This is a genomic window from Nocardiopsis rhodophaea (assembly GCF_039530945.1).
Lineage (GTDB): Bacteria > Actinomycetota > Actinomycetes > Streptosporangiales > Streptosporangiaceae > Nocardiopsis_C > Nocardiopsis_C rhodophaea.
This window is the reverse complement of the sequence record NZ_BAAAPC010000009.1, coordinates 55,251-168,319: the sequence shown is the minus strand read 5'-3', so window position 1 is coordinate 168,319 and position 113,069 is coordinate 55,251. Positions and strand designations below refer to the sequence as shown.

105 protein-coding genes and 1 pseudogene (1 of these 106 only partly in view) are annotated in these 113,069 nt (G+C 71.6%); 55 read left to right on the top strand and 51 right to left on the bottom strand.

The features are described 5' to 3' along the window. From ABD259_RS12315 to ABD259_RS12305, 3 genes are all read left to right on the top strand, one after another. Positions 1–438, top strand: partial view of a MarR family winged helix-turn-helix transcriptional regulator gene (locus ABD259_RS12315; RefSeq protein WP_344105877.1) — the 3' portion only. 12 nt of this gene lie to the left of the window's left edge; only the last 438 of its 450 coding nucleotides appear in the window; its start codon lies off the left edge, out of view; its stop codon occupies positions 436–438. A 144-nt stretch (positions 439–582) separates the two neighbouring features. Further along, positions 583–1,062 (top strand): MarR family winged helix-turn-helix transcriptional regulator, encoded by a 480-nt coding sequence (locus ABD259_RS12310; RefSeq protein WP_344105875.1) that lies wholly within the window; start codon positions 583–585, stop codon positions 1,060–1,062. Positions 1,063–1,087: 25 nt separating this feature from the next. Further along, the gene (locus ABD259_RS12305; RefSeq protein WP_344162381.1) at positions 1,088–1,510 is read left to right on the top strand and encodes an organic hydroperoxide resistance protein; all 423 of its coding nucleotides are present in this window, start codon (positions 1,088–1,090) and stop codon (positions 1,508–1,510) included. 419 nt (positions 1,511–1,929) lie between these two features. On the opposite strand, the gene ABD259_RS12300 is transcribed toward ABD259_RS12305, so the two are convergent. The 4 genes from ABD259_RS12300 to ABD259_RS12285 form a co-directional block, all read right to left on the bottom strand. Further along, positions 1,930–2,943: a hemolysin family protein gene (locus ABD259_RS12300; RefSeq protein WP_344105871.1), complete on the bottom strand. Its 1,014-nt coding sequence runs from the start codon at positions 2,941–2,943 to the stop codon at positions 1,930–1,932. After that, the gene (locus tag ABD259_RS12295; protein ID WP_344162378.1) at positions 2,940–4,343 is read right to left on the bottom strand and encodes a hemolysin family protein; all 1,404 of its coding nucleotides are present in this window, start codon (positions 4,341–4,343) and stop codon (positions 2,940–2,942) included. The genes ABD259_RS12300 and ABD259_RS12295 overlap by 4 nt, the downstream gene beginning before the upstream one ends. Before the next feature lie 314 nt (positions 4,344–4,657). After that, positions 4,658–5,221 (bottom strand): TrmH family RNA methyltransferase, encoded by a 564-nt coding sequence (locus ABD259_RS12290; RefSeq protein ID WP_344105866.1) that lies wholly within the window; start codon positions 5,219–5,221, stop codon positions 4,658–4,660. A gap of 110 nt (positions 5,222–5,331) precedes the next feature. After that, complete coding sequence (locus ABD259_RS12285) at positions 5,332–5,994, bottom strand: class I SAM-dependent methyltransferase (RefSeq protein ID WP_344105863.1); 663 nt, start codon at positions 5,992–5,994, stop codon at positions 5,332–5,334. A 160-nt stretch (positions 5,995–6,154) separates the two neighbouring features. Between ABD259_RS12285 and ABD259_RS12280 the strand changes: the two genes are divergently transcribed. From ABD259_RS12280 to ABD259_RS12270, 4 genes are all read left to right on the top strand, one after another. Continuing rightward, positions 6,155–6,910, top strand: coding sequence for an SDR family oxidoreductase (locus ABD259_RS12280; protein WP_344162375.1), 756 nt, complete (start codon positions 6,155–6,157; stop codon positions 6,908–6,910). A 133-nt stretch (positions 6,911–7,043) separates the two neighbouring features. After that, positions 7,044–7,268 carry a DUF1918 domain-containing protein gene (locus tag ABD259_RS25870; protein ID WP_425573513.1) on the top strand — a complete coding sequence of 75 codons (225 nt, stop codon included), beginning with the start codon at positions 7,044–7,046 and terminating at the stop codon, positions 7,266–7,268. Between the two features lie 18 nt (positions 7,269–7,286). Further along, entirely contained in the window at positions 7,287–7,562 is a 276-nt protein-coding gene (locus ABD259_RS25865) for a DUF1876 domain-containing protein (RefSeq protein ID WP_425573512.1), read from the top strand. A gap of 398 nt (positions 7,563–7,960) precedes the next feature. Next, positions 7,961–9,229, top strand: a complete 1,269-nt coding sequence (locus ABD259_RS12270) for an APC family permease (RefSeq protein ID WP_344105859.1) — start codon at positions 7,961–7,963, stop codon at positions 9,227–9,229. Here the strand turns inward: ABD259_RS12270 and ABD259_RS12265 are convergent. The 5 genes from ABD259_RS12265 to ABD259_RS12245 all read right to left on the bottom strand — a co-directional run bounded on the left by ABD259_RS12265 (position 9,198) and on the right by ABD259_RS12245 (position 13,938). After that, a complete protein-coding gene (locus tag ABD259_RS12265; RefSeq protein ID WP_412759431.1) occupies positions 9,198–10,025 on the bottom strand; it encodes an NUDIX hydrolase in 828 nt (275 codons plus the stop codon). The two genes, ABD259_RS12270 and ABD259_RS12265, sit on opposite strands and share 32 nt — an antisense overlap. A 17-nt stretch (positions 10,026–10,042) precedes the next feature. Then, entirely contained in the window at positions 10,043–10,798 is a 756-nt protein-coding gene (locus ABD259_RS12260; RefSeq protein WP_344105854.1) for an HAD family hydrolase, read from the bottom strand. A gap of 97 nt (positions 10,799–10,895) precedes the next feature. Further along, entirely contained in the window at positions 10,896–11,843 is a 948-nt protein-coding gene (locus ABD259_RS12255) for a VWA domain-containing protein (protein ID WP_344105852.1), read from the bottom strand. Positions 11,844–11,883: 40 nt separating this feature from the next. Further along, the gene (locus ABD259_RS12250) at positions 11,884–12,858 is read right to left on the bottom strand and encodes a DUF58 domain-containing protein (protein WP_344105850.1); all 975 of its coding nucleotides are present in this window, start codon (positions 12,856–12,858) and stop codon (positions 11,884–11,886) included. A gap of 6 nt (positions 12,859–12,864) precedes the next feature. Next, entirely contained in the window at positions 12,865–13,938 is a 1,074-nt protein-coding gene (locus ABD259_RS12245) for an AAA family ATPase (protein ID WP_344105848.1), read from the bottom strand. 131 nt (positions 13,939–14,069) lie between these two features. On the opposite strand from ABD259_RS12245, the gene ABD259_RS12240 reads away from it, so the two are divergent. The 3 genes from ABD259_RS12240 to ABD259_RS12230 all read left to right on the top strand — a co-directional run bounded on the left by ABD259_RS12240 (position 14,070) and on the right by ABD259_RS12230 (position 16,675). Continuing rightward, positions 14,070–14,843, top strand: coding sequence for a hypothetical protein (locus ABD259_RS12240; RefSeq protein ID WP_344105846.1), 774 nt, complete (start codon positions 14,070–14,072; stop codon positions 14,841–14,843). Positions 14,844–15,018: 175 nt separating this feature from the next. Continuing rightward, the gene (locus ABD259_RS12235; RefSeq protein WP_344105844.1) at positions 15,019–16,041 is read left to right on the top strand and encodes an iron chelate uptake ABC transporter family permease subunit; all 1,023 of its coding nucleotides are present in this window, start codon (positions 15,019–15,021) and stop codon (positions 16,039–16,041) included. Between the two features lie 328 nt (positions 16,042–16,369). Next, entirely contained in the window at positions 16,370–16,675 is a 306-nt protein-coding gene (locus ABD259_RS12230) for a 4a-hydroxytetrahydrobiopterin dehydratase (RefSeq protein WP_344105841.1), read from the top strand. Positions 16,676–16,732: 57 nt separating this feature from the next. Here ABD259_RS12230 and ABD259_RS12225 read toward each other — a convergent pair whose 3' ends face one another. Then, complete coding sequence (locus ABD259_RS12225; protein ID WP_344105838.1) at positions 16,733–18,361, bottom strand: AMP-binding protein; 1,629 nt, start codon at positions 18,359–18,361, stop codon at positions 16,733–16,735. A gap of 175 nt (positions 18,362–18,536) precedes the next feature. On the opposite strand from ABD259_RS12225, the gene ABD259_RS12220 reads away from it, so the two are divergent. Further along, positions 18,537–19,553, top strand: a complete 1,017-nt coding sequence (locus ABD259_RS12220; RefSeq protein ID WP_344105836.1) for an acyltransferase domain-containing protein — start codon at positions 18,537–18,539, stop codon at positions 19,551–19,553. 33 nt (positions 19,554–19,586) lie between these two features. On the opposite strand, the gene ABD259_RS12215 is transcribed toward ABD259_RS12220, so the two are convergent. Together ABD259_RS12215 and ABD259_RS12210 are read right to left on the bottom strand one after the other, a co-directional pair. Beyond that, a complete protein-coding gene (locus tag ABD259_RS12215) occupies positions 19,587–19,778 on the bottom strand; it encodes a hypothetical protein (RefSeq protein ID WP_344105833.1) in 192 nt (63 codons plus the stop codon). A gap of 46 nt (positions 19,779–19,824) precedes the next feature. Continuing rightward, a complete protein-coding gene (locus tag ABD259_RS12210) occupies positions 19,825–20,649 on the bottom strand; it encodes an arginase family protein (RefSeq protein WP_344105831.1) in 825 nt (274 codons plus the stop codon). 1,469 nt (positions 20,650–22,118) lie between these two features. Between ABD259_RS12210 and ABD259_RS12205 the strand changes: the two genes are divergently transcribed. From ABD259_RS12205 to ABD259_RS12175, 7 genes are all read left to right on the top strand, one after another. Next, positions 22,119–23,513, top strand: a complete 1,395-nt coding sequence (locus tag ABD259_RS12205) for a heparan-alpha-glucosaminide N-acetyltransferase domain-containing protein (RefSeq protein WP_344162372.1) — start codon at positions 22,119–22,121, stop codon at positions 23,511–23,513. A gap of 117 nt (positions 23,514–23,630) precedes the next feature. Next, positions 23,631–24,671, top strand: coding sequence for a tyrosine-type recombinase/integrase (locus tag ABD259_RS12200; RefSeq protein WP_344162369.1), 1,041 nt, complete (start codon positions 23,631–23,633; stop codon positions 24,669–24,671). 43 nt (positions 24,672–24,714) lie between these two features. After that, positions 24,715–25,509 (top strand): exodeoxyribonuclease III, encoded by a 795-nt coding sequence (locus ABD259_RS12195; protein ID WP_344162460.1) that lies wholly within the window; start codon positions 24,715–24,717, stop codon positions 25,507–25,509. A 77-nt stretch (positions 25,510–25,586) separates the two neighbouring features. Beyond that, a complete protein-coding gene (locus ABD259_RS12190; protein ID WP_344162457.1) occupies positions 25,587–26,348 on the top strand; it encodes an alpha/beta fold hydrolase in 762 nt (253 codons plus the stop codon). Positions 26,349–26,435: 87 nt separating this feature from the next. Continuing rightward, complete coding sequence (locus tag ABD259_RS12185; protein WP_344162366.1) at positions 26,436–26,717, top strand: HAD family hydrolase; 282 nt, start codon at positions 26,436–26,438, stop codon at positions 26,715–26,717. Further along, positions 26,704–27,069 carry an HAD-IA family hydrolase gene (locus tag ABD259_RS12180; RefSeq protein WP_344162363.1) on the top strand — a complete coding sequence of 122 codons (366 nt, stop codon included), beginning with the start codon at positions 26,704–26,706 and terminating at the stop codon, positions 27,067–27,069. Before ABD259_RS12185 ends, ABD259_RS12180 begins: the two co-directional genes overlap by 14 nt. 259 nt (positions 27,070–27,328) lie before the next feature. Continuing rightward, positions 27,329–29,320, top strand: a complete 1,992-nt coding sequence (locus ABD259_RS12175; protein ID WP_344162360.1) for a cation:proton antiporter domain-containing protein — start codon at positions 27,329–27,331, stop codon at positions 29,318–29,320. Between the two features lie 467 nt (positions 29,321–29,787). Here the strand turns inward: ABD259_RS12175 and ABD259_RS12170 are convergent, their stop codons facing one another. Beyond that, entirely contained in the window at positions 29,788–30,486 is a 699-nt protein-coding gene (locus ABD259_RS12170; protein WP_344162357.1) for a response regulator, read from the bottom strand. Further along, entirely contained in the window at positions 30,483–31,775 is a 1,293-nt protein-coding gene (locus ABD259_RS12165; protein WP_344162355.1) for a sensor histidine kinase, read from the bottom strand. Before ABD259_RS12165 ends, ABD259_RS12170 begins: the two co-directional genes overlap by 4 nt. A gap of 292 nt (positions 31,776–32,067) precedes the next feature. Between ABD259_RS12165 and ABD259_RS12160 the strand changes: the two genes are divergently transcribed. The 3 genes from ABD259_RS12160 to ABD259_RS12150 all read left to right on the top strand — a co-directional run bounded on the left by ABD259_RS12160 (position 32,068) and on the right by ABD259_RS12150 (position 35,118). Next, on the top strand, positions 32,068–32,385 hold the full coding sequence (locus tag ABD259_RS12160; protein WP_344105813.1) for a hypothetical protein: 318 nt from the start codon (positions 32,068–32,070) through the stop codon (positions 32,383–32,385). 800 nt (positions 32,386–33,185) lie between these two features. After that, positions 33,186–34,544, top strand: a complete 1,359-nt coding sequence (locus ABD259_RS12155; protein WP_344105811.1) for an amino acid permease — start codon at positions 33,186–33,188, stop codon at positions 34,542–34,544. A 79-nt stretch (positions 34,545–34,623) separates the two neighbouring features. Beyond that, a complete protein-coding gene (locus ABD259_RS12150; RefSeq protein ID WP_344105809.1) occupies positions 34,624–35,118 on the top strand; it encodes an NUDIX domain-containing protein in 495 nt (164 codons plus the stop codon). Between the two features lie 17 nt (positions 35,119–35,135). Here the strand turns inward: ABD259_RS12150 and ABD259_RS12145 are convergent, their stop codons facing one another. Together ABD259_RS12145 and ABD259_RS12140 are read right to left on the bottom strand one after the other, a co-directional pair. Then, entirely contained in the window at positions 35,136–36,086 is a 951-nt protein-coding gene (locus ABD259_RS12145) for a hypothetical protein (protein ID WP_344105807.1), read from the bottom strand. 7 nt (positions 36,087–36,093) lie between these two features. Then, positions 36,094–36,513 (bottom strand): ankyrin repeat domain-containing protein, encoded by a 420-nt coding sequence (locus ABD259_RS12140; protein WP_344105805.1) that lies wholly within the window; start codon positions 36,511–36,513, stop codon positions 36,094–36,096. Positions 36,514–36,687: 174 nt separating this feature from the next. Between ABD259_RS12140 and ABD259_RS12135 the strand changes: the two genes are divergently transcribed. Further along, positions 36,688–37,215, top strand: a complete 528-nt coding sequence (locus ABD259_RS12135) for a hypothetical protein (RefSeq protein ID WP_344105802.1) — start codon at positions 36,688–36,690, stop codon at positions 37,213–37,215. A 157-nt stretch (positions 37,216–37,372) separates the two neighbouring features. Here ABD259_RS12135 and ABD259_RS12130 read toward each other — a convergent pair whose 3' ends face one another. The 6 genes from ABD259_RS12130 to ABD259_RS12105 all read right to left on the bottom strand — a co-directional run bounded on the left by ABD259_RS12130 (position 37,373) and on the right by ABD259_RS12105 (position 46,570). After that, positions 37,373–39,460 carry a hypothetical protein gene (locus ABD259_RS12130; RefSeq protein WP_344105800.1) on the bottom strand — a complete coding sequence of 696 codons (2,088 nt, stop codon included), beginning with the start codon at positions 39,458–39,460 and terminating at the stop codon, positions 37,373–37,375. 92 nt (positions 39,461–39,552) lie between these two features. Continuing rightward, positions 39,553–40,812, bottom strand: coding sequence for a site-specific integrase (locus tag ABD259_RS12125; protein WP_344162352.1), 1,260 nt, complete (start codon positions 40,810–40,812; stop codon positions 39,553–39,555). A gap of 103 nt (positions 40,813–40,915) precedes the next feature. Continuing rightward, positions 40,916–41,374: a hypothetical protein gene (locus ABD259_RS12120; protein ID WP_344105795.1), complete on the bottom strand. Its 459-nt coding sequence runs from the start codon at positions 41,372–41,374 to the stop codon at positions 40,916–40,918. Between the two features lie 83 nt (positions 41,375–41,457). Beyond that, positions 41,458–41,772 (bottom strand): hypothetical protein, encoded by a 315-nt coding sequence (locus tag ABD259_RS12115; RefSeq protein WP_344105793.1) that lies wholly within the window; start codon positions 41,770–41,772, stop codon positions 41,458–41,460. Positions 41,773–42,076: 304 nt separating this feature from the next. Continuing rightward, positions 42,077–45,673: a TM0106 family RecB-like putative nuclease gene (locus ABD259_RS12110; RefSeq protein ID WP_344162349.1), complete on the bottom strand. Its 3,597-nt coding sequence runs from the start codon at positions 45,671–45,673 to the stop codon at positions 42,077–42,079. Between the two features lie 198 nt (positions 45,674–45,871). Then, the gene (locus ABD259_RS12105) at positions 45,872–46,570 is read right to left on the bottom strand and encodes a septal ring lytic transglycosylase RlpA family protein (RefSeq protein ID WP_344162346.1); all 699 of its coding nucleotides are present in this window, start codon (positions 46,568–46,570) and stop codon (positions 45,872–45,874) included. A 1,093-nt stretch (positions 46,571–47,663) separates the two neighbouring features. Between ABD259_RS12105 and ABD259_RS12100 the strand changes: the two genes are divergently transcribed. Continuing rightward, positions 47,664–47,882 carry a hypothetical protein gene (locus ABD259_RS12100; RefSeq protein ID WP_344105787.1) on the top strand — a complete coding sequence of 73 codons (219 nt, stop codon included), beginning with the start codon at positions 47,664–47,666 and terminating at the stop codon, positions 47,880–47,882. 134 nt (positions 47,883–48,016) lie between these two features. Here ABD259_RS12100 and ABD259_RS12095 read toward each other — a convergent pair whose 3' ends face one another. From ABD259_RS12095 to nirB, 5 genes are all read right to left on the bottom strand, one after another. Continuing rightward, positions 48,017–49,186, bottom strand: a complete 1,170-nt coding sequence (locus ABD259_RS12095) for a hypothetical protein (RefSeq protein WP_344162343.1) — start codon at positions 49,184–49,186, stop codon at positions 48,017–48,019. A 583-nt stretch (positions 49,187–49,769) separates the two neighbouring features. Then, entirely contained in the window at positions 49,770–50,507 is a 738-nt protein-coding gene (locus ABD259_RS12090) for a sirohydrochlorin chelatase (protein ID WP_344162340.1), read from the bottom strand. Continuing rightward, on the bottom strand, positions 50,507–51,679 hold the full coding sequence (locus ABD259_RS12085; protein ID WP_344105780.1) for a uroporphyrinogen-III synthase: 1,173 nt from the start codon (positions 51,677–51,679) through the stop codon (positions 50,507–50,509). The genes ABD259_RS12090 and ABD259_RS12085 overlap by 1 nt, the downstream gene beginning before the upstream one ends. Continuing rightward, entirely contained in the window at positions 51,676–52,062 is a 387-nt protein-coding gene (gene nirD, locus ABD259_RS12080; protein WP_344105779.1) for a nitrite reductase small subunit NirD, read from the bottom strand. Before nirD ends, ABD259_RS12085 begins: the two co-directional genes overlap by 4 nt. A 4-nt stretch (positions 52,063–52,066) precedes the next feature. Then, on the bottom strand, positions 52,067–54,625 hold the full coding sequence (gene nirB, locus ABD259_RS12075; RefSeq protein ID WP_344162337.1) for a nitrite reductase large subunit NirB: 2,559 nt from the start codon (positions 54,623–54,625) through the stop codon (positions 52,067–52,069). Positions 54,626–54,859: 234 nt separating this feature from the next. Between nirB and ABD259_RS12070 the strand changes: the two genes are divergently transcribed. Further along, positions 54,860–55,780 carry an ADP-ribosylglycohydrolase family protein gene (locus tag ABD259_RS12070; RefSeq protein WP_344105776.1) on the top strand — a complete coding sequence of 307 codons (921 nt, stop codon included), beginning with the start codon at positions 54,860–54,862 and terminating at the stop codon, positions 55,778–55,780. A 274-nt stretch (positions 55,781–56,054) separates the two neighbouring features. Here ABD259_RS12070 and ABD259_RS12065 read toward each other — a convergent pair whose 3' ends face one another. Together ABD259_RS12065 and ABD259_RS12060 are read right to left on the bottom strand one after the other, a co-directional pair. Next, entirely contained in the window at positions 56,055–57,812 is a 1,758-nt protein-coding gene (locus ABD259_RS12065; protein ID WP_344105773.1) for a PKD domain-containing protein, read from the bottom strand. A gap of 327 nt (positions 57,813–58,139) precedes the next feature. Then, complete coding sequence (locus ABD259_RS12060) at positions 58,140–60,971, bottom strand: ATP-binding protein (RefSeq protein WP_344105771.1); 2,832 nt, start codon at positions 60,969–60,971, stop codon at positions 58,140–58,142. Positions 60,972–61,160: 189 nt separating this feature from the next. Here ABD259_RS12060 and ABD259_RS12055 point away from each other — a divergent pair, with 189 nt between their 5' ends. Beyond that, entirely contained in the window at positions 61,161–61,433 is a 273-nt protein-coding gene (locus ABD259_RS12055) for a hypothetical protein (protein ID WP_344105769.1), read from the top strand. 22 nt (positions 61,434–61,455) lie between these two features. Here the strand turns inward: ABD259_RS12055 and ABD259_RS12050 are convergent, their stop codons facing one another. The 5 genes from ABD259_RS12050 to ABD259_RS12030 all read right to left on the bottom strand — a co-directional run bounded on the left by ABD259_RS12050 (position 61,456) and on the right by ABD259_RS12030 (position 68,573). After that, a complete protein-coding gene (locus ABD259_RS12050; RefSeq protein ID WP_344162334.1) occupies positions 61,456–62,214 on the bottom strand; it encodes an ABC transporter permease in 759 nt (252 codons plus the stop codon). A 371-nt stretch (positions 62,215–62,585) separates the two neighbouring features. Then, on the bottom strand, positions 62,586–64,025 hold the full coding sequence (locus ABD259_RS12045; RefSeq protein ID WP_344162331.1) for an FAD-dependent oxidoreductase: 1,440 nt from the start codon (positions 64,023–64,025) through the stop codon (positions 62,586–62,588). After that, positions 64,022–66,109, bottom strand: a complete 2,088-nt coding sequence (locus ABD259_RS12040; RefSeq protein WP_344162328.1) for a molybdopterin oxidoreductase family protein — start codon at positions 66,107–66,109, stop codon at positions 64,022–64,024. Before ABD259_RS12040 ends, ABD259_RS12045 begins: the two co-directional genes overlap by 4 nt. Further along, a complete protein-coding gene (locus ABD259_RS12035; RefSeq protein WP_344162325.1) occupies positions 66,106–67,545 on the bottom strand; it encodes an MFS transporter in 1,440 nt (479 codons plus the stop codon). Before ABD259_RS12035 ends, ABD259_RS12040 begins: the two co-directional genes overlap by 4 nt. Before the next feature lie 230 nt (positions 67,546–67,775). Next, a complete protein-coding gene (locus ABD259_RS12030) occupies positions 67,776–68,573 on the bottom strand; it encodes an SDR family oxidoreductase (protein WP_344162322.1) in 798 nt (265 codons plus the stop codon). Positions 68,574–68,707: 134 nt separating this feature from the next. Here ABD259_RS12030 and ABD259_RS12025 point away from each other — a divergent pair, with 134 nt between their 5' ends. Continuing rightward, complete coding sequence (locus ABD259_RS12025) at positions 68,708–70,093, top strand: hypothetical protein (RefSeq protein ID WP_344162319.1); 1,386 nt, start codon at positions 68,708–68,710, stop codon at positions 70,091–70,093. Positions 70,094–70,142: 49 nt separating this feature from the next. On the opposite strand, the gene ABD259_RS12020 is transcribed toward ABD259_RS12025, so the two are convergent. From ABD259_RS12020 to ABD259_RS12000, 5 genes are all read right to left on the bottom strand, one after another. After that, positions 70,143–70,469 carry a hypothetical protein gene (locus ABD259_RS12020; RefSeq protein WP_344162316.1) on the bottom strand — a complete coding sequence of 109 codons (327 nt, stop codon included), beginning with the start codon at positions 70,467–70,469 and terminating at the stop codon, positions 70,143–70,145. Then, positions 70,429–70,953: a class I SAM-dependent methyltransferase gene (locus ABD259_RS12015; protein ID WP_344105750.1), complete on the bottom strand. Its 525-nt coding sequence runs from the start codon at positions 70,951–70,953 to the stop codon at positions 70,429–70,431. Before ABD259_RS12015 ends, ABD259_RS12020 begins: the two co-directional genes overlap by 41 nt. Positions 70,954–71,083: 130 nt before the next feature. Next, complete coding sequence (locus ABD259_RS12010; RefSeq protein WP_344105748.1) at positions 71,084–71,977, bottom strand: metal ABC transporter permease; 894 nt, start codon at positions 71,975–71,977, stop codon at positions 71,084–71,086. A 22-nt stretch (positions 71,978–71,999) separates the two neighbouring features. Continuing rightward, positions 72,000–72,776, bottom strand: coding sequence for a metal ABC transporter ATP-binding protein (locus ABD259_RS12005; protein WP_344162313.1), 777 nt, complete (start codon positions 72,774–72,776; stop codon positions 72,000–72,002). Then, complete coding sequence (locus ABD259_RS12000) at positions 72,773–73,720, bottom strand: metal ABC transporter substrate-binding protein (RefSeq protein ID WP_425573511.1); 948 nt, start codon at positions 73,718–73,720, stop codon at positions 72,773–72,775. The genes ABD259_RS12005 and ABD259_RS12000 overlap by 4 nt, the downstream gene beginning before the upstream one ends. Positions 73,721–74,217: 497 nt before the next feature. Between ABD259_RS12000 and ABD259_RS11995 the strand changes: the two genes are divergently transcribed. Beyond that, positions 74,218–74,859 (top strand): DUF4360 domain-containing protein, encoded by a 642-nt coding sequence (locus ABD259_RS11995; RefSeq protein WP_344105741.1) that lies wholly within the window; start codon positions 74,218–74,220, stop codon positions 74,857–74,859. Positions 74,860–75,069: 210 nt separating this feature from the next. After that, positions 75,070–75,840 carry a (2Fe-2S)-binding protein gene (locus tag ABD259_RS11990; RefSeq protein WP_344162307.1) on the top strand — a complete coding sequence of 257 codons (771 nt, stop codon included), beginning with the start codon at positions 75,070–75,072 and terminating at the stop codon, positions 75,838–75,840. A gap of 190 nt (positions 75,841–76,030) precedes the next feature. Here the strand turns inward: ABD259_RS11990 and ABD259_RS11985 are convergent, their stop codons facing one another. Beyond that, positions 76,031–76,762 (bottom strand): alpha/beta fold hydrolase, encoded by a 732-nt coding sequence (locus ABD259_RS11985; RefSeq protein ID WP_344162304.1) that lies wholly within the window; start codon positions 76,760–76,762, stop codon positions 76,031–76,033. 52 nt (positions 76,763–76,814) lie between these two features. Here ABD259_RS11985 and ABD259_RS11980 point away from each other — a divergent pair, with 52 nt between their 5' ends. Together ABD259_RS11980 and ABD259_RS11975 are read left to right on the top strand one after the other, a co-directional pair. Then, positions 76,815–77,174, top strand: coding sequence for a MerR family transcriptional regulator (locus ABD259_RS11980; RefSeq protein ID WP_344162301.1), 360 nt, complete (start codon positions 76,815–76,817; stop codon positions 77,172–77,174). A gap of 316 nt (positions 77,175–77,490) precedes the next feature. Continuing rightward, the gene (locus ABD259_RS11975; protein WP_344105733.1) at positions 77,491–78,249 is read left to right on the top strand and encodes a lysophospholipid acyltransferase family protein; all 759 of its coding nucleotides are present in this window, start codon (positions 77,491–77,493) and stop codon (positions 78,247–78,249) included. A 152-nt stretch (positions 78,250–78,401) separates the two neighbouring features. Here the strand turns inward: ABD259_RS11975 and ABD259_RS11970 are convergent, their stop codons facing one another. After that, positions 78,402–79,109, bottom strand: coding sequence for a metal-dependent transcriptional regulator (locus ABD259_RS11970; protein ID WP_344105731.1), 708 nt, complete (start codon positions 79,107–79,109; stop codon positions 78,402–78,404). Positions 79,110–79,151: 42 nt separating this feature from the next. Between ABD259_RS11970 and ABD259_RS11965 the strand changes: the two genes are divergently transcribed. Then, the gene (locus ABD259_RS11965) at positions 79,152–79,289 is read left to right on the top strand and encodes a hypothetical protein (protein ID WP_344105729.1); all 138 of its coding nucleotides are present in this window, start codon (positions 79,152–79,154) and stop codon (positions 79,287–79,289) included. 39 nt (positions 79,290–79,328) lie between these two features. Here the strand turns inward: ABD259_RS11965 and ABD259_RS25860 are convergent. Then, positions 79,329–79,469 (bottom strand): annotated as a pseudogene (locus tag ABD259_RS25860) (hypothetical protein); the annotation flags it as partial. Between the two features lie 293 nt (positions 79,470–79,762). Between ABD259_RS25860 and ABD259_RS11960 the strand changes: the two are divergent. The 4 genes from ABD259_RS11960 to ABD259_RS11945 all read left to right on the top strand — a co-directional run bounded on the left by ABD259_RS11960 (position 79,763) and on the right by ABD259_RS11945 (position 85,522). Continuing rightward, positions 79,763–83,347 carry a DNA polymerase III subunit alpha gene (locus ABD259_RS11960; protein ID WP_344162298.1) on the top strand — a complete coding sequence of 1,195 codons (3,585 nt, stop codon included), beginning with the start codon at positions 79,763–79,765 and terminating at the stop codon, positions 83,345–83,347. Between the two features lie 186 nt (positions 83,348–83,533). Then, complete coding sequence (locus ABD259_RS11955; RefSeq protein ID WP_344162295.1) at positions 83,534–84,436, top strand: RpnC/YadD family protein; 903 nt, start codon at positions 83,534–83,536, stop codon at positions 84,434–84,436. 93 nt (positions 84,437–84,529) lie between these two features. After that, complete coding sequence (locus tag ABD259_RS11950; RefSeq protein WP_344162292.1) at positions 84,530–84,817, top strand: Rdx family protein; 288 nt, start codon at positions 84,530–84,532, stop codon at positions 84,815–84,817. Between the two features lie 84 nt (positions 84,818–84,901). After that, positions 84,902–85,522 (top strand): HAD family hydrolase, encoded by a 621-nt coding sequence (locus ABD259_RS11945; RefSeq protein WP_344162289.1) that lies wholly within the window; start codon positions 84,902–84,904, stop codon positions 85,520–85,522. A gap of 302 nt (positions 85,523–85,824) precedes the next feature. Here ABD259_RS11945 and ABD259_RS11940 read toward each other — a convergent pair whose 3' ends face one another. Beyond that, positions 85,825–87,015, bottom strand: coding sequence for an ROK family transcriptional regulator (locus tag ABD259_RS11940; RefSeq protein WP_344162286.1), 1,191 nt, complete (start codon positions 87,013–87,015; stop codon positions 85,825–85,827). A 173-nt stretch (positions 87,016–87,188) separates the two neighbouring features. Here ABD259_RS11940 and zwf point away from each other — a divergent pair, with 173 nt between their 5' ends. The 5 genes from zwf to erm all read left to right on the top strand — a co-directional run bounded on the left by zwf (position 87,189) and on the right by erm (position 93,179). Then, entirely contained in the window at positions 87,189–88,667 is a 1,479-nt protein-coding gene (gene zwf / locus ABD259_RS11935; protein ID WP_344105716.1) for a glucose-6-phosphate dehydrogenase, read from the top strand. Beyond that, positions 88,667–90,496, top strand: a complete 1,830-nt coding sequence (gene edd, locus ABD259_RS11930; protein ID WP_344162283.1) for a phosphogluconate dehydratase — start codon at positions 88,667–88,669, stop codon at positions 90,494–90,496. Before zwf ends, edd begins: the two co-directional genes overlap by 1 nt. Then, the gene (glk, locus tag ABD259_RS11925) at positions 90,493–91,476 is read left to right on the top strand and encodes a glucokinase (protein ID WP_344105712.1); all 984 of its coding nucleotides are present in this window, start codon (positions 90,493–90,495) and stop codon (positions 91,474–91,476) included. Before edd ends, glk begins: the two co-directional genes overlap by 4 nt. Further along, a complete protein-coding gene (gene eda / locus ABD259_RS11920; RefSeq protein ID WP_344162280.1) occupies positions 91,473–92,111 on the top strand; it encodes a bifunctional 4-hydroxy-2-oxoglutarate aldolase/2-dehydro-3-deoxy-phosphogluconate aldolase in 639 nt (212 codons plus the stop codon). Before glk ends, eda begins: the two co-directional genes overlap by 4 nt. A gap of 246 nt (positions 92,112–92,357) precedes the next feature. Then, on the top strand, positions 92,358–93,179 hold the full coding sequence (gene erm / locus ABD259_RS11915) for a 23S ribosomal RNA methyltransferase Erm (RefSeq protein ID WP_344162277.1): 822 nt from the start codon (positions 92,358–92,360) through the stop codon (positions 93,177–93,179). Here erm and ABD259_RS11910 read toward each other — a convergent pair. After that, complete coding sequence (locus tag ABD259_RS11910; protein ID WP_344162275.1) at positions 93,082–95,415, bottom strand: ATP-binding cassette domain-containing protein; 2,334 nt, start codon at positions 95,413–95,415, stop codon at positions 93,082–93,084. The two genes, erm and ABD259_RS11910, sit on opposite strands and share 98 nt — an antisense overlap. A 150-nt stretch (positions 95,416–95,565) precedes the next feature. Between ABD259_RS11910 and ABD259_RS11905 the strand changes: the two genes are divergently transcribed. Next, a complete protein-coding gene (locus ABD259_RS11905) occupies positions 95,566–96,378 on the top strand; it encodes a TetR/AcrR family transcriptional regulator (RefSeq protein WP_344105706.1) in 813 nt (270 codons plus the stop codon). 35 nt (positions 96,379–96,413) lie between these two features. Here the strand turns inward: ABD259_RS11905 and pabB are convergent, their stop codons facing one another. Further along, positions 96,414–98,660: an aminodeoxychorismate synthase component I gene (gene pabB / locus ABD259_RS11900; protein WP_344162272.1), complete on the bottom strand. Its 2,247-nt coding sequence runs from the start codon at positions 98,658–98,660 to the stop codon at positions 96,414–96,416. Positions 98,661–98,876: 216 nt separating this feature from the next. Here pabB and ABD259_RS11895 point away from each other — a divergent pair, with 216 nt between their 5' ends. The 5 genes from ABD259_RS11895 to ABD259_RS11875 all read left to right on the top strand — a co-directional run bounded on the left by ABD259_RS11895 (position 98,877) and on the right by ABD259_RS11875 (position 101,046). Then, entirely contained in the window at positions 98,877–99,197 is a 321-nt protein-coding gene (locus ABD259_RS11895; protein WP_344162269.1) for a metal-dependent hydrolase, read from the top strand. A gap of 145 nt (positions 99,198–99,342) precedes the next feature. Continuing rightward, a complete protein-coding gene (locus ABD259_RS11890; protein WP_344162266.1) occupies positions 99,343–99,885 on the top strand; it encodes a hypothetical protein in 543 nt (180 codons plus the stop codon). A 28-nt stretch (positions 99,886–99,913) separates the two neighbouring features. Beyond that, positions 99,914–100,081, top strand: coding sequence for a hypothetical protein (locus ABD259_RS11885; RefSeq protein WP_344105698.1), 168 nt, complete (start codon positions 99,914–99,916; stop codon positions 100,079–100,081). A 148-nt stretch (positions 100,082–100,229) separates the two neighbouring features. Further along, positions 100,230–100,385, top strand: coding sequence for a hypothetical protein (locus ABD259_RS11880; protein ID WP_344105696.1), 156 nt, complete (start codon positions 100,230–100,232; stop codon positions 100,383–100,385). Positions 100,386–100,650: 265 nt separating this feature from the next. Beyond that, positions 100,651–101,046 carry a DUF4352 domain-containing protein gene (locus ABD259_RS11875; RefSeq protein WP_344105694.1) on the top strand — a complete coding sequence of 132 codons (396 nt, stop codon included), beginning with the start codon at positions 100,651–100,653 and terminating at the stop codon, positions 101,044–101,046. Positions 101,047–101,180: 134 nt separating this feature from the next. Here ABD259_RS11875 and ABD259_RS11870 read toward each other — a convergent pair whose 3' ends face one another. Both ABD259_RS11870 and ABD259_RS11865 read right to left on the bottom strand, forming a co-directional pair. After that, positions 101,181–101,714 (bottom strand): NUDIX hydrolase, encoded by a 534-nt coding sequence (locus ABD259_RS11870; RefSeq protein WP_344105692.1) that lies wholly within the window; start codon positions 101,712–101,714, stop codon positions 101,181–101,183. 46 nt (positions 101,715–101,760) lie between these two features. After that, positions 101,761–103,095: an NsdA family TPR-like regulatory protein gene (locus ABD259_RS11865; RefSeq protein ID WP_486348483.1), complete on the bottom strand. Its 1,335-nt coding sequence runs from the start codon at positions 103,093–103,095 to the stop codon at positions 101,761–101,763. Between the two features lie 146 nt (positions 103,096–103,241). On the opposite strand from ABD259_RS11865, the gene ABD259_RS11860 reads away from it, so the two are divergent. Together ABD259_RS11860 and ABD259_RS11855 are read left to right on the top strand one after the other, a co-directional pair. Then, positions 103,242–103,508, top strand: a complete 267-nt coding sequence (locus tag ABD259_RS11860; RefSeq protein WP_344109323.1) for a hypothetical protein — start codon at positions 103,242–103,244, stop codon at positions 103,506–103,508. Beyond that, a complete protein-coding gene (locus ABD259_RS11855; protein ID WP_344109325.1) occupies positions 103,505–103,741 on the top strand; it encodes a hypothetical protein in 237 nt (78 codons plus the stop codon). The genes ABD259_RS11860 and ABD259_RS11855 overlap by 4 nt, the downstream gene beginning before the upstream one ends. 132 nt (positions 103,742–103,873) lie before the next feature. Here ABD259_RS11855 and ABD259_RS11850 read toward each other — a convergent pair whose 3' ends face one another. Continuing rightward, positions 103,874–104,206, bottom strand: coding sequence for a hypothetical protein (locus ABD259_RS11850; RefSeq protein WP_344162260.1), 333 nt, complete (start codon positions 104,204–104,206; stop codon positions 103,874–103,876). 10 nt (positions 104,207–104,216) lie between these two features. Then, positions 104,217–104,990, bottom strand: a complete 774-nt coding sequence (locus tag ABD259_RS11845) for a hypothetical protein (protein ID WP_344109329.1) — start codon at positions 104,988–104,990, stop codon at positions 104,217–104,219. Between the two features lie 71 nt (positions 104,991–105,061). Between ABD259_RS11845 and ABD259_RS11840 the strand changes: the two genes are divergently transcribed. Continuing rightward, positions 105,062–105,268, top strand: a complete 207-nt coding sequence (locus ABD259_RS11840) for a hypothetical protein (protein WP_344109332.1) — start codon at positions 105,062–105,064, stop codon at positions 105,266–105,268. Between the two features lie 121 nt (positions 105,269–105,389). Here the strand turns inward: ABD259_RS11840 and ABD259_RS11835 are convergent, their stop codons facing one another. Continuing rightward, on the bottom strand, positions 105,390–106,829 hold the full coding sequence (locus ABD259_RS11835; RefSeq protein WP_344162257.1) for a sugar porter family MFS transporter: 1,440 nt from the start codon (positions 106,827–106,829) through the stop codon (positions 105,390–105,392). Positions 106,830–107,157: 328 nt separating this feature from the next. On the opposite strand from ABD259_RS11835, the gene ABD259_RS11830 reads away from it, so the two are divergent. Further along, complete coding sequence (locus ABD259_RS11830; RefSeq protein WP_344109336.1) at positions 107,158–107,721, top strand: TIGR03086 family metal-binding protein; 564 nt, start codon at positions 107,158–107,160, stop codon at positions 107,719–107,721. A 70-nt stretch (positions 107,722–107,791) separates the two neighbouring features. On the opposite strand, the gene ABD259_RS11825 is transcribed toward ABD259_RS11830, so the two are convergent. Further along, the gene (locus tag ABD259_RS11825; RefSeq protein WP_344162254.1) at positions 107,792–109,006 is read right to left on the bottom strand and encodes a cation:proton antiporter; all 1,215 of its coding nucleotides are present in this window, start codon (positions 109,004–109,006) and stop codon (positions 107,792–107,794) included. A gap of 275 nt (positions 109,007–109,281) precedes the next feature. On the opposite strand from ABD259_RS11825, the gene bioB reads away from it, so the two are divergent. The 5 genes from bioB to ABD259_RS11800 all read left to right on the top strand — a co-directional run bounded on the left by bioB (position 109,282) and on the right by ABD259_RS11800 (position 112,975). Continuing rightward, entirely contained in the window at positions 109,282–110,343 is a 1,062-nt protein-coding gene (bioB, locus tag ABD259_RS11820) for a biotin synthase BioB (RefSeq protein ID WP_344109341.1), read from the top strand. 150 nt (positions 110,344–110,493) lie between these two features. Beyond that, a complete protein-coding gene (locus ABD259_RS11815; protein ID WP_344109343.1) occupies positions 110,494–111,141 on the top strand; it encodes a histone deacetylase in 648 nt (215 codons plus the stop codon). An 88-nt stretch (positions 111,142–111,229) separates the two neighbouring features. Continuing rightward, entirely contained in the window at positions 111,230–111,664 is a 435-nt protein-coding gene (locus ABD259_RS11810; protein ID WP_412759492.1) for an ArsR/SmtB family transcription factor, read from the top strand. After that, positions 111,661–112,350 (top strand): cation efflux transmembrane domain-containing protein, encoded by a 690-nt coding sequence (locus ABD259_RS11805; protein WP_344109345.1) that lies wholly within the window; start codon positions 111,661–111,663, stop codon positions 112,348–112,350. Before ABD259_RS11810 ends, ABD259_RS11805 begins: the two co-directional genes overlap by 4 nt. 211 nt (positions 112,351–112,561) lie before the next feature. Continuing rightward, the gene (locus ABD259_RS11800; protein ID WP_344109347.1) at positions 112,562–112,975 is read left to right on the top strand and encodes a MarR family winged helix-turn-helix transcriptional regulator; all 414 of its coding nucleotides are present in this window, start codon (positions 112,562–112,564) and stop codon (positions 112,973–112,975) included. Positions 112,976–113,069: the final 94 nt, after the last annotated feature.

Genomic DNA, 113,069 nt, shown 5'->3' with positions numbered 1-113,069 from the left:
AGACTCGCCGAGGAGGCGTGGGAGGCGCTGGCGCGCGCTCACCTGGCGCTGATGCGGCGCCTCCAGGAGGATTTCCGAGGGTGGGAGATCTCCATGCGCGAGTACGACGTGCTCTTCACCCTGGCGCGCTGCCCCTCGGGTGGGACGCGGCTGCGCGACCTCAGTGAACACGTGCTGCTCACCCAGCCCAGCATCAGCCGCCTGGTGGAGCGCATGGAGGGGAGCGGACTGGTCGCGCGCGGCGGGGACCCCGAAGACCGGCGCGGCACGGTGGTCCGCCTGACCGACCGGGGCCGTGCGGTCGTGCGGCGCGTGGGCAGGGAGCACGCGGCGGCGATCGCCCGCTATCTCGGCTCCGCCTTGACGCCGGAGGAGCTGCGGACCCTCACGGAGCTCTCCGGGAAGCTGCGAGCCGCCCAAGCCCGTCAGGGGGGATGAGAGGGGCTGATTCATTCCCCGTGCTACGCCCGCGGTATGAATCTACACCGTAAAGGTGGAGATTTTTCTGGCAAGAAACTGGTTGTGCACAACTTAATTGTGCTAACGTCGATGACGATCGAGGAGAGGAGGTGCACGCACGGCATGTCGGAAACTCGCGAACACCCGGGGGCCGATCCCTTGTCCCTGGACAACCAGCTCTGCTTCGCCATCTACGCGGCGTCGCGTGCGCTGACTGGGCTCTACCGCGAACTCCTCGCGGAGATGGACCTGACCTACCCCCAGTACCTGGTGATGCTGGTGCTGTGGGAGCACGACACCATCTCGGTGAAGGACCTGGGCACCGCCCTGCGGCTCGACTCGGGCACGCTGTCGCCGCTCCTGCGCCGACTGCAGGCCCGCGGACTGCTGCGGCGGGTCCGGGGCAGCGACGATGAACGCCTGGTGCACGTCAGCCTCACCGACGAGGGCGCCCAGCTGCGCGAGCGGGCCCGGGACATCCCCGAGCGCGTCGTGTGCTCAACGGACCTCCCCGAGGACCGCATCGTGGAGCTGCGCACCCTGCTCGATCGCATCACCCAGTCGGTCGGCGACGCCGCGGGCGCGCTGCGCGCCGCCCGATAACCCGCCCAATCGCAAGGAGACACCAATGAACGTGCTCTACACCGCCCACGCCACCGTCGAGGGCGAGGGCCGCAAGGGCCAGGGCTCCACCGACGACGGCCGCCTCGACGTCGAGCTGTCGGTTCCCAAGGGGATGGGTGGCGACGACGGCCCGGGAACCAACCCCGAGCAGCTCTTCGCCGTCGGCTACGCCGCCTGCTTCCACGGCGCACTGAAGAAGGTCGCCCGCGAGGCCAAGGTCAGCGTCGACGGCTCCACCATCGAGTCCGCCGTGTCCCTCGGCAGCGGCGACGACGGCTTCGGGCTGGGCGTGGACCTCACCGTCACCATCCCGGGCCTGGCCCAGGCCGAGGTCCAGAAGCTGGTCGACGCCGCCCACCAGGTCTGCCCCTACTCCAAGGCGACCCGCGGCAACATCGAGGTCAACCTCACGGCCAAGACGGCCTGAGCCGACACCGACCGAGTCGTCACGCCCCGAACCGTCCGCCGCCAGCGGCGGGTCAGGGGTGTTGTCCGGCCCCGGGCCGCCGCACGGCGGCCCGGGGCCTTTGGCGTGTGCGGGGCCGGGCCAGCAGTGATCTGGACACCCCACAAAGAAAACGGTGGTCGTTTACCTACGTTGGCGGCGGACGCGGTCGCCGTATCAGGGGAGGCCCGCCATGGCCGGTACCGGTGTAGGGGAGCTCGTCAACGCCGGAGTTCAGGAGTTCGGTGGCGGGTCGGGGCGCCTCGGGCCGCATCGGCGAGTACACCGTGGCCGCCGCGCGACACCGCGTGCCGGAGCGTCCGGGCTCCCCGCACAGAGGTGGCCGGGCCCCCGGGGGCCCGGCCACCTCACGGTGCCGCGGGTGTGCCGCCTCCTGGGCGTCAGGCTGTCGATTCCAGGAGCAGCAGCTCGTCCAAGATGTCCTGCAACGTCACCAGTCCCACCAGTCGGCCGCCGTCCTCCACCAGGGTCAGGTGGCCGCGGCTCTCGCGCATGATGCTCAGCGCCGCGTAGATCGGCGTGGTCGCCGCCAGCGTGGGTACCGGCCGCATCAGGTCGGCGGCCGTCGTCCCCGGCGGGCTGTTCAGGGCGTCGCGCACGTGCAGCACCCCCATGGGGCACCCGTTGTCCATCACCACCAGGCGCAGGTGGCCCGACTCCCGGGAGACCCGCTTGACCTCCTCCAGAGAGGCTCCGAGGGCGACCCCGGCCAGCTCGTCGCGGGGGGTGACGATCTCGCGCAGCGGTCGGGAGTTGACCTCCAGCGCGCTGGCGAGCTGGTCGCGGCGGTCCTCGTCCAGAGCGCCGGCCTTGGCCGAGTGGTCCACCAGCTCCCGCAGGTCGTCGGGGTTGTGCCCGCCGGCCACCTCGTCCACGGCCGACACACCCACCCGGTGCAGGCACCAGTTGGCCATCCCGTTGAGCAGCACCAGAGCCGGCCGCGTCACCCACATGAAGATCCGCATCGGGACCGCCAGCAGGGTCGCCGACCGCTCCGGGTGCGAGATAGCCCAGGACTTCGGCGCCATCTCGCCCACGACCAGGTGCACGAACGTCACCACGACCAGCGACAGGGTGAACGACACCACCGTGGAGACCGCGTGGGGCATCCACCAGTCGAACAGCGGCTCGACCAGGTGGTGCACGGCCGGCTTGGTGATAGCACCCAGCGCCAGCGTGCACAGCGTGATGCCCAGCTGCGACCCGGCCAGCAGCAGCGACAGATCGCGGGCGCTGCGCAGCGCCGCCCGCGCCGACACGCTGGTCTCGGCGGCCTCTTCCAGCCGGTAGCGGCGCGCGGCCACCAGCGCGAACTCGATGGCGACGAAGAACGCGCTGAGTGCCACGATGCCCGCGGAGATGAGCAGAGCGAGGAACGGGTTAATATCGCTCACGCGTTCACCTCCCGGCCGTTGGCCAGATCGTGGTCGGAGTCCCGTGACGCCGGCGCCTCGTGCAGCTCCAGCCGGACCGTCGACGGGACGTGCCGGTCGACGCTGCGCACGCTGAGCGTGATGGACCGGGTCGGCTCGTCGTCGTGAGCGCCCGCGTTGCGGGGCAGCTCCACCTCCATCGTGTCCCCGGGTTCGGGCAGGCGGCGCAGCTCGCTGATGATCAGGCCGCCGATGGTCTCGTAGTCCCCCTGCGGCAGGTCGTGGCCGAGCAGCCGCTCGACCTCGTCCACGTGCACCGCGCCGGGCAGCACCCAGGTGCCGTCCTCACCCGCGCGGACCTCGCCCGCCTCTTCGGGGTCGTGCTCGTCGGCGATCTCACCGACGAGCTCCTCCGCGATGTCCTCGGTGGTCAGCACCCCCGCCAGGCCGCCGTACTCGTCGACGACGCAGGCGAACTCGTCCTCGGCCTCGCGCAGCCGGTCCAGTGCGCTGGGCAGCGGCAGCGAGGCGGGGACCATCACGGCGGGACGCGACACCTTGGCCACCGGGATGCGGTCCAGGTCGCGGTCGCCCAGTGCGAGGACGTCGCGCAGGCAGATCACCCCGAGGATGTCGTCCACGTCCTCGCCGAGGACGGGGAAGCGGGAGTGGCCCAGCGCCATGAGCTCCACGACCCGGCTGACCGGGTCGCCCCCCTCGACCGAGGTCACCTGGGGGCGGGGAATCATGGCATGGCCCGCGGTGCGGTCGTGGAAGTCCAGCGTGCGGTCCAGCAGCGTCGACAGCTCGGCGGGCAGGTCACCGCTGACCCGCGACTCCCTGACGATGTGTTCCAGGTCGCGGGGGGTGGCGGCGTGCTGGACGTCCTCGACGGGCTCGATGCGCACCGCCCTGAGCAGCAGGACCGCGGCCTGGTCGAACAGCCGGATGATCCACCCGAACAGCCGCAGGTAGACCCCGGTCGACAGCGCGAGCCTGCGGGCGATGGGCTCGGGCCGGGCGATGGCGAGGTTCTTCGGGAACAGCTCACCGAACACCATCTGCACGACCGTGGAGAACAGCAGGGCCAGCACCGCGCCGGTGGCGATGCCGACGCCGGTCGGTACGCCCACGCCGCCCAGCAGCTGGCCGATTCCCGAGCCGATGAGGGGCACGGCGACGTAGCCGACGAGCAGGCCGGTGACGGTGATGCCGAGCTGGGCTCCGGAGAGCATGAACGAGGTGCGGCCGGTGATCCCCAGGGCACGCTGGGCACCGGAGTCACCCTGGGCGGCCCGGGCTCTCAGCCGGGAGCGGTCCACGGCCATGTAGCCGAACTCCTGGGCGACGAAGTAGCCCGTGGCCGCGGTGATCACCAGGACCACCAGGGCTCCGAGAAGGATGCTCAAGACGACACTCATTTCGCGCGCACCGCCTCGGAGCGGTCAATTCCGGTGCGCACGCCGCCTGGTGAAGACGGGTCGTCGGGGTCGGGGGCACAGCGTCCTGCGAGGACGCTGCCGGTACTTCGGGACGGGTCCACTGGTCCTCTCTCTTCTCGCGTATACCGAGGATACGAGCAAGGGGCCGAATAAATTCCCCCGGGCCGCTCCTGGCGGGTCTCCTCGGGTGACGCCGGTTCTACCCGATCATGGCCCGCTTAACGCGCCCGCGGCGAGGATCTTGCCGAATCCGCCCACGGACGGTGCGGGCGCCGCGCGGCGGACAGCGGCGCTCAGTCGACGCCGGGGGCGTCAGCGCCCGCGTCGGCGTGCTGGCGCCACTCGCGGGCGCGGGTCTCGGCGATGGCCACCGCGGTGGCCACGGCGACGTTGAGCGAGCCGACGCGGCCGATCTGCGGGATGTAGGTGAGGGCGTCGGCGCCGTTGAGCAGCGCGGGGGAGCAGCCGTGGTCCTCGGCGCCCACGGCCAGGCAGATGTCGCCCTCCAGCGGGGCCTCGTGCAGTGGCGCGGCGTCGGTGGCCAATTCCACGGCCACCACCCGGTATCCGTCGTCGTGGGCGGCTTTGATGGCGTCGGCGGTGGTGCGTTCGCGCCTCAGGCGCAGCTTCTGCTCGGTTCCCAGGGCTGTCTTGCCGACCTGGGGGTGGCCGGGGTCGATGGTGTTGCCCGTGAGCCACAGGGTCTCGACCCCGAAGGTGGCGCTGGTGCGCAGGATCGAGCCGAGGTTGAACGGCTGGGTGACGGATTCGACGATGAGGGCGATGCGGCCCTCGGTGCGCCTGCGCCAGTGGCGGTTGAGCCGTTTGACGTCGGTTGGGCGCAGCTGCGTGCTCACCTGGGGTCTGTTCCTTGTGGTTGCGGTGGTCGAGACGTGATGGGGGAGGTCGGGTTCAGGATACCGGCGCGGCCGCTCGCGGTGGTCCGGGCGCGGAGACGCGGGCGGACTCAGGGCCGGTGGACGCGCAGGATGCGGAACCCCGCGCGAGACGCGGCGCGCTCGGTGGGGTGGCCTTCGGACTCCAGCCAGCGGTGCAGGGAGTCGGCGCCGAGGTTCTTCTGTACGACGAGGTGGGCCGTGCCACCGGGGGCCAGGCGGCGCAGCCAGGTGCGCAGGAGCCCGTGGAGGGCGGGCTTGCCGATGCGGATGGGCGGGTTGGACCAGATGGCGTCGAACGGTCCGGCCAGGGCTGGGGGCGCCGCGGCGGCGTCGGTGCCCGGCGCGGCCTGGTCGGACGGGCTCTCGGCCGGGTTTCCGTCGGCGTCGACGACGTAGAAATCTACATTGTCCAGGTGATTCTTGGCTGCATTCCCCTGTGCGAGCCGCACCGCGCGCCGATTGACATCCACCCCCACCACCGACGCCTCGGGAGCCCGAGCAGCCATCGTCAGCGCGATCGGCCCGTAGCCGCAGCCCACATCCAGCAGCCGCCCGTGCGCGGGCGGGGCCGGGACACTCTCCAGGAGAACGCGCGTGCCCAGGTCGACCTTGTCGGGGGAGAACATCCCGCGGTCGGTCTCCAGCCGGAGGTGGAGGTCGGCCAGAACGAGGTCGACGGTCGCGCGCCGATGCGCCGCGTCCGGATCGGAGTCGAAGTAGTGCTGCGCCACGCGCCGACGCTACCAGCACCGATGCCTAGGCCGAGCCGCCGGCGAGCCCGGCGCCACCCCGTCGGCACAACAGACCGGCCGGTCGGTACGCTGTGCACTGTGTTCGCGGTCACCCGCGACGATCGGCGCCGAGACAGGACGAAAAGGGAGAGAGGCCGACATGGGACGCTTCGACGGGAAAGTCGCCGTCATCACCGGCGCGAGCCGCGGCATCGGACGGGCCGCGGCCCAGCGCATCGTCGACGAGGGCGGAAAGGTCGTCATCACCGCGCGCAAGCCCGACCCCCTCGCCGAGGCCGCCACCGACCTCGGCGGCCCCGACACCGCCCTGGGCATCGCCGGAAAGGCCCACGACGCCGACCACCGCGCCGAGGTCATCGAGCGGACCCTCGCCACCTTCGGCCGCGTCGACATCCTGGTCAACAACACCGGAATCAACCCCGTCGTCGGCTCGGTCATCGACATCGACCCCGCCGCCATGGCCAAGATCTACGAGGTCAACGTCATCGCCGCCGCGTCGTGGGCCGCCTCCGTCCACCAGGCCTGGATGAAGGAGCACGGCGGCGCCATCGTCAACGTCTCCTCCCTGGCCGGACAGCACCCCGCACCCGGCATCGGCGTGTACGGCACCAGCAAGGCCGCCCTGATCAACCTCACCCAGCAGCTGGCCTGCGAGCTCGCCCCCGCCATCCGCGTCAACGCCGTGGCCCCCGCCGTCGTCAAGACGGATTTCGCCACCGCCCTGGTGCAGTCGAACGAGGCCGAGATCGCCACGACCTACCCCCTGGGCCGCCTCGGTGCCCCCGAGGACGTCGCCGCTGCTATCGCCTTCCTCGCCTCCGACGACGCCTCCTGGATCACCGGCCAGACCCTCACCCTGGACGGCGGCCGCACCCTGTCCGCCGGCGTCTCCTGAGCCCACCCACCGCCGCCACCGGACCGCTCGGTGCCCCGGGGCGTTCCGACCAGCGCATATATGCCCTTTGACCATTGCAAACGCGGCTTTGTCAGCGAAGAATAGGGCATATCCGAGGGACCCTGGAGGCGCGATGAGAGCACGCATCGGAGACCGTCTGGTGGTCGAGGGCCCGCGCCACGACGTCCACCGCCGCACCGGCGTAGTGACCGAGGTCCGGGGCTCCGAGGGGGCACCGCCGTACCAGGTCCGCTGGCTGGACGAGGACGCGGACCACGAAGTCCTGGTCTACCCAGGACCCGACGCCCATATCGAACAAGGCCCGGTCGGGGGTACCGCTGGCCGATCCGGGCACTGAAAGGTGGAGGTGGGCTCAATGCACACCATGAAGCGGTGGAACGTGGACATCCTGCTCTCCGAGGAGACCACCGAGGACTCCGCCCGCACGTGGGCCGAGGCGGGTCTCGACTCCGAGGACGGGTCAAGTCTGCGCGGTCACGGCATGGCGCGCAAACACCCTGCGGACGAAGACGTCCCCGAGATCGGCGACGAACTCGCGGTATCGCGGGCACTGGCGGATCTCGCCCGGCAGCTGCGCCAAGTGGCGGCCGAAGACATCTCGGACCACACCGGGACTCCGTGGAGACCCTGACCGCCCGGCCCCGGCCTCCACGCCGCCACCCGGGGCCGCCGACCCACCACGACGCTCGGCTGGAGCCTCTCCAGCCGAGCGTTTGGCGTTCTGGCCGAGCCGCGGCCCGTGGGCGGCCTGGACGACGGCTACCTTTCCGGCGTCCCGCAGGCAAAAGCGGCGCCGGGGCCGAGAGGTGGGGGCGCCGGTCTCCCAACCCAGTGCGGTGGATGCCCCGGCGCGGGCCCACGAGCCGACCCCTCTTTCTGCCTTCCCGGGCCGACGAGTGTAGCGATCCCCACACCACCCCCCGCAACCCCACGTATGCGCCCTGTTCGGGATGCCGCTCCGTACCGTTCGGTCGGCCGACATCGGCCAGTTGACTTAGGCGTGATCCTGTCGCGGCAGACTCTGCCTCCATGACCACCTCATCAGGTTCGCAGGCGAAACCCGCCCGAGTTCTGGGCACCGCCGACGCTGTGGCGATCGGCGCCGGCGCCATGATCGGCGCGGGCGTCTTCGCCGTGTTCGCCCCCGCGGCGGCGTCGGCCGGAGCCTGGCTGCCTGTGGCCCTGCTCGTCGCGGCGGTGGTGGCCTACTGCAACGCCACCTCCTCCGCGCGCCTGGCGGCCGTCCACCCCGAGTCCGGCGGCACCTACGTCTATGGGCGCGAACGCCTCGGCGAACTCTGGGGCTACCTGGCGGGGTGGGCGTTCGTCGTCGGCAAGATCGCCTCGTGTGCGGCGATGGCCCTGACGTTCGCCGCCTACGCGCTGCCCGGCTGGGAGCGTCCACTGGCGGTGGCCGCCGTGGTCGCGCTGACCGCCCTCAACTACCGGGGCGTGCGAACATCGGCGTGGATCACCCGGCTGCTCCTGGCGGCCGTCCTCGCGGTCCTGGCCGCGGTCGTCGTGGCCGCCACAGCCAGCGGCCGGGCCGATGCCGCCGAACTGTCGCTCGCGGGGGACTGGCCCGGCTCCTTCGGGCTGTTCGGCGCCGCCGGGATGCTGTTCTTCGCCTTCGCCGGATACGCCCGCATCGCCACGCTGGGCGGCGAGGTCCGCGACCCCGCTACCACCATCCCGCGCGCGATCACCATCGCCCTGGCCGGGGTCCTGATCGTCTACCTGCTGGTGGGCGCCGCCGTCCTCATGGTGCTGGGCCGCGATGGGCTGGCCGCCAGCTCCGCACCCCTGGCCGACGCGATGGCCGCGGCCGGGTGGCCCGGCCTGGTCCCCGTGGTCGCCGCGGGCGCCGCCCTGGCCAGCCTCGGCGCGCTGCTGTCTCTGGTGCTGGGGGTGTCGCGCACTGTGCAGGCGATGGCCGCCGACCACCACCTGCCCCACTACCTGGCCGCGATCCACCCGCGCTTCGGTGTCCCGCACCGCGCCGAGGTCGCGGTCGGCGCCGTCGTCGCGGTGCTGGTGGCCGCGGTGGACCTGCGTGAGGCGATCGGGTTCTCCGCCTTCGGCGTGCTCGTCTACTACACCATCGCCAACGCCTCGGCGCTGCGTCTGGGCCCAGAGGAGAACCGGCCCCCGCTGCTGGTGCCTGTGGTGGGCCTGGCCGGGTGCGTGGTGCTGGCGTTCAGCCTGCCGCTCACCTCGGTGGTCTCCGGTGCCGCCGTGCTGGCCGTGGGCGCCGCCGTGTGGTTGGTCAGGGCGCGATGGGCGTCGCCAGCGCGGTGAGGCCGCGCCGCGCCGTCGTCGAGAGCCGCAGGTGTGGCAGGTCCTCGGGGGTGAACCAAGCGCAGTCAGTGGTCGACCCGTCGGTCTCGATCACCCGCAACGGTGTCGGATCGGCCACGTGCACGTGGAGGAACACCCACACCGCGTAAATCTCGGTGTCCGGGCTCTGCGGGCCTATCTCGCCCGTGCGGTGGTGCCAGGCGATGGTGACCAGGTCGCCGGTGCCGCCGCGCTGCCCGGTCTCCTCGAACAGTTCGCGTTCCAGCGCTGCGCGGACGTCCTCGCCGTCATCGACCCCGCCACCGGGCAGATGCCAGCACCCCGCCGCGGGAAACCCCGGCGCGATCTTGGACAGCAGGATGCGGCCGGCCGCGTCGGTGACGATCCCGTAGCTGGCGAACCGCCGCAGGCTGGGCGTCGGCCGCGCGGGCTCCTCCTCCACCAGTGCCCCGGCCGCTGGCAGAGCGGGCAGCGCCATCGCCCGCTCCAGGGGCAGGGTGGGCCGGCCGGCCGCCTCCTCGGGGGCCACCGGCGCGGTGTAGTACACGCGGTCGACATGCATGGGCACCGGTTCCCCGGCCGCGTCGCGCACGGTCACGATCTCGCTGCGCACATCGTGCGGGACCAGCGCGGCGCCGGGCGCCGCTCCGCCCGCTCGTCGGGCGACCTCGGCGGGATCCTCACCGAAGCGGACCCGCGCGCCGGGCAGCGCCCACCCGCCCTCGGGGGCCACCACGCCCACGGCCCGCCCTTCGGCGGTGCGCCCAATAAGGTGGGCGCACACGCGGCGGGCCATGCGGGGCGCGGTGTCGCTCACTGGGCCTCCATGCCGGGCGCGCCGATGGCGGCCGGGCCGGGGACACCGGCGAGGTGGAGCAGGTCGCTCAGGCTGCGGATGGTGGCCACCCCGGTGGTGTCCTCCCCCGCGTAGCGCTCGTAGCGGTCGAGCAGGATGGGGCGCAGCCCGGAGGCGCTGGACCCCAGCGCGTCGGTGCGCACGCGGTCGCCGACGTGCCAGCACTGCTGCGGCGCCACACCCATCTGCTGGCAGGCGGAGTGGAAGATCCGGGGGTCGGGCTTGGCCGACCCCGCGGTGTCGGCGCACACGATGGTTCTGAAGTGCTGGGTGATGCCCAGAACGGCGAGCTTCTCGCGCTGCATCGACTCCGCGCCGTTGGTGATGACGCCCAGCGCCACCCCGGCCGACGCTAGCGCGCCCAGCACGGGCTGGACGTCGGAGAACGGACGCCAGGCGTGCCGGTGCGCCGCGAGGTACTGCTGGTAGAGCTCGTCGCAGTGCTCATCGGCGATCTGGGAGTGCCCCGCCTGCACGGCCAGCGCGCGCACACGTTCGCGCCGCTGCTCCTGCAGGGTGAGGCGCCCGTCGAGGTAGGCCCCGAACGAGATATCGGTTTGGACGTCCCACAGGCGGCGCGCCGCGTTGAAGTCGGGGTGGCCCAACCGCTCCATGAGGGCGCGCAGACCCGCCGAGCTGGCCGCGTAGTCGTCCAGCAAGGTGTCGTCGAGGTCGAAGAAGATCACCGTGGGGGTGGGGGTGGATTCCGGCATCGTTCCTTAGTTTCCGTCGCATCCTGCACCAGCAGAAACATGCCCACGGTACCGGTCGTGTGCCATCGCCGCGCGGGCGGGAGGCATCACAGCGCGGTTAGGGCAGGCGCTGGAACCACAGAAGCGAGGCTACAGCGGTGGCGAACGCACTGAGTAATCCTCCGAACACGAACCACGTCACAATCTCCTCGTGGATCGTCTCGGACCCCAGCGACGTGCCGATGTCCTCATAGACCCCGGTCAGTTCGGCCTCCGTGGCGGCCTCGTAGAAGGTGCCGTCGGTGCTCTGGGCGAGCCGCTCCAGGGCGCCCTTGTCGATGTTGGCCTCCACGGGCTGCCCGTTGATCTCGATGATGGAGGCGCCGCTGCCGAACGCGATGGTCGAGACGGGCACTTCTGCGTCGGCGGCGGCCCGCGCCGCGGTGGTGATGGGGCGCCCGCTGGTGTTCTCTCCGTCCGACAGCAGAACGATCGCCGCTGGGGGCGGGTCCTCTCCGGCGTCCTCGTCGAAGGAGTTGATGGCCTGCAGCGAGGTGAACACGCCCTCGCCGATCGCGGTGCCCGGCGCCATCTGCAGACCCTCGATGGAGTCGCTGATGGCCTGGTGGTCCTGGGTGGGGGAGGACACCACCCCCGCGGTGGCCGAGAACGCCACCAAACCGACGTTGAATCGCTCGGGTAGCGAATCCACGAAGCCTCGGGCCGATTCCTTGGCGGCGCTGATGCGGTCGGGCTCGATGTCGGCGGCGGCCATGGACGGCGAGACGTCGATGGCGACGATGATCGTTGCGCGCTCGCGCGGCACCTCGACGGGCATGGCGGGCCGCGCCATCGCCGCGATCATCATCGCGACGGTCAGGAAGAACAGGGCGGCGCTGACGTGGCGCCGCCAGTTGGGCCGGTCTGGGGCCACCCGGTCCAGCAGGGCGAGGTTGGTGAACCGCACCGCGTACTCGCGACGCCGGTACTGGGCCCAGACGTAGACGGCGATGAGGGCGGCCAGTGCCGACAGCAGCCACAGCCAGCCGACGGAGAGGAAGGTCACCCGGGCGTCCTTTCTGTGGGGCGTGGTCGCCCGCGGCGCGTCACCGCGGTACCGCCGGGGTGTGCCGTGCGAGCCGATGGGCGGTGCGCCGCTGCTCCACCACGAACCGGGCCATGTCCACGATCCAGTCCCGGTCGGTCCGCAACACCAGGTGGGGAACGCCGCACCGCCGGAGCCCCGCCTGGACCGCGGCGCGCTGGGCCAGGGCCACCGCACGGTAGTCGCGCCGGACTTTCGCGCTCACGTGGACCTCCCGGGTACGCCCGGACTCGGGGTCGGTCATCGCGACCAATCCTATGTCGGGCAGGTCGAGTTCTCGGGGGTCGATCACCTCCACGGCGAGCACCTGGTGGCGGACGGCCAGCCGCCGCATGGGGCGCTCCCAGGGGGGTAGAGCACCGGCCTCGGGCGGGGTGTCGAGGAAGTCGGAGATGACCACGCGCAACCCGCGGCGCCCCCGGGTACGGGAGAGGTCGTGCAGCGCGTCGGCGAACGTGGCGCCCCCGTCCGCCCCGGGCCGGGTGCGCGGCGCCGCCGCGACCGTGGCCAGCAGAGCCGGCAGCGCGGTCTTGCCGGAGCGGGCCGGCCACCGCCGGATCTGCCCGCGGTGCAGGAAGTGGGCGCCGAACCGGTCGCCCACCCGCTGGGTGAGCACGTTGACGGCGGCCAGCGCGCCGATCGCGATGTCGCGCTTCTCGTGGTGGCCGGTACCGAAGTCCATGCTCGCCGACAGGTCCAGCAGCGTCCAGCTCTCCAGCTCACGGTCGGCCACGGGGTCGCGCACGTGCGGGGCGGTGGTGCGCGCGGTCACCGACCAGTCCATGAGCCGCACGTCGTCCTCACCGGGCTGGTAGAGGCGCGCCTCGGCGGGCTCGCTGCCCGGCCCCAGGCGCAGCCCCAGGTGCTCGCCGTGCAGCAGCCCCTCCAGTCGGCGCACCACCCGCAGGTCCAAGCGCCGCAGCGCGGCGTGGAGGCGCGGATCGAGCCCCGGGGACGGCTGCGGGTGTCCTCGCATGGTCGCCTACCGGGCGGCCATGGCGCTGTGCTCGCCGGTGGCGGGGTCGTCCCAGATCACCCGGGGCGGGGGGACGGTCGCCAGCACCCGGTCGACGACCTGGGTGGTCGAGACACCGTCGGCCAGCGCGTCGAAGGTCAGGACCAGGCGGTGTGCCATGACGTCGCGCGCCAGCACCCGCACGTCCTCGGGCAGCACGTAGTCGCGCCCTCGGATGAGTGCCAGCGCCCGCGCCGCTGCCACCAGGCCGAGCGTGGCGCGCGGGCTGGCCCCGATCTCCAGGACCCGGCGCAGGTCGGGCATGCCGTATTCCTCGGGTTCCCGGGTGGCCATGACGAGGCGCACCACATAGTCGGCGATGAGCTGGTGGACATGGACGCGCTCGGCGTCGGCCTGGAGTTCCAGGAGGGTGACCGGGTCGAGGACCTGGTGCGCCTCGGGTGGGGTGGTGCTCATCCGCCGCAGGATCTCCATCTCCTCGTTGGCCCGGGGGTGGGGAACCACGACCTTCATCAAGAACCGGTCGCGCTGGGCCTCGGGCAGCGGGTACACCCCCTCCGATTCCACCGGGTTCTGGGTCGCGATCACCACGAAGGGATCGGGCAGCGGGTAGGTGGTGCCGCCCAGCGACACCTGCTTTTCCGCCATGACCTCCAGCAGTGAGGACTGCACCTTGGCCGGGGCGCGGTTGATCTCGTCGGCCAGCACGAAGTTGGCGAACACCGGGCCCAGCTCCACGTCGAACTGCTCGGTGGAGGGGTGGTAGATGCGCGTGCCCACGATGTCGGAGGGCACCAGGTCCGGGGTGAACTGCACCCGAGCGAACGACCCGCCGGTCACCTTCGCCAGGGTGGACACCGCCAGCGTCTTGGCGATGCCCGGCACCCCCTCCAACAGGCAGTGCCCGCGCGCGATGAGGGCGACCATCGTGCGCTCCACCATCTGCTCCTGGCCGACGATGACCGTGGAGACCTCCTGCATCGCCGCGCGCAGGAGCCGCGTCGGCTCCCCGGCGGCCGCGTTGTCGGGCCGCGCGCGGCGAGCACCGTCGTGAGGGGGCACGGGATCGGTATCCGGCATCTGCGGCCCAGCCTTTCCACGAGCGGCGACATCCCGCCGGGTACGTTGATGGTGACGCAACGGCGATGCTACCCGCTCGTGCCGGGATGAGAACGGCCATAGCGGGGCAATCGTGCGAAGGGGGTCCGCCCGTGCCCGTGCCGCTGCAGCAGACCGACCCGCGCCAGCTCGGTGCCTACCGACTGAGCCATCGACTCAGCCACGGTGCCGAAGGCGTCGTCTACCTCGCCCACGACCGCGACGGCCAGCCCGTCAGCGTCGCGATGCTCAGTGAGGGGGCGGCCGCCGACCCGGCTGCCCGCGACCGGTTCGCCGCCGCCGTCACCCAGGGCGCCGGCCTCGCCGGTGCCCCGCGGGTCCTGGCCTCCAACACCACCAACCCCGCCGCGTCCTGGGTCGCCGCGCCCTACACCCCCGACCGGGCGGGTGCCGAGGCGTTCCTCGCCCCGGTCGCCGTCGGCGCGGAGGAGCACGGCCCCGGAGCCCCGGGCTACGCCCCGCACTGGGCCACCCGCTCGACCCCGGCCGCGGTCCGCTGGTCCGGAGCGGCGGACCGCGACGGGGCGTCGGCCACCGAGGCGACGACCGACCGCCGAGTCGTGCTGGGCCTGCTGCTGGTGCTCCTCCTGTTCGTGGCCCTGCTGATCCTGCTCTACCTGTGGCTCACCGGGCTGTCGTCGCAGGCGGGGGGAGCCGACGGGGAGCCGTTCCCGAGCGGGGGCTCGCCCTCCTCAGAGGAGCCGAGCACCACGCCCCGGCCCACGTACGAGCCGTGGGTGACGCCGGACCCGCGGGGGACCTGGCAGCCCACCGACGACCCGTCGCCGACCAGCGACGTCCCTACGGTTGATGTGGAGGACGACGACTCCTCCGGCCTTCCGCCCGACCCGCGGGGATGGGGCTGAGGATTTACTCACGCCACGTTCCCACCTCGCTTCGCGGCGTGTTTGCTCCTGGTTCCTCCGCGCCGCAGGCGCCCCTGGCGGAACGCGGACCTCTGGCCCCCGCATGTGAGGCGGGATAGGTTCGGCTGAACCAGCGCACAACCCGATCGCGGAAGAGGCGGAAGAAAGGGCGGCGATGGTCCGGGAACACGTGGCTTGGCGGGTGTGGGTCCTGATGGGTGCCGTGGGTGCGCTCGCGGCGACGGCCGCCGCCGCTTTGCTCGTGGGGGAGTTCCCGGTGCCCTGGCTCGGGGTGGCCAAGGCGCTGGGGGAGCCGGGCACCTCGCCGCAGTCGGTGGATTTCATGGTCTGGGAGGTGCGCGTGCCCCGCCTGCTGGCGGGTGCCGCCTCGGGCGCGGCGTTCGGTGTGGCCGCCGCCCTCCTCCAGACCGCGTGGCGCACCCCGCTGGCCGGCCCCCGGACCGCGGGTATGGGCGGGGCGGCGATGCTGGCGATCGTACTGGCCCCCGAGCTGCCGGGCGGAACGCAGGGGCCGCTGGGAGCGGCGACGGCCGGGGCCATCGGGGCGGCAGCGGCGGGTCTGGGTCTGGGGCTGGTCCTGCGGTGGCGTCGCGGCAGCGCGGGGGACCCGGGGCCCGGCACCGCACTGGTGGCCGGCACGGCGCTCGACGTGCTGTGCACAGTCGCGGCACTGTGGCTCGTGGTGAGCGCGGCCGGTGGGGTCGTGGGACCGCTGGCGCACCGCCTGGTCGTGGGATCCCCGCTCATCGGGGTGGAGCACGCACCGATACTCAGCGCACTGTGCGCGGCAGCGGCGCTGCTGGGGGCCGCGGCGGCTTGGCGAGCCCCCGCCGTGGTCGCAGCGGGTCCGTGGAGCGGGCGGATGGCGGTCGTGTGCCTGGCCGCGCTTCCCGTGGGGGCGGGGGTGGCCCTTGCGGGCCCGATGGCCCTGGCCGGAGTCGCCGGGGGAGGGGTGGCCTGGCTGCTGATGTCGGGACACCCGGGATGGACGGCGCTGCTGGCCGGGCCGCTGGGGGCGCTCGTCGTGCTCGCCAGCGACCTCGTGGCGCGGTCGTTCAGCGGCCCCGAGGGCCTGCCGACGGGATACGTGACCGTGGTGGTGGGGGTCGTCATCCTGCTAGCCGTCCGGAGAGCGTCGACGGCGGCCGCTCGCGGGACGTCGGTGAGGGCGACCTGAGTCAGCGCCTCCGAGCGGGCTCTGCCCCCTTCCTCGCGCCCAACTGTGAATCTACACCGTAAAGGTGGCCGTGTGTTTTTTCCAAAACCACCCCCACAAACAACAAAAGGGGAGCGGCTACGCCGCACCTCTTCTCCCAAAAGCCCACCATCAGCACACCCGCATCGGACCACAACGGCGCGCGGACCCACCCACCGACAGCACACCAGTCCACACTGTCCAAAGACGCCAACCACCCACGCCCACCCATGATTGACCGGCCCATCACCGAGGTAGGAACCCTCACGCGCCGCTTAACCCAGCGACCACACCGCACCGGGAGCGCACGATGACACTACTCAACGAACAGCAGATCACCGACGGCCTCACCCACCTCGAAGACTGGGAATGGGACCGCGAACGCCACGAGATCCGCCGCACGGTCAAGATGCCCGACTTCATGAGCGCGATCCACCTCGTCACCGCGATCGCCCACGTCGCCGAACAGGCCAACCACCACCCCGACATAGACATCCGCTACAACAAGGTGACCTTCCACCAGACCACCCACGCGGCCCACGGCATCACCGAAAACGACATGCAACTGGCCGCACGCATCGACGAACTCGTCGCCGACGCCCAACCCCGCGGCTAACCGGCACGCCGCGCCCCGGCCCACACCCACCCGCGCCGCCAGCGCCCATCACTGGCCTCAGCCCTGGGCCGGGCGCAGCCGCCCTCGCCGGATCTTCCCGGACGCCGACCTGGGCAGCTCGTCGACAAACGTGATCCGCCGCGGATAGGCATGCTCGGCGAACCGCGCCCGCACCAGCTCCCGCAGCTCCTCAGCCAGCCCATCACTTGGGCGCGTCCCCTCGTGCAGCACGATGTTGGCCGCCACCGTCTGCCCCGACAGCTCGTCCGGCACCCCATACACCCCGGCCTCCGCCACCGCAGGGTGCTGCAGCAGCGCCGTCTCCACATCAAACGGGCCGATCCGGTACCCCGACATCAGGATCGCGTCATCGTCACGGCTGGAAAAGTACAGATACCCCTCGCGGTCCCGACTGCCGGTGTCACCGGTCAGGTACCAGCGCCCATCGGGCGTGAACCGCGCCGCCGAAGCCACCGGATTGTCCCGGTACCCCCGGAACCACATCAACGGACTCGCCTTCACATCCACGGCCACCCGACCGAAAGCCCCCACAGGAGCCTCACCGTCAGCCACCGGCTCCAGAACCGTCACCGACCACCCCGGCAGCGCCGTGCCCAGCGATCCCACCCGCATATCAGCGGACGCGCCGTCGTGGTTCTGCTGGCCCACACAGATCCCCAGCTCGCTCTGCCCATAGTGGTCACGTAGCGGCACCCCGAAGGTGTCCGCCGCCCACGCCACCACATCGCTGTTCAACGGCTCACCGGCACTCGACAGCCGGCGCACCGCGATCTCCGGCGGCAGCGTCTTCGTCGTCGCCCGCAGCGTCCGGTACACCGTCGGCGCCGCGGCCAGGTTGGTGACCCCGAAGATCGCCAGCACGTCGAGGGTCAACTCCGGGTCGAACCCCGCCCGCAGCTGCAGCGAACGGTGACCCGCCAACAGGGGGGACACCAGCCCGTAGTAGAGCCCGTACGCCCAGGCCGGGTCGGCGGTGTTCCAATACACGTCGTCATCGGCGACATCCAGCCCATAGCGGTGATAGGTGTGGAACGCCGCCAGCGCCCGCACCGGCACCTCCACCCCGCGCGGCGGCCCCGCCGTCCCCGAGGTATAGAGCAGCACGAAGGGCGCGTCACCACCCACCGCGACCGGCTCAGGCGCCAGTCGCCCGCTGCTGCCGCGCGTCAGCCCCGCGATGGTGTAGTCGCCCTCGCGCAGGGGAGCGGGGCCGGTGGTGGCGATATGCCACGGGGCGTCGACAGGAACGTCGTCGCTCGGGTCGAGCTTGGGGCGCTGGTCGTCGTCGCAGAAAACGAGGCGGGTGCCGGAGTGGGTGAGGCGCAGCGCGATGGCACTGGGCGCGAACGCGGTGAACAGGGGGACGTGGACGGCGCCGAGCCGCCAGATGGCCAGAGCTGCGACGGCGAGTTCGGTGCCCTTGCCCATGAGGGTGGCGACGTGGTCGCCGCGGGTGATGCCGAGCTCGGCCATGGCACCGGCCAGGGCGGCGGAGCGTTCGGCGAGTTCGCCGAAGGTGAGGTCGTGGGGGAGGAGGTCAGGGCCGATCTCGGTGACGGCGGCGGCGTCGGCGGGATGGCGGTCGCACAGCAGGTGGGCCACCGATGCGGTGGGCGTGTCATAGGTGGCGAGCCAGTCGCGTACTTGCTGCGCCGGGTCGTGCATCGGTGGTCGTCCCCTTTTCTGGAGATTTGTAGGTGTTGCTGTGGTCGTGTTCCAGAGTATTCCCCTGTGTGTGATGGTGGCCTCAACCGCGGGCGATGACGGTCACCGGTCGCCGTGGGGAGGTGGGGCGCAGGGTGGTGGCGTCGGCGGTGGGGATGGCGTCACGATGTGGGCCATGGATGTCGATGCGGTGGTGCGGCGGTTCGGTCTGGGTGAGGAGATGCGCGGCTGGCTGATAGAGGCGGCCGACCTGCCGCTGCCGGAGGGCGGGTGCCCGCTGCCGTCCCGTTCGCGGGCGCCAGAGGCGCTGGCCCCCTTCGCCTTGAGCGCCCAGGACGAGGCGGAGCTGGTGGGGCTGTGGCCGGATGACGCGTGGCCGCCGGAGCTGCTGTGGCTGGTGGAGCGCATGTACGCGCGGGTGCTGGAGGATCTGTCGGCGGGGCGGGGGGAGTGGCGGTACTGGCCGCCGCTGGCGGGGGTGGAGGACGCGCGGGCGCGGTGCGCGCCGGTGTTCGCGTTCGCCGCGGCGGTCCCGGCGTTGCGCGCGTGGCAGGACCGCCGCGGGGTGCCGCCAGAGGTGGCGGCGGCGACGCTGCGCGATGTGGGGCGCCATGTGGGCCATAACCGGACGATGTTCGGGCGGGTCGGGCTGGAGGTGGCTTCGTGGATCGCGTTGCAGTTCCGCGGTGGCCTGTACGAGCTGGGGCGGTTGCAGTATGAGCCCGCGCGGCTGGTCGAACAGGCGACGGTGACCTGGTATTCGGAGGAGGAGGCAGCGGGGTTGGCGCCGGAGTTGGCCTATGGGGCGCCGACGCTGCGGTTGCACATCCCGGCGGGGGAGTCGCTGGCCCCGGGGCCGATCGACGCGTCGTTGTCGCGTGCGCGGGGGTTCTTCGCGTCGTGTTTTGGTGCGGAGTACGTGGTGGCGACGTGTACGTCGTGGCTGTTGGATTCGCAGTTGGCGGAGTATCTGCCCGCGGAGTCGAACATCATGGCGTTCCAGCGCCGGTTCACGCTGGTGGACCGGTCGAGTCCGGGGGATCGGGATGTGTTCCGGTTTGTGTTTCGGCGCCCGGATGTGGAGCGGTTGGAGGGGCTTTCTCCGGCGACGCGGTTGGAGCGGGCGATCGTGGCGCACCTGCGGGCGGGGCGCCACTGGCAGGTGCGCACGGGGTGGCTGCGTCTGCCGTGAGCGGGGGTGGTGGGGGTGGGGGCCGCCGGTGAGTCAGGGGCCGGGGTCGTGGGCGGGTTCGGGGGGTGCGGACCATCCCGAGGTCATGAGGCGTCCGGACCCGGTGCAGTCGGCGCAGCGGCGGGGGATCACCATTTCGCCGACGCCGTCGTCGCCGGCGTAGCCGACGACTCCCACCCTTAGGCCGCTGCCCTGGCAGCTTTGGCACACGATCGCGACATCCACGTCCGTCAGGATAGGCGCCTGGTGGGGGTGGGGGTGGGCGGTGGGGTCAGTCGGTGAGGTCGAGGGAGGAGATGAGGGTGGTCAGGCGGGATTCGTCGTGTTCGATGACGGGGGCGTATTCGCAGATGCCGATGCCGACGATGTCGTGGTGGGAGCGGATGGCGGCGAGGGCTTCGGCGACGGAGTCGGCGCGGGGGCCGTCGGGGGTGGGGACGGCGACGGCGGGGAGGTCGTAGGGGTCGCAGACGTCGACGTCGAGGTGGACGTAGGCGGGGCTTCCGGAGGGCCGGGGGGTGGTGACGCGGGTGGGGTCGGCGATGATTTCGACGGTGTCGACGCAGGCCATGCCGTGGTGGCGGATGTAGTGGGTTTCGGCGGGGTCGAGGTCGCGGCTGCCGACGAGGGTGACGGCCGGGGTGGAGAGGGCGCCTCCGTTGGGGCCGACGAGGTGGGGGTGGCCTTCGCCGAGGAGGGCGCGTAGGCCCATGCCGTGGGCGCGGCCGCTGGGGGAGGTGGCGGGGGTGTTGAGGTCGGCGTGGGCGTCGACCCAGTAGAGGACCATGTCGGGGTGGCGGTTGGCGAGGTGTTGGACGGCGACGAGGTCGGAGAGGCAGTCGCCGCCGAGGGTGAGGGTGCGGTGGGGGTCGCGGCGGGTGAGGCGGTTGCGGAGTCTTTTGAGGGTGCCGTGGATGGCGTCGAGGCTGCGGACGCCGTCGACGGTGGTGCGGGGGCCGTCGGTGACGGCGACGTGGAGGCGGTTGCCGCTGGGGGGTATGAGGTGGGCGAGGGCGGAGGCGCCGGCGGCGATGCGGACATCGTCGCCGCCTTGCCAGAGGGGGACCACCAGATCTACGTCGCGCTGCCAGACCATGTCCCAACCTTAGGCCCCTGTGAGTGGGCGGGGTAGGGAAATTGGGATCGGTGGGTGGGGGAGGGGTGTTCGGGGTGGTGGGGTGCGGTGGACAACTTTTGGTGGGGGTGGGCGCGGGATCATGAGGGGTCATGCCGAGTGTGGAATGTGTTGTTCCGCCGGAGCGTTGAGCGCGCAGTTCCAGCTTTGACATTGCGTGGCAGAAGGGGCAGCGGCACATGATGGGCCCCAAGAGGTCTTGATCGGCCCCTATCACTATTGCGGATTCGGCCCTTCTGACAGGCGGCTTATCGGCCGTCCCACAGGGCGGGGTAGCGGCGTGCCAATTTTGAGTCAAGTCGGGCGGTGCGCGTGGAACGTGTGGACACGTTGGTAGAGGGTGGGAAGTACTGGTTGGCGTGGAATGAGGCGTGTACGCCGCTGGAGGACGGCGTGGACATCGTCGCGCGGGAGAGATGCGATGCTGCGCGCGGACGCGGGGGAGACTCCGGGGTTCGTGCGCGTGATCGCGGGCAACGGCGGGGTCTGACGCGGCCGGGGATCGCAGGGGCGTCGAGCGTTCAACTTTACATAATGTGCATTATCGGCGTTGCCGAGGTGGGCCTGAGAGGGGTGGCTGGACGGGTCGTCCAGGCTGGCGGCAAATGAGACGAGTGATGTGGGCGGTGTCGGCACGGCCGGGTTTTCGCTGTTTTCGCTTCGCACGGGTGGAGCTGTGGGAGCCGTTTTCGGTCCGGGAGCATCGCGCCAGCGCAGATCTCATTCATCGGCCGCCCGCCGTTGCTGCCGCTGGTGACGGCGTTTGTTCGATGTCTGCTGGGCGGCGGTGACCGCGGCGCCCATTTCCGAAATTTTTCTCCGGTGTCGCATTCCGCCACACGTGCCGCGGGACCCGCACCCCCTGGCTCCCTCCGTCCTCTGTGTCGCTTTTCACCCAAGAACACCGAATGGAGCATGGACCACCGCCGACAAGGCTGCCCAGCAGGCCGGGCTTCGGCCGCGGCCCTGCCTTGAGCCGTGGGGATCGGGTTGACCTTCGGGGCTCATGTTTCATGCATAAAATGCGTTATGCATGAATTGCTAAAGATGTCCGACTCTTGAGTCCCGGCTCGCCTCAAACGTTGGACCGTCCCCGGCATTCGTGGCGCCGCTACTCGCTCCCTGAGCACCCCTCGTCCCCGCGTTCGCGCCCCGCCCACCCGAAGCGTGACCACGCCACCACCCCGCCGGCGGAATCGCCGCGCCCGTCTCCCCCGAGGTTGTGACTGGTGTCGCATCCGGCGCCCCTCCCCTTCCCGCGCAGGTGGCCCCGCTATACGCTCGTCTGCGGATAACAGCTCATCAGCGTGAGACGTCGAGCGAACGTGATCCGTTGACCGAATTCGTGCGGCGCGCGAACTCCCGGCCACAACCGGTCACAATTGGGAAATACCTCTGCACCAGAGGGACGAGCGGGGGATCCTCGAAGAGTGTCGAACAGAATCAGCTCCTCTCCTGAGAGCCCCTCCCCCGAGGACACCGTCGGCGACGCCCCCGGGCCGGACGGGGTCACGGCGCCCACACGGCCCACCGGTGCCGTCGGCTCCCCCGACGGCACCTCGCTCCCCCGCCGCTCCCCGGCGGACGACGCTGCTGTGACGCCGCGCCGCCGCTCCTGGCTGCCGCGTGGGCTGCGTACCGCCGACGCCAGCCGCCTCGTCGGCATTGATATGGCCCGCGGGCTGGCCATTTTGGGCATGTTCGTCGTGCACGTGGGTGTCGGCTGGACCGACGCCGACGGCGCGAGCACGTTGACGGAGCTGGTCGCCGGGCGTTCGGCGGCGACCTTCGCGCTGCTGGCGGGCGTGTCCGTCGCCCTGCTGTCCGGCGGTTCGGCGCCCAAGAGCGGCCACGACATGGGTGTCGCGCTGTGGCGGGTGGTCATTCGCGGCCTGATCATGCTTCCCATCGGCACCCTGCTGACCATGACGGGCGTCCCCGTCTCGGTGATCCTCGCCTACTACGCGGTGTTCTTCGTCCTCTGCGCCCCGTTGATGGACGAGCGGTGGAAGATCGTCGCCGGGACCGCCGCACTCCTCGCGGTGATCGGTCCCGTGATCTCCTTCTACCTGCGTGGACTGATGGAGCCCGGCGGTCCGCTCGACGGCCCCGTGGAGACCATCAACTCCTATGACCCCCTGGTGGCCTGGGCCGACGACGGCCTGGTGAACTTCCTGATCACCGGCTCCTACCCGGCGATCACCTGGATGCCGTTCGTGCTGGCCGGCCTTGCCATCGGCCGCCTGAACCTGCGCTCGCCCAGGGTGCAGCTGGCGCTCGTCGGCGTCGGCGCGAGCCTGGCCGCCGCGGCCTACACCGCCTCGTGGGCGTTGATGCGCCTGCTGGACGTGCGCTCGCGTCTGGAGGCGTCCTTCGACGCCGAGAGCGCGGGAACCGACACCTTGGGTGAGGCGCTGCGTGAGGGGCTGCCCGGGACGGTTCCGGTCAACGACTGGACGTGGCTGCTGACGGCCGCGCCGCACAGCGGGACGCCGTTCGAGGTCGTCGGGGCCGGCGGTGTGGCCATCGCGGTTTTGGGGCTGTTCCTGCTGGTGGGGCGTTACCTGCGGTGGGTGCTGTTTCCGTTGGCGGCGGTCGGGGCGCTCGCGCTCACCACCTATGTGGGACACGTCCTGCTCATCTGGGTGGCCGAGCTGGGGTTGCTGGAGGGCACACCGCTGCAGCCGGTGACCGACGCGCTGGACTGGTCGGTGCTGCTGGGCGCGCTGGTGTTTGCGACGCTGTGGCGGGCGCTGGTGGGGCGCGGTCCGTTGGAGGGGCCGCTGCACGTGGTGTCGATGTGGGTGGCCCGGCGCATCCCGTGACCAGCCCCTCCCCCTTCAGCCGCCCCCGATCGCTCCCACTCGCCCTTGAAGGATCGGGGGTGCCGAATCGGTGGCCGCGGGTGATCGTGTGCGGGGGAATCGGGGATGCTGTGGGGCATGAGCGTTGCGGAGGTTGGGATCCAGGCGTCGTCGATGCGGGCTGTGGATGCGGTCGAGGAGTATCTGGTGGCGCGGCGGTCGGCGAAGCCGTCGCCGCACACCATCGCGGCCTACCGGCGGGATCTGCTGGGGGTGCTGGGGTGTGTGGCCGAGGTGGAGCGGTGCGGGCGCGCCGATGTGCGGTTGGCCGATCTGTCGGGCGGGATGCTGCGCCAGGCGTTCGCGGAGTTCGCGGCCGAGCGGGCGGCCTCCAGTGTGGTGCGGGCGTGGTCGACGTGGAACGGGTTTTTCGGGTTCCTGGTGTCCGAGGGCATCGTGGAGGGCAACCCGATGCCGGCCGTTCAGCGGCCGCGCCTCAAACCGGCGGAGCCCAAGCCGCTGATGGGCGAGGACACCCCCGAGCGGTTGTTGGAGGCGCTGGCGGCCGGGTGCCGTCGCGCGCGTGATCCGTGGCCGGAGCGGGACCTGGCGGTGTTGGCGCTGGCTCTGCTGACGGGGCTGCGATCGGCGGAGATGCTGGGGTTGCGGGTGGACGCGCTGAGTGGGCGCGCGGGCGAGCGGCGGATCCGGGTGGTGGGCAAGGGCGGTGTGACGCGGTCGCTGCCTATCGAGCCGCCGCTGGAGGCGCTGGTGGAGGCGTATCTGCACACGCGCGAGGTGCGGTTCGGGGCGCGGGTGCGCGGGTCGGAGGCGCTGTTGGTGGACAACCGGGGGCGTCCGCTGCGGCGGGGCGGGCTGCAGTACCTGGTGCGGCAGTGCTACAAGCACGCCGGGGTGCACGACCGGGTGGCGCGCGGCACGCTGGTGCATGCGCTGCGGCACACGTTCGCCACCCGGCTGGCGGAGGACGGGGCGTCGGTCACCGAGATCATGCGGCTGCTGGGGCACACGTCGATCACGTCCTCGCAGTCCTACATCGATGTGACAGCGTCGGCGCAGCGGGAGGCGGCGCGGTCGAACCGGACCTATGGGGTGCTGCGTCGGCTGGTTGACCAGGAGCCGCGGGCGGCTTCGGCGCGGGAGGGCGCCGCGGGGTGATGCGGGGCGGGCCGGGGGCGCGGCTACGCTGGCCGTCGTGGTCATGACGATTTCGACGGTGAACGTGAATGGGCTGCGGGCGGCGGCTCGTAAGGGCTTCGTGGGGTGGCTGGCGGCCACGGAGGCCGATGTGGTGTGCCTGCAGGAGACGCGGGCCGAACGCGCCCAGCTGGCGCGGGAGGTGGTCGCGCCTGACGGGTGGCACGTGGTGCTGGCGCCGGCGGCGGCCACGGGGCGCGCGGGTGTGGCGCTGTACACGCGTGGGAGGCCCGAGGCGGTGCGCGTGGGGTTCGGTGCCGCGGAGTTCGACGAGGCGGGCCGGTATGTGGAGGCCGACCTGGGCCGGGTGAGTGTGGCCAGTCTGTATCTGCCGTCGGGTGAGGTGGGAACCGCGCGTCAGGCGGAGAAGGAGCGCTTCATGGACGCGTTCTTGCCCTATCTGGTGCGGCGCCGCGCGGAGGTGGAGGCCGAGGGGCGTGAGCTGGTGGTGTGCGGGGACTGGAATATCGCGCACCGCGAGGCGGATCTGAAGAACTGGCGTAACAATCGGAAGAACTCGGGGTTTCTGCCCGAGGAGCGGGCGTGGCTGTCGCGGGTCTTCGACGAGGCGGGGTATGTGGACGTGGTGCGGGCCCTGCTTCCGGACCGGGAGGGTCCGTATTCGTGGTGGTCCTATCGTGGTCGGGCGTTCGACAACGACGCTGGTTGGAGGATCGACTACCAGGTGGCGACGCCGGGGGCGGCCGGTGCGGCCAAGGAGGCGCGGGTGGAGCGGGCGGCGGCCCATGACCTGCGGTGGTCGGATCACGCTCCGGTGACGGTGGCCTACGCCTGGTAGGTCGGCGGGTGTGCGGGTACTGCAGGTGGTGCCAAGTGGAGTCGGTGCTGGTTGAGCGAGCGGAAGGGGGCGGGGCGATGGGCCTGCCGGTCGTGCTGGTCCATGGGTTGCGGCTGTCGGGCACGATGTGGCGCCCGCAGCAGGAAATGCTGGAGGCTCAGGGGCGCCGCGTGGTGGCGGTGGACCTTCCGGGGCACGGTACGCGCCGGGGTGAGGTGTTTACCCTGCCGGGCGCGATCGGGGCTGTGGCCGAGGCGATCGACGCGGTGGGCGGGCGTGCGCTGCTGGTGGGGTTGAGCCTGGGCGGGTTCGTGTCCATCGCGGTGGCGGCGGCGCATCCGGGCCGGGTGGCGGGGCTGGTGGCGGCGGGCTGTACGGCGCGTCCGGCGCAGACGCTGGCGCAGGTGTATCGGATCCCGGCGGTGTTGTTGGACCGCCTGCCCGACCACGGGCAGGCGGTCAACGAGCGGTTCCATCGGTTGACGCTGCCCAGCGATGGGGCCGCGGCGGCGCTGGACGGCGGGTTGGCGATGGAGGCCGCGCGGGCGGTGATCGACGAGATCTCCGACATGGAGGTGTTGGAGGCGTTGGGCGCGTACCAGGGGCCGGTGTGGCTGATCAATGGGGCGCGTGATGCGTTTCGGATCCATGAGCGGCGGTTCTTGGAGGCGTGTGTCGATGGGCGCCTGTTGAACGTGCCGCGGGCGGGCCACATGGTGAGCCTGGATCAGCCGGAGAACTTCGCGAAGCTGGTGGGTGATATCGCCGATGCGGTGTCGGTGCGCGGCGCCGAGGTTCCGCCGCCGGGCGCGGCCCGGTCGTCCGACCCTCAGGTGTGACCGGGCGGGTGCGGGCGGGGCGGGGTGTCGGGTATCACGCCCGGCAGCGGTGGGTGCGGGCGGCGCGGCGTTTCTAGACTCCGCAGGATGATGTTCTCCGCGGATGCGCTGTTGTTCGATATGGACGGAACCCTGGTCGATTCCGGGCCGGTGGTGGAGGAATGCTGGGCGGCCTGGGCCGCGGAGTACGGGATCTCCGTACAGCGGTTCGCCGCGGAGGCGGGGCACGGGATCCCGGCGCGTCAGATCGCGGCGGCGCTGCTTCCGGACGGCGAGGTGGCCGCGGCCGTGGCGCGTATCGAGCAGTTGGAGATCGACCGTGCCGCTGGGCTGCGGGTGCTGCCCGGGACGCGGGGTGCTGCCGGATGACGCGTGGGCGATCGTGACATCGTGCACGCGGGCGCTGGCCGAGGCGCGGTTGAAGGCGGTGGGCTTGGCGGCGCCGGTGCTGGTGACCGCCGACGATGTGCGCCGTGGGAAGCCCGATCCTGAGCCTTTCGTCCTCGGTGCGACGCGGTTGGGGGTCGACGCGCGCCGGTGTGTGGTGTTCGAGGACGCCCCGGCCGGGCTCGCGTCTGCCCGCGGCGCGGGCGCGCGGACGGTCGCGGTGACCACGACCCATGGCGCGGCTGATCTGCGGGCCGACGCGGTGGTCGGTGACCTTTCGCGCGTCGCGGTGGATGTCGGTGTCGGCGGGGGCCTGGTGGTCAGCGCCGGGTGAGGTGCGGTGGCTGTGGGGGGCGTGTGCGCGCCGCGGTTCTGAACGGGTGGTCCTCCCCTGACCCGGGTGTTTGTCTGCTCCCTTGCGGTCTGGCCCGCTTGCGTGGCGGTCCGTTGTCCCTGTGGGCCGCTGTGGGTTGAGGCGGTTCGCGGGGGTGCGGCCGTGCCGTGGCCGGGCGGGAGGCGGGGGCTTGGTTAGGCTGACCTGGGGTTCCCCGCGTGGGCTGGGGGTCGTGGGGGTGAGGGAGAGGGGGCCGGCCATGATGCTGGCGGCCGGGGAGACTCCGGAGTTTCTTGGGCCTGTGGTCGCGCTGCTGTGCGTGGCCGGGCTGATCGGTGCGCTGTGCGTGCGGTTGCGGGTGGTCCCGATCGTGGGGTTCCTGCTGGCCGGGGTGGTGGCGGATGTGGGCCACGTCCGGGCGGCGGCCGACATCGGTGTGATGCTGCTGCTGTTCACGATCGGGATCGAGTTCTCCCTGGAGCGTCTGGCCAAGATCCGCCGCTATGTGCTGTTGGGCGGCAGTGTGCAGGTGGTCGCGACGGTCGCGCTGACCGCGGCGGTGGTGGTGGCCGCGGGGCAGGACTGGCGTATCGGCGTGTTCACCGGGTTCCTGGTCGCGCTGTCCTCGACGGCGATCGTGCTCAAGATCGTGGCGGCCAAGGGGATGACGTCTCGGCCGACCGGGCAGGTGGCGGTGGGCATCCTGATCTTCCAGGACTTGGCCGTGGTCGTCATGGTGTTGCTCATCCCGCTGCTGGCGGGGGTGACGTCCCCCGGCGCTGGGGGCGAGGAGCCGTGGGGGATCGTGCGGGCGCTGGGGACGGCCGCGCTGGTGTTGACCGCGGTGATGGTGGTGGCGCGCAAAGTGATGCCACCGCTGTTGGAGCGGGTGGCGCGGCTGTGCTCTCCGGAGATCTTCCTGCTGACGATCGTGGCCATCGCGCTGGGCGTCGCTTATCTGACCTCGCTGGCCGGGGTCAGTGACGCGCTGGGGGCGTTCTTGGCCGGGATGGTGCTCAGCGAGTCGCGGCACAGCGCGCACGCGCTCAGCGAGATCATGCCGCTGCAGATTCTGTTCAGCGCGGTGTTCTTCGTGTCCATCGGCATGCTGCTGGATGTGGGCGTGGTGGTGGAGCTGTGGTGGCTGGTGGCGGTGCTGGCGTTGGCGGTGGTCGCGATCAAGTTGGCGGCGGGTTACCTTGCGGCGTCCACGCTGCGGGTGGGGGCGCCCACGGTGGTGGCTGGGGCGTTCCTGCTCCCCCAGATCGGGGAGTTCTCGTTTGTGTTGCAGCAGGTCGGTGCGGCATCGGGGATGAGCCCGCTGGGGTTGGGCGACCAGGGTGCGCAGCTGCTGGTGGCCGTCACTGTGGTGCTGATGACCGCGACGCCGGCGCTGGCGGCGGTGGGCGAGCGGCTGGCCAGGACGGTGGGGGTGCGTCAGGGGCACCGGGCCGCAGTGGCGCCGCGGGACGGCGCGGAGCACCGGCCGGAGCAGGGGCGCGTGCTGGTGTCGGGGTGGGGGCCGGTGGCCCAGTACCTGGGGGGCTACCTGCGGGCCCGCGGCATCCCGGTCACGGTCACGACGCTCAACCCCGACCTGGCCGCTCAGGCGGAGGCCGAGGGCCACCGGGTGGTGCGAGGCGAGGTCATCAAGGCGGGGGTGCTGCACGATGTCGGCATGGACCAGGTGCGGCTGATCGTGATCTGCGAGCACAGCGGCGAGGAGACCACGCATATCGCCGAGGCGCTGCGCAATGTGGCGCCGGGCGTGCCGATCGTGGCCCGGCCGGTGGACTCGGTGGATGTGTCGGGGCTCAGCGGCGCGGGGGTGACACGCGTGGTGGATTCCCAGCGGGCGGTCGCCCAGCCACTGACGCGGACGGTGCTGGACGTGCTGGGGGCCGAGCACTTGGAGGTGCCGCGGCCCGATCCGACGGTGGTCGTGGATTTCGCCCCGGACGCCGCGGCGGCCTGCCCGCATGCCGAGGAGATCCGCCCGGTCCTGCCGAAGAGTCCCGGGTGCACGACGTGCCTGAGCCGGGGCCGCACCGACTGGGTTCACCTGCGGATCTGTCTGACCTGCGGGTATGTGGGGTGCTGCGATTCCTCGCCGGGTCGGCATGCCCAGGAGCATGCCGGGTCCGTGGGGCATCCCATCGCGGTGTCGGCTGAGCCGGGCGAGGTGTGGGCGTGGTGCTTCTTGGACGAGGCCGAGATCGGCCCGGCGCAGGTCGACGCCTCCACGAGCTGACCCCTCCCCCGTGGGAGCGTCCGAATCCGAGGGGGCGTCGTCACCGCGGCCGGGGTCTCGGCCGGGATCGGCATGGGGCTGCGGTTGGCCGCGCCGATGCGGGGCGTAGACACCGCCCAGCGCATCCGGCTCGTGCTGGAGTACGACCCGCAGCCGCCGTTCGACACCGGGAGCGTGGACGGCGCGCCGCCGGAGATGGTCGAGTCGGTGCGCCAGCTCGTCGGGGGCTGCGGACGGCCGACCGGCGCTGCGACCTCCGCGCTTCTCCCGCCTGCCCACTCGGCGGGTCCCTCCCTGTGGCAGACCGCGCCTGTCAGGGAGGACCGGGGGACGCAGACGCCGGTGACCGGGAGGCCCACCCGTGCGCATCCACCACCTCAACTGCGGCACGATCCGCCCACCAGCATGCGGGCCTCGGGAGCAGGAACAACAGGGCGCTGGGGGGTGGTGCGGTGTACGGCGGCGGGTCAGTGTGTGGTGCCGCCGGGGCGGATGAGCCCGGAGTCGTAGGCGGCGATCACTGCCTGGGTGCGGTCGCGGACCTGGAGTTTGGACAGGATGTTGGAGACGTGCGTCTTGATGGTCTGGAGCCCGACGAACAGTTCGGCGGCGATCTCGGCGTTGGACAGGCCGCGCGCCATGAGCCGCAGCGTGTCGGCTTCTCGCTCGGTGAGTGCGGTGATCCTGGCGGCGGCGGGGGTGGCGGGTTGGGCGTGTGTGGCGGCTAGGGCGCGGATGGCGGCGGGGAACAGCAGGGCGTCGCCGGAGGCGACCAGCCGGATGGCGGCGAGGATGTCCTCGGGGCGGCTGCGTTTGAGGAGGAAGCCGCTGGCGCCCGCGCGCAGCGCGCCGTAGACGTAGTCATCGTTTTCGAAGGTGGTGACGACGATGGTCTTGGGTGGGGTGTCCAGGCTGCTGACCAGGGTGGCGGTGGCCTGGATGCCGTCCAGGCGGGGCATGCGCACGTCCATCAGGACGATGTGGGGGCGTGTGCGGCGCGCCAGGTCGAGTACGCCGGTGCCGTCGTCGGCCTCGGCCACGACCCGCAGGTCGTCTTCAGCGTTGATGAGGGCGCGTAGCCCGGCCCGCACGAGCGCTTCGTCGTCGACCAGGGCCACGGTGACCGGCCCGTCGTTGGCGTCGGGGCATGGTTGGGGCGGGGTCATCGGCCTGCTCCCCAGGTGATCTCGGCGCGCAGGTGCCAGTGGCCGTCGTGCGGTCCGGCCTCCAGGCGGCCGCCGAGGGTCCTCAGGCGCTCGCGCATGCCGGCCAGGCCGTGGCCGCCGCTGCGGCGCAGCGCGGGCAGGGCCCGCGGTGCGGTGGCGGGGGTGTGGGGGTTGGTGATCTCCACGCTGAGCCGTTCGGGTTCGATGGTCACGTGCAGGGCGATGGGGACCTGGCCGCCGTGGCGCAGGGCGTTGGTGATGCCTTCCTGGCAGATGCGGTAGGTCTCGCGGGAGACGACGGCCGGGACACGACCCACGTCTCCGTCGACGCGGGCGGTGAGCTGGCCGCCAATGGCGCGGGTGGCCTCGATGAGTCCCGCCAGGTCGCCCAGGCCGCGCTGGGGCGCGGTGGCGGTGCTCGGCTGCTCTTCGCGCAGCAGTCCCAGAACGTGGTCGAGTTCGGCGGTGGCGGTGCGGGCCTGCGCGGCGATCGTCTCCAGGGCGTGGCGGGCGAAGGCGGGGTCGGAGTCCAGCACGCGGGCGGCCGTCCCGGACTGCAGGGCGACCACGGACAGGGCGTGGCCGATGGAGTCGTGCAGTTCGCGGGCCAGCCGGTTGCGTTCGGCCAGGTGGTCGACGCGTTCCTGGGCGGCGGCCAGCCGCTCGGCGGTCGAGGGCCCCAGCAGGCGCGGGGCCAGGAGCGCCATGCCCCAGCCGATCAGTGCCATGGTGTAGATGAGGGCGAGCAGGAGACCCAGCCCCATGACGGGGGCCAGCCACCGCGCGGCGCCGGAGGGCCAGTCGGCGCCGGCGAAGGTGAGCGGGCCCTGGGCGATGGCCATGTGGTCGGCGACGAAGGGGGTGGCGGCCAGGGCCGCGGACTCGGTGAGGCCGACCATGGTGGCCAGGGCTACCCCGAATCCCCCCACCAGGTGCAGGACCAGCCATAGCCCGGTGCGCACGCGGGAGGGCCAGGACGCCGACTCGGCGACGTGCTCGGCGGTGATGGGGCCGCGCAGCAGGGTTTGGGTGACCTGGCCTTCCAAGGAGCGGGCGCCGGGGATCCAGGCCGAGGCGGCGACCAGGAGCAGCGCCGAAACCAGGGCCGCCGCCAGGGTGCCCAGGCCGGAGTCGGGGCCGGGCGTGGCGGGGGTGACGACCATCGAGCCCAGGACCAGGGTCGCCAGCAGGTAGGGCAGGAACATCGCGCCACCGATGACCATGTAGACCCAGCGTGCGTAGGTGGTGGCGCCCCACAGCGGTGTGAGCAGCAGGCGGATGATCGACACACCACGATCGTGGCACGGGTGGGCGGGTGGGGGCCTCCCCCGCCCGGGGGAATACCGCGCGTCGCGGTGGAGGAGACGCTGTGGTGCGTGGCCGGATGGCCCCGGCGGGGTGAACGAATGGCGGATTTGCGTTAAACCGCCACGTGCCGGCGGCGGTGTCTCCTACGCTCGGGGCCAGAGGGGCACAGGCGAGCGCGTACGGTGCCCCGGCGGCACCCCTCGACGCCGAACGGCCCCGTCCCCCACCCCCTGCCCACCCCTCGGCGAGGAGATGAGAAGAGATGAACGGCCGATGAGCGCGACAGATGAACTCCTGGCGGCCCTGGAGGACGGACGGCTCACCGACGCCCACGCCTACCTGGCCTTGAAGCCGCTGTGGCGCGCCGGACGGTTGCAACGCCCTGCGGGACGCTCACGGCAGTGCATCCTGCGCGCTAAAGAGGAACTGCATGCCGCCGCGAGCAGCGGAGTGCTCAGCGATGGTGAAGCCTACGACGCTCTGCGTCCCCTGCGGACCGTCCGCGACGCCGAGGCCCCGGACGGCGAGAGTGCGGTGGACCCTGAGACCGGGGAGGTCGACGCACCGGACCCCGGCGCCGAGCCGTCCTGACCACCGAGGTTGGTGGCCCAGCGGGGCGGGTTGGACATAACAAGGGAGGGTCTTCGGTGCCGGTGTGGATCTCCGACGTCCGCTCTGAGCACCGCGGGTCCTTGTGCGCGGCATGCTGCCCCTACCGATGCCAGGCTCGCGCCTGCCGGCCACCTTGCGTCGGCCCGCCGCGCCGTCGAACAGGGTCGGCCGCAGCGCTGGGCCACTGAGCGCTTCCGGGGCTGCCCCATCTCAGTCCCAGGCTGGGCCGCCCGCTACCGCGCTAGGGGCCATGCCGGCCCACGGCGCCGCAGGTTCGGGCGCGGCCGCGCCGGGTCGGCGGTGTCACCTGGTTCCCACCGGTGTCCGGTGCAGCTGCTCCGGCGGTGGGCTTTCTCGGGCTCGCCGGTGCCCCCGATCTTGACGGGGCGGCCGCGGGTCGGCTTGGCGGCGGGGCCAGCGCGAGGCCGATGTCGGCCGGGGCCTCCGGGCGCGGGTTGGGTGCCGTCGGCGTTGGGCGGGTGCCGCTACGGCGGGGGTGCGTGCGGGTAGCGGTGTGCCGGGTGACGGGCGCGGCAGGCCGCCGTGCGAGGGCGGTGCCCCGACCGCGCTGCCGCCACGCGGCGGTCCCCCTCGTTGGTGATCTCTCCCACACTCGCTTGGCAGGTGGGGTGGTGGGGGGTGTGTGCTGCGCCGGTGGTGCCGTCTGCCGCATAGTGTGTGTGGTCGTGACCTCGCACGACATTTCGCCCGTTGAGGCGGATACCAGTACATCCCCGGATGCGGCGCCGCGTCTCGCGCACACGTTGCGGCGGCGGCACATGACGATGATCGCCATCGGCGGCTCTGTGGGCGCCGGGCTGTTCATCGGGTCGGGTGCCGTCATCCACGCCGCCGGTCCCGCCGCGATCGTCTCCTATGCCATCGCCGGGGCCCTCGTCCTGCTGACCCTGCGCGCGCTGGGCGAGATGGTGGTGGCCCGCCCGGCCTCCGGGTCGTTCTCCGACTACGCCCGCATGGCCCTGGGACCGCGCGTCGGCTTCTCCATCGGGTGGCTGTACTGGTGGCTCTACAGCGTCCTGGTCGCCGCCGAGGCCGTGGCCGGGGCCTCGATCCTCTCCGGGTGGGTGGAGGCGGCGGGGGTCCAGGCGCCCACCTGGCTGCTGTCGCTGCTCCTGCTGGTGGTCATGACCGGGGCCAACCTCATCTCGGTGAAGGTGTTCGGCGAAACCGAGTCCCTCTTCTCCCTGATCAAGATCGCCACCATCGTCGCGTTCCTCGTCCTGGGCGGCCTGTACGCGGCCGGGATGTGGCCCGGGACCGACGGGGCGAGCGTCGCCAACCTGTGGGCGCACGGCGGGTTCGCGCCCAACGGGTGGGTGGCGGTGTTCGCCGCCACCGTCGTGGTGCTGTTCTCGTTCGGGGGCGTGGAGATCGTGACCATCGCCGCCGGGGAGAGCGACGAGCCCGAGCAGGGCGTGGCGCGGGCCACCACCAACGTGCTGTGGCGCATCGCCCTGTTCTACATCGCCTCCATCCTGGTGGTGGTCATGGTGCTGCCGTGGAACGACACGGGGCTGCGCACGAGCCCGTTCGTGTCGGTGATGCAGACCGTGGGCGTCCCGGCGGCCCCGCTCATCATGGAGGCCGTGGTCTTCGTGGCGGTGCTCAGCGTGCTCAACGCCGCGCTGTACACCTCGTCGCGGATGCTGCACGTGCTCACCCGGCAGGGAGACGCGCCCCGGGCGCTGTCGTCGGTCAGCGGGCGCGGTGTGCCCACGCGCGCGATCCTGCTGGGCACGGTCGTGGGGTATGTGTCGGTGATCGGCAACTACCTGTGGCCCGAGACGGTGCTGGGTTTCCTCATCGCCTCCATCGGCGCGATCCTGCTGGTCCTGTTCATCACCATCGTGTCCTCGCAGCTGGTGATGGGGCGGCGGCTGCGCGCGGACGAACCCGAACGGCTCACCTTCCGCATGTGGGGCTTCCCCTACCTCAGCTGGGTGACGCTGGCGGGGCTGGTGGCGGTCCTGGTGGCGATGGCGTTCCTGCCCGAGCATCGCGGGCCGCTGCTGACGAGCATGGCCAGCGTGGCGGTCGTGCTCGGCGCCTATGAGCTGCGGCGCAGGCTCGGCAGGACACCGGTGAGCGACCGGCCGCTGGACATCGGCGAGCGGTAGCGCGCTCCGCGGCGTACGGCATGGACACGCGTGGGGCCTGCTGCGCGCGTGTCGGGGCCGTTGCATAGGGTGTCGTTCCATGGCCGACACCGAGTTGGAGTTCTTCGAGAGCCTGCCGCGCAGCCGCGGGGCGGCCAGCGCGCTGCTGCGGGCCCCCGATGGCCGGGTGTTGCTGGTCAAGCCCACCTACAAGCCCGGGTGGAGCCTGCCCGGCGGGGTGATCGAGCAGCGGGAGTCCCCGTTGGCGGCCTGCCGCCGCGAGTGCGCCGAGGAGATCGGGTTCGTCCCCGACCTGGACGGGCTGGCGTGTGTGGACTGGATTCCGCCGGACCTGAGCCCGGACCGTCGGCCCGCGACCATCTTCATCTTCGCCGGGCGGCTGGGGGCGGGGCAGTTCGATGAGGTCCGCCTGCCCGCTGAGGAGCTGAGCGACGCCATGCTGGCCGACGCCTCCGACTTCGGGCTGCTGCTGCCCGCGGGCCGGGGGCGGCGGATCGCGACGGCGCTCAAGGCGGCGGATGCGGGGCTGACCGTGTACCTGGAGGACGGGTGTGCGGTGGACTGGGCGACCTGAGGCGGGCGGGGCGCGGCTCAGCTGGCCGTGCCGTCGTCCCCGCGGCCCGGTGCGGGCGGGGGCGGGCCCTCCCCCGGGGCCAGCAGACGCGCGGCCTGCGCGGCCTCCTCCAGCGACCGTCGCAGGTCCGCCTCGGCCAGGCGGGCGCGGTCGGTGAGCTCCTCCACTGCCCGCATCGCCTGCTCGTCGGCGGCGCTGGCCGCCAGCAGGTCGCGGTACTCCTGCTGTTCCTCCATCAGCTGCCGCACGGCGGCGAGGTTGCGGTGGTGCTCCTCGGCGGCGGCGAGGTGGGCGGCGTAGCGTTCCAGTGCCTCCACCCGGGCGGTGACCGCGGCGTCGGCCGCGCGCAGGGCCGTGTGGCGCTCGGCCAGCAGCGCTGAGACGTCGACGTCGAGGTGGATGTCGGTGGAAACGCTGGCGCGGGCGCGCATGTCGGTCAGGTGGCGCAGCCGGGTGGCGATGTCCCACAGCTGTTCGGGCAGTACCACGGCGTGGTCGATCGCCTCGACGTGGCCGGTGGCCGCCAGCGGTGAGGCGGTGACGGCGTCGACCGCCTGCTGGGCGCGGTGCAGCAGGGCGCGGGCGGGCGCGTCGACGTCATCGGCCAGCAGATAGCGGCCGTGGTGGCGGCGTGCTGCGGCGCGGGCCGGGGATTCGGTGACGCGCCGGGCCGACAGCAGCCCGGCGATGGTGAGGTTGACGGCGACCAGGACCAGTCCCAGGCCGGTGACCAGGATCAGCGCCCCGGAGCGTGTGATCAGCGCCACGAGGAACAGCGCGGAGACGATGGCCAGGTGGGTGGGGACGCGGTCGGGCAGCTCGGGGAACTCCCAGCGGGTCCGCACGGGTGGCGGGGGTGTGCGGGTGGCCGGGATGAGCGCGTGGGGGTGGGCGGCGAGCAGCTCGCGTACGGCCGGTGGCAGCGTCGGGTCGAACACCGGCTGGGGCCGCGGGTCGGGGGCGGCCATGCGCGCCTCAGGAGTCCTGGGTGTCGAAGAGGCGCAGGTAGTGGCTCTTGTTGAACATGTGTGCGGCCTCCTTTGCTGAGGGGGTGCCCGCGTCGGGGTCGGCCCCGTGCTCCACCAGGATGGCCACGACCTCGTCTTCGCCCTTGAATACCGCGCCGGCCAGCGGTGACTGTCCGCGGTCGTTGAGGCGGTCGACGTCGGCGCCTCGGCGGCACAGGTGGGCGACGGTGTCGGCGTGGCCGTGGTAGGCGGCGAGCATGACCAGGGTGTCGCCGCTGTCGTTGGTGAGGTTGACCGGGACGCCGGCGGCGAGGTAGGCGCCCAGGGATTCGGTGTCGCCGTTGCGGGCGAAGTCGAAGACCTTGGTGGCCAGGTTGATGATGTCAGGGTCGTTGATGGGGTCGGTGGACCCGTCTGCGGTACTCACGTCTTCCAGGTTAGAGCCCGCCGGCGGGGTGAGGTCGCGGCTGGCAGGGCCGGAAGGGTGGGGCGGTGGTGACGGCGGGGCACGCGGCCCCCCGCATCCGACTTGTCGGACATGGTCAGTGGTGGGGAAATGTCGCTAGGGTGCCTAGCCAACGTCCTGAGAGGAGCACCCCCTATGCGACACCTCGTCGGTTTGCTGACCGGCCTGGTCCTGGCCCCCGTCGTCGTCCTCGGGGCCGGGTGGGCCCTGCCCCGCCTGACCGAGCTCAAGGCACAGGAGGCCACGTTCCTCAGTGCCGGGGGCGCCGCGACCCTCGCGGTGGTCAGCGCACTCGCGCTGCTGGTGGCGGTGGCCATGGCGGCACCCCGGCTGACCCCCCTGGTGCCGGGGATCGCGGGGCTCACCCTGGTCGGGCTGACCGCCGGTGTCGTTCTGCGCCCCGAGCTCGCCGACCGCCTGCCCGGCAGCCCCGGCCTGAGCGGAGCCCTGGACCTGCTGCCCCTCGGCGTCTTTGTGCCGCTGGGCCTGGCGCTGGTGGTCCCGATGTTCCTGGCCTCGCGCTGGAGGGGCGCGGAACAGGCCCACGACGTCACCGAAGAGGAGTACTTCGACGGCCTCTACGACGAGGACTACGAAGACGACGAGCGCTCCCCGCTGCCCGCGGCGGCGCCCCGCCCCGGCGGTCACCGCCGCACCGCCTGACCCGCCCCGCACCGCCAGGCGGGCGCGCGGACAGCACCGCCCCTCCCCCCGCGCGACCGGCGGCACCTGGCGGCGTCGCTGGCGAACGCCGACCCCGTGGGCTCCCGGCCGGTGGGGCCGGCACCTCAGCGGGGCCGCTCCCGCACCTGCGGAGGGGTCACAGCCAGTTGGGCCCCCACCGCGAGCTGTCGGAGACGCCGGGCGGCAGCGGCGGCAGGAAGGACGCGCCCGGCGCCCGACCGTCGCTGTCCGCGCGCTCCTCACTGGCGGGTGTTTCGGCCGCGCCGCGTCCGTCGGCACGTTCCCCGGCGGCCCGTTCGGCGTCGAACATGGCGGCGATCTCGTCCGTGATCACCGGGAACACCTCGGTCGCCGCCGAATACGGGCCCGACTCCGCGCCGAGGGGGCCACCAGGTGCGGCGGTGTCGCCCGCCGCGGCCTGCGCCTCGACGCCGGCGGTGGTGTCCCCGTGCGAGAGTGCCGCGGGCTGCGCCTCCGCTGAGGTGAGGCCGCTGTCCGCCGGTGGCGTCGCGTCGTGGCCCGCCTGGGCCGGGGCGGATGCTTCCCATGTGTCGGGCTCGTCCCGCTCGGCGCTGACCCGCAGGGAGCCGCGCATGCGCTCCGGGAAGGCGTCGACGCGGGCGGGCTCGCCGCGAGCATCGGCCGCATCCCCGGCGGGAGAGGCGGTATCCGCGGTGTCGCTGTCCTGTGCGGCCGGGTCCTGCGCCGGGCCGTCTTCCGGGGCGGCCGCCGTGACGCCGTCCAGGTGGTCGCCGAGGGGGTCCTCGGCGTCGTTGTCGCCGGTACCCAGCGCGGGGTCCTGCGCGGCCGGTGCCGGGGCGGCGCCGTCGGGGGCCGTCGCGTCCGGTCGCGCGTCCTCACCTGTGTCCGCGGGCGGGTCGGGGTGTGCGCCCGGCGCCGGCGCGTCGTCCGTGGCGGGCCGCGCCTCCTGCTCGGCGGGCTCGGGCGGTTCGGTGGTGCTCTGGGGCGCCACGCGCTTGGCCGCGGGCGTGAGCGGCCCTGCCGAGGCGCGAATCTCCTCCATCGCGGGACGCACCGCCGCGCCGCCTTCCGGAACGGTCGAGGGAAAGCCGGGCGGTGTCGGGGCGGGCGTGCCGGTGGCGCCAGAGGAGTCCTCCTGCTGTGCGGCGGGCTCGGGCTCCTCGGTGCCGTGGGCGGGGGCGTCCGCGACCGCCGGGGGTGCGCTGGTGGCCACGCGGCGCCACCACAGGGCGGTCTCGTCGCTGGTGAGCTCCTCGTCGACCTCCAGCCAGGCGGGGACCTGGGGGTGGCGGCGTCCCGCGCTCCAGGTGCGCGCGAAGGGCTGGGCGTCCAGCACCACGATGCGTTCGCCGTCGACGGCGGGGATGTCGGCCGGGACGCCGTCGTTCCAGATCCACGAGCCGTCGGCGGAGGTCAGGTTCCACCAGCCGCGCACGATGCGCGCCTCGGGGTCGGGGGCGCTGGAGCGGTAGGAGGCGGTCCACCGGGGGTCGGGGCGTTCTCCGGGCAGGCCCCGGCCCTCGGGGCCGATGAGGGCGTCGGCCAGCAGGGCGTGGAGTTGGAAGTTGTCGCCGATGCCGTCGAACAGGATGCGGAACCCCCGTCCGGAGGCGCGGTCCAAGACGAGGACCGAGGTGGTTTCGGCCATCCGCAGGAGGGCGCGGACCTCGTCGAATTCCCACAGGGCCGCGGAGAGCTGGTTGGAGATCGCCACGAGTTCGGCGTGCAGGGCGGGGTCGGAGCGGATGGCGGCGCGCACGGCGGAGCTGCCGAGCATGGTCTTGGCGGCCAGGCCGTGGCGGCGGATGGTCCACCAGCACACGGTGGCGGTGGGGGCGGCCTCGGCCAGGTCGGTGGCGACGCGCTCCTCGGCTTCGGCGGTGACCGTGTCGGGGTCGGGCGGGGGGCCGCCGCCGGTGCGGTCCCAGGCGGAGAGGAACACGGCGGCGCCCTTGCCCATCAGCCGCAGCAGGCGGACCACCTCCACGCCGGTGGTGCCGGGGGCGGCGCCGGATTCGACCATCGCCCCGGCGATGAGGCTGAGGTCGGCGGCGACGCCGGGCAGGGCGTGCCCTCCGCTGAGGAGGGGGGCCAACGCCTCCAGTGCGAGTTCGCGTTCTTCCTCGGGCACGTGGGGAACCAGCGTGTAGACCTTGTGGGCTGCGGCGGGGAAGGGCTGCGGATCCGTCGCGACTGAGGCGTCGATCAGCTCCTGGAAAGCAGCGCGAAACTCATCGATCACCCCGGCATCTTCGCACATAACGGACACATTGTGGTCACCCCGATCTTCCGGGACGGTTCCGGACCGCGCCCGTGGGGCCCAGAGGTGCGCGCTCACAGGCCCAGGCGGGTGACGGCGTTGTCCTCCAGCGGGTTGGCGGTGCGGATGTAGCCGTGCACGGTGCGCGGGTTGGTCCAGCGGCCCTGGCGCATGATCTCGCGGTCCGCGGCGCCGCCCAGCGCCGCCTGGGTGGCGAACCCGGAGCGCAGCGAGTGCCCGCTGAAGGCGCGGGGGTCCAGACCCGCCCGTTCTGCGTAGCGTTTGACCAGGTCGGCGACGGCGCGCCCGGAGATCGTGCGGGGTGCCAGGCGGCCGTGCCGGTCGATGGGCGGAAACAGGGGGCGGGCGGTGCCGTCGGCCAGGTCGGTACCGGTGTAGGTGTGGCAGCGGTGGGCGGGCGGGGCGGCGGCGAGGTGGTCCGCGCCCGCCTGGGGGTCGGCTTCCAAGAACGCGCGCAGACCGGGGGCTCCGCCGTCGCGGTGGGCCCGCACGGCGTCGGCCCACTCGGCGAACGCGCAGACCGGGCAGGTGGTGCTGCGCCTGCCCCGGGGCAGGGCGACCTGCTGGGCGTGGCGCGCCTCCTGGTCGGTCTTGGTGGCCGCCAGGCCCACCACGAGCAGGGGTTCGCCGGTTGTGGCGTCGGTGTCCACGGCGATGTCGTCGAAGGTCAGCGCGGCCAGTTCGCTGCGGCGCAGGGCGCCGGCGAACCCGGCCAGGAGCAGGAGCGCGTCGCGGCGCCGTGCGGTGCCGGTGGGGTGGCCGGGGGCGGGGCGTTCGGCCAGCAGGGCTTCCAGGGTGTGCAGGAGCACGGGGCGTTTGCGGTTGGGCCGGGCGCGGCGTTGGCGCCGGATGCCGCGCAGGGTCATGCGGACCACGTCGGCGCGGGTGGGTGAGGCCAGGCCGTGGGCCCCGTGCACGGCGGCGATGGCCGCGGCCTTGCGTTCCAGGGTGGAGGGGGACAGCGCCCAGCGGGCGGGGTCGTCGCGGCCGACGGTGTCGGCCGCGGCGGCGAGGTAGACGGCGACGTCCACGGGGTCGGCGGGCAGGGAGCGGCGGCCTTCGGCCAGGCACCAGGCGGTGAAGGCGCACCAGTCGGTGCGGTAGGCGCGCAGGGTGTTGTGCGACTGGGCGGAGGCCAGGTAGCGGCCCAGGGCCGATGCCTGCTCGTCGTCGAAGCGCCGCCGCACCTCCTCCAGGGCGCGGGTGTCCACGAGCACGCTGTGGGTGCCGTGTTCCAGCCGGGTGCGGACCTCCGCCGGCACGATCTCGGCCACGTCGCCGCCGCCGGGGTGGTCTTCGGGTTTGTCGTCCACGGTGGTCCATCATGGCGCATCGCGGACCGAAGGGCGTTATGGGGCGCGCGGCCGCGGCCGGCCCGCCCCCGGATCGGACCTCGCGGGGGCGGTGTGCGGCTGGTCAGCCGAGTGCGGCGCCGATGGCCGAAACCAGGTCGGCGGGGGACGCCAGGGAGAACAGGGCCGCCGCCGACAGCAGCAGGGCCAGGCCGAACATGACGGCGGCGATCCTGCGGCGCAGCACCGCGGCGGCCACGGCGCCGACCACGGGGACGCCCAAGGCGGATGCCACCAGCCCCACGAGGTACCAGGCGGTGGCGCGCCGAGCGGCGTCGGTGATCTCCGCGGCGTTGAGCAGGGCGAAGCCCTCGGCCAGGTAGAGCACGAAGAACAGCAGGGACCCGCCGATCCAGGCCGCCGTCAGCAGGCACCACACCAGCACGGGCCAGCGCGCGGGCTCCTCCACCGCGACCGGGGTGCGCGCGGTGCGGGCGGGGTCGGCGGCCGCCGTGCGGCGGGTGTCCCGCGTCCCGGTGCGCCGTTCGCGCGGTGTGCGGGGGTTCTTCTTCTTGGGTGACACGCGCCCCTCCGATCGCCTCACGCGCGGCCACCCGGCTCGGCCGCACCGGCCCCCACCCTAGGCGGCGGGGGCCGGTGCCCTGGTCACACGGCGGCCAGGAGGTGGATGGCGGTGATGTAGGCGATCGGCCACAGCAGCAGCGCCAGCGACCAGCGTGCGGCCGTACGGTCCCCGGCGACCGTGGTGATGGCGGCGGCCAGCAGCGGCAGGCCCACGGCGGCGCCGACGCCCAGCGTGTACCACTCGGCGGCGGAGCTGGCGTCGGCTGCCACGGCGTTGAGGTACCCGATGGGCCCCAGGATCAGGCCGGCCAGTCCCAGGACGGCCGCGGTGATGCGGACGCCCAGGGGGTGGCGGGTGTTGCGGATGGGCGGGCCTCCATTTTCAACCGGCGGCAACGGGGAACGCACCTTCTCCCACAGGGTTCGTGGAGCGCCGCGCCGGGGCGTGCGCGGCGTGGACGGAGAATCGAGCACGGTGTCGGTGATGCCTTTCAGCGGGACGGATGAAACGGATCAATGTCGGTCTCGGTGATGTGGTGTTCGGTGGTCATCGGGGCAGAGGGGCGCTGCCCGGATGCGACATCGACCATCCAACTCGGCTCGGGGCTGTCGATCAAGAGGTCGGGTGGGCGAGTGTCGTCATCCTCGTGGCGTTTTTCCCGCCTCGGGCGCCGGATCGTGCGCCAGCGGGCACGCCGCGTCAGGGCGCGGCGTGCCCCCGCCAGGGGCGTGCCCGGTGGCACAGGCCCGCGAACCCGGCCAGGACGCGCAGTTCGGCGACCGAGCGCGGGGCGGCCGTCAGCAGGTCCGGGGAGTACACCAGCGCCGCCAGGACCTGGGCGCGCGACAGGGCCACGTTGAGCCGGTTGCGCGACAGTACGAAGTCCAGGCCGCGCGGGACCTCCAAGGCGCTGGAGACCGTCATGGAGCAGATCACCACCGGCGCCTCCTGGCCCTGGAACCGGTCCACGGTGCCGACCCGCACCCCTGGCATCCCGGCCTCGCGCAGCGCCCGGCGCAGGGTGCGCACCTGGAGGTTGTAGGGGGCGACCATGAGGATGTCGTCGGGCCGCAGCGGGCGGGGGTCGGCGCCCGGCTCGGTGAAGGCGGCGCCCACCAGGCGTGCGGCCAGGCCGACCGCGGCCTCGACCTCCTCGGGGCTGTGGGTGCTGCGCCCGCTGTGGGCCACCGGCACCTGGTACAGGCCCGCCTCCCTGCCCTCAAGGCCGCGCTCGGCGGCCGAGGGGTGGGCGTGCAGGCGCCCGCGGTAGGACAGGGCGGAGACCGGGGCGCACACGGCCGGGTGCATGCGCCGGGTCTCGTCCAGGAAGTAACCCAGGGAGGCGTCGATGATCTCCTCCCCGCCCACCAGGTGCTCCAGCGCCGAGGCATCGGCGCCCTCGGCGTGGGTGCCCTGGACGACCTGTGGGAGTTGCTGGGGGTCGCCGAGCAGGACGAGGTTGCGTGCGGCGGCCGAGACGGCGAGGGTGTCGGCCAGCGCGAACTGCCCGGCCTCGTCGATGATGAGCACGTCCAGCGGGTCGTCGAGCATGGTGGCGTTGGCCATGCCCCAGGCGGTGCCGCCGACGAGGTAGCCGCCCTCCTGCTTGGCCCGCCAGGCGGACAGCGCGTTGAGGCTGCGCGGCTGCTCCCAGGGCAGGTCGGGGTCGGGCGCCTGCTTGCCGCTGGGGCGCTTGGCGGCGGGGACGGGGGCGCGGGCGTCCTGGCCGGCGCGCACGGCGGCCGCCAGCACGTTCTCCACGGCCTTGTGGCTGGTGGAGCACACGCCCACGGTGGCGCCCCGGCCCACCAGGTGGGTGATGAGCTGTGCGGCGAGGTAGGTCTTGCCCGCCCCGGGCGGGCCCTGCACGGCGAGGTAGGAGTCCTCCAGGCGGTCCACGGCGGCGATGGCGGTGGCGATCAGGTCGCCGCCGTGCTCGGCGGGGTCGGGCAGGGCGCCGCCGCCGCGCAGCCGGGGCGGCAGGCGGCGCAGCACGTCGACTCCGGGCAGGCGCAGCCAGTCCGGTTGGTGGGCGATGGTCTGCTCGACGAGGGCTTCCAGGGCCGCGTCCTTGGGGGCCGCCTGGATGGGCGGGCCGGGCAGCACGGCGGCCGGGGCGCGGGCGTAGAGCTGCTCGGGGTCGGCGGTCTCGGTCACGACGAGCCGGTCGGCCGAGGCGGCGGTCACGGTCGCGTCCACCGTGTCGGCGCCCTGGCCCCATGAGTAGGGCCGCGCGGAGCGCGTCGACTCGGGGCGGTGGCAGGTGACGGGCGGGCCCGGGTAGAGCAGCCGCACGCGGTCGTCGGCGGAGAAGGGGTGGGGGCGGGTGGGGTCGGCGCGCAGCTCCAGTTCGCGGCGGGCGAGGCGCTGGCGGCCGGTGGGCTCCTGCCACTCCCCCGCCGCCACGCGCAGCGGTACCAGGCAGTCGTTGTCGGACTCCAGCTCCTCCACCGGGGCCGAGACCCGGCGGAAGTACTCCCACCAGGAGGGCTTCTCCTCGCGCGGGTAGTACCCGGCCAGCGCCGCCAGGCGGACGCGGGCCTGCTGGGCCGCGTCGCGCCGGTGGGTGTCGGCGGGCACGTCGCGCAGCAGCGGGTCGGTCAGGGCGCGCAGCCGCGCCTCCTTCTCCTCGCGTTTGCGCCGCTTGTCGTCCTCGGCCTCACTCAGCTCGGTCTGGACGGCGGGGCGCGCCGTGATGCCTTCGGCCGCGCGGCGCTCCTCCAGCCAGTCGCGCAGCCGCGCGGTGGACACGCAGTCGTCGTAGTTGTAGGCGCCGATGTCGGACAGGATCTTGTCGGCCCGGTCGGTGTCGCCGGACTCACGCGCGCCGAGGTAGTCGGCGTAGGCGTCGATGCTGGCGGTGGCGGTGGCCACGTCGCCGTCGCGCCCCTCGAAGTACAGCGGCTCCAGGTACTTGATGGAGTAGGAGCGCTGGGAGACCCGCAGGCTCTTCTTGACCACCGTGTACAGGTCGACCAGGCGGTGGTCGCGCAGCAGGAGGTCGACCTCCCGCTCGCGGGTGGCGAAGGCCGCCGCCAGGGACTTGAGCCGGTCGACCTCGTAGGAGGCGTAGTGGTAGATGTGCGCCTGGGGGTCGGCCTCCAAGCGGGCGGTGGCGAAGTCGACGAAGTCCTCGAACGCCTGCTTCTCCTCGGCGCGGTCGTGGGCCCAAAAGGCGTGGAAGTGCGCGGCGCCGTCCTCCTCGGTGACGGCGCCGAAGAGGTACTCCAGGCCGCGCCCGTCGGCGCCGTCGAAGTAGGGGTAGCCCTCCATGTCGAAGAAGATGTCGCCGGGGCTGGGGGCGGGCAGGCCGGCCAGCCCGTCGGGGGCATACACCTGGGCGATGACCTCGCCGGTGGGGTTGGCGGCGGTGCGGGTGGCGTCCTGGCGGGCCTGCAGGGCGGCCTGTTCACGCAGCCGGGTGTAGGAGTGCCGGGGCAGGGTGGGCGGCCGGTCCTCCTCGGTGGCCGCGGCCAGCGAGTCGATGGTGGTGATGCCGGCGTCGCTGAGCTTGCGGGCCTGGTCGGAGCGGATCCCGGCCACCAGGGTGAGGTGGCGGGAGGCGGTGCGTCCCTCCCGGCACATCGCGGCGTAGCCGCAGCGCTCGCAGGAGGGGCGCGGCTCGCCCCACAGCGGGTCGGGGGCGGCGATGGGCCCGCGCAGCCGGGTGGCGAGCCGGTCGGAGACCGAGGAGAGCAGCGGGGTGAAGTCGGCGACCCGGTAGGCGTGGGTGGCGCCGTCGCCGGTGACCAGGTACATGTGTTCGGGGTCGGCGGGCCCCATCCGGCCGAGGGCGGCGGCGTAGGCCGCCAGCTGCACCAGCGCCCCGGGGCCGGGGTGGTGGGCCAGCTTAGTGTCGTAGGGCTCGTAGGTGCCGCGTCCGGGGCGGTGCTGCCCGGTGGCGGGGTCGGTGTCGTCACGGATGAGGAAGTCGGCGCGGCCGTGGAAGGCAACGCCGTGGTCGCCGGGTTCGTAGAAGACGCCCTGGTAGATGACGGGGACGCCGGAGGCCATAGCCGCGGCGGTGGCCCGGGCGGCGGCCGCCATGGCGGCGTGGGTGGGTTCGGGGTTGTCGATCGCGACGACGCCGTCGCCGAACACCTGCCGCAGCCGGTCGAGTTCGGCCTGTTCGTGGGCGGCGCCGCTGCGGGCGACCAGCGGGTCGATCTCGGCGGGCGCGGGGACGCCCTCGACACGGGCGGCCAGCGCGGCCTTGAGCGCGCTGCGGTGGTCGCACTCCATGGCGTCGACCAGGTCGGTGGGTGAGATGACCCATCCGGTCTCGTTGCGAAACACCGGCCTCGTCCCTTTCCCTGCGTCGCCTTGTCGGCATTGTGCCACGCGCTGCACACGCGTCCGGCGATGTCACACGTGTGCGCGGCGCCGGGCGGGCAAAAGGGGGGCGGGGACGCGTGTGGCTCCCCGGGGGGGCAGACGCCACCCCGGGGAGCCACCGGCCGGTTCCCACCCGGAGGTGGGGTGCGGACGTGGTGCCTAGCTCACGACCTGCCAGTCGACGTTGACGACGCCCTGGCCGGCCGAGGCGATCGAGGTGAAGGACGCCGTGGACAGGTCCAGGCAGCGTCCGGCGACATAGGGGCCGCGGTCGTTGATACGCACGGTGACCGACTTGCCGTTGGACGGGTTGGTCACCTTGACCATGCTGCCCATCGGCAGGGTCTTGTGGGCCGCGGTCATGGCGCTGGGGTCGAAGGTCTCACCGCTGGCGGTGGGCTGCGGGTCGCTGTACATCGACGCCTGGCAGGAGCCGCCGTCACCGGTGGGGGTCAGCCCGGAGCCGTTGGAGCCGGAGGAAGAGGAGGACGGGGCGGAGGACTGCTCCTCCTTGGGTTCCGGCTTCTCTTCCTTCTTCTTGGGCTCCGATGCCGAGGCCTGGACTGACTGGGCGGCCTCCTGGGAGGCCTGGTCGCGCTGCTCCTCGCTCTGCTTGCGCTCATCGGCGTCGGGCGTGGCCGGGGTGTCGGCACCGTCGGCGAGGTCGTTGACCTCGGCGGAGGGCACCTTCATCTCGTTGGCGGCGCTCTGCGGGCTACCACCGAGGTCGCCCAGGACGGCCGCGCCGGCGGTACCGCCGGTGATGAGGACGGCGCCCGCGGCCGCCGTCAGGACGACGGCGCGCTTGGTCTTCAGGTTTTTGAGGAGCGAAATACGAGAGGGCTCATGATTGCCCACGAGGAACGTCCTTTGAACGGGGACAGGGACCAGCCGTGCGCCACGGGCCGTGGAACCGAGGGGGCCACCAGAGGGGCGCCGGGGGCACAGCACATCCACCCGGAACAGGGGGTGGGGGGTCGGTTTGGGGTTAAGCCGCAGGTCAGGGGCTTTAAACCGACCTGGCTGAGCGTATGCATAACGAGAGGGTCACGGAAACCAATTTGGGGGGTTTGTGTCACTTGTCACTTCGTTTGCCTACGTTGGGTTTGCTTTGCGACTCCCTGCGTAGTTCATGGTGTGATCGAGAGCATGCGTCTTGGTTCATCCGTGTTTGACCCACTCACGGTGGGGTGTCCATGTTTCTACCGTCACGGGATGGTAACGGTCAACGGGTGGGCCGCACGCGGGCCCGTCCCCTGCAGTGGGGCGGGGCGCCCTGCGCCGCTGCCCCGCAGGTCACCGCGGACATGGGGGCCGCGGGACGAAGAAGACGCGCGGCCCGCGGGCCCCACGGCGGCGATGGCACCGGCGGCCGGGGCCGGCCGTGCGCCGTGGCGGGCGGCCGCCCTTGCGGTGTCCTTGGGTGATAAGCGGCACCGGTGAAGAGGGGCACGGGGTGGGCCGGTAGGCCCGACCCACGCGGCCCCCGACCCGCCGTCGATCCGTCGGCTCCCCCACCACCCGCACGCGGCCCACGGGCGGAAGCAGTGGCGCCACGGCAGGGGCCGGGGCCCTCTGTCACTTCGCGGTCGGCCCGAAAAGCGGATAAGTGACCATCCGCAGCCGGTTAAATCCGTTTCGCCACAATTCATCCGCGATAATCACGAAAATTATCCCGGCAAAACGGACATAACCGGGCGCGTGGACGTGATCACCGATGGAGTATCCCGCGGCGGAGCGGGCGCCCGCACCCCGCGCCCCCCGCACGCACAGCGGGAGCCCGGGTGGCCCGCATCTTCCGGCAGCGGGCCGCCCGCGCGGCGCCCGCCACCCGCAGCGCTCCATAACCCCGCAGGTCAAAGTGCATTCCCTTTGACCTTTCATGGAGGTTCCGCCCACCGCGCCTCGGGTAGCTGCCCACCGACCTGTCGATCAATACGCGAGGAGCACCATGATCGCGAAGCTGTCCGAAATGGGCGTCACCTCAGAAATGGCCTACACCGCCGGCACGGCCTCCATCGGACTCAGCATCCTCACCTGGCTCGCCTCCAGGAAGGCGGAGGACGCCGGCACCGCCCGCGCCGACCGCTGGGGCATCTTCGTCGGGCAGTGGGCGCCCACCCTGTTCGCCGTGGGCGTCGCGCTCCGCCTCCACGAAAGCAAGGTCTAGCCCGCCCGACCTCGCGTGGCCACAAAGAAGCCCGCCACACCCGCCAGGCCGCGAGCGTCGAATCCTTTTAAGGCAGCCACCGCCGCCCGGGCGGCAGCGAGCCCGCAACGGTTCGACACTCGCGGCCCCGCGCCTCACCGGGGCGGTGCCGGCCGCTGGGCGGGCGGCCCGGTGGGGAACAACTCCGCCGCCGGGTCGACCAGCGCCACGCCGCTCAGCGCCGCTGCCGCCCGGGCCAGCTCCGGAGTGTTGACATGGCCGCCCACCGCGCCGATGGTCGTCCGCAGCGCCTCCACCACACCGGCGCCGCACGCCGCGGCCGCGTAGTGCGCCGCCACCGCGGGCGTGCGCGACTGCCCGGCCGCGCAGTGCAGCAGCACCCGCTTGCCCTCCGCGCGCAGCGCCGCCACCGCCGCCGCTGCCTCGTCCAGCACGAAGTGCAGGTTGGGGTTGACCGCCTCCCGGTCGGCGAGCCACACTTCCACCCGGTCGCCCGCTGCGAGATGGGACGGCGCGTCCCCCGGCCCCCGGCGACACAGCGTCACCACCGCCTCCGCGTCGCGCCGCGTGCGCACATAAGCCAGATTGCACAGGGTCACCCCCGGGTCATAAGGGTGCTCGACAGCGAACGGGTGGCGGATGTGCGGACTGGCGCCCGCCGGATGGTGCTCCCGCTCGGGCCACCGCTGCGGGTCGCTGCCCCGCGCCAGCACCACCGCCCGTGTCACCAGGACGCGCGGCGCCACAATGTCGCCCAGCCGCCGCTGCGCCTCCAGCGGGACCCCCGACATCCCCCAGCGCGCCCCCGCCAGCGCACCGGCGTACATCGCGGCCTCGTCGCCGCCGCGCGCATAGGCCCTCCACACCGCCTCGACCAGGTGGGAACAGGGGAAGCTCCCGCGCGCCGGATCCAGCGGCGGCACCGGGGCGCCCTGCACCGACCGCCACCCCGTGGCGATCGGACCGCGCTCAGGAACGCCCGCCTCCACCGGAGGCACCCGCCCCTCACCCACGGTGCGGCACAACGCCGCCGTCCACTGCCGCTCCAGAGGGCCGTCCACCGCCTTGGCCGCCGCCACGGGGTCGCCGACGTTGCCCAGCGCCGTCGCGATCAGCCACGCCAGCAGCGGCGGTCCGGTGCCCTCCCCGTCGGGGTGGCAGATCTCGGCGGTCATCGCCGGGGGTGTGCCGATGAGGCACGCGGCCGCGGCGGCGCCCACCCACGCCCCGGCGGCCCGGTCCAGCCGCGGGTCGTCGTGGTCCCAGGCCTCGCGGGACTCGATTGCTCGCCTGGCGGGGGACATGGCTCTCCCATCGCGTCGCGTGGTCCGCACCCCCTTCTACATTCCCTCTAGAGAGGAAAAAGGAAGGCGTGTTGCCGGATCCGGCCACACCTCCGCCACCACCCGGCCGCGAGCAGGCGAGGAGAAAAGGAGACGGCGACGACGCCGCACAGACAGCGTTGACCACCACCGCGAGCAGCGCCGGGTGGCCGCCGCGCCCGCGCCGACACCCGAGGCGTGCGAGGGCAAGTGCTGCCGGTGCGGGCAGGTGGTCGACGCTCCACCACCGCGTGCCGACATCCGCGGGAGCCTCGCGTGCGCGTGCTGGGTGACCGGCGTCCGGTGACGATCACCGCCCCGGGGAACACCGGGGCCAAGCGCCGCTCCGGCACCCGCCGGACCCTCGCTTCCGCCCGACGGCGCGACGCGGCTGACGGGGCCCCGGAATGTGCACGCGCCGCTCGCGGGGGAGGCGATGCCCCGCGGCGCTCAACCGGCGAGGACCACTCGCCACCCCCGCCACCCCCACCGCTGCCCTGCCCTTGGCCGAGTGGCGCCGAGCACGCGCCCGCCCCCAGGGGTCGGGCGCGTCGGGAGCGCTGCGCTAGGCGGGCTGGGGGACCAGCGCCGCCCGGTAGCGGGCCACGACCGCCTGGGCCACCTCGTCGTCCGGGCACAGCGGAGCGGCCACCACATCGGCTCCCGCCTCGGCCAGCCGCTGGTGGAACAGGCCTGGCGCCAGCAGCCAGGAGGCGATCGCGACCCGCCCGCGCCCCTGGCGCCGCACGCGCCGCACGACCTCGGGCACCCGAGGCGTGGCAGTGGCGATGTAGCCCACCTCCACCGGCGCCTCCAGTGCCCCCGACAGCCGGTCGGCGGCGTCGTGCACCTGGGCGCGAGCGCCCGCGTCAGACGACCCGGCGGCGGCCAGCACCACGGCGTCACCCGGCGTCCATCCCGCACGCCCCAGCCGCCGCGCGGCGGCGGTGATCAGCCGCGGGTCGCCACCCAGAGCTCCGGTGACCACGGCATCGGCTCGCCCGGCCCGGGCGAGCTGCTCGGGGATATCCACGTGCACGTGGTACCCGGCGGCCAGGAACGCCGGCACCACCACGACCGGGCCGTCGACCGCGGCGGCCACCTCGCCCACATCGGGAGCCAGCACATCGGCGAAGGCGAGCCGCACGGCGACACCGGCGCGCGCGCCCACGCGCCGCGCCAGCGCGCGGGCCACGGCCACACCCCGCTGGTCGCGGGTTCCGTGCACGGCCAGCAGCAGCGTGGGCGCGGACGCGTCTCGCGGGAGTCCGGCCAGGGCGGGGGTGCGGGGTGAGGCAGACATCAGGCTCCTGAGGTCGGGCAGTCGCCGTTGTCCAGGGCGAGGCGGTAGCCGCGCTTGACCACGGTCTGGATGATCTTGGGATCGCCCAGCGCGGTGCGCAGCCGGGCCACGGCCGTCTCCACGGCGTGGGCGTCGGCCTCGCCGCCCAGGCTGGCCAGCAGGTCGGCGCGGTCGCGTACCTGGCCGGGGCGGCGGGCCAGTTCGCGCAGCACTCGCATCAGCGCGGGTGAGAGGGGGCGCACGACCCCGTCGAGCAGCACGGCGTGGCCGCGCAGCCGCATGCGGTGGCCGGCCACCGGCAGTTCGGGGAAGCGGTCGGGCAGCTCCTCGGTGAGCTTGCGGACCTGGGCGCCGATGCGGGCGCGGGCGGGCCACACGGTGGGGATGTCGTGGGCCATCAGCGGGCGGGCGGTGACCGGGCCCACGCACATGGCCAGCACGTCCCTGCGCAACGCGTTGACCAGGTGGGGCTGGGTGCCGGTCGTCGCGGAGCGGGCCAGCAGCCCGGCGGCGGCCGGGGCGCTGGTGAAGGTGACCGCGTCGATGCCGCCGCCGGTGACGCCGTCGATGAGCCGGTCCAGGGCGCCGACGTCCTCAGGCGTGGTCCACCGGTAGATGGGGACCTCGACGACCTCGGCTCCGGCCATGCGCAGGGCGGCGCAGAAGTCGGGCAGGGGCTCGCCGTGGAGCTGCACGGCCACGCGCAGCCCCTCCACGCCGGTGGACAGCAGGTAGTCCAGGACTTCGGCGGAGGATTCGGAGGGCGGCGACCACTCCTCGGTGAGCCCGGCGGCGCGGATGGCGCCCTTGGCCTTGGGGCCGCGGGCGATGAGCCGCGAGCGGGCCATGGACGCGATGAGCGGTTCGGCCTGACCCCAGGTTTCGCAGGCCTCGACCCAGCCGCGGAAGCCGATGCCGGTGGTGGCCACGACGATGTCGACGGGGTCGTGGATGAGGCGGCGTGAGGCGGCGGCCAGGCGCTGGTCGTCGCTGAGGGGGACGATGCGCAGCGCCGGGGCGCACACGACCTCGGCGCCCTTGCGGCGCAGCAGTGCGGCCAGCTCGTCGGCGCGTCGGGCCGCGGTGACCGCGACGGTGAACCCGGCCAGTGGGGCCACGGTCGCCGCGGGTTCGGTGCGCGGTCCGGGCAGGTGGTCGATTCCGGCGCTCATTGGGGGGCCTCGTCGGGGTGGACGCCGACGTCGATCACACCGTCGCGCTCGCGCACGCGGTAGGTGGCCAGGCGCACCTGGGGGTCGTCGAGGCAGGCGCCGGTGCGCAGGGAGAAGACCTGCTTGAGCATGGGTGAGGCCACGGTCGGTTCCCCGCCGCGGTCGCCGACGATGCCGCGCGACATCACCGCGGCCCGGCTGAACGGGTCGATGTTGTCCAGGGCGTACAGCGCGCCGTCGTGGGTGCGGAACAGGGCGGCCTGGCGGCCGTCGGGCAGCAGGACGGCCACGCCGCGCTCGGGCAGGAGCCGCTCAGCGGGGCAGGCGCGGACCCACTGGCCGTCCGGGGTGGTGGACAGGGCGGGAAGGGCGGGTGCGGTCATCTCGTCAGACCTCCACGGGTGCGGAGCCGTCGGGGGCGGTGCGGGCGGTGTCCCCGTCGGGGGTGGTGCCGTTGGTGGGCAGGTGCGGCATCCCCAGGGCGACGGGCCCGGCCGGGACGGGCTGGTCGCGCTCGGTGTCGAAGGTGATGGTGGGGTCGGGGGCCTCGGGGGCGTTGGCGAAGGAGGTGAACCGGGCGAGCTTGTCGGGGTCCTCCAGCACGCCGCGCCATTCGTCGGCGTAGTTGGCGACGTGGGCGGCCATGTCGCGTTCGAGGTCGGCGCCGATGCCCAGGGAGTCGTGGACGACGACGTCGCGCAGGTGGTCCAGGCCGCCGTCGAGGCTCTCGATCCAGGCGGAGGTGCGCTGCAGCCGGTCGGCGGTGCGGATGTAGAACATCAGGAACCGGTCGATGTAGCGGATGAGGGTGGCGTCGTCGAGGTCGGAGGCCAGGAGTTCGGCGTGGCGGGGGGTGAAGCCGCCGTTTCCGCCGACATAAAGGTTCCAGCCCTTGTCGGTGGCGATGACGCCGAAGTCCTTGCCGCGCGCCTCGGCGCATTCGCGGGCGCACCCGGAGACCGCGGCCTTGATCTTGTGGGGCGAGCGCAGGCCCCGGTAGCGGAGTTCGAGGTCGATGGCCATGCGCACGGAGTCTTGGACGCCGTAGCGGCACCAGGTGGTGCCCACGCACGACTTGACGGTGCGCAGGGCCTTGCCGTAGGCGTGCCCGGATTCGAAGCCGGCCTCCACCAGGCGCGACCAGATGGCGGGCAGCTGCTCGACGCGGGCGCCGAGCAGGTCGATGCGCTGTGCGCCGGTGATCTTGGTGTAGAGCCCGAACTCGCGGGCGACCTCGCCGATGACGATGAGCTTGTCGGGGGTGATCTCGCCGCCGGGGACCCGGGGCACGACCGAGTAGGTGCCGTTGCGCTGGAGGTTGGCCAGGAAGTGGTCGTTGGTGTCCTGCAGTGCGGCCTGCTCGCCCTCCAGGATGTGTCCGCCGCCCAGGGAGGCGAGGATGGAGGCGACGGCCGGTTTGCAGATGTCGCAGCCGCGGCCGGTGCCGTGGCGGGCGATGAGGTCGGAGAACGTGGTGGTGCCGGTGGCCCGGACGATCTCCATGAGTTCGGCCCGGGAGTGGGTGAAGTGCTCGCACAGGGCGCTGGACTGCTCCACGCCGGAGGCGGCCAGCAGCTGCTTGAGCATCGGCACGCACGAGCCGCAGCTGGTACCGGCGCTGGTGCACCCCTTGAGTGCCGGCACGTCGCAGGCGCCATCGGTGATGGCCTGGGTGAGCTCGCCCTTGGTGACGGCGTTGCAGGAGCAGATCTGGGCGTCGTCGGGCAGGGCGCCGGCGCCCACGCCCCCGCCGTCGGCTCCGGCCGGGGAGATCAGGCCCAGCGGGTCGCCGGGCAGCTCGTGTCCGACCAGGGGGCGCAGGGCCGCATAGGCGGAGGCGTCGCCGACCAGGACCCCGCCGAGCAGGGTGGTGGCGTCGTCGGAGACGACGAGCTTGGCGTAGCGGCGGCCGGCGGCGTCGTTGACGACGACGTCCAGGGCGCCCTCGGTGCGGCCGTGGGCGTCGCCGAAGCTGGCCACGTCCACGCCGAGCAGTTTGAGCTTGGTGGAGGTGTCGGCGCCGGTGAAGGCGGCCTCGCCGCCGACGAGCCGGTCGGCGACGACCTCGGCCATGGCGTTGCCGGGGGCGATGAGCCCGTAGACGGTGCCGTCGTGGCTGGCGCATTCGCCGATGGCGTAGATGTGGGGGTCGCTGGTGCGGCAGGTGTCGTCGATGACGACGCCGCCGCGCTCGCCGATGTCCAGCCCGGCGTGGCGGGCGATGTCGTCGCGGGGGCGGATGCCCACGGAGAACACGACCATGTCGGTGGGGATGCGCTCGTCCCCGAGGTGGATGGCGGTGGGGCGGCCGTCGTCGCCGGCCTCGATGCGCGAGGTGCCGGTGCCGGTGTGCACGGTGACGCCGAGTTCTTCGATGAGGCGGCCCAGCAGGGCGCCGCCGCCCTCGTCGACCTGGGCGGGCATGAGCCAGGGGGCCAGTTCGACGACGTGGGTGTCGACGTCGAGCAGCCGCAGGGCGTTGGCGGCCTCCAGGCCCAGCAGGCCGCCGCCGATGACGACGCCGGTGGCGGCGTCGCGGGCGGAGGCGGTGATGGCGTCCAGGTCGTCGATGGTGCGGTAGACGTGGCATCCGGGCAGGTCGTGGCCGGGCAAGGGCGGCACGAACGGGTAGGAGCCGGTGGCCAGCACGAGGGTGTCGTAGTGGACGATGGCGCCGGAGGAGGTGGTGACCGTCGTGTTCTCCCGGTCGATGGCGGTGGCGCGTTCGCCCAGCCGCAGGTCGACGCTCTCGCCCAGGTCGGCCAGGCGCAGGTCGCTTTCGGTGGCGCCGTCGAAGTAGGAGGACAGCGCGACCCGGTCGTAGGCGGGGCGCGGTTCCTCACCCAGGACCACGATGTTCCACGCGCCCGCAGCGTCGCGGTCGTGGACCGCCTCGACGAGGCGGTGGCCCACCATGCCGTTGCCGATGACGACGAGTTGTCTCATTTGCGACTTCTTCTCCCTTGGTGGTCGGCGGGGAGCCGGTGGCGGCGCCGACCGGTCGCCTCCGTGGTTTCCCAGGCAACCCAGAGGGTGTTTCCGCGTGGTCAGCCGTGTGTGACGCGCGTGTTTCGTTCTTCTGCCATCCCTGCTCACCTGGGAGTGAGCGCTCCAGGTGGCGGGCTGGGGGCGCACGTGCGGGGTAGGCGGGGGGTCTCGGTGGGCATGGTGCTAGGTGCCATGGTGTCCAACGCTTCCACCCACGCCGGGCGCGCGGCGGTGTCGCTGAACGCGCTCGCGTTGGGCGATGCGTTCGGGGCGCGCCTGTTCGCGCCGGATGGGGCCGAGGCGGTGCGGGAGCGGACGCTGCCGCCGGGGCCCTGGGAGTGGACCGACGACACCGAGATGGCGTGCTCGGTCTATGCGGTGCTCTACCGCTACGGGCGGGTCGACCAGGACGCGCTGGTCGCCAGCTTCGCCGCGCACTACGACGCGCTGCGCGGCTACCACACCGCCACCGACCACCTGCTGCGCTCGGTGCGGGCGGGCGGTGACTGGCGCACGCTGGCGCCCGCCCAGTTCGATGGGGCCGGCTCGTGGGGCAGCGGCGCGGCGATGCGGGTGGCCCCGCTGGGGGCCTGGTTCGCCGACGACGTGGCCGAGGCGGTCCGCCAGGCGCGGCTCTCGGCGGAGGTGACCCACACCCACCCCGATGGCATCGCCGGGGCGGTGGCGGTGGCCGCCGCTGCGGCGGTGGCGGTGCGGTGCGAACCGCTGGGGGCGGGCGGGTTCCTCGGCGAGGTGCTCGACTACATCCCCTCCGGCGCCGTCCACGAGGCCGTGCACGACGCGCGCGCCCTGCTGATCTCGTCTGACCCGTGCGCCGTGGCCGCGGAGCTGGGCTGCGGCGAGCTCATCGGCGCCCGCGACACCGTGCCGTTCGCGCTGTGGGCGGCGGCCAAGCACCACGACGACCTGCCCGGGGCGCTGTGGGCGGCCGCCGCGGCGGCCTCAGCGGCGGGCGGGGACCTCGACACCACCTGCGCGATCGTCGGCGGCATCGTGGGCACCCGGCTGCCCTGGGGGCAGCTGCCCGCGGGGTGGCGCGAGCGCGCCGAGCCGCTGCCGGAGTGGGTCCCGGTGCCCGCTTCTCGGTCCTGAAAGGACCGAGCTTTCGGGTGAACGCCGCCACCGGGTGCTGGGTGGACCGCGCGCCCAGGCGGCTGTGAGCACGCCAGGGACGCAGGGCCGCCGCCACGCACACCGGGAAGCACCCCCGGCGTCCCGGCCCACCCCTCCCCCGCCCCGCGAGGTGCGTGGCAGGACGCGCGCGAAAGGGGCGGCGCCCCCTCCCCCGCGGGCGCGGGGTGCGGAGACGCCGCCCGGATGCCGAGACGCGCCAGAGGCAGGCGCGCGCCGGTCAGCGCGAGGGCCGCTATCCGACGGTGATCCTCTTGCTGGTCGTCCCGCTGGCGCCCTGGTCGTCGGTGACGGTCAAGGTGACCTCGTAGGTGCCGCCGGTGTTGTAGAAGTGCCAGGTGGATTGGCCGCTGCCGGTCGTGCCGTCGCCGAAGTCCCAGGCGTAGGAGGCGATGGTGCCGTCAGGGTCACTGGCGCCCGAGGCGTCGAAGCTGCACAGGTCCCAGTAGGCGTAGCAGGTCGCGGTGAACGCGGCGGTGGGCGCCTCGTTGCCGGGCTCGCTGCCGACCTTGACCTCGACCGACGTCGTGCCGGTGGCGCCGCTGTCGGCGGTGACGGTCAGCGTGACGGTGTAGGTGCCGTCCGCGGTGTAGGTGTGGGACGGGGCCGCGCCCTCACCCGTGGTGCCGTCGCCGAAGTCCCAGGCGTAGCCGGTGATCTCGCCGTCGGGGGCGGCGGAGCCGGTGCCGTCGAACTCGCAGGTCCGCGAGGTGTCGTCGCAGGTGTGTCCGATGACGGCGGTGGGCTTGTCGCCCCCACCGCCGCCGTCGGACGGGTAGGTGGAGGCGTCGCCCACGTCCAGCAGCGGCTCCTTGACGCCGTCGTTGGACGTGTCGTCCCAACCGTCGTTGCCGGTCGACTTGAGGGTCTCGTAGATCGCCATCACGTCGGCGCGGTTGGTGGGCTTGCTGTCGCCGACCGCGAGCAGGCCCGCGGCCCCGGCGACGTGCGGCGCGGCCATGGAGGTGCCGTCGATGGTGTTGTAGCCGCCGCCCGTCCAGGTGGAGTAGATGCACACGCCCGGGGCGGTGATGTCCACGACGGTCCCGTAGTTGGAGAAGTCGGCCAGGGTGTCGTCCTGGTCAGTGCGGCAGGAGAAGGGTCCGCCGGTGCCGCCGGGCTCGCCGTCGGAGTCGGCCATCGCCGAGACGGTCAGCACGTCGTCGTGGTTGGCGGGGAAGAAGCTCTGGGCGTTCTTTCGGGAGTTGCCGGCGGCCACGGTGTGTACGATGCCGGCGTCCACCGAGGAGGAGATGGCCTGGCTCATGGCCTGGTCGTAGCAGCCGTCGCAGCCCAGGCTCATGTTGGCGACCTCGATCTCGGAGGCCTTGCCGGTCACCCAGTCGATGCCGGCGGTCACAGCGGACAGCGTTCCACCGCCGTCGTCGCCGAGCACCTTGACGCTCCACAGGCGGGCGCCGTTGGCCACGCCGACGACACCGGACCCGTTGTCGATGGCCGCCGCGCTGCCCGCGACGTGCGTGCCGTGCCCGTGGCCGTCGGTGCCCGAGCCGTCGCGGCAGGTGCCGGTGGTGCAGTCGGTGCGGGAGACGATGTTGAGGTCGGAGTGCTCGGCGATTCCGGTGTCGATGATCGCGATGTCGACGTCGGCCGTGAAGTCCTCCTGGCCGTTGATCTTCAGGTTCTCGTTGTCGGGGGCGAAGACCCGGGAAATGCCGGTGGGGGTGTCCTGGGCGGTGGTGTGGACGACCGCGTCCTGTTGGACGATGTCGACGTCGGGGTCGGAGCGCAGCTGGCGGGCCTCGGCCGCGGTCATCTCGGCGGCATAGCCGGTCAGCGCGTGTTTGTAGATGCCGTTGGGGCGGTCCCCGTGTCGTTTGGCGACCTCGCGGGGGTTGGCGTCGTCGTCCAGGACCACGATGTAGGTCTGGGCGGGGCCGGATTCAGCGGGGGCGGGAGCGGCCGCGGCTGGTGCCATGGCGAACACCGGTACCAGAGCGGCGGAGGCGAGCACGGCAAAGATTCTTCGCATCGTGTCGGCAACCCTTCGGTGGGCCCCTTGTGGGGACGGGGCGTGGGGGATGTCTGGGGGCCGCCTGGTGAACGGGAGCGGGGCCGAACCTCAGGCGACTCCCGAGAGCAGCATCGGCCGAGCGAGAGGTAGTGAAAATACGTATCAACTACGTAAAGTTGGCCGTGGTGTCGGGCTACGTAGTACCGACCTCCCTCGCCGGGCAGGTCACCCCCACCCCGGACCGTGCCGGGCCGGCAACTCATCCGGACACCGGCGCGGACTCCCGCGCGGGGCGGCCGTAGGTCATCCGCCGCGGGAACGCCGCGGCGGAGCGGGGCGTCTGCGTCACCGGCCCCGCGCCAGCTCCTTGCGGGAGCGCAGCCCCAGCTTGCTCAGGGCGTTGGCGACGTGCGTCTCCACCGTGCGCGGCGACAGGTACAGCATCGCGGCGATCTCCCGGTTGGTGCGCCCGCCCGCGGCCAGGCGCACGATCTCCTGCTCGCGGGGCGACAGCGCGCTGCCATAGCCGCGCTGCCCGACATGGGGGGTGCTGACGCCCTGCTCGCGCAGGAGGCGGCGGCAGCGCGCCGCGTCCCAGGACGCCCCCACAGCCGTGTACGCGTGCAGCGCCTCGACCAGCACCGTGGTCTGCCCGCCCGCCAGCAGGCAGCGTCCGCGCGCCTCCATCGCCTGCGCGGCCTCATACGGGCGCGGCAGCGCCCGGTAGGCGGCCTCGGCGCGCGCGTACAGCTCCACGGCGCGCTCCGTGTCGCCCTGATGGTCGGCCAGCAGCCCCCGCCACCGGTCCAGGGCCGCCGCCGCGGCCGGGGCCGCGGTGCCCTCCAGCCCGGAGGCGAAGCGTTTGAGCAGGTCGGCGGCGAGTGTGTCGCGGCCCAGGGCGAGCAGCGCCTCCAGGCCGGGTGTCAGGTCGCTGGCCCACACCCAGATCCCCTTGGACTGGATGAGGCCCAGCACCGGATCGATCCACTCCCACGCCTCAGCGGCGTCCTTGCGGGAGAGCAGCACCCGGCCCAGGGTCCCGGCCGCCGCGGCGCGGATCGGCACCAGATTGGCCGTGGTGGCGCCGCTGCTGACCCCGCGCAGCAGGTCCTCGGCTTCGGCCGGGTCCCCCTGGGCCAGCGCCAGGCTGGCCCGCACCAGGTCGATCTCGGCCGCCACCAGCGGAAGGTCGGCCAGGTGCGGGGAGCGCGCGGCGCTGCCCGCCCGCTCGGCCAGCCCGTCCCACCGGCCGCGCACCCAGTCCAGCAGCAGCCCGGTCGACTCGGCGCCCACCAGGGCCAGGGTGAAGGGCACCTCGGTGGTGGTGGCCAACTCGGTAGTCAGTCGCAGGTAGTGCTCGGCGCGCGGGTAGTCGCCCAGCATCACCGCGGCGTCGGCCAGGTTGAGGGCGCCGCGGGTGAGCTCGCGCCGCTGCGCCCGGTCCAGCGGGTCGGCGGGGTCGGGCAGGGCGACCTCCCAGGCCTGCGGGTCGCCCAGCTGGGCTAGGAGCGTGGCGCGGTTGACCGCCACGGCGGTGGTGACCACGGGGTCTCCGCTGTGCCCGGCGGCGGTGGTGGCGCGCTGCATCCACTGGCGGTGGGCGTCGACGGGCTCGGGGGTGGAGCGGGGCACGGCCAGGGCCGACATGGCGCGGGCCGCCAGCGCGGGGCGGCGGGACAGTTCGGCGCAGGCGCGGGCCAGTTCGTGGCGGGCCTGGGTCCCCTGCCCGGCCTGGTTGAGCAGCAGCAGGCCCAGTTCCAGGCGCAGTTCGCCGCGGGTTGCGGGGGGCAGCGCCCGGTCGTCGATGATCTGGCGCAGCAATGTGATGGTCTCGTCTGTGACCAGGCCGGTCAGGGCTGCGCGGCCGAGTTTGACGGCCAGGCGGTGGCGGGCCTCCGAGGCCAGGCGCGGCCGGGTGAGGGCGTCGCGCAGCAGCTCGGCGGCGCTGCCGTCGTCGCCTGCCGCGATGGCGCGGTCGGCCGCCTGCTCGGCGTAGCTGGTCCAGGCGTCGTGCAGTCCGGCCTCACGGCTGTGCGCGGCCATCGCGGCATAGGGCGGGCCGGGTTCGGTGCGCAGAACGGCGGCGGCGCGCCGGTGCAGGCGCCGCCGCTTGGGCAGGGGCAGCGCGCTGTAGGCGGCCCGGCGGGTGAGGACGTGGGGGAAGCCGATGGTCCCGTCGGGCTCGGTGCGCAGGACCCGTCGGGTGAGGGCTTCGTCCAGGCCGCGGGCGGCGTGGGCGGGGGTGAGTTTGGCGACGGCGGTGAGCACCGCTTCGGTGGCGGGCTCGCCCAGGACGGCGGCGGCCTGCACGATGGCGCGGGCGTGGCGGCCGAGCTGGGAGAGGCGTTCGAGGAGCGCGTGGCGCAACGTGGGCGGGATGCCGGCGTCTTCGAGGCAGGAGGGGGTGGCGGGGGTGATGCGGGTGGTGCGCAGGTGGTGCAGGAGTTCGACGGCGGCCAGCGGGTTGCCGCGGGTGTGGGCGTGCAGGCGGGCGGCGAAGTCCTCGGGAGGCGGGGGGCGGCCGTGGAGCAGGGCGGCGCACAGGTGGTGCACGTCCTCGACGGTCAGGGGCGGCAGGTCGAGTTCGGCGCGGAAGGTGCCGTGCGGGAGGCGGGCGGCCAGGGCGGCCACGGGGTAGTCGGCGGGCAGGTCTTCGGGGCGGTAGGTCAGGACGAGGGTGAGCTGGTCGGGCAGGCGCGGGACGAGGAAGTCCAGCAGGGCGCGGGTGTGGGCGTCGACCCAGTGGAGGTCCTCGATGACCAGGACGGCCGGGCCGAGGGCGGTGAGGATCTCGCGGAAGGCGCGAAAGAGCCGGTGGCGCTCGCTGCTGGGGTCGGGCAGCGGTGGCGGCGGTTCGGGCAGCAGGTGGGCGCACTCGGGTAGCAGCGGGTGCAGGGTGCCGCAGACGGGGTTGAGTCCGGTGGGGATGGGCGCGCCGCGCAGAGCTTCGATGACCGGACCGTAGGGGAAGGGGGCGGGCGCGCGGTGGCAGTAGCCCAGCAACGGTCCGGGGCGCGGGTGGGCCTCAGCGTCGTGGTCGCCGCGCAGCTCCTGGACCAGCCGGGTCTTGCCGGTTCCGGCTTCTCCGGCGATCAGGACGGCGGCGCGCTGCTGTGTGGTGGCGCGGGCCAGGACCCCCAGTTCCCTGTCCCGGCCGACGAGTGGGGGACTGCACACGCCTGGAACGTATAGCGAAGCACCGGCGGATCACATCATCCCCGCGGTTATGAATTCGTTTTATATACCGCTATATAGGTCATAGGTCGTGTATCCGTGTCATTTCGACTGTCCTCGCGCGGCGGACGACACCGGATACGGGGGGTGGTCGTGCTGCGTGCGCTGAGGGTGCGCGCGTAGTCTGGACATGTGGCCACCGTCGAGAAAGGCTCGCCCATGCTTCCGGCCAGCGGCAGCTCCCGCACCTCGATGAACTGTCCGCGGTGCTGGAACGACTTCGTCCCGGACGGCGACATCGGCTACTACGCCAACTGCCCCTTCTGCAAGGGCATCGTGGAGCTGGCCGAGTCTCCCCTGTTCCAGCCGCCACACATCGACCAGAAGAACTGCTCCAACTGCGGCGCGATGATCGAGACCTGGCGCAAGACCTGTCCCGCCTGCGGCGCCGACACCAACTACTGACCGCTGCTGACCGCGCGGGGCCCTACCGCGCCTCCCGCGGCGGGAAGACCCCGCGCGCGAACATCTCCAGGCAGCCCACGATCGCGATAACCTCCACCAGCAGCAGCCCCGTCAGGACGAACAGCTGCACGGCCCCCGCGTCCACGGGCGACGCCCCGCCCATGAGCATCCCCACGAACGCGCCGGGCAGCGTCACCAGCCCCACCGTGCGCGTCTGGTCCAACGCCGGAATCAGCGCCGAGACCGCCGCCGGCCGACAGATCTCCAACGCCGCGTCGCGCGGACTCATCCCCAGCGAGAGCGCCGCCTCCACCTCCCCCTTGCGCGCGGCCAGCTCATCCATGGCCCGCCGCCCCGCCAGCGAGGTGGCGGTCAGCCCGCCGCCGATCAGGATCCCGCTGATGGGAATGAGCACCAGCCCCACGGTCCGAACCAGCCCGGCCGCCAGCAGCACCCCCAAGAACGGGACCACCGCCACCGCAATCGGCACCACCGCCAGGACGGCGCACCGCCGCGTGGTGAACCGCCGCCCCGCGGTGAACCCGGCGACACCCAGCATGACCGCCACATACAGCAGCGTCAGCGGCCCGGAGGTCACCACCGCGGTGATGATGAGGGACACCGCCCCCAGCTGGACGACCGCCCGCGCCCCGGCCCGCAGCACGGCGGCACCGTGCCCCATCCGGGCCAGCGCCGCCAGAGCGGCGGCGATCAGCGTCGCCAGGACGATGGCCGCGAACAGTGGCGGCCCGATGGGCAGCAGTGTGGAGGAAGCGCTCATGGACCGATCATTCCCGGCATCTCCAGGCCCACAGCGTCACTGCCGGGAGGAGGCGATCATGCCACAACCGGCCGCAACTCCAGAGGCGCTGCGAAGCGAACGGCAGTACGCCCGCGGTCCCCAGCCATCCTCCACGGCCTGCCCGTCGGTGTTGCCGCGCAAGTCGAGCGCCTGGCAATGGAGCTCGCCGATCTGGGATGGGGAGTCAACAACGCAGGTCGGCCCGTCGAGCGGTACGGAGGAGTACGACAGCTCGGTCTCCGGGATCGTGAGGGCTTTCTTCAGCTTCCTCGTTGGTGAACCCGCACGCGAGATCGTCGTCGTGCCGACACCTCACCGGCCGAACGCGCCGACCTCCTGCCGTCCGTTCCTCAGCCCACAGCAGCCGGGGAGGCGTCGTTCCACCCCGATAGCAGGGCGTTGACATCGCGCACACACCCGCCGCAGCCCGTGGTCGCCCGGGTGGCCTCCGCGATGGCCTCACGGGTGCGCGCACCGTCCAGCCAGGCCGACTCCAGATCGCCGCGAGTGACCGCGTTGCACCGGCACACCACCGGGTCGGCCTCCCCGGTCTCCTGTCCCGCTCCGGCCTCGGGCTGCGGGCGGCCCTGGATGAGGGCCAGGCGGTCAGCCGGCACCGGGGAGCGCGTGTCGAACACCTGGGCGATGGTGGAAGCCGCCTCGGGGAACCCGAGTAGCACCGCCCCGGCGACCCGGCCCTCACGCACCGACAGTTTCGCGTACCGGCGCCCGTAGGGGTCGGAGATCGTCACGGTCTCGGCGGTGTCATCGGCGTCGGCCTCGCCCATCGCGGTCAGCTCGATGCCCTGGGCCTTGAGCCGGGTCACCGTGCGCGCCCCGCTGTAGCGGGCCTCCAGCGCCGCCCCGGTCAGCAAATCGGCCAGCACACTGGCCTGCTCCCAGCCGGGCTGGACCAGGCCCGCGCCGCCCCCGGCGTGCTGGGCGCAGTCGCCGATCGCGTGCACCCGCGGGTCGCTGGTGGTCAGCGTGTCATCCACGATGATCCCGTGCTCGACCTCGATCCCGGCGTCCTTGGCCAGCTCGGTATTGCCGCGCACCCCCGCGGTGACCACGAGCGCGTCGCCGGCCAGCACCCGGCCGTCGTCCAGCTCCAGACCGGTGCCCGGGATCCACCGGGCCGCCACCCGCCAGGAGTGCACGGTGATCCCCAACGCCTTGTAGCACTCGGCCAGGATCTCGGCGCAGGGCTGGTCGATCTGGCGGCGCATGATCCAGGGCGAAGACTCCACGACCGACACCCGCACGCCGCGCTCGGCCAGCGCGCGGGCCGCTTCCAAACCGAGCACGCCCCCGCCCAGCACCACTACAGGCGCGCCGGGCCGGGCCAGCGCCTGCACACGGTGGCAGTCGGCCATGTCGCGCAGCGCGGTCACGCCGGGCTCCGGGGTGCCGTCGGTGGCGGCCACACCGCTGACCGGCGGGAAGGAGGCGCGCGCCCCGGTGGCCAGCACCAGCTCGTCGTACTCCACATCGGACCCGTCATCCAGCCGCACCCGGCGGTTGGCGGTGTCCAGGGATGTGGCGGCGGTGCCGGTGCGCAGGGTGATGGCGTCGGATTCGGGGAAGGGCAGCGCGATATCGCCCGGGGCATAGGTTCCGGCGACGACGCCGGGCAGCAGCACCCGGTTGTAGGCCGGGTGGTCCTCGGCGCCCAGAACGGTCAGGCGCAGGCGCTCGCCCGCCGGGTCGCGTCGGGCGACCTCCTCGGCGAACCGGGCGCCGACCATGCCGTTGCCGATCACCACGACGTGGCGCACGGGCTGAGTCACAGGTTCTCCCCTCCGGTGTGGTGCGCGGCCGGTTCCAGCCGGACCGCGCTGACCTTGAATTCCGGCATTCGGCTGGTGGGGTCCAGCGCCGGGTTGGTCAGGTTGTTGGCCGCCTGCTCGCCGGCGAAGTGGAACGGTAGGAACACGGTGTCCAGCCGCGCCTCGGTACGCAGCCGGACCTGGGCGAGGGTGGTCCCGCGCGGTGAGGTGACCCGGGCCCAAGCGCCCTGGGACAGCCCGCAGCGGGCGGCGGTATCGGGGTGTACCTCGACATAGGCGGCGGGTTCGGCCTGGGCGAGCTCGGTGACGCGCCGTGTCTGGGCGCCGGACTGGTAGTGGCCCATGAGCCGGCCGGTGGTGGCGATGAGCGGGTAGTCGGGGGTGGTGTCCTCGGCCGCGGGCCGGTGGGCCACCGGGGTGAAGCGGGCGCGCCCATCGGGGTGGGCGAAGGCGTCCAGGAACAGCCGCGGGGTGGCCTCGGCCCGGGCCCGCACCGGCCAGTGCAGGGCCTCTCCGGTCTGGAGGCGGGCCGGCGTGACGCCGGAGTAGTCGGCCGCGCCGCCGGCCGAGGCGGCCCCCAGTTCGGCCAGCACGGCGTCGGGGTCGGTGGGGAACCGGTCGGGGCTCTGGCCCAGGCGCGTGGCCAGCCCGTTGAGGACCTCCAGGTCGGTGCGAACCCCCGCGGGCGGGGTCGCGGCGGCCCGGCGGCGCAGGACGCGCCCCTCCAGGTTGGTCATGGTGCCGGTCTCCTCGGCCCACTGGGCGATGGGGAGCACCACATCGGCCATAGCGGCGGTCTCTGAGAGCACGAAGTCGGCGGCGACCAGCAGGTCCAGGGCCGCGATGCGGTCGCGTACGCGACCGGCGTCGGGGGCGGAGACCACGGGGTTGGAGCCGAACAGCAGCATCGCACGCGGGCCGGTCGCGGTGCCCAGCGCGTCGAGCAGCTCGAAGGCGCTGCGTCCGGGGCCGGGCAGCCGGTCGGGGTCCACCCCCCACACTCCGGCGACATGGGCGCGCGCGGCCGGGTCGTCGATCTTGCGGTAGCCGGGCAGTTGGTTGGCCTTCTGGCCGTGTTCGCGCCCGCCTTGTCCGTTGCCCTGCCCGGTGATGCACCCGTAGCCCGAACCGCGCCGTCCCGGCAGGCCCAGCGCGAGTGCGAGGTTGATCCACGCCGATACCGTGTCGGTGCCCTTGGCGTGCTGCTCGGTGCCGCGCCCGGTGAGGATGTAGGCGCCCGAGGCCTCGGCGAGCAGCCGCGCGGCGTCGCGGATCTGGTGGGCCGGGACGCCGGTGACGTGCTCGGTCTGCTCGGGCCACCAGGCGGCGGCCTGCGCCCACGCTTGGTCGAAGCCGGTGGTGCGCGCGGCGATGTAGTCCTCATCCAGCAGGTGGTGGACGCGGGCCGCGTGCAGCAGCCCCAGGGCCAAGGCCAGGTCGGTGCCCGGGCGGGGAGCCAGGTGCATGCCGCCGTCGGCGAGCGCCTGCTGCGCAGTGGCCGAGCGGCGCGGGTCGACGACGATCAGCGTGGGGGCGGACAGGTGGCCCATCATCGGTGGCATCGTCTCGACGGGGTTGGCTCCGGCCAGCAGCACCACCTCGGCCTCGCCCACGTCGGTCAGCGGGAAGGGCATCCCCCGGTCCAGCCCGAAGGCACGCGTGGAGGCCGCGGCGGCCGAGGACATGCAGAACCGGCCGTTGTAGTCGATCTGGGAGGTGCCCAGCGCCACGCGGGCGAACTTGCCCAGCAGGTAGCTCTTCTCGTTGGTCAGCCCGCCGCTGCCGAACACCGCCACCGCATCCGGGCCGTGGTCGGCGCGCAGGCAGGCCAGCCGCTCGGCCACATAATCCAAGGCGGTGTCCCAGCCGACCTCGGTGAACTCGGCGTCGCGGTCCTTGCGCAGCAGCGGGGAGGTGATCCGGTCGGGGGTACGCAGCACCTCGGCCGAGGTCCAGCCCTTGCGGCACAGCCCGCCCCGGTTGGTGGGGAAGTCCGCCGGGCGCACGGCCAGCGCGCCGTCGGGGCCGGGCTCCAGGTGCATCGCGCACTGCAGGGCGCAGTAGGGGCAGTGGGTCGTGGTCATGAGGCGACGCGCTCCGTGTCGGCGTCGGGGGCGCTGTGGGCGCGGCCGGTGGGGGCGGGCGCTGGGGTGGCGCCGACCGGGGTGCGCAGGTAGACGAAGTAGGTGATCGCGATGCACACCACGTAGTAGCCGAGGAAGGCGATGAATGCGGGGGTGGCCGCCCCCGTGGCGGCGAAGGACTCGCGGAAGACGAGGTTGATGCACACCCCGCCGAAGGCCCCCATGGCGCCGATCAGGCCCAGCATCGAGCTGGCGACGCGCTTGGTCTGGGACAGGGCCTCCTCGCGCGGGGTGCCCGCGGCGATCATGTTCTGGGCCTTGGCCGCGTAGATGCCGGGGATCATCTTATAGGTCGAGCCGTTGCCGATGCCGGTCAGCACGAAGAGCACACCGAAGGCGGTGATGAACACGGGCAGGGAGTCCGAGGCCACCGACGCGATGACCACACCGGTCCCGGCGACCATCGCGATGAAGTTCCACAGCGTGACGCGGGCGCCGCCGAACCGGTCGGCGATGGACCCGCCGACCGGTCGGATCAGCGAACCGAGCGCGGGGCCCATGAAGGTGACCATGGCGGCTTCCAGGGGGGTGCGGTCGAACTGGCTCTGCAGCAGCAGGCCGAAGGCGAACCCGAAGCCGATGAACGACCCGAACGTGGCGATGTAGAGGACCGACATGATCCAGAAGTGCTGGTCCTTGATAGCGGCGACCTGCGCGGCCACATCGGTGCGGGCACCGGAGAGGTTGTTCATGTGCCGCCAGGCCACCCAGAGCGCCAGCAGCAGGAACGGGACGTAGAACAGGGGGACGAACGCCCCGGCGCTGACCGTGAACAGCGCGATGACGCCGAGGCCCACGAGCTGCACGGTGGCCACGCCGATGTTGCCGCCGCCGGCGTTGAGCCCCAGCGCCCACCCCTTCTCCCGCTCGGGGAAGAAGAAGTTGATGTTGGCCATGGAGGAGGAGAAGTTCCCCCCGCCCAGGCCCGCCGTGGCGGCCAGTACCACGAACAGCCAGAAGGGCGTGTCGGGGCGCTGCATCAGGACGACCGCCAGGCCGGTGGGCACCAGCAGGGCGCTCACCGAGATCAGCGTCCAGTTGCGCCCGCCGAACAGCGGCACGGCCAGCGTGTAGGGCACCCGCAGCACCGCGCCGACGAACGCGACCACCGACACCAGAAGGAACTTCTGCTCCGGCGCGAAGGAGAACCCGGCTTCAGGGGTCATGAACAGCACGAGCACCGACCACAGGCTCCATACGGAGAACCCGATGTGCTCGGCGAAGATCGACGCCCACAGATTACGCCGGGCCACACGCCGCCCGCTGTGCTCCCAGAACGTCGTGTCCTCGGGGTCCCAGTGGGCGATCCACCGCCCACCGCGGCGTTGTTCGCCGACTGCGGCCTGGGGGGATTGGGGGGAATGGGTGCTGCTCACGTCCCGGCCTTCCTGCTTGCCTGCGGTTTCGGTGTCGACGCTAGGAAGGGGCCGTTGCCGGGATATGTCACGTCGTAACACTCGCGAAACAGACACATCACTTCGCGCGCGTCAGGGCCGTGAGGTCAGCACTTATCGGGATGCTCAGGGCATGGCGCGGCACGGAAATGTGGCGCGTATCACCGTTCGGTGCCGGTTGGGTGCGCTGGTGCGGAGGGCTCTCGGGCCGCTCAGCCGACGCCGCCGTTACTGGAGAGTAACTGCCCGTTGATCCAGCCGCCCCGCGGCGAGAGAAGGAAAGTGACGAGGTTCGCGCAGTCCTGCGGCCGCCCCGTCCGCCCCAGCGGCGTCTGGTGCACGACGTCGCCCCGGAGCTGCTCGCTCATCCAGCCGGTGTCGATCGCGCCGGGGTTGATCACGTTCGCGCTGACTCCGAGGTGCGCCAACTCCTGTGCGGCAGCCAGCGTGATCCGGTCCATGGCCCCCTTGCTGGCGCCGTAGGGCAGGTTGCCCACGGTGTGATCGCTGGTCAGGCCGACGATCCGCCCGCTGCCATGCGGGCCGGTGAAACGCAGCGCGAACTCCCGGATCAGTAGCCAGACCGCCCGCGCGTTGACGGCGACGTGGCGGTCGAAGCTGTCCACCGTGGTGTCCAGGAGTCCGGAGTCCACCGACTCGCAGTGGCCCATGACCAATGCCGTGACCATGCCCAGCTCGCGCTCGACGGCGTCGAAGAGTCGAGAGGGCGCCCGCGGGTCGCTCAGGTCTGCCTCGATGCCGCACGCGCGTGCTCCGACCTCGCCCAGTCGGCGGGATAGCTCGGCGGGGGCTTCCTTCTCCATGCCCCAGGGCATCCGCGCGTCGTAGGCCGACCAGTAGGTGAAGGCCACGTCCCATCCGTCGCGGGCCAGGTCGACGGCGATGGTCGTGGCGATGCCGACCGACCGCCCCGCCCCAGTGACCAGGGCGAGCGGCCGATGGGGGCCTGTGCCGTCCGGCGGGACGGTGGGGCGGGCACGGTGCGTCATGGTGTCCCACCATCACGGGCCCCGGCCGTCCCCGCAACCCCATAAAGCACGCATCCGGCGAGGGCCGTGCGCGGGCCCGGTCACCCCGAGGTCGAGGGGATCTTTGGACAGGTTTCTGTGCAAAGATTCCGTATGTGATCAATGAGTTCCGCGCCGCGTTTCAGGAGCTGCTCGACACAGCCGTAGCGCAGTCACCCAACTTCCGCTCCGCCATGCACGAGGTCTTCCGGCTCTCCTCCCACGTGCCGCAAGAAGAACGGATCCTCGCCCTGGACGCGCTCGTGCCGGTCATGCGGCAGAGCGAACCCGTTGCCGGCATCGCCGCCGACCTGGCCGTTGTCGCCGGAGCATTGATGGATACCGGGACGCCCGCGGGACCGGCCGGGGTGGAGGTCATGCGTCAGCTCGCCACCTACGGCCAGGCCGCCGGGGCCTTCCTGGCGGCCTGGCAGGAAACCGGCGCCGGCACACCTCCCCCGCCCATGGAGGTGACCGAGGCCGAGGAGCAGCGCGTCGCCCCCTACCTCAACGAACTTGCGCGCCTGGCGACCACCGGATGGTGGGTCTCCCACCGCTACGCTCTGGCCGCCAGGACCGTCCTCAACGACGCCGACACGCGCGCCGCCCTGCGCGGCGACCGCGCAGCACCGCGAGACGTGGGCCACCTGGCGGAGCTGACGCGCATCGCGCGCCAGCTCTCCGCTGAGATCGCGGAATACGAGGAGGTCCACGCGCTGCTGCGGATGGCCGCGGCCGACAATGCCCTCGTGCTCGACCGTGCCTCGGGGCGCGGGTTCCGGGTCCGATTCGACGGCGTGGCGGACAACTTCCAGCTGCACACCCTGCTCGCCGACGCCCTCGTCGGGCCCGAGGGGCGCGGCGTTCCCGGCACCCGTCCCCACCCGAGCTGGGTCGCGGCCTCCCAGGACCGGGACAGCGACCCGCAGGCCGAGATCGTCACCGGCAGGTGGGACCTCGTCGGCGGCGACGGCAGCTGGGTCGGCAACGAGACTGCCCCCGTCGACATCCCCGTTGTCGGCGGCGAGCGGGTACTCGTTCTGGAGGCGCGGTCGCATCCCCACAGCTGGCGCGCGGGGCGGCGCCACCCGCGCGTGGTGGGTCGGCTGCGCGTGGAGGACGAGATTCCGGCTCACGAGGCCGCCGACTGGTGGGCGCGGCTGCATCCCGCCGGAGCGGTCCGCCACCCGCTGAGCCCCGCACCCGCCGAACCGGCCCCTGCCGCCCCCACGCAGGAGCCGCCGGCGGCCGAGGCGGACCCGGCCATACCCGCCGAACCGCTGGCCCCGGTGGATTGCGCTGCGGGCGCGGCCGAGGGGGAGGCGGCCGTCGCGCGGCTTGACACTGCCGCCGCCACGGAGGCCCCGGCCCCCGTGGACGACGACCGGCCGGAGGCGGACGCGCCCGAGGCGCCCCGCGAGCTGCCCCCGGGCGCGGGGCTGCTTCCTCCGCTGCCGCCGGGCGTGTCGGACAGCGCTGGCTGGGCTCCCACCTGGAAGTAGGCCGCGACGCGCACGGGACGGCCGCTCACCTGTCGCCGCTCCGGCCCCCTCACACGCGGCAGCGCACCTCGCCGTGGACGATCGTGAACCAGCCGTCCTCGGCCCGCCCCCAGGCGCGCCAGCCGTCGGCGATGCGCTGGAGGTCGTCGGCCGTGGCCAACCCCTCCCCCAGCGCCTGCGCCGCCAGGCCGGACGAGGTGATGCGCTGGCTCCAGACCTCGCTCCACCACGCGCGTTCGTCCGGCGTGGCATAGCACCAGGTGGAGGTCGTGCAGGTAACGTCGGTGAGCCCGGCGCGGCGCACCCAGGACAGCAGGCGCCGTCCGGCATTGGGTTCACCGCCGTCGCGCCGGGCGACGCGCTGATACAGCGCCATCCACGCGCCCAGTTCCGGCACCTCGGGGTGCCAGCCCATCATCGCGTAGTCGGCGTCGCGGGCGCCGATGGGTCCCACCGGGGCGGCAGACGCGCCGCATCTCGCTCAGGGCTCGGACCGGATCTGCGACATACTGGAGGACCTGGTGGGCGTGGACGACGTCGAACGTGGCGTCGGGGAAGTCGAGGGCGTGGACATCGGCGACCGCGAATTCGACTCCGCGCACCCCGTGATCGGCCGCGGTCCTCCGGGCCGTGGCCACCGCTTCGGGCGAGGCGTCGACCGCGACCACGCGCCCCGGGGACACACGCTCGGCGATGTCGGCGGTGATGCTGCCCGGGCCGCACCCGACGTCCAGCACCGCGGAGCCGGGGCGAAGCTCATCGGCGAGGTAGGCCGCCGAGTTGGCGACCGTGCGCCGCTGGTAGGAGCGCACCACCGACGCGTGCTGTCCGTGGGGATAGACCGCCTGCGGCCGGACCATGTCCGATCACCGTCCTGTCGGGTGGATGAGCCTGTGCTTCCGGTAGGGAAACCTAGCCCGGGCGATCAGAATATGAGAAATACGTCTTACAGTGTGGACGCCGCAGTGGTGCTCCGCCCCCGCCCCGCGTTCAGGCCGCGATGGTGTCCCGCTCCTTCGCTTCGCGCTCCTGCTGTCGGGCGCGGCGTGCGGCGCGCCGCACAAGGCCGTGCTCTGGGGCGAACAGGTAGGCCAGTGCGAAGGCGCAGGCCTGGGCGACCACGATCGCCCCGCCGGTGGCGACGTCGGCCTGGAAGCTGACGTAGGTGCCCAGCACGGACGCGGTGACAGACACCCCCACCGCGATGAGCAGCATCCGCTCGAAGCGGTTGGTCAGCAGGTAGGCCGTGGCACCCGGGATGATCACCATGGCCACCACCAGGATGATCCCGACCGCCTGCAGCGCGATCACCACCGTCACCGACAACATTCCCAGCAGCAGGATCTCCAGCCGGCGCGGGTTGAGTCCGATCGCGTGGGCGTGGATGGAGTCGAAAGCGAACAGCGTCAGGTCGCGGTGCTTGACGAGCACCACGCCCAGGACCACCGCCGCCATGACGAGGATCTGCGCGATCTCGGAGTCGGAGACGCCCAGGACATTGCCGAACAGAATGTGCATCAGGTCGGTGTCACTGGGGATCTTGGAGATCATCACCACCCCGATACCGAACATCGCGGTGAACACGATGCCGATGGCGGCGTCCTCCTTGACCCGGGAGGTGCGGTTAACCGTGCCGATCAGCGCCACCGACCCCGCGCCGAACACCAGCGCGCCGACCGCGAACGGCCAGCCCAGCAGGTAGGAGAGCACCACGCCGGGCAGGACCGCGTGGGAGACCGCGTCGCCCAGCAGCGACCAGCCGATGAGTGTCATCCAGCACGACAGGATCGCGCACACGATCCCGGCCACGGTGCTGACCAGCAGCGCCCGCCACATGAAGTCGAACTGGAAGGGCATCAGCAGCCATTCCACGAAACCGGCCATCAGTCCGTGCCTCCCCAGGCGCTCATCTCGTGTCCTCCGCCGCATGCGACTCGATCCCGAACGCCTCGAACAGCCGGTCGGGGGTCAAGACGTCCTCTGGGCCGCCGTGGGCGATCACCCGCCGCTGGAGCAACACCGCCTCGTCGCAGAACGTCGGCACGCTCGCCAGGTCGTGCGTGGAGACCAGCAGGGTGTGCCCGTCGTCGCGCATGGCGCGCAGCACCTCGATGATGGTGGCCTCCGAGCGCTTGTCCACCCCGGCGAACGGCTCGTCGAGCAGGAACACGCTCGCGCCCTGGGCGATCCCGCGTGCCACGAATGCCCGCTTGCGCTGGCCGCCCGACAGAGCGCCGATCTGCCGGTGCGCGAGACCGGTGAGGTCGGTGCGTGCCAGGGCTTGGTCCACGGCCTCGCGGTCGGCGCGGCTCGGGCGCCGCGTGATGCCCATGTGCCCGTAGCGCCCCATCATCACCACATCGATGACGCGCACTGGAAAGGCCCAGTCCACCTGCTCCGACTGGGGGACGTACCCGACGAGCCCGGCCTTGCGGGCCGCGTCCGGGCTCTGCCCGTAGAGGTGGACGCGGCCGCGATCGGCGGCGACCAGCCCGAGGATGGTCTTGAACAGGGTGGACTTGCCCGAGCCGTTGGTTCCCAGCAGGCCGCAGACGCGGCCGGGGGTCAGGGCGAGGTCCACACCATCGAGCGCGAGCACGTCGCCGTAGCGCACCGTGACGCCGCTGACCCGAACGGCGGGCGCGGCCATCGTCGGGGTGGAGGATGGGGCCGCGAGTGTCATGATGTGTCCTCCTGTCCGGTCAGTCCGGCCACGATCGCCTCGGCGTCGTAGCGCAGCAGATCGACGTAGGTGGGAACCGGTCCGTCAGGCTCGGACAGGGAGTCGACGTAGAGTTTGTCGCCCATGCGGGCCCCTCCCTCCTCGGCGACTTGGCGCTGTGCGCCGTCGTTCACGGTGGTTTCGCAGAACACCGCGGGGACCTTGTTCTCGCGCACGAACTTCGAGGCCGAAGCGATCTGCTGGGGGGTGCCCTCGCTGTCGGCGTTGACCGGCCACAGGTACTTCTCCTTCAGCCCGACGTCGCGCGCGAGGTAGGAGAAGGCCCCTTCGCAGGTCACCAGGGCGCGTTGGTGCTCAGGAAGGTCGCCGAGCTCGGTGTCGAGGAAATCGCGGATTTCGGCGAGGTCCTCCTTGTAGGCGTCGGCGTTGGCGCCGTAGATGTCGGCGTTGTCGGGATCGAGTTCGGCGAGCGCGTCGCGGATGTTGTCGACGTAGATCATGGCGTTGTCCGGCGACATCCAGGCGTGCGGATTGGCCTTGCCCTCATAGGTGCCGGACGTGATGGGGATGGTCTCCACGCCCTCCGAGAGGGTGACGTTGGGGGCGTCGATGCGCTCGGTGAACTGGGTGAACCAGGCCTCCAGGCCGAGCCCGTTGGCCAGGATGAGGTCGGCGTCCTGACCGCGCACCAGGTCATCGGGGGTGGGCTGGTAGGTGTGGATCTCCGCGCCGACGCGGGTGATCGATGCGACGTCGACCTTGTCCCCGGCGACGTTGCTGGCCATGTCGGCGATCACCGTGAAAGTGGTCAGGACTTTGAGCCGCGTGTCATCGGAGGCGGAGGAGGACGGCCCGGAACAGGCCGCCGCGGCCACAAGTGCGGCCACGGCCGGAAGAGTCGTCAGCGATCGTGTTAAAGGCGACCAATCTCTAATGTTCGGCACGCCTAACTTTTATCACAGGGGGCGGGGTGCGAGGTAGGTGCCCGCTGGCCCGCGGCTGGCTGCGGGCCAGCAGAGGCCGCCCGTGCACCAGCGGTGTCCGGGTCCTCACGCCCCGCCGATCCGGGTCTCGGGCGCCCGCGGTTCGGTGTGCGGTGATCAATTCAACCGAGAATGGCGTCGGCAAATGGAAAACGCATTCCCAACTGGCTGTCATCCAACGATCGGACGACAAATGGTTATACCGTTCGATTGCTGAGAATTTTCTATGATCAAGAAATTCCACGGGGAAGATATTGACGCCCTGTTGCGATGGAAATAACATGCCGTTACGCATTCGGATCGAGTTGTACTGCCGAAAGTGAACAGTGAGGTGATCATCTCGTCGAATGCGCACCCCACCGGGTGCCCTGGAAGCCGTGGCGCGAATGTAATCATTGGGGCGCCCGGCGGACGTGCCCCACACATTCTTCCATCACAACGATCGGAAGTGATCCCCCATGCTCAAGTCCCTTTCGGTGGTCGCAGGCGCGGCCGCCCTTCTGTCCTCTCTGCTCGCGGCGCCCGCGAGCGCTGATTTCGTCATCACCCCGCCGCCGCCGGGATCGATCGCCATCGACCTGGTGACCGTCAACGGATCCGGCTGCCGCCCCGGAACCGCCGCCGTGGCCGTGGCTCCCGACAACACCGCCTTCACCGTCACCTACAGCGAATACCTCGCCATGGCGGGCGCCGGCGCCAAGCCCACCGACTCCCGGAAGAACTGCCAGCTCGCCGTTCAGGTGAAAGTTCCGCAGGGATACACCTACGCCATCGCCCGGGCCGACTACCGCGGATATGCGGACCTGAAAAAAGGCGCGACTGGTACGCAGAAGGCGAACTACTATTTCCAGGGGATGCCGGAGACGGTTCCCGTCACCCACAACCTCGATGGTCCCCACGCGGACAACTGGCAGTTCGGCGATGAGACCGGCGTGTACGTCTACGCCCCCTGCAACGCGATACGCAACTTCAATATCAACACCGAGCTGCGCGTGAACGCGGGAACGTCCGACCCGAATACCACCAGCTTCATGGCGATGGACTCGACCGACGGCAGCATCACAACGGTCTACCACTTCTCCTGGAAGAAGTGCGACTAGAAGCATTTTCCCTCCCCGTGCCGCGCGGGGAGGGCACCCGCCGCGATGCGCGCCTACGCACGCCGCCCGGTCGAGGGCAGGACGGTCGGCCCTGAACCGCGTCAGGCCAAGTGCGGCTCCGCGCCGAAGGCCGGCGAGGTCGGGTGGGGCGGCCCCCGAGCCACCCCACCCGACACCCGCGCCGGGGCGCGCTCCGCGAGAATGGATCCGATGACCGATCCCATGCTCCGTGCCGTGCTCAGCGACATCGGCACGATCAACCCGTTCTTCGCCGTAGAGTCGGACCTGGCCGGCGAGGGCTGGGTGCCCATCGACGGTCTGTGGCGGCGGCCGGAGCTTCTGGCCGCCGAGATCGCCGACGTGCGCCGCAGGCTCGCTGGGCGCGCCCAGGTGCCCGAGGACCAGGTGGAACCCCGCGTCGCCGCGTCCATCCTCTACCAGGGGCTGGCCTCCCGACTGCTGTCGCCGGTTATCGCGGCCGCCCTGTGCCACGACCGCGTGCCCGACCCCGCCGCGCTGCACTGGAGCCCTGCGCGCACAGGACCGCTGGTCTTCGCGCTGCGCGACGGCCCCGGTCTGGCGTCACCCACGGCTCCCGCCCGCGGGCGCGACGGGGCGGACCTGGTGTCCGACCACGTCATCACGGCTGTGCTCGCGCCGATCGGCGAGGCCATACGCGCCCAGGTCAAGGTGGCGCCGCGGCTGCTGTGGGGCAACGCGGCATCATCCCTGGCCGGGACCGTTCAGCAGCTGGCCGAAGCCCGGCCCGGCCACGCCGCGGCGGTTATGGCGCTGGCCACCCAGCTGATGAACCGCCCGCCCCTGGCCGGGCTGGGCGAGTTCGCCCGACCAGGCGCGACCGACGCGCGCTTCTTCTCCCGCTCGACGTGCTGCCTCTACTACCGCATCCCGGGCTGCGCCAAGTGCGGCGACTGCGCGCTCCTGCCCGCCCGCCGCACGCGCCCGACCAGCGCGCGCTGACCTGTTCCGCCGTGCTCTACCCCTCCGCTTCCGGACCCCCCTCACCCCGGCCGCGGGGTCCTCAGCCGCCGTGCTCCGCCTCGGGTGCGGCCAGGCGCCGCGGCCACGCGCGGAGCACAACCGTTTCCGTCCGGGGTGAGCGCGGAGGGCGGCCCCTCCAGGAGCGCGTCGAGCGTGAGGGCGGCCGCCCTCACGCCTGCGCCACCTGGGCGGGGGCGTCAGGGACCTGGGCGAGGAAACCGTTGACCAGGCGCGCCCAAGCGTCGGGTGCCTCCTCGAAGGGCAGGTGGCCGCACTGCAGCTCGGCCCGCTGGGCGCCCGCGATCCCCTCGACCAAGACGTCGGAGTGGTCGGGTGTCACCAGTTCGTCGGCCATGGTCGCCACCACCAGGGTGGGCACCGTGATGCTGGCCAGGTCGGCGCGCGTGTCCGACCTGCGGACCAGGTCGATCTGTTCCAGGGCACCCGCCTGCTCCGGGGGGAGCTGCGCGGCGGCCGTCTCCTCGTACCAGGCGTCGAGCACGCGCTGGGTGTGCGGAAGAGGGGAGGCCAGCCCTGCGGTCAGCACCAACGCGGTGACCCGCTCGGGGCGCCGGGCGGCGGCACGCACGGCGACCATGGTGCCCAACGAGTAGCCCAGCATCGCGAACTCCTCCAGCCCGGCCGCCACAGCCGTCGCCACGACGCGGTCGGCAAGAGCGTCCAGGTCGAGCGGGGCTGCCGCGCGCGGCGTGGAGCCCGAACCGGGGTAGTCGGGGGCGACGACGGTGTGGTGGCGGGCGAGATCGGCGAGGATCGGCCCGAAGTTGGCATCCACCCACCCCGTTGCGCCGTGGGCGAGGAGCAGGCCGGGGCCGCTGCCCAGCTTGGTGGTGGAGAGGTCGATGTCGTCCAGCGGAGGACGCTGCTGTCGCGTGGTCATGGGATGACGATAAAGTTTCACATCGATGAGAAGGTCAAGTCGAGGTGGGGCCGTGCGGATCGGTGAACTGTCGCGACACACAGGGGTCAGCACCCGGCTGCTGCGCTACTACGAAGAGCAGGGGCTCATCCGGGCTGAGCGGTCGGCCAACGGCTACCGCGCCTACCGTGGCGACGCTGTCGCCACGGTCCGCCAGATCCGCGCTCTCCTCGCGGCCGGCCTGTCGACCGAGGTCATCAGGGACGTGCTGCCGTGTGCGCGCGGCGAGGTGCCGGCACTGGAGCCCTGCCCGGACCTGCTGGCCACGCTGCGCCGCGAGCTCGACGCGATCGACGCGCGCATAGACGCGCTGCGCGAAACACGGGAGTCGTTGGCGGACTTCCTCCGCGCCACCGCGGGTGCTCCCGCCTGAGCCCGAAGAGGACCGGCCCACATCGACGCCATTCCCGAACCCACCGGGGCGGGCGAAGGCGACCACCCCGGACTCAATTGAATTCGTCGGGCGTTGACCGCAGAAGAAATTCCGCCGACCCGCTACCGAAGGTCGCGGAGCATTCTCCTCTCTCCTCTTCTCGTCTTTCCAGGCGGCGGGAAATTCTCGTTGCTTGGGAAAAGACGAATGTCGGCGCCCGCCCGGGGGCACCCGTACCGCGGGTTCCACCGGATGGGGGTGGATTCCGGATAGCATCAACGGGGAAAAACTTCGGTGATGGATGGGGTGACCTGCGGTGATCTACTGGATCCTCAAGCTGATCCTGGGGCCGATACTGGCCGCGCTGTGGCAGCCCCGGGCGGAGGGCGTGGAGAACATCCCTCTGCGGGGGCCCGCGATCATGGTCGGGAACCACCTGTCGGTCGCCGATCACTTCTTCGGCGCGCTGCCCGTGCCACGGAAGATCAACTTCATGGCCAAGTCGGACTACTTCGCTGGCGCCGGGGCCAAGGGAGCGATCGCCCGCCGCTTCTTCCGCGGAGCCGGGGCGATCCCGATCGACCGGTCGGGCGGCAAGGCCAGTGAGTCGGCGCTGCGCGCCGGACTGAAGGTGCTGGAACGGGGGGAGCTCCTGGGAATCTACCCCGAGGGCACGCGCTCGCCAGACGGGAAACTCTACCGGGGGAAGACGGGCGTGGCCCGGCTGATCCTGGAGGCCAAGGTCCCGGTGGTCCCCATGGCGATGATCAACGCCGAAAAGATTATGCCGCCCGGAACGACCGTGCCCAAGCTCGGTATCCGCCCCCGGGTGAGATTCGGCACGCCGCTCGACTTCTCCCGGTATTACGGGATGGAAGACGACCATTTGGTGCTGCGGTCGATCACCGACGAGATCATGTACGCCCTTATGCAGCTGTCCGGTCAGGAGTACGTCGATCGGTACGCCAAAGTGGTAAAAGAGGAACGGGAGCGGGCCGCCAAAGAGGAGCGGAAGGCGGAGAAAGCCGCGCGAAAGGCCGAAGAAAAGGAGCGAAAGAAAGAGAAAGGCGCGTAACCCGCGAACTGATCGTGCCCGTGCTCCTTTGCTGTCTTTCCCCTTCCGCCTTCCCCGCCCAAGCGCTCCCCGCACGTCGCTGTGGCCCCGAAACGCCGCCGAGCCCCCGTCCCTCCCCCGTGGCAGCACCGTGAGCGAAACCAGGCGCGCCCTCAGGCGCCGATGGCGTCCTCCGGCGCGGGGGCGATCCATAGGGCCTCGGCCGCGACCAGCCCCAGCGCCTGGTCGCGCTGCTCGCCGGGCGCCCCGACCCGAATCAGGAGTGATCCGCCGAAGGGCTGGCGCTCCACCACCTCGATGCGCATGCCGATGCCGATCCTCTGGTCGGCGAGGTAGCGCAGCAGATCGGGATCGGTGTCGTTGACCCGCACAATCACCCCGATGGTGCCCGCTTTCGCCTCGGACAGCAGATGGGTGTCGCGCTCCACGATCTTGCCGTCGCGGGTGGGAATGGGGTCGCCGTGCGGGTCGACCAGAGGGTTCCCCAGGTGCTCGGCGATGCGGTCGACGAACTTGTCGGAGACGACGTGCTCCAACTCCTCGGCCTCGTCGTGCACCTCGTCCCAGGAGTAACCGAGCTCCTCGACCAGGTAGGTCTCCAGGAGGCGGTGCCGCCGCAGCACCGCCAGCGCGGCCTTGGTGCCGGTGTCGGTAAGGCGGACGTGGCCGTAGCGCTGGTGGTCCACCAGGCCGAGCTCACTGAGCTTGCGGAGCATGCCGGAGACGGAGGAATTGGACACCGACAGCCGATCGGCCATCCCGGATATCGTTACCGGGCCCGAACCGCGTTCCTGAAGGTCGTAGATCACCTTCACATAGTCTTCGACCGACGTGGACGGCCTGCCGGATGCGTTCCCCATGGTGGCAACGGTACCGCGAACCGGAAGAACCCCCGGTGCTCTGTGATCACCCGAATCCGCACGGTAACCGACGCGATCGCCGTGGGCGCCGTGGATCCCCTGGCGCCCCGCAACGGCACGACCGCTGCGGTGGAGATCGCGGTGGGCGCGCTGCCAGAGCGGCACCACGTTCACGGCTGACTGCCCCCGCGAACCGACCTGGAGATCGAACGCGACGCGACGCCCCGCGACGATGGCCTCCAGGCCTCGGGAGACGCACGAGGAGTCAAAGCGGAGGGAGGGGAGGTCGCCGTCCGGAATGATGTATCCGAACCCCGTGTCAGCGTCGAACGATTCGACCGTGCCCGGGCGCTTGTCCATGAGCTGTCGCCTCCCTACCGAGAGTCTCGTTACATAACGTTTCTATGAACTTACCCTGAGTATCGACACTATGGTCGGCGAAAGGCGGGTTCGGCCGATATCTGCACCTTCTTCGTGGTGGCGTGGTGGTTGTGCGCGGACGAATCCGCGGCGCCGGTGGGTTGTCTCCGCAGGTCACGGATTTCAGAGCAGGAGGTCTGCGGTATAATTCGTACATAGATTCGATTCAGGCCCGTCTTCCCCAGGTGTGCCTCGCGCACCTCCGGCCACAGCACCAACCTCGGGGGGAGACATTGACGGACGCTTTCACCCACCTCAACGTGGCGTCGTCGGCGTCCATGCGGTACGGGACGGCCCACCCGCCCGCGCTGGTCGAGCGCGCGGCCGAGCTGGGCATGGACATGCTCGCGCTCACCGACCGCGACGGCGTCTACGGCGCCGTCAAGCACGTACGCGCCTGCGAGCGGGCCGGAATCCGGCCTATCCTCGGTGCCGACCTTGCCGTCGCCGCCCCCGAAGGCGGCCGCGTCACCGTTCTGGCCCGGGGGAAGCGCGGCTGGGCTTCGCTGTGCCGTCTCATCACCGCGGCACACGCCGCCGGAGCACGCGGCGTCCCGGCGATCACACTCGACTCCGTCGCCGAGCACGCCGAAGGACTGGTCGTGCTGCTTGGCCCCGGCTCCGACGTCGGCCTGGCCGCGGGCGACCGCCACCTGCAGCGGGCGCGCCGCCTGCTCGACCGCTGGCGGGAGACAGCCGAGGTGGCCGTCGAGCTCGTCGACCACTACGGCCCCGGCCGACACGCGCAGGCCACCGCACTCCTCCGGCTGGCCGCAGAGACCCGCACCCTGGCGGTGCTCAGCAACGCCGTCCGCTACCCCCGCTCCACCGACGCCGACGTCGCCCACGTCCTGGACGAGGTCCACCGCCGACAGCCCGGCGGTGGCGGTGCCCCCGTCCCGGCCGTCTCCCAGGCCTACCTGAAAAGCAGCGAGGAAATGGCCGAGGTCGCCGAGCGGATCTGCGGCCCCGACCACACCGCGGCGCGGCGCCTGCTCGCCCACACCCGCGCACTGGCCGCCTCCTGCGCCCTGGACCCCGGGGTCGACCTGGGCCTGGACCGCCCCCACCTGCCGGAGTTCCCCAACGCGCGCGACCGGTTGTGGCGGGCCTGCGGCGAGGGCCTAACCCGGCTCGGCCTCCACCGCGACCGGCGGGCCCGCGCGCGCCTCGCCCGAGAACTGGAGATCATCGAGCGCAAGGGCTTCTCCTCCTACTTCCTCACCGTCGCCGACATCGTCGACAGGATCCGCGCCCGAGGCATCCGCTGCTCCATTCGCGGCTCCGGGGCCGGAAGCCTGGTCAACCACCTCATCGGGATCTCCGCCGTCGACCCCCTGGCCCACGGACTGCTGATGGAGCGGTTCCTCACCGAGAGCCGCAGCGGGCTGCCCGACATCGACCTCGACGTGGAGTCGGCCCGGCGCCTGGACGCCTACGACGCGATCTTCGACGCCTACCCGAACGCCGCCTGCGTGTCGATGATGGAGACCTACCGCGCCCGCAGCGCCATTCGCGACGTGGGAGCGGTCATGGGGGTCCCACCGCACGAGGTCGACCGGCTGGCCAAGATGTTCCCCCACATCCGCGCCCGACAGATCCGCGCCGCCTGCGAGGACCTCCCCGAACTGCGCAGCGGAGGACTGGACGGCCCCTCGTCGGCCGCACTGTTCCAGATGGCCGAACGCCTCGACGGGCTCCCCCGCCACACCGCCCTGCACCCCTGCGGAATCGTCATCTCCAACCCCTCCCTGCGCGACCGCACCCCGCTGGAACCCGGCAAGCTCGGTTACGACATGACTCAGTTCGACAAGAACGACGTCGAAGAGATGGGACTGATCAAACTCGACGTCATCGGGGTGCGCATGCAGTCGGCGATGACCCACGCGCTGTCCGAGATCCGGCGGACGGAGGGAACACAGGTCGACCTCGACGCGAGCGCGACGCAGTGCGCGGAGGCGTCGATGCCCGTGGCCGCAGGCCCGATCGCATCGGCGGTGGAGCAAACGAGGAGTGCGAGCGCGAAGGGGAGCACGAACGCGAGCGCGACGCAGTGCGCGGAGGCGTCGATGCCCGTGGCCGCAGGCCCGATCGCATCGGCGGTGGAGCAAACGAGGAGTGCGAGCGAGACGCACAGCAACACCATCATCAAGGTCCCGCCGGACGATCCCGCTACCTACGCGATGATCCGCGACTCCCGCACCCTCGGCTGCTTCCAGATCGAGTCCCCGGGCCAGCGTGAGCTCGTCAGCCGCCTCCAACCGGCCGACCTGGGCGACCTCATCATCGATATCTCTCTGTTCCGGCCGGGCCCGGTGAACAGCGACATGATCACGCCCTACATCGCCATCCGCGACGGCGACCAGGAGCCGGAGTTCCCCTCCCCCGCGCTGTCCGGCGTACTCGCCGAGACCGGTGGCGTGGTCATCTTCCACGAGCAGGTGATCAACGTTCTGCACGCGATGACCGGCTGCGGGCTGGACCAGGCCGAGGCGATGCGCCGCCGGCTGGGCACCGACGCGGGTAAGGAGGACGTGCGCGAGATCTTCACCGGTATGGCCCAAGAATGCGGCCACACCGAGGAGGTCGTGGAGCGCGTGTGGGAGATCATCGCCGCCTTTGGCGCGTTCGGGTTCTGCAAGGCGCACGCCGCGGCGTTCGCGCTCCCCACCTACCAGTCAGCGTGGCTGAAGCGGTACTACCCCGCGGCGTTCTACGCGGGCGTGCTCACCCACGAGCCCGGGATGTATCCGCGCCGCGCGATCCTGGACGACGCCCGCCGTTTCGGGGTTCCCATCCTCGGGGTCGACGTCAACGCATCCGACCGCGGGTGGCGGGTGGAGCGCACAGCGGATGGGGTGTGGGGGATCCGCGCGGCGCTGTCCGACGTCAAGGGCATCACCGACGCCGAAGTCGACGCGATCGTGTCGGGGCGCCCCTACCTCTCACTGCCCGACTTCGCGAACCGGGTCCGGCCCTCCCGTGACGTGCTGGACCGACTGGTGCGGGTGGGAGCCTTCGACGCGCTGTACCACATCGCAACCGGATCGACGGGGGACCCGGTCGGCCCGTCAGGCCTACGCCGCCGCGACCTGCTGCTTCAGGCCGGGGCGATCGAGCGGGCGGGACGCCGCACGTTGGGCGGCGGGCAGCTGCCGATCGGCCTGGTGGAGGAGACGCGCGCGGGCGAGCTGCCGGAGATGACCATGGCGGAAGAGGTCCAGACCGAGCTGGAGGTCCTGGGCTACGACGCGTCCCACCACCTGCTCGGTTGCTACGCCGATCTGGTCGCCGAACTCGTCTCCCACCACGGCGCGGTACTCTCCCGCGACCTGCACCGGGCGCGGCCGGGGGAAGAGGTACTCGTCCTGGGGGCGAAGGTCGCCACCCAGACTCCGGCGGTGCGCTCAGGACAGCGCATCATCTTCACCACCCTGGACGATGCCACCGGCCTGGTGGACCTGACCTTCTTCGAATCGGTCCAAGACCGCTGCGCCGCGACCGTGTTCGGCTCCTGGCTGCTGGCCGTACGTGGCCGAGTCCGCCGGGTCGGCGGATTGGGGCTCCCCACCGTCAACGCGACCCACGCCTACGACCTGGACGAGCTGGCCGGGATCTGGACGGAGGAGGGCCGGGAGCACCTCCACGCCCGCCTGGCTTCTCCAGCACCGTCCTCCCCCGTCGCCGGCGTCGGCGGCCACCGCATCCGCTACGCCAACGGCTACGCGCTGTCCACCTACGCCGATATCTCCCCCGCGGGTGCCGACTCCGCCCCCAGAAAGTTGTGGCATGCCAGTCCAGGAAGTTCCGGAAGGTGAAAAAACCGGCAGTTCTCAATTCAACACAGAAATCGTCGTGACCACTGCCTTCCGGGGATATCCAACCGTTCACCTGGCCAAACATCCTCATGCCCGTCCTTTTCTCCGTCAGCCACGTTGCTCATCCCCGGAGCAGTCTCGTCAAAACCGCTCCCGGAACGATGGTCGTTTCCTAACCTTCCTATCGTGCCTTCTCCCCTTCACGACACACTCAACGAACTCTTCCGGGACCGCCCGTCCCTGGCCGTAGAGCTCATCCGCGAGCTGGACGATGTCGAACTGCCAGAGGGACTTCCGGTTCACCTGGGGGACAACAATCTCAACGATCGCCCCTCCAAAGACCTTTTCCCTGACACAGTCGTTCTCGTCGGGTCGAAGCACCAGCCACTGCACGCGATCGTCGTGGAGATTCAGCAGGAGAAGTCCGAGTCCAAGCGCAAACAGTTGCCCAGGTACGCCGCCGCGCTGTGGTTGTTCCTGCAGTGTCCGGTCTCGGTCCTCATCGTGTGCCCCACGCAAAAGGCCGCGGACGAGTACGCCAGACCGATACCGACAACACTTCCCGGCTACATGCTCCAGTCCGTAGTGGTAGGACCTAACGACATACCTGTGCTCACCGATGCCGAGGCGGTTATCGCCGATCCGCAGTTGGCAGTGATGGGGATCATGGCCCATGGTGCGCGACGCCGGGTCGTGGAAGCTTTTGTCGCGGGGCTCCAGAAGATGGATGCCCAGGCTGCTCCCCGCTACTATGAATACGCTTACCGCACAGCCGCGCCGCTGGCGCGGCGGCTTCTGGAGGAGATCATGTCCTCGACATCCTGGCCCGTCTACAGCCCCTTCGCCCGCGAGCACTACGGCCGCGGACAGGAAGATGGACGAAAAGAAGGGCGGAACGAAGGGCGCACAGAGGAGGCCGTCCGGATGCTACTACTGGCTCTGGAAGTCCGCGGGATCGAGATCTCTGACGAGATCCGCAATCGCATCACGACCTGCACCGACTGCGAGCAGATCGAGACGTGGCTGCGGCGCGCCCTCACGGCCGACCGCGCCGACGATGTTTTCCTCCCTGAAGAGCCATCGCTCTAGACAGAACTGCTATGCCACAGAACCTCCCGAGTGTGATCGCTCCTGGAGGAGGCCGGCTCCCTCACAGCTGGTCGACGTCGCCATACTGGTGACGTGGTAGATGAGAAGCCGAGACTTGAGATCGAGTACTGCGTCCAGTGCCGCTGGCTGACGCGAGCGGCGTGGATGGCGCAGGAGTTGCTGACGACGTTCGAGACCGAACTGGGCGAGGTCGCACTCGTACCTGGAACCGGTGGTGTGTTCGAGGTGCGGCTTAACGGCGAGGCGGTCTGGTCGCGCAAGAGCGACGCCGCCTTCACCGACGCCGCCGAGTTGAAGCGGCTGATCCGCGACTGGATCGCGCCCGGGCGGCCGCTCGGGCATTCGGACCAGTCCTCCTGAGGTTGCCTGGCCCGCCTTCCTGCGTCCTTCCGTGGCTTGGAGTACCCCAACCTGGTCCCCGTCGCTCGTGGGAGACTTCCCCCTATGGCAGGAGTAGCGTTCGACGCCGTCCTCTGCGATATCGACGGGGTGCTGCGGTTGTGGGACCCCGCCCGCATGGAAGAGCTGGACCGGCAGTACGGCCTGGCCGAAGGGACGCTGGCCGGAGCGGCGTTCGCACCGCACCGGCTCACGCCCGCCGTCACGGGGGAGACCACCGACGCGCAGTGGCGCAGGGGCGTGGCCGACGACCTAGCGGAGGCCTGCGGTTCCCGCTACCGCGCTGAGGCGATAGTTGGGCAGTGGGCGGCATTGCTTCCGCAGGTCGATCCCGAGGTGCTGCACGCGCTGACCGCGGTCCGCGAGCGGGCCCGCGTCGTCTTGGTTTCCAACGCCACGACACGGCTCGACGAAGAGCTGGAGACACTTGGCCTGTCCGACATCGCGGACGCGGTGGTCAACTCCTCCCGGCTGGGCGTCGCCAAACCCCACCCGGCTGTGTATCGGGCCGCCGCTGATGCGGCCGCGACACCGGTCCCACGCTGTCTGTTCGTCGATGACGCTGAAGCCAATGTGGTGGCGGCACGCCGACTTGGCATGGCGGGCCTCCACTACACCGGGTTTCAGGGGTTGCGCGACGTGCTCTCCCCTCTCCTCCAGCAGTGATCGCCCCCCAAGTGAGCCGCCCGATCCATCCCCAGGGCGCTCAGTCGCCGGGTGGGGGCCGCGAGGGATCGACCCTTCGGAGGGGGCGGCGTCCAGTGGCGTGAGTGTGGGCGGGACGCGGCTGTCGACGCACTGGCGATGACCACCAGGCCTTCCTCGTGCAGGACCGCGGCGCGGGCCAGATCTTCTGCTGTGAAGTGAACCCGCACCAGCGCGGCTCTGGTCCCGCTTCCCGTGCCAATGGTCTCTGCCCCCGAGTTGACGCACATGGGTTGTGTCTGCTGTGAGGCCGCAGGGGCGAGTCAGGAGCGCGCGAGCGCCGCGTTGATCGCCTCCGGAGCGAGCAGACGCTCCAGCACCATGACCGCGCACCCCAACGGCCCGGCGTCGTCCTCCAATCGGCTGGGCACGATGCGCAGCTGCCGCGTGGCCAGGGCGGTGGAGCGCTGGAAGACGATTTCGCGCACCCCCGCCACCAGGTGGTCGTAGGCGAGGGCGAGGTCGCCGCCCAGGACGATGACGGCGGGATTGAGCAGGTTGACCGCGCCGGACAGCACTTCGCCGATGCGGCGGCCCGCGTCGCGGACGAGCCGCACCGCCTCGGGGTCGCCCTCCTGGGCGAGGGCGGCCAGCTCCCGGATGCCGGAAACGTCGCGGTCCAGGGCGGCCAGATGGCGCAGCAGGGCCGGGCCACCGGCCACGGCCTCCAGGCAGTCGGTGTTGCCGCACCGGCAGGGCGTGCCGCCCCCGCCGTGGACGGGGATGTGCCCGATCTCCCCGGCCGCTCCGAGGGAGCCGCGCAGGATGGCGCCGTCGGAGACGATCCCGGCGCCGATGCCCGTGGACACCTTCACGAAGATGAGGTCGTCGACCGTCTCGCGGTGCCGCGCCCAGTGCTCACCCAGGGCCATGACGTTGACGTCGTTGTCGAGCAGCACCGGCACGGGGAAGCGATCGGCGACCATCGGGCGGATTTCCACACCGCCCCAGCTGCTCAGGACCGGCGGGCTCGCCGCTCGCCCGGTGGCGAACTCGACCGTGCCGGGGACACCGATACCCGCGCCCCACACCTCGTCGGCGTTACGTCCGGCCTTGGCCAGAAGCTCCTGCCAGGTGTCCAGCAGCCAGGGCACCACGGTGCTCGGCCCCTGCTCGACCTGCGGGGACCCACTCGTGTGGGCGAGCACGTGCCCGGCGAGGTCGCAGACGGCGATTTGGCTGCGGGAGATGCCCAGCGCGGCGGTGAGTACGACACCACCCCCGGCGTTGAACTCCAGGCGGCCGGGTGGGCGCCCGCCGCTGGAAGGGCCCTGCGCGCCCTCGCTGACCAGGCCGCGTGCCATCAGCTCGGTGAGGCGTGCGGCGACGGCCGGCCGGGACAGGCCGGTGACGCGGCCGATATCGGCGCGGGTCAGCGCGTCGCCAGTGCGGATCAGGTGCAGCACGTGGCCGCTGGTGGTGTTCGAGCGGGACGGGGCCGTGCTGCGGGGCATGTGCCCCATTCAACCACGATCGTGTCGTGTGCGGTGGTATGAGGGCAGCACTTTTGTACCACAGTCGTCAAAAGTCCGACTTGTGCTGTTACGCAAGTTGCCGTTACATTTCGAGTGGTCTAAACCATAACCGGTCTCTGCCGTCATTGCCCCAGGAAGGACCGTAGGACCAGATGCCTCACCACACGGCTTCCCCGCCGACCGACCTGGTCGTGTTCGGAGGCACCGGCGACCTCGCGATGCGCAAACTGCTGCCCGCGCTGTTCCTGTGCGACCGGGACGGGGGCCTCGCCCCGGAGACGCGGATCATCGCCGCGTCGCGCGATGGCCTGGCCGACGCCGACTTCCGCGACAAGGCCGCAGCGGCCGTGCAGGCCAGCCCGGCCGTCCTGCGGGCGGGCGACGCCGACCCGCTGACCCTGCGCCGCTTCGTCGAGCGTCTGCACCACGTCACCGTCGACGTCGGGGGCGACCTCGCCGCGTGGAAACCCCTCGGCGACCTTCTGCACCCGGACCGTCCCCGCGTCTTCTACCTGGCGCTCCCCCCGATGCTTTTCGGCCGCATCTGCCGCGACCTCGGCGCGGCCGGACTGGTCACCGATGACTCCCGCGTCGTCTTGGAGAAGCCCCTGGGGCGCGACCTCGCCTCAGCGCGCGCCATCAACGAGGAGGTCGGAGAGGTCTTCGCCGAACACCAGGTCTTCCGCATCGACCACTACCTCGGCAAGGAGACCGTGCAGAACCTGCTGGCGCTGCGCTTCGCCAACATGTTCCTGGAACCGATCTGGAACAGCCGCTGGATCGACCACGTGCAGATCACGGCGGCGGAGACCGTGGGCGTCGGTGGCCGCCGCGGCTACTACGACGGCTCCGGGGCGATGCGCGACATGGTGCAGAACCACCTGCTGCAGCTGCTCTGCCTGATCGCGATGGAGCCGCCCGCCAGCTTCGACCGCGAGGCCGTCCGTGACGAGAAGGTCAAAGTCCTGCAGGCGCTGCGCCCCCTGACCGGCGGCGACGTCGCCGAGCACACCGCGCGCGGCCAGTACGTCGGCGGGACGGTGGCCACCCAGGACGTCCCCGGCTACACCGACGAACCCGGCGGCTCCGGTGGCCCCAGCAGCACCGAGACGTTCGTCGCCCTGGAGGCCGGCATCGGCAACTGGCGCTGGTCCGGTGTCCCGTTCTACCTGCGTACCGGCAAGCGGATGGCGCGGCACTACTCCGAGATCGTCGTGCAGTTCCGCGACGTCCCGCACGCGATCTTCCCCGGCCAGGTGACGGCAGCTAACCGTCTGGTCATCCGCCTGCAGCCCGAGGAGACCATCCACCTGCACATGCTCGCCAAGGAGCCAGGCGCGGGAGCGCTGAGACTCAGACCCGCCCCGCTCGAACTGAGCTTCGCCGACACGTTCGCCGAGCGCTCCCCCGACGCCTATGAGCGCCTGCTGATGGACGTGCTGGCGGGCAACCCCACCCTGTTCATGCGCCGCGATGAGCTCGAAGCCGCCTGGCGGTGGGTCGACCCGATCATCGCCGCCTGGGACGGCACGGCGCCGGAGCCCTACGCGCCGGGCAGCGCCGGACCGGCGGGGGCCCACCACCTGATCGGCCGTTCGGGCCGCACCTGGCACGAAGAGGAACTCGCCTGATGACCAACGCCCCGCAGACCCCCCACCCCCGCATCGTCGACGTCACCGAGCGCATCGCTGCCCGCAGCGCCGAGACCCGCAGCGCCTACCTCGCCCGCATCCGCGCCGCGGCTGCCGAGGGCCCCGCCCGGACCGCGCTGGGGTGTGCCAACCTCGCCCACGGCTTCGCCGCCTGCGCGCCGCTGGAAAAGAAGAGCCTCAGCGAATCGGTCAAGCCGAATATCGCGATCGTTTCCTCCTACAACGACATGCTCTCCGCGCACCAGCCGCTGGAGACCTACCCGGCCCTGCTCAAGGCCGCCGTCACCGAGGCCGGGGGCGTCGCCCAGTTCGCCGGAGGCGTTCCGGCGATGTGCGACGGCGTCACCCAGGGCCGCCCCGGAATGGAGCTGTCCCTGTTCAGCCGGGACGTCATCGCCATGGCCGCGGCGGTCGCGCTCTCCCACGACATGTTCGACGGCGCGCTGATGCTTGGGGTGTGCGACAAGATCGTCCCCGGGCTGCTCATCGGCGCCCTGTCCTTCGGCCACCTCCCGGTCGCCTTCGTACCCGGCGGGCCCATGCCCTCGGGACTGCCCAATGACGAGAAGGCCAAGGTCCGCCAGCTGTTCGCCGAGGGCAAGGCCGGGCGCACGGAGCTGCTGCAGGCCGAGTCCGCCGCCTACCACGCGCCGGGCACCTGCACCTTCTATGGCACGGCCAACTCCAACCAGATGCTCATGGAGGTCCTGGGCCTGCACCTGCCCGGCGCCAGCTTCGAACAGGCGGGCACTCCGCTACGCGACGCGCTCACCGCCGAGACGGGACGGCGGGTGACCGGCCTGACCGCGCTGGGCGACCACTACACGCCGATCGGCGAGGTCATCGACGAGCGCGCGATCGTCAACGCGGTAGTGGCGCTGCTGGCCACCGGCGGCTCGACCAACCACACCCTGCACCTGGTCGCCGTCGCGGCCGCCGCCGGTATCGAACTCACCTGGGACGACTTCGCCGCACTGTCCGAGGTGGTGCCGCTGCTGACGCGCATGTACCCCAACGGCACGGCCGACGTGAACCGGTTCCACGAGATCGGCGGCATGGCCTACCTGATCGGCCAGCTGCTGGACGCCGGGCTGCTCCACGAGGACGTCGCCACCGTCGCCGGACCGGGCCTCAGCCGCTACCGCCAGCGCCCCATCCTCGGTGAAACCGGCCTGACCTGGGGCGACGAGCCGAAGGAGAGCGGCGACACCACCGTGCTGCGCCCGGCCGACAACCCGTTCTCCGCCGACGGCGGACTGCGCATGGTCTCGGGCAACCTCGGCCGCGCCGTCGTCAAGGTGTCGTCCGTGGCGCCCGAGCGCCACGTCATCGAGGCGCCCGCCAAGGTCTTCGACAGCCAGGCAGCGCTGCAGGAGGCGTTCGCGGCCGGTGAGCTCGACGGCGACGTCGTCGCCGTCGTCCGCTTCCAGGGGCCGCGCGCTAACGGCATGCCTGAACTGCACAAGCTCACCCCGCCGCTGGGCGTGCTCCAGGACCGCGGGCACAAGGTCGCTCTGGTCACCGACGGGCGGATGTCGGGCGCTTCGGGCAAGGTCCCGGCCGCCATCCACGTCTCCCCCGAGGCCGCGGCCGGTGGCCCGCTGGCACGCGTCCGCGAGGGCGACCTCGTCCGACTCGACGCCGCGGCGGGGACCCTGGAGGTCTTGGCACCCGATCTCATGGAGCGCGAGCCCGCCGAGACCACCGTCGACTCCTCGACCGGCACCGGCCGGGAGCTGTTCGCGGCCTTCCGCTCCGCTGTCGGCCCGGCCGAGCGCGGAGCCGCGGTGTTCGGAGCCGAACGGTGAGCCGCCTCGCCGCCCCCACCCCGGAGCGGCCCTGGCTGGTCGCCGACATCGGCGGCACCAACGCCCGCTTCGGCCTGATCGAGGCGCCTGGCGGACGGCCGGTGCGCGTGCACCGCATGCCCTGCGGCGAGCACCCCGACCTCGCCGCGGCCGCCTCCGCCTACCTGCAACGCGACGGACAGAACGCCCGCCCCAGCGCGGCCTGCGTCGCCATCGCTGGCCCCATGGACGGCGACCGCATCCGGCTGACCAACGCCAACTGGGACTGCTCCGCTGAGGCCACCCGCCGCGCGCTGGACCTCGACCGCATCGAGGTGCTCAACGACTTCGCGGCGCTGGCACTGTCCCTGCCGCGCCTCGGTGATGACGACCTGCTGCCGCTGGGCGGCCCCGCGCCCACGGCCGAACGGCCGATGGCGGTGCTCGGACCGGGCACCGGGCTCGGCGTGGCCGGGCTGCGACCGGTCGCGGGCGGGTGGCTGCCGATCTCCGGTGAGGGCGGCCACGTCGATGTCCCGGCCGTGGACGAACGCGAACTGGAAGCGGTGCGGCTGCTCCGCGCCGACCAGGGCACCGTCACCGCCGAGTGCGTGCTTTCGGGGCCGGGCTTGACCCGCCTGCACGGCGCTGTCGCCCGCATGCACGGGGTGCGCAGAGACGCGCTGTCGGCGGCGGACATCTGCGCCAGCCCCGACGACCCCGTCTGCGCGGAGACCCTGGACCTCTTCTGCGCCCTGCTCGGCGGCTTCGCCGGGAACGTCGCGCTCACGCTCGGTGCCACCGGCGGGGTGTTCATCGGGGGCGGGGTGCCGCCCCGGATCAGCGGCATCCTGCTGTGCAGCGACTTCAGACGCCGATTCGAGGAGAAGCGGCGGATGATCGACTATGTGAAGGACATCGCCACGGTCCTGATCGTGGCCCCCACACCGGCGCTGCTCGGCACGGCGGCCCGGCTCGACCAGTGCTTGGAGACCCGATGAAGCCCGCCAGCAGTGACGACATCTTCGCCCTGGCCCCGGTCGTCCCGGTGGTCGTGCTCAACGACGTGGCGGCCGCGGTGCCGCTGGCCCGCGCCCTGGTCGCGGGCGGGCTCCCCGCCATCGAGGTGACCCTGCGTACCGAGGCCGGTCTCTCGGCCATCGAGCGCATCGCCGCCGAGGTCCCCGACGCCGTGGTCGGCGCGGGAACGGTGACCACCCCCGAGCAGGCCCAGGCCGCCGCCAGGGCGGGGTCGGCCTTCCTGGTCAGCCCCGGGTGCACCGACCGGCTGCAGGGCGCCCTGCATGACACCGGCCTGCCCTACCTCCCGGGCGTCGCCACCGCTTCGGAGGCCATGGCCCTGCTGGAGCGGGGGGTGAGTGCCCTGAAGTTCTTCCCGGCCGAGGCCGCGGGCGGCCGCGCCTACCTCAAATCGCTCAGCGGCCCGCTCCCCCAGGCCCGCTTCTGCCCCACCGGCGGCATCACCCTGGCCACCGCCCCCGACTACCTGGCGCTGCCCAACGTCGGCTGCGTCGGCGGCACCTGGCTGACCCCGGCCGACGCCGTCGAGACAGGCGACTGGGATCGTATCGAGACCCTGGCACGGGAGGCCGCGGCGCTGCGCCCGAAGTCCTGACGTTCGCGTCCTCCGCCATCCCCCGCGAAAAACCCGTTGGGGCACAGAGCGATGCCCTGCTACAGTCCCCCGCATGTCCATGGGTACCTGCGTGAACAGCGCCTTCTTCATCCGGATCCGCCGCGCCTAGCGGCGGCGGGCCACCCCACTTTCCCTGTTCAGGCTCCGCCGCACTCCGGGACCATCGCCGGTGCGGCCATTTCGTGCTGCTCCGGCTCCGATCACCCACCGCGGAGCACCACACCCATGCACCCTCACGCCCGACACCACGGCGGACGCCACGAGCTGGGCCAGAACTTCCTCGTCGACCGCGGCGTCATCGCGACGGTCGCCGACCTCGTCGCACGGACCGGCGGCCCCATCGTCGAGATCGGCGCCGGCGACGGCGCGCTGACCCTGCCGCTGAGCAGGTCCGGCCGCCCGCTGACCGCCGTCGAGATCGACCCCGGGCGCGCCCGGCGCCTTGACCGGCGCGCGCCCGAGAACGTCTCCGTCGTCAATGACGACATCCTGCGCTACCGACTTCCCCGACACTCACATGTGCTGGTCGGCAATGTCCCCTTCCACCTCACCACCACGCTGCTGCGCCGCCTGCTGGCCGCCGACGCCTGGCAGGACGCCGTGCTACTGGTGCAGTGGGAGGTCGCCCGGCGGCGGGCCGGAGTCGGCGGGGCCAGCATGCTGACCGCGGCCTGGTGGCCGTGGTACGAGTTCGCCGTGCACTGCCGGATCCCCGCCCGCGCCTTCCGGCCCATGCCCGCCGTCGACGGCGGACTGCTCACCATGGCCCGACGCGACCACGCCCTGGTCACCGACCGCCGCGCCTACCAGGACTTCGTCCGCCAGGTTTTCACCGGCCGGGGGCGCGGTCTACGGGAGATTATGCTGCGCACCGGCCGCGTCGACGGACGCGCCCTGGACCAGTGGCTGCGGGCCCACCGTGTCTCCCGTCAGGCCCTCCCCAAGGACCTCACCGCTCACCAGTGGGCCGCACTGTGGGAGCTGACCGCTCCCCTCCCGGCGCGCCGCCGCTCTCCTCGACGTAGGCGCGCAGGTACTGGGCGGTGAGGGAGTCTCCGTGGGCCACCAGGTCGGCGGGGGTGCCGGTGAACACCACCTCCCCGCCGTCGTGGCCCCCGCCCGGGCCGAGGTCGATGATCCAGTCGGCGTGGGCCATCACGGCCTGGTGGTGCTCGATGACGATCACCGTGTTGCCCTGGTCGACGAGCCGGTCCAGCAGCTCCAGAAGCTGGTCCACGTCTGCCAGGTGCAAACCGGTGGTTGGCTCGTCCAGCACGTAGGTGGTGCCGTTGTCGGCCATGCGGATGGCGAGCTTGAGGCGCTGCCGCTCACCGCCGGACAGTGTGGTGAGCGGCTGGCCCAGCCCGATGTAGCCCAGGCCCACGTCGGCGAGTCGGTCGAGGATGGTGCGGGCGTGGCCGGTGGTGAAGAAGTCGCGTGCCTCGGCCACCGACATGCTCAGCACCTGGTTGATGTCCTTGCCGCGGAGCTTGTGGGTGAGGACATCGGGGGTGAACCGTTTACCCTCGCACTGCTCGCAGGTGGAGGCGACCCCGGCCATCATGGCGAGGTCGGTGTAGACCAGGCCGATGCCCTTGCAGTTCGGGCAGGCCCCCTCGGAGTTGGCGCTGAACAGGCTGGCCTTGACCTTGTTGGCCTTGGCGAAGGCCGTGCGGATGGGGTCGAGCAGGCCGGTATAGGTGGCCGGGTTGCTGCGCCGCGACCCGCGGATCGCGGACTGATCGACCACGACGACGCCCTCGCGGCCGGGCAGGGAGCCGTGGATCAGGGAGCTCTTACCGGATCCCGCGACACCGGTGACCGCGGTCAGCACACCGCCCGGGATGTCGACACTCACGTTCTTGAGGTTGTGCTTGGCGGCGCCGACGATCGGCAGGCGGCCGGAGGGGGTGCGTACCTTCTCCCGCAGTCGGGCGCGGTGGTCCAGGTGACGCCCGGTGAGGGTGCCGGAGGCGCGCAGACCGGCGACGTCTCCGGTGAAGCACACCTGGCCGCCGGCCGCGCCCGCTCCCGGCCCCAGGTCGACGACGTGGTCGGCGATGGCGATGGTCTCGGGCTTGTGCTCGACGACCAGGACCGTATTGCCCTTGTCGCGCAGGCGCAGCAGTAAATTGTTCATCCGCTGGATATCGTGCGGGTGCAGGCCGATGGTGGGTTCGTCGAAGACGTAGGTGACGTCGGTCAGGCTGGAGCCGAGGTGGCGGACCATCTTCACGCGCTGGGCCTCGCCCCCCGACAGGGTGGAGGACTCGCGGTCCAGGCTCAGGTAGCCCAGGCCGATCTCGACGAGCGAGTCCAGGGTGCCGGTGAGGGCGGTGACCAGGGGCCGCACCGATGGGTCGTCGATCCCGCGGACGAACTCGGCCAGGTCGCTGATCTGCATCGCTGAGCAGTCGGCGATATTGCGGCCATCGATGGTCGACGACAGCGCGGCGGGATTGAGCCGGGTGCCGCCGCACGCGTGGCAGGCGGTGAACGTCACGGCCCGGTCCACAAACGCCCGGATGTTCGACTGCATCGACTCCCGGTCCTTGGCCAGGTACACCCGGCGGACCTTGGTGACCAGCCCTTCGTAGGTGATGTTGCCGTGGTCGGTCTTGACCTTGGTGACGGGCTTGTACATGAAGTCGTCCCACTGCGCGGGCGTGAAATCCGCGAGTTTGACGTCGGCATCGAAGAATCCGGAACCGGCGATGACCTGCCAGTACCAGGAGCCCACGCTGAATCCCGGGACGGTGATGGCCCCCTCGTTGAGGGAGCGGTCGAGGTCGACGATCTGCGCGATGTCGATGTCGGTTACGCGCCCGATGCCCTCACACTCCGGGCACATGCCCTCGGCGCTGTTGAAACCGAAGGCGGTCGAGGGGCCGACGTGGGGCGTGCCGAGTCTGCTGAAGACGATCCGCAGCATCGTGTTGGCGTCGGTGGCCGTGCCGAGCGTGGAGCGGGAGTTGGTCCCCATGCGCTCCTGGTCGACGACGATGGCCGCGCTGAGGTTGTGCAGGGCGTCGACGTCGGGGCGGCCGACACTGGGCATGAACGACTGGACGAAGGCCGTGTAGGTCTCGTTGATCAGGCGCTGCGACTCCGCCGCGATGGTGCCGAAGACCAGTGAGGACTTTCCGGACCCGGAGACGCCGGTGAAGACGGTGAGGCGGCGCTTGGGAATGTCCAATGAGACGTTGGCGAGGTTGTTCTCCCGGGCGCCGCGGACCTCGATCGCGTCGTGGCTGTCGGCGGCGCGCCGGTACCCGTTGGACATCGGATCGGTTTCGCTGCCGAGGGGGTGTCGGGTGTCCGTTCGGGCTGGTCGGAGGGTGATGGAGTCCGGAACCATGGTGCCCTTTCCTGATATCCTTAGGGGGTAAAGAGATAGCTGGAGCACGTTAGTTTATTCCATAAGGAGTTGCAAGTGGTCGTCTTCGCCGGGCAGGGGGACGCACGCCGCTCGATGGCGCTGCTGTGGCGCGGTGCCCAGTCGCAGGAGGTGCGGACCACCCCCGGGCCGAAACCCGGGTTGAGCGTGGACGCGATCGTCGACGCGGCCATCGCCGTCGCCGACGAAGAGGGCATGGCGGCCCTGTCCATGCGCGCCGTGGGTGAGCGGCTCGGACGGACGGCCATGGCCCTCTACACCTACGTGCCCGGCAAGGGCGAGCTGGTCGACCTGATGTACGACCGGGTCCTGGTGGAGCTGCCCACCGACTACGCGGACGCGGCGGACTGGCGGGAGGGTGTGACCGCCTGGGCGCACGACTGCTGGGCGTTCTACCTGCGTCACCCGTGGGTGCTCCAGGTGTCCCAGGCGCGCCCGGTACTGGGGCCCAACGAGTACGTCGTGTTGGAGGCAGTGGTGCGGATCCTCTACGGGACCGGACTACCCGCCGCCACCCTGCGGCGCGTCGTCGGGACGCTGTTCCACTTCGTGCGGGGGATCGCGAGCACAGCGGCCGAGGCGCGGCAGGCGGCAGCGGCGACCGGGATGTCCGACGACGACTGGTGGTTCACCCGTTCACCCCTGCTGCAGGAGGTCGCGCCCGACTTCGCCGAGCGGTTCCCGGTGCTGACCCGCATGGAGCGCGAAGGAGCCTTCCGCAACGAGGACGAGAGCGTGCCCTACCTGGAGCAAGAGGCCAGGGAGACCTTCGCGGCCGGTCTCGGCGTCATCCTCGACGGCATCGAGGCGGCCCGCAGGCGCGCCGGTCTGACGGAGACCGCGGGCTGAGGCCAGGCGTACCGCCGGGTGCTCGCGGTCCTCACCTACCCGCGATCACGATCGCCCACCGCGCCGCCCAGCTGTGGCGCGCCCGGTGCCCCCAGCCCGGCCGCCGGGACGGCCGCCTTGAGCAGCATCTCGGCGTACTCGTCTTCAGGGTCGGAGTCCAGCACGATGGCCCCGCCCGCACCGATTTCCAGCTCGCTGCCGTCGCGCACGGCGGTGCGGATGACGATGCTCAGGTCCGTGGTACCGCCGAAGGACACGTACCCCAGCGCACCGGAGTAGACGCCGCGCGCCGAAGACTCCAGATCATCGATGATCTCCATGGTGCGCAGCTTGGGCGCACCGGTCATGGAACCGCCCGGGAAGCAGGCGCGGACCGCGTCGACCGCCGCCACCTCGGGGCGCAGCCGCCCGCGCACCGTCGAGACGAGCTGGTGCACCGTGGCGTACGACTCGGTGTACATGAAGGCGGGGACCCCGACACTGCCGACCTCGCAGACCCGCCCCAGGTCGTTGCGGAGCAGGTCGACGATCATCAGGTTCTCCGCGCGCGTCTTGGCGCCGGTGCGCAGCTCCTCGGCGAGCCGCTGGTCGGTGGCGGGGTCGTCGGCGCGCGGCGCGGTGCCCTTGATGGGGCGGCTGTCGGCCGTACCCTCGGCGTCGATGCGCAGGAAGCGCTCGGGCGAAGCGCTGAACACGCTGATCCCGCCCAGGCGGAGGAGGGCGGCGTACGGTGCGGGCCGGTGGTGGCGCAGCCGACGGTAGAAGGCGAGGTCGTCGGCTGGCGCGGGCAGGCGCACGCGGTTGGTCAGGCAGATCTCGTAGCTCTCTCCGGCGACGAGGTGGCCCAGGCACTCCTTGACGTCGGTGAGGTAGCCCTCGCGGGGGCGTTCCAGGAGCTCCTCCAGTTCGACGTCGGCCGCCACGGTCCCGGCGGAGGCCGACGCTGGACACACCGGTGGGAGGGGCGGGAGGTCGGCGAGGTCGCGCGTGACCGCGTCCAGCCAGGCCTCGTCCGCCGCGGCATCGCGTCCCACCGCAACCGCGTAGGTGCGGCCCTCGACGTGGTCGACGGCGACAAACCGCGTACAGCGCATCCAGACCGCGTCGGGGACGGACGACCGATGCGCGGCCTGCCCACCGCAGTCCGCCTTGAGCTCATAACCGAAGAACCCCACGTACCCGCCGACGAAGTCGAAGGGCAGACCGGCGGCGGTGGCGTGCGGCCGGGCCGCCACCCGACGGCGCAGCGCGTCGAAGATGGTCCCCGGCACGCGCTCCTCCGGGGCGCCGCCCCGCCGGACGCTGACGGCCCCCGCGCCGACCCGGTAGGTCAGCACTTCCCCCTCCGGGCCGTCGGTGTTTCCGAGGAAGGAGAACCTGGCGGTGCCGCCGACGCGGCTGCTGTCGAGCCAGAACGCGTAGGGCGATGCGGCGTAGAGGTGGGCGAAGGCGCGTTCGGTGTCCACGGCCGCGGGCAATGTCCGGAACCGGACCTCGCCGGGTTGCGGCTCGTAGGAGGCTGCCCGTGTTTCGGACACCGGAGCTTCGCGTTTCCCAAGGTCAAAACGGATTCTAGTGTCATCGGTCCGGCCCGGCGGAATTTCGGTCAGCTGGTTGGGATGGCCCTTTCCCGTAGTTTCGGACGCCTCATCGACGCTGCGCGCGCCTGAAAGACGAACGGCCGCCGAGCGTGCGTCGCGGGCCAGAGCGGCGAAGTTCGCGACCAGATCCCGCCCGTGCTCACTGGCCACCGACTCCGGGTGGAACTGCACCCCCCACCGGGGAAGCGCGCGGTGCTCCAACCCCATCACGACGTCGTCCTCGGCCCACGCCGTCGCAGTCAGAACGTCCGTGAGAGGGTCCTGCAGCGGGTCGGGTACCGCCAACGAGTGGTAGCGGACGGCCGTGAACCCCTGCGGGATCCCCGCGAAGAGCCCGGTGCCGGTGTGCCGGATCGGGCTGAGGTGGCCGTGCCGCGGCACCGGCGCGGAGTGCACCGGCTCGTCGGCGAAGTAGGCGATGGCCTGGTGCCCGAGGCATACTCCCAGCACCGGCAACCGCGGATCGGCCAACACCTGCGGCACCCGCCCCAGATCACGCGCATGCTGCGGCCGTCCGGGCCCCGGAGACACAACCGCCGCGTCGAACGCAGCCGGATCGAGCTCCGCCCAGCGCGGGTCGTCGTTGGCCACGACGACCGGCTCGGTGCCGAGGACACCGGCGATCAGCTGGAACAGGTTGTACGTATAAGAGTCGTGGTTGTCCACGAGCAGTACGCGCATCAGGGACCTTCCTCGAAATCCCAGGTGAGAGACCTAGTCTCACCGAGTCTGAGCATGGGTGACCTCGGCTCTCCCAGGATGGCCGCTCCAGATTCACTCCAGACGAGGCGGGACTGGTCCTAGAGATAAAACGCCCCCAAGGGCAGCGTGCCCGCGCCACCCCAGGAGCTGACCCAACACCTGCACTACCAGGAAGTTGAGTTGATGATCAGCGTAATGCCCGACGCCAGTGGCGTCGCCCCCACTCTCCAGGCCGTTTCCGGCCTGCCTCCAGGCGTGCTCGCCGGTGCGGCGCTGCTGCCCGACCTTGACCACCCCACGTCGACCGCCACCCGTTCGGCCGGGCCGGTAACCGCGGTCCTGTGCCGGGTGGTGCGCGCCGCCTCGTCGACGGTGTGGCGGGCGACCCGCACGCCGGCGGATGACGGCGGGTACAGCGACGGCACCGGGGTGCACCGCCACCTCACCCACACCCTGCCCGCCGCGGCGGTGTGCTGGTCAGGAGCGCCGGTCGTCGCGTTGATGCTCGCGGCGTGAAAAGGAAGGCCCCTGTCCCCAAGGCACTGGAGTGACACCCGTCGTAGAAACGTAACCAATTGACCGCATGCGGTCACACCCAATCATCCGATGATCCTGTTAGCGTGGGCGCCGCACTTCCCCCGTTACAGAACGGAACCATTTAATGACCAGGTCCAGGCACAGCCGCCTGCGCCGCCTGACAACCCTCCTCATCCCCCTGGTGACCTCGGTCGCCCTGATGGCCTCCACCAGCCCGGCATCCGCCGAGGTCCGCCAGCAAGCCCACCAGGAACAGGCTGTCGCCGAGGCTGCTCAGAACTACGGCGCCGACCCCGAGATCGTCAACCAGATCCTCGACAACATCAACGCGGCCCGCGCCGACCTCCAGCCGGGACACTCCCGCACCGTCTACGAACATGACCGCGCCCGCCTCATCTACACCCTGCCCGTCCAGGGGTCCGGTCAGCTTGAGGTCGTCACCGGCGCCGCAAGCGGCGGCGCCACCGTCCTCGCGAGCACGCCTTGCCACATGGCCGCAGAGGCCGCTGTCTCCGCCATCGGCGCCGCAGCCTTCGCCGCTGCTGCGGCGGCCGGTGGGATCGTGGTCGCCGGGATCTGGGTCAGTGCCGAGGCTGCTGGTGCCTTCTCGGCGTCGCTGGCCGCTGGCTCGGGTGGGTCCGCGCTGGTGGCCCAGTACATCTGCTGACGCCCCCGACCGAAGCTAGGAGATCACGATGGATCTCGTCGTAACCGCCGCCGGACTTCTCGAACTCGTCCTGGGAATCAGCGGCCTGCTCTTCATCGGCGCCAAGAAGCCCGTCCCGCGGTGGCTGCTGATCGCCATTGCGGTCGCGGCGCTCGTTCTCGTCGCGGCGATGGGCTCAGGCGGGTACCTCTGGTAGCGACCACTTAAACACGCCGCGTCGATGATGCGCACGGATGGCCCGGCGCCCACGGTGCCGGGCCGTTGTGGCGTCTGCCCAGATTTGCCCACGAAGCGTGAGCACGTGAGTGCTTCGTCTAGCGGCGGCAGGGGCGACCGTGAGATCCATGGACGAGGACGACCTGGACGCCCGCGAGCGCGAGGTGCTGGCCTACGCGCAGCGCGAGCGCCTGCCGTTGGACGAGGCGTCAGTGGCGGACGCGCTCGACGACCTTCATAAGGCTCGGGAAGACCGGCTACGAATTCGCCATACCCGCCCGTAACCGATCAGGCCCCTCATAGGCTCCGGATCTACCAATCCCCCACCGAAAGGAACGAGATGGCGCAGCCGGACATGCCCCAGCCCCTCAGCCCAAGAAGCGCAGTCCGTGGCTATTCGGCTGTCTCGGCTGCGGCGGCGCAGCTATCGCGCTCCTCGTACTCGGTGCCGGCTGTATGGCCGTCGTGGGTACCAGCAGCACAGACGCTCCCTCCGGAGGTGGGTCCGCTGCTGATTCAGCGGACTCGACGTCGGGGGGCAAAGAGAGCGTGGCCGATGCCCTCACTGTTGGCGACACCGGCACGGTGGACGATTGGAAGGTCACTGTCACTGGCATCGACACGACCGACACCTACGGGCCGGAATACCTCCAAGAAGAGGCACAGGGCGAGTTCAAGGTCGTGGGTCTCGAAGTGGAGAATGTGGGAGATGAGGCGACGTTCTTCGACGCCAGCGCGCTAAAGCTGGAGGACGCCGAGGGCAAGAAGTACTCGTCGCAGACCACTCTCGGTGAGGACGACCTGTTTCTGGAGCAGATCAACCCCGGCAACCAGGCCAGTGGTGAAGCCGTCGTGGACGTACCCAAGGACACCGAGATCACCCAGGTCGTCATCGAGGACGTCTGGTCTTTTTCCGATCCCGTCATCTTCGTGGTGGAGGAGTGAACGTGGGGCTATCTCCGCACGCAGTAGCGAGGCTTAGCCGAGCCTAGGGCGCGGGGTGGAACCCGCGCCCGGGCCCCTCCTTCGGGAGGGGCCTTACGTGTGCGGCAACCACAGTGCCGCCGAGCGCTTAGCCGCTATGCGGGTCGGCCCGCCGCGTACAGGAACAACAGCGCGCTCATCGACGTCCCCGACACCAGCTCGCGCTTGCGCACCAGCTCCGGCACCGACGCCAGTGGCACCCACTCGATTCGATCGGCCTCCCAATCTTCCGCAGGATCCCCCACATGCTCGGCCGAATCTGCGAAGAAGATGTGGTGCTCCGAATCCGAGATCCCCGGAGTCGGGTGGACGTCTAGTAACGGGCGCAACGGGCCCGGCCGCCACCCCGTCTCCTCCTCGACCTCACGCGCCGCTGCAGCCTCCGGGCTCTCGCCGTCATGGATGCCGCCGATGGGGATCTCGTAACCCCAGGCGTCGGGGATGAACCGGTGCCGCCACTCCAACAGCACCTCGTCCACGTCGTTGACCACGACTGCCCCGGCGCCGGGAGCGGTACGGATGAGCCGGTGCTCCAGGTGCCGCCCGCCGGTGATCTCCACATCCGCGACACGGATGTCCAACCACTGGTCGTGGTAGAGCGGCTTCTCGGAGTGGACGGTCCAGCGCATCACACGGCTCCTCTGGGGATCGACAACCAAGTCGAGACTCAGGACATCACAACCCCAGGCCCAGCTCCGCATCGGCCCGCTGGGCGAACTCCCGGACTTCCGGCTCGCTACTGCGACCGGCCAGAGCCCCACGTACTTGGCGCACCCGGTCGTGCAGCCGCCCCGACTCCATCCCGCGTACTCGTTCCAGCATCTCCCTTGCCGGTTCCAGGGCCTCGTCCACCGCTCCCCGCTGTGCCCGCACGATCGCCAGCCCGGCGTAGCGGTGGACCTGGCCGCGCAGGTGCGCCTGATCAGCGGTGCGCACCGCCTCCGATGCATACTCCTCGGCGGCAGCCAGGTCGCCGAGCTGGCGCAGCGCCTCCGAGTGCTGGGTCTCCACCAGGCCGGGCTGCACATAGGAGGTCTCGTCCGGCTCCTCACCGACGCGGATCCGCCCGGCCATGGACTCCGAGCGGGTCATCTGTGCGTGGCATGCCTGCTGGTCGCCGAGGCGAGCATAGGCGCGGGCCTGCATGGTGCACAGGTCGGAGACCAGTGCGGGCGTGAGGTCGCCTCCAGCGGCACGAAGTGCGGTCTCGCAGTATTGGATGACCAGCCGGTACTCAGCTTGGCTCATGGCCTGGTTGGCGAGCAGCGCGACGATGTAGCCGCCGAACCGGCGATCTGCGGATGCTTTGGCCATGCGCAGGGCGGAGAGGAAGTAGCGCTGCGCGAGCGCCTGCCTGCTGGCGTCGTAGGCACAGATCCCAGCAAGCGCGGTGAGTGAACCCACGGTGCGGTAGAGCTTGCGTCCGGTGGCGTCGGAGTAGGACGCCGACAACACCGGTGCGACCCTCTCGGCCAGGTACTGCGTTAGCCGCGGCCGCACCGGGATTCCGCCGGCTCGACGGTACATCTCCTGGTAGCGGTGGCGCGCGGTCCGCAGCTGCTCGACGTCACCAACGCCGATGACGCTGGGCCCTGCCCGGCTCACGTCAGTGTCCCCGGGCGGGTTCTCCCACTCGAACAGCGGCATGATCACCGTCGCGCCACTCGCAGGAGGGGCGCCCTCCAGGAAATCCTCCTGTCGGGCGTCCTGGCGCCACATGGCAGTGGTGCGTGTGACCACCACCTCCAGGTCGCTGCTGCTATGCGCGGTGCCGCTGCGGTCCATACCGATGTCGCTCATGGTGATCGTCCTGCCGAGTCGCTGGGACAGAACGTCGCACATCACCTGGGGCGCGCGCCCGCGTGGGATGGCGTGGTCGCGGATCCATCGGGCGACCGCGGTGTGGTCGTAGCGGGTGCCCAGGTGCTGGTTGACCCGGGAGGCTAGTCCTGCGTTTGACATCTCAGCCTCCTCGATGAGGGCGGCGAGGAGAATGTTCGGCTCGGCCATATCAGTGCCTCTCGATTCACACCCCGTGTGAACGCGGTCCCACGCCTGCGCGTGATCACGCTCTGCCAGTGACCTGCCTCACGACGATATCCCTGGAAGGGACCCCGTATCACGCTCCCTCCGGACAGAGAATGAAACCCCTGAACTTGACCTCACCCACGGCGTCCCCCGACGCCCCGCTGCTCGATGAGGTCCGCGCGAAGTACGGCAAGCACTGGCGCATCACCCGCGAGCCCGGTGGGCTCCTGCGCGCCGTACACCGCAAGGAGCACCCGGACAAGTCCCGTGAGCGTGCCTGCATCCTCACCGAGGTCACCTCCCGCCAGATCGAGCAGCTGTCCGCCGCGCTTTTCGTCCAGCAGGCGCTCCGTGCGGGTCAGGAAGCCGACGAGCAGGCGGTGCAGCCCCAGTGACCACCGACCTCGCCCCCGAGCAGCAGGAGCTGCAGGCCGAGTTCCCCGGCTGGGAGATCCGCACGGGGTGGATCACCGGTGGGCTGTACTGCGTCGCGACGCGCCGCATCCCCCTGACCACCTCACCGGAGCAGCGCCCGGGCCTGTATAACCACGTAGCGGCCATCGGCGTGGGGGCGCTTCGCGACACTCTCGAAGCCCAGACACGCATCGCGTCCCGGCTCGGCCTGTAGACCGGCTGCGCGCCGGTGCGGGTGCCCACCCTCTGGGGCCGGCGCGCAGCCCTGCCTCCCGCTCACGCTCCGAGTTGTACAAGTGGGCGGGAGGCCCCTCATGTACAACTGACGGCTGTCCTGCCAGGCTGGTCAGTTCCGCGCCTCGCCCTGGCTACAGTAGCGGCGCACCGCGCGGAAGAAGCGTTCTTCGTTAATTTCGGCGCCGTCGAACATTGCCCGGCCGAAGGCGGTGTGGACGGGGTCGCTGCTTGAGGCGACAGCGACGATTCCGGCGTCCATGTTGTCGGAGAACAGCATGGCGTCGTCGGGGTCGTAAGCCACGTCCTGACTGGCTGCGGCGAACGCGCAGGCCTCCTGACGGCTCACGGCCGCGGGTTCCACCTGGGATCTCAGTTCGGCCAGCCTCTCGGCGTTAACCCCGGACGGTGGGCTGACCATGGTGTCCTCCACATAACTCCCCACGTATACCCCGTCACGAGGGCAGTGGCCGCCGCCACCGTGACCGCGCTGACGATGTGACGTGTTCCCCGAGGTCGGCGGAAGCAGGACGTCTCCTGCTCCACCTGGCCGCTGTCGCGCGTAGCCCGGAGTCGACGGCGGCTCCTGCGCAGCACACCGGGCGGAGGAAAGGGAACCCGAGCCGGATGAAATCCGCGCCGCCGTATGCCGTAGGGGCGGCCAGACCGGCAGCGCCCCAGCAGCTGAGGGAGCGTTCCCAGACGCAGAGTGAGCTGTGGAGCACCGCGCTATAGACAGGGGCGTGCAGCGCCAACGTCGTGAACACGAACACAGCGGCGGTACACACGGCGATGCCCACCCGGCCGCGCCCCAGCCCCGCGCTCACGCTCCCGGCGAACAGGAGTGTCAGCAGCATGATGGCTCCGAGGCGGGCCGATGTGGTCATACCACTCAGCGGTCCGCTGCTGTCCGCGACCACTGCGGCGACCGTTGCCGCGAGCAGTACCGCGTGTGCGCCGACTACCGCGCAGGCCATTGCAATCGGGAGCAACGGGCGATCGGACAAGCAGAGCACGTTGCCTTGGCCGACCATTCCCACGAAGGGGAATGCCCCCGCACAGCCGATCAGCACGGGGTATACCCAGTGGTTCATGCTCACGAAGAACCCGCCCACCACGGCGACCCAGCCGCCGGATGCCTCGGCAGCGAGGACTCCCTGAAACATGACCCACAGCCCGAACAGGCACCCGAACACGACTCCGGCGCAGAGGAGCCCGGTGACGCACACGACCCGTTTCCGCTTGGCACCCGACTGTAGTTCGAGGGATACGGCGCCGAGTACAACTACGGGGTGATGGCATGACGCGTAAGATCGCGATTCTTTATCCAGACGGATCCATCCACATCCCGGTCGGTGTCGCCGATCCGTCCGCCGAGACCATCGCCTGCGGCGCGGACATCATCCATCCTGGTGACGCAGACTATGAGCACTACGCGGCCCACGCGATCCCCGTCGATGAGGCGCAAAAGCGGCCTGAGCGCGATCCTGAACGTGCTGCGGCGTAAAGGCCGAGTTTAGGCAGCGCTATCGGCGGGACCACGGGCAACGCTCCGCCTGAACGCGCAACGCAGCTCGACGGCCGCCACTCCGGTACCGGGGTGGCGGCCGCCCCTGGAGGAAGGCTCGCTATTGGGCGGTGGCCTCTTCCCCTTGCTGACCCATCGACTCCAGGGTCTTGCCCTTAGTCTCCGATATGAACTTCCAGACGAAGACGAAGGACAGCACCGCGAACACCGCGTAGATCATGTACGTGCCGGTCAGGTTCCAGTCGCGCAGGCTAGGGAACGTCACGGTGATCAGCCAGTTGGTGATCCACTGGGTCGCGGTGGCCACGGCCATCGCCGCAGCTCGGATGCGCAGGGGGAACATCTCGCCGAGCAGGACCCAGGTCACCACGCCCCAGGACAGCGCGAAGAACATGACGAACGCGCTGGCGGAGGTGAGGGCCACGGCGCCCCAGGCGAAGGAGAGGGAGGCCGATGCGCCGACGACGGTGGCGTGGCTGAACGCCCACCCCGTCACGGCCAGGGACACCGCCATTCCGGCCGAGCCGATCAGCAGCAGCGGCTTGCGGCCGATCCGGTCGACGAGGCCGATGGCGATGAAGGTGCCGATGATGTTGACGATCGAGGTGAACAGGCTGAGCAGGAGCGAGTTGCCCTCGTCTACGCCCACCGACTGCCACAGCGACGACGAGTAGTAGAAGACGACGTTGATACCGACGAGCTGCTGGAAAGCCGACAGCGCCATACCGATCCACACGATCGGCAGCAGCCCGAACCGGCCGCCCTTGAGGTCGCCGAGCTTGGGGCGCACCTCGGAGCCCAGGGCCTGGTAAATCTCGGAGATCCGGCGCTCGACGTCACCGCCTTCGACCTCGCTCAGGACCCGGCGGGCCTTGTCGTCCCGACCGACGCGGACCAGGTAGCGGGGCGACTCCGGGATCGGCAGGGTCAGCGTGATGTAGAGCAGCGCGGGGAGCATCTCCACGCCCAGCATCCACTGCCAGGCCTGCAGCGGGCCGAGCGGGTTGAGGGCGCTGCCGTCGGCGGCTGCCGCCACAAGGTAGTTGACCAGCTGCGACAGGGCGATACCGAGCACGATCGCCAACTGCTGCAGGGAGGCGAGTCGACCGCGGTAGGCGGGAGGAGAGACCTCGGCGATGTAGGTCGGCGCGATCACCGACGCCATACCGATCGCGACGCCACCCACGACGCGCCAGGCGGCCAGGTCGAAGATGGAGAAGGGGAGAGCCGAACCGACGGCGCTGATCGCGAAGAGCACGCCGGCGATCTGCATGGCGCGGATACGCCCGAGACGGTCGGCCAGCGTTCCCGCCACGCCTGCGCCCAGTGCCGAGCCGAGCAGGGCGGCCGCGACCGTGAAGCCGGTCATGGCGGTGGTGACCTGGAAGTGCTCCTGGACGGCATCGACGGCGCCGTTGATCACGGAACTGTCGTAACCGAACAGGAAACCGCCCATCGCTGCCGCGCTGGCGATCAGCGTCACGTGGACGATGTTCAGCTCACCGGCGGACTTCGCACCCGCCGGATCCGATGTTGCCACGGCCTCTCCTTGTCGGAATGAGGCCCCGGTCCGCGTGGCCGGGGCCCGTCGAACGACTGCTCCGCCGATGACCGGGACCGGTCAGCAGCCAGTACATGTCCGACATACTTCGGACATGCAACATACGGCGGAAATTTACGATCACGAACCATATCGGACATTCTTATGGTGTGTATCACGCGACTTAGGTAACGATTTATTACAAAACGACCGCGTCTCCCACGAGAAGCTCAAGGGCAGGGCGTCGAGTGGAACCAGCGGCCCCCGCCTGATTGGGTAGGAGTGACCGCCATCACGAGATCGTCGTCCCGCAGAGGGAGTGACACCCATGCCGGAGCTAGTGGACCTGCACGGTCAGGCCATGGCGGAGTTCGACCGCCGGGTGCGTGAGGTGAAGGCGACGCAGTGGGCCGATCCCACCCCGTGCACGGACTGGGACGTGCACGACCTGGTCGCCCATCTGGTGCGTGAGCAGCTGTGGGTGCCGCACCTGCTGGCGGGCTGCGCGGTGGAGGAGATCGGCGACCGCTTCGAAGGCGATGTCCTGGGCGAGGAACCCGTCACCGTGTGGGAGGTGGCCTCCCGCGAGGCGCGCGCCGCGTGGCTGCAACCCAGCGCCCAGGAACGCACCGTCCATCTCTCGTCCGGCGACGCACCCGGTTCGGTCTACCTCTGGGAAATGACCTTTGACCTGGCCGTCCACGCCTGGGATCTGGCCCGCGCCATCGGCACGGACGAGAGCATCGACCCTGACCTGACCGAAGCACTGCTGGCATGGGTCGGGGAGGAGGGCATGGCCGGAGCGGATGGGCTGTTCGCCCCACCCGTCCATGCCCCCGACGACGCCGACCCGCTGACCCGGTTGCTCGCCCTGACCGGCCGCCACGCCTGAGGGGCCGGTGGCCACAGCCGCTCGCGCGCCCGCCTTCCCTTCGTTCGACGGGAGCGAAGAACGTGGGTGCTCAGCCTCGCGCCACACTGGGGGCCTCCTCCGCGGCCTGGCTGCTCCGCCACAGCCGCAGGCCGATGAGCGGCAGTACCAGCACGCTGAGCATGCCCGCCCCCACCAGGGCCGCGGCGACCGCCGGTTCGACGACGCCCGCCTCTCCACCGATGGTCGTCAGCACCACCAGCAGAGGCAGCGCCGTGGCCGCGAACAGCGCGAGCGCGGGGCGCTGGCGGGCGGCGAGGCCGTCGCGCGACAGCAGCAGTTCCGGCAACCCGCGCACCAGCAGGAACAGCAGCAGGAACAACGGCAGCAGCAGCACCGCACCGACGTCGGAGGCCAACGCCCCCACGTCGAAGCGCACGCCGGTGACCACGAAGAACACCGGAATGAACAGCCCGAAGGAAACCGCCTCCAGCTTGGACTCGACCTCGTGCACCTCCTGTGGGTGGTTGATCATCAACATCAGCCGCACGATGATTCCCGCGGCGAACGCGCCCAGCAGCGTGTCCAGCTGCAAAACACCCGCTAACCCCACCATCGCGACGATCACGAACAGTGACAGCCGGACGGCCAACTGCGCGCTGGTGCCCAGCGTCGCCCGAATCAGCCGCCCCATGCGCTCCGACGTCGGACGGGTGGCCCGCCACGCCGCCAGACCTGCGACAGCGAAGAAGACCAGCAGCAGGAGCGTCCCTTCCAACGGGCGGAATCCGCTGAGCAGCAGGGCGATCACCACAATGGGGCCGAACTCCCCCACCGTCCCCGAGGCCAGGAACCGGGTACCGAACGCCGTGCTCAACGCTCCCGCGTCGCGCAGGATCGGCAGGACCGTGCCGAGTGCCGTCGTTGTCAGGGCCAATCCGATGATCAGCGTGGTCTGGGAGGACCCGAAGACAGTCCACGCCGCACCCAGCCCCAGCGCCAGCGAGCACAGCCACGCCAGCGCCGCACGCCGCAGCGGCCGCCCTTTGATGCGGTTGAAGTCGATCTCGTACCCGGCCATGAACATGAGCATCGCCAGGCCGAGGTCGGCGAAGGCGGAGATGACGTCGGTCTCGTGGATCAGAGCCAGCCCGTCCGGACCGAGAAGGATGCCCAGAGCGATCTCCAGCACCACGGCCGGGACGACTACCCACCGCCCCACGTGGTCGCTGATCAGCGGTGCCAGCACGGCCGCGGCCATGATGATGACCAGGATCCGCAGCGTCTCTGCCATTTCGGCGTCCATCCGCGCCCGCCCCCTATCCCTCCTCGCGGCACCCTACGCACCCGGCGGTCGAGGGCCAGCGCAGGACACACGGAAACCCGGATCTGCCGTCCCTGCCCGCCACCAGCCACAGCAGGAGCCCCGTCGCCCGGGGGCTCAGCCGCCGGCCTACCCCATCCGCAGAGGGGACGCCCCTACCGCCCCGAGTCGACGGGGAGGTCCACAAAACCCCGGCGCCGAACTTTGGTGCCTTCAGGGGGTGCGCTCGGGCACCGCCGTGCCCCATGATCTTCGTCATGGTGAAATTCGACGCCCTGGCGGACAAGGCGCTGCGCCGAGAACCGCTCACCCGAGACGAAGTGCTGTCCGTGCTCACGAGTCCCGACGACGACCTGCTCGAACTGGTCGCCGCCACGTTCCGGGTGCGGCGCCACTTCTTCGAGCGCCGGGTCAAGCTCAACTACCTGGTGAACCTCAAGAGCGGCCTGTGCCCCGAGGACTGCACCTACTGCTCCCAGCGGCTGGGGTCCTCCGCCGACATCGTCAAATACACCTGGCTGCGCCCCGACCAGACACGCGAAGCCGTTTCCTGCGGCGTCAAGGCCGGGGCGTCGCGGGTCTGCCTGGTCGCCAGTGGCCGCGGCCCCACCGACCGCGACGTCGACCGGCTCGGCCCCACCATCGAACGGATCAAGACCGACCACCCCGGTATCGAGGTCTGCGCCTGCCTCGGCCTGCTCTCCGACGGACAGGCCGAACGCCTGCGCGACGCCGGTGCCGACGCCTACAACCACAACCTCAACACCTCCGGCGAGCGCTACGCCGACATCTGCACAACGCACACCTTCGACGACCGTGTGGAGACCGTCGAGCAGGCCAAGCAGGCGGGCCTCTCCCCCTGCTCGGGCCTGATCGCGGGGATGGGCGAGAGCGACGGCGACATCGTCGACGCGCTCTTCGCGCTCCGGGAGCTGGACCCGGACTCCGTTCCGGTCAACTTCCTCATCCCTTTCGAGGGCACCCCGCTGGCGGGGCAGTGGAACCTGACGCCGCAGCGCTGCCTGCGCATTCTCGCCGCGGCGCGGCTGGTCTTCCCCGACGTGGAGGTGCGGCTGGCGGCGGGCCGCGAGATCCACCTGCGCGGCCTGCAGCCGCTCGCCCTGCATGTGGTCAACTCGATCTTCCTGGGCGACTACCTCACGAGCGAGGGCCAGGAGGGCAAGGACGACCTGGAGATGATCCGCGACGCCGGGTTCGTCGTCCAGGGCGCAGGCGAGCAGACCCTGCCCGAAGAGCGCCTCGATCTGGTCAAGACGCGTCACCGCGGTGCTGGTACGGACCTGCCGCCCAACGCCTGATCCCGCACGGTCCGCACACCCCCGTCGGTTTCTCCTGTTCTTCCGGGACGCCCGAAGCCCCACCGGGCAGGGGAGAGGGAGCAGGGCCGGTCTCGTCAGCGGGGACGCCCGGCATGGCGAGACCGGCCGGCGCGGAGTTAGCGTTGCGGTATGCGCGCGACCCGTGCCGAGTCCGCCGCACTTGACCAGCTGGTCTGGTACGCGGGCTATGGATCGAACATGGCGGCGGACCGCTTCGGCTACTACCTCGCGGGGGGCTCTCCCCCCAGCGGTGCGCGTACCAATCCCGGATGCCGCGACCGCACCCCGCCGCGCTCCCAGCGCGCCGTCTGGCTGGAAGGGGGCGTCTACTTCGCGCTGACGTCGCGGATGTGGGGCGGCGGGCTGGCCCTCCTGGACCCGTCCCTGCCCGGTGCCGCACCCGCTCGTGCCTACCTGCTCACGGGCGAACAGTTCAGCGATGTGGCCGCCCAGGAGATGTACCGCGCCCCCGGCGACGCGGTCGAGTTGGACACCGCCCTGCGGGAGGGCCGCGACGTCCTCGGTGAGGGCCGGTACGAGACGCTGGTCTACTGCGGCCGCCTCGACGGCCACCCGGTGCTGACACTGACCTCCCACTGGTCGCGGCCCCACGTTGCGGTCGAAGCCCCGGCTGCCTCCTACCTGCGCCTCATCGGCGGCGGTCTGCGCGCGACCCACGGCTGGGCCGTGGGGCGGGCCGCCGCCCACCTGGCCGGCCGGCCGGGCGCCAAGGGCGCCTGGTCGGCGGCGGACGTGGCCACGCTGCTGTCGGACTGACCAGGGCGCGCGTACACGCTCCATCCCCACAGACCATTCGTGGAATCCCTGCGGATGATATATGCCGATTTTGGGTTAACATCGCCATATGGCGATGAATCAATGTTCGAGCGACCGTGCGGAGCTTGCCCCCGCCGCGCTTCTCTTCCGCTCGCTCTCCGACCCGGTACGCCTGGCGATCGTGCAACGCCTCGCGGTGGGCGAGGCACGTGTGGCGGACCTGACCTCCGAGCTGGGGCTGGCCCAGTCGACCGTGTCGAAGCACCTGGCGTGCCTGCGCGACTGCGGACTGGTCGACTTCCGCCCCGAAGGACGCCAGTCCTTCTACCACTTCGACCGGCCCGAGCTGCTCGACCTCCTGCGTAGCGCCGAACGACTGCTCGCGGCCACCGGAGACGCCGTGGTGCTGTGCCCGGTCTACGGCCCGAGCGCCACCGAAACCCCGCGGGCGGGCGAGGGGAAGCGGACCGCCCCGCCCCCGGACGACGACACGCCGCGCGCGGCGACGGAGGACACCCGATGACCACGCCCTTCTCCCCCGCCCGCCGCGCCACCCTCGTGCGCCGCGTCCGGCTCATCGTCGCGGCGACGGTCGCCTACAACGTCGTCGAAGCCATCGTCGCGATCACCGCGGGCGCCCTGGCTTCCTCTACCGCGCTGATCGCCTTCGGCCTGGACTCCACGATCGAAGTGGTCTCCGCGCTGGCGGTGGCCTGGCAGTTCTCCGCCGGCGACCACGAGACGCGGGAGCGCGTCACCCTGCGGGTCATCGCGGTCTCCTTCTTCGCCCTAGCCGCCTACGTGACCTGGGATTCGCTCAGCGGGTTGGTCGGCGCCGACCGCGCCGACCACTCCACGATCGGTCTGGTCCTGGCGGCGCTGAGCCTGCTCGTCATGCCGTTCCTCTCCTATGCCGAGCGCCGCACCGGCCGCGAGCTGGGATCGGTCACGGCGGTCGCCGACTCCAAGCAGACGCTGCTGTGCACCTACCTGTCGGCCGTGCTTCTCGCCGGGTTGGCGCTGAACAGCTTCTTCGGCTGGTGGTGGGCGGATCCGGTCGCCGCGTTGGTCATCGCGGGCGTCGCGCTCAAGGAGGGAATCGAGGCGTGGCGCGGTGACGGCTGCTGCGCGACCTCCCCCTTGGCCGACCCCGGCGGCGTCGCTGCGTGCGGGTGCGCCGAGGGTTGCGAGGACGACTGCTGCTCCTGAGTCCTGGGGGTCCGTTTCCCCGTGCGGAGGTCATCCACCGGGTGGGCCTGGTTGCCGGGCACGCAGGCGGTCCAGTGCCCGGTCAGAACGTCGGCGTCCGCCGTGGCCTGGTCTTCTACACAGTGGCCCATATCGGACATGAAGAATGTTCTGCGCAAGATCTGAAATTGCGGGATAATTGAGACCAGACAGACACAGGAGGGGATCCGGAATGGCGGAACGTTCCAGCCGATACTGGCTCCAGCACCTCGACCGCCTCATCGACGGCGGGTTCGACCGCCTGCTGGAGGGACGTGGCCTGACCCGCAGGCACTGGCAGATTGTGCACTCCCTCCACCAGGAGCCGCTTTCGGTCCAGGACCTGGAGACCCGGGTCGCCCCCTTCCTCGCCGACGACGTGTCTGACCTCGCCCCGGACATCGACGAGCTGCGCGAGCGCGGCTGGGTGGTCTCCCAGACCGATGGCCGCCTCGCTCTCACCGACAAGGGCGAGTCTGTCCACGACGATCTGTGGCAAGAGGTCCAGGACCACCGCGCCCGCGTGACCCAGGACATCTCGGCGGAGGAGTACCAGGCCACCGTCGACGTGCTCTCCCGCATGGCGGGGAACGAAGAGCGCCGCTGAGGCGGGCCGCGCCGCCGTCCACCGGCGCGGCCCGGCCCCCGGGCGGGCGAGCAGCCCCCGGGCCCGAGAGCCACGGCGGCGACAAGGGCCCTGC

Bases quoted from the DNA above. Each gene is read 5' to 3' on its own strand.
- ABD259_RS12310 (WP_344105875.1), top strand. From the start codon at position 583: ATGTCGGAAACTCGCGAACACCCGGGGGCCGATCCCTTGTCCCTGGAC.
- ABD259_RS12305 (WP_344162381.1), top strand. From the start codon at position 1,088: ATGAACGTGCTCTACACCGCCCACGCCACCGTCGAGGGCGAGGGCCGC.
- ABD259_RS12295 (WP_344162378.1), bottom strand. From the start codon at position 4,343: ATGAGTGTCGTCTTGAGCATCCTTCTCGGAGCCCTGGTGGTCCTGGTG.
- ABD259_RS12280 (WP_344162375.1), top strand. From the start codon at position 6,155: ATGGGACGCTTCGACGGGAAAGTCGCCGTCATCACCGGCGCGAGCCGC.
- ABD259_RS25870 (WP_425573513.1), top strand. From the start codon at position 7,044: ATGAGAGCACGCATCGGAGACCGTCTGGTGGTCGAGGGCCCGCGCCAC.
- ABD259_RS25865 (WP_425573512.1), top strand. From the start codon at position 7,287: ATGCACACCATGAAGCGGTGGAACGTGGACATCCTGCTCTCCGAGGAG.
- ABD259_RS12270 (WP_344105859.1), top strand. From the start codon at position 7,961: ATGACCACCTCATCAGGTTCGCAGGCGAAACCCGCCCGAGTTCTGGGC.
- ABD259_RS12265 (WP_412759431.1), bottom strand. From the start codon at position 10,025: ATGGCCCGCCGCGTGTGCGCCCACCTTATTGGGCGCACCGCCGAAGGG.
- ABD259_RS12260 (WP_344105854.1), bottom strand. From the start codon at position 10,798: ATGCCGGAATCCACCCCCACCCCCACGGTGATCTTCTTCGACCTCGAC.
- ABD259_RS12250 (WP_344105850.1), bottom strand. From the start codon at position 12,858: ATGCGAGGACACCCGCAGCCGTCCCCGGGGCTCGATCCGCGCCTCCAC.
- ABD259_RS12245 (WP_344105848.1), bottom strand. From the start codon at position 13,938: ATGCCGGATACCGATCCCGTGCCCCCTCACGACGGTGCTCGCCGCGCG.
- ABD259_RS12235 (WP_344105844.1), top strand. From the start codon at position 15,019: ATGGTCCGGGAACACGTGGCTTGGCGGGTGTGGGTCCTGATGGGTGCC.
- ABD259_RS12230 (WP_344105841.1), top strand. From the start codon at position 16,370: ATGACACTACTCAACGAACAGCAGATCACCGACGGCCTCACCCACCTC.
- ABD259_RS12225 (WP_344105838.1), bottom strand. From the start codon at position 18,361: ATGCACGACCCGGCGCAGCAAGTACGCGACTGGCTCGCCACCTATGAC.
- ABD259_RS12220 (WP_344105836.1), top strand. From the start codon at position 18,537: ATGGATGTCGATGCGGTGGTGCGGCGGTTCGGTCTGGGTGAGGAGATG.
- ABD259_RS12210 (WP_344105831.1), bottom strand. From the start codon at position 20,649: ATGGTCTGGCAGCGCGACGTAGATCTGGTGGTCCCCCTCTGGCAAGGC.
- ABD259_RS12200 (WP_344162369.1), top strand. From the start codon at position 23,631: ATGAGCGTTGCGGAGGTTGGGATCCAGGCGTCGTCGATGCGGGCTGTG.
- ABD259_RS12195 (WP_344162460.1), top strand. From the start codon at position 24,715: ATGACGATTTCGACGGTGAACGTGAATGGGCTGCGGGCGGCGGCTCGT.
- ABD259_RS12190 (WP_344162457.1), top strand. From the start codon at position 25,587: ATGGGCCTGCCGGTCGTGCTGGTCCATGGGTTGCGGCTGTCGGGCACG.
- ABD259_RS12185 (WP_344162366.1), top strand. From the start codon at position 26,436: ATGATGTTCTCCGCGGATGCGCTGTTGTTCGATATGGACGGAACCCTG.
- ABD259_RS12175 (WP_344162360.1), top strand. From the start codon at position 27,329: ATGATGCTGGCGGCCGGGGAGACTCCGGAGTTTCTTGGGCCTGTGGTC.
- ABD259_RS12170 (WP_344162357.1), bottom strand. From the start codon at position 30,486: ATGACCCCGCCCCAACCATGCCCCGACGCCAACGACGGGCCGGTCACC.
- ABD259_RS12160 (WP_344105813.1), top strand. From the start codon at position 32,068: ATGAGCGCGACAGATGAACTCCTGGCGGCCCTGGAGGACGGACGGCTC.
- ABD259_RS12155 (WP_344105811.1), top strand. From the start codon at position 33,186: ATGACGATGATCGCCATCGGCGGCTCTGTGGGCGCCGGGCTGTTCATC.
- ABD259_RS12150 (WP_344105809.1), top strand. From the start codon at position 34,624: ATGGCCGACACCGAGTTGGAGTTCTTCGAGAGCCTGCCGCGCAGCCGC.
- ABD259_RS12145 (WP_344105807.1), bottom strand. From the start codon at position 36,086: ATGGCCGCCCCCGACCCGCGGCCCCAGCCGGTGTTCGACCCGACGCTG.
- ABD259_RS12135 (WP_344105802.1), top strand. From the start codon at position 36,688: ATGCGACACCTCGTCGGTTTGCTGACCGGCCTGGTCCTGGCCCCCGTC.
- ABD259_RS12100 (WP_344105787.1), top strand. From the start codon at position 47,664: ATGATCGCGAAGCTGTCCGAAATGGGCGTCACCTCAGAAATGGCCTAC.
- ABD259_RS12095 (WP_344162343.1), bottom strand. From the start codon at position 49,186: ATGTCCCCCGCCAGGCGAGCAATCGAGTCCCGCGAGGCCTGGGACCAC.
- ABD259_RS12090 (WP_344162340.1), bottom strand. From the start codon at position 50,507: ATGTCTGCCTCACCCCGCACCCCCGCCCTGGCCGGACTCCCGCGAGAC.
- ABD259_RS12085 (WP_344105780.1), bottom strand. From the start codon at position 51,679: ATGAGCGCCGGAATCGACCACCTGCCCGGACCGCGCACCGAACCCGCG.
- nirD (WP_344105779.1), bottom strand. From the start codon at position 52,062: ATGACCGCACCCGCCCTTCCCGCCCTGTCCACCACCCCGGACGGCCAG.
- nirB (WP_344162337.1), bottom strand. From the start codon at position 54,625: ATGAGACAACTCGTCGTCATCGGCAACGGCATGGTGGGCCACCGCCTC.
- ABD259_RS12070 (WP_344105776.1), top strand. From the start codon at position 54,860: ATGGTGTCCAACGCTTCCACCCACGCCGGGCGCGCGGCGGTGTCGCTG.
- ABD259_RS12065 (WP_344105773.1), bottom strand. From the start codon at position 57,812: ATGCGAAGAATCTTTGCCGTGCTCGCCTCCGCCGCTCTGGTACCGGTG.
- ABD259_RS12050 (WP_344162334.1), bottom strand. From the start codon at position 62,214: ATGAGCGCTTCCTCCACACTGCTGCCCATCGGGCCGCCACTGTTCGCG.
- ABD259_RS12040 (WP_344162328.1), bottom strand. From the start codon at position 66,109: ATGACCACGACCCACTGCCCCTACTGCGCCCTGCAGTGCGCGATGCAC.
- ABD259_RS12030 (WP_344162322.1), bottom strand. From the start codon at position 68,573: ATGACGCACCGTGCCCGCCCCACCGTCCCGCCGGACGGCACAGGCCCC.
- ABD259_RS12020 (WP_344162316.1), bottom strand. From the start codon at position 70,469: ATGGCGCTGTATCAGCGCGTCGCCCGGCGCGACGGCGGTGAACCCAAT.
- ABD259_RS12015 (WP_344105750.1), bottom strand. From the start codon at position 70,953: ATGGTCCGGCCGCAGGCGGTCTATCCCCACGGACAGCACGCGTCGGTG.
- ABD259_RS12010 (WP_344105748.1), bottom strand. From the start codon at position 71,977: ATGGCCGGTTTCGTGGAATGGCTGCTGATGCCCTTCCAGTTCGACTTC.
- ABD259_RS12005 (WP_344162313.1), bottom strand. From the start codon at position 72,776: ATGACACTCGCGGCCCCATCCTCCACCCCGACGATGGCCGCGCCCGCC.
- ABD259_RS11995 (WP_344105741.1), top strand. From the start codon at position 74,218: ATGCTCAAGTCCCTTTCGGTGGTCGCAGGCGCGGCCGCCCTTCTGTCC.
- ABD259_RS11990 (WP_344162307.1), top strand. From the start codon at position 75,070: ATGACCGATCCCATGCTCCGTGCCGTGCTCAGCGACATCGGCACGATC.
- ABD259_RS11985 (WP_344162304.1), bottom strand. From the start codon at position 76,762: ATGACCACGCGACAGCAGCGTCCTCCGCTGGACGACATCGACCTCTCC.
- ABD259_RS11970 (WP_344105731.1), bottom strand. From the start codon at position 79,109: ATGGGGAACGCATCCGGCAGGCCGTCCACGTCGGTCGAAGACTATGTG.
- ABD259_RS11945 (WP_344162289.1), top strand. From the start codon at position 84,902: ATGGCAGGAGTAGCGTTCGACGCCGTCCTCTGCGATATCGACGGGGTG.
- ABD259_RS11940 (WP_344162286.1), bottom strand. From the start codon at position 87,015: ATGCCCCGCAGCACGGCCCCGTCCCGCTCGAACACCACCAGCGGCCAC.
- zwf (WP_344105716.1), top strand. From the start codon at position 87,189: ATGCCTCACCACACGGCTTCCCCGCCGACCGACCTGGTCGTGTTCGGA.
- edd (WP_344162283.1), top strand. From the start codon at position 88,667: ATGACCAACGCCCCGCAGACCCCCCACCCCCGCATCGTCGACGTCACC.
- eda (WP_344162280.1), top strand. From the start codon at position 91,473: ATGAAGCCCGCCAGCAGTGACGACATCTTCGCCCTGGCCCCGGTCGTC.
- erm (WP_344162277.1), top strand. From the start codon at position 92,358: ATGCACCCTCACGCCCGACACCACGGCGGACGCCACGAGCTGGGCCAG.
- ABD259_RS11910 (WP_344162275.1), bottom strand. From the start codon at position 95,415: ATGTCCAACGGGTACCGGCGCGCCGCCGACAGCCACGACGCGATCGAG.
- pabB (WP_344162272.1), bottom strand. From the start codon at position 98,660: ATGCGCGTACTGCTCGTGGACAACCACGACTCTTATACGTACAACCTG.
- ABD259_RS11895 (WP_344162269.1), top strand. From the start codon at position 98,877: ATGCCCGACGCCAGTGGCGTCGCCCCCACTCTCCAGGCCGTTTCCGGC.
- ABD259_RS11890 (WP_344162266.1), top strand. From the start codon at position 99,343: ATGACCAGGTCCAGGCACAGCCGCCTGCGCCGCCTGACAACCCTCCTC.
- ABD259_RS11885 (WP_344105698.1), top strand. From the start codon at position 99,914: ATGGATCTCGTCGTAACCGCCGCCGGACTTCTCGAACTCGTCCTGGGA.
- ABD259_RS11880 (WP_344105696.1), top strand. From the start codon at position 100,230: ATGGACGAGGACGACCTGGACGCCCGCGAGCGCGAGGTGCTGGCCTAC.
- ABD259_RS11870 (WP_344105692.1), bottom strand. From the start codon at position 101,714: ATGCGCTGGACCGTCCACTCCGAGAAGCCGCTCTACCACGACCAGTGG.
- ABD259_RS11865 (WP_486348483.1), bottom strand. From the start codon at position 103,095: ATGGCCGAGCCGAACATTCTCCTCGCCGCCCTCATCGAGGAGGCTGAG.
- ABD259_RS11840 (WP_344109332.1), top strand. From the start codon at position 105,062: ATGACGCGTAAGATCGCGATTCTTTATCCAGACGGATCCATCCACATC.
- ABD259_RS11830 (WP_344109336.1), top strand. From the start codon at position 107,158: ATGCCGGAGCTAGTGGACCTGCACGGTCAGGCCATGGCGGAGTTCGAC.
- ABD259_RS11825 (WP_344162254.1), bottom strand. From the start codon at position 109,006: ATGGACGCCGAAATGGCAGAGACGCTGCGGATCCTGGTCATCATCATG.
- bioB (WP_344109341.1), top strand. From the start codon at position 109,282: ATGGTGAAATTCGACGCCCTGGCGGACAAGGCGCTGCGCCGAGAACCG.
- ABD259_RS11815 (WP_344109343.1), top strand. From the start codon at position 110,494: ATGCGCGCGACCCGTGCCGAGTCCGCCGCACTTGACCAGCTGGTCTGG.
- ABD259_RS11810 (WP_412759492.1), top strand. From the start codon at position 111,230: ATGGCGATGAATCAATGTTCGAGCGACCGTGCGGAGCTTGCCCCCGCC.
- ABD259_RS11805 (WP_344109345.1), top strand. From the start codon at position 111,661: ATGACCACGCCCTTCTCCCCCGCCCGCCGCGCCACCCTCGTGCGCCGC.
- ABD259_RS11800 (WP_344109347.1), top strand. From the start codon at position 112,562: ATGGCGGAACGTTCCAGCCGATACTGGCTCCAGCACCTCGACCGCCTC.